Source organism: Streptomyces sp. NPDC096152 (assembly GCF_044763235.1).
In the GTDB taxonomy this organism is placed as follows: domain Bacteria; phylum Actinomycetota; class Actinomycetes; order Streptomycetales; family Streptomycetaceae; genus Streptomyces.
Map to the genome: position 1 here is coordinate 365,790 of NZ_JBIWFW010000004.1, position 113,146 is coordinate 478,935.

Annotated in this window: 100 protein-coding genes and 2 pseudogenes (2 of these 102 only partly in view); 38 read left to right on the forward strand and 64 right to left on the reverse strand. The window is 73.0% G+C overall.

The genetic code is table 11. The features are described from left to right. From ccrA to pssA, 7 genes are all read left to right on the forward strand, one after another. Positions 1 to 788 carry the 3' portion of a crotonyl-CoA carboxylase/reductase gene (gene ccrA, locus ACIQ9G_RS16175; RefSeq protein WP_403610043.1) on the forward strand. It extends 550 nt beyond the left edge of the window, so 788 of the gene's 1,338 nt are visible here — the last part of the coding sequence; its start codon lies beyond the left edge, outside the window; the stop codon is at positions 786 to 788. Between the two features lie 17 nt (positions 789 to 805). Then, positions 806 to 2,833: a protein meaA gene (locus ACIQ9G_RS16180; protein ID WP_403609317.1), complete on the forward strand. Its 2,028-nt coding sequence runs from the start codon at positions 806 to 808 to the stop codon at positions 2,831 to 2,833. Further along, a complete protein-coding gene (locus ACIQ9G_RS16185) occupies positions 2,830 to 3,795 on the forward strand; it encodes an HpcH/HpaI aldolase/citrate lyase family protein (protein WP_403609320.1) in 966 nt (321 codons plus the stop codon). Before ACIQ9G_RS16180 ends, ACIQ9G_RS16185 begins: the two co-directional genes overlap by 4 nt. A 5-nt stretch (positions 3,796 to 3,800) precedes the next feature. Beyond that, entirely contained in the window at positions 3,801 to 4,313 is a 513-nt protein-coding gene (locus ACIQ9G_RS16190; protein ID WP_403609323.1) for a MaoC family dehydratase, read from the forward strand. A gap of 3 nt (positions 4,314 to 4,316) precedes the next feature. Beyond that, positions 4,317 to 5,522, forward strand: coding sequence for an acyl-CoA dehydrogenase family protein (locus ACIQ9G_RS16195; RefSeq protein ID WP_403609326.1), 1,206 nt, complete (start codon positions 4,317 to 4,319; stop codon positions 5,520 to 5,522). 170 nt (positions 5,523 to 5,692) lie between these two features. After that, on the forward strand, positions 5,693 to 6,349 hold the full coding sequence (locus ACIQ9G_RS16200) for a phosphatidylserine decarboxylase (RefSeq protein WP_392192627.1): 657 nt from the start codon (positions 5,693 to 5,695) through the stop codon (positions 6,347 to 6,349). A 22-nt stretch (positions 6,350 to 6,371) separates the two neighbouring features. Then, the gene (pssA, locus tag ACIQ9G_RS16205; protein ID WP_403610045.1) at positions 6,372 to 7,190 is read left to right on the forward strand and encodes a CDP-diacylglycerol--serine O-phosphatidyltransferase; all 819 of its coding nucleotides are present in this window, start codon (positions 6,372 to 6,374) and stop codon (positions 7,188 to 7,190) included. Between the two features lie 130 nt (positions 7,191 to 7,320). Here pssA and ACIQ9G_RS16210 read toward each other — a convergent pair whose 3' ends face one another. After that, positions 7,321 to 8,439: a glycerate kinase gene (locus ACIQ9G_RS16210; RefSeq protein ID WP_403610047.1), complete on the reverse strand. Its 1,119-nt coding sequence runs from the start codon at positions 8,437 to 8,439 to the stop codon at positions 7,321 to 7,323. Positions 8,440 to 8,667: 228 nt separating this feature from the next. Here ACIQ9G_RS16210 and ACIQ9G_RS16215 point away from each other — a divergent pair, with 228 nt between their 5' ends. Beyond that, the gene (locus ACIQ9G_RS16215; RefSeq protein WP_403609328.1) at positions 8,668 to 9,879 is read left to right on the forward strand and encodes an ADP-ribosylglycohydrolase family protein; all 1,212 of its coding nucleotides are present in this window, start codon (positions 8,668 to 8,670) and stop codon (positions 9,877 to 9,879) included. Positions 9,880 to 9,892: 13 nt separating this feature from the next. On the opposite strand, the gene ACIQ9G_RS16220 is transcribed toward ACIQ9G_RS16215, so the two are convergent. Then, complete coding sequence (locus tag ACIQ9G_RS16220) at positions 9,893 to 11,101, reverse strand: RNA-guided endonuclease InsQ/TnpB family protein (RefSeq protein ID WP_403609331.1); 1,209 nt, start codon at positions 11,099 to 11,101, stop codon at positions 9,893 to 9,895. A 140-nt stretch (positions 11,102 to 11,241) separates the two neighbouring features. Between ACIQ9G_RS16220 and ACIQ9G_RS16225 the strand changes: the two genes are divergently transcribed. Next, positions 11,242 to 11,739 (forward strand): NUDIX domain-containing protein, encoded by a 498-nt coding sequence (locus ACIQ9G_RS16225; RefSeq protein WP_403609334.1) that lies wholly within the window; start codon positions 11,242 to 11,244, stop codon positions 11,737 to 11,739. Positions 11,740 to 11,844: 105 nt separating this feature from the next. Here the strand turns inward: ACIQ9G_RS16225 and ACIQ9G_RS16230 are convergent, their stop codons facing one another. From ACIQ9G_RS16230 to ACIQ9G_RS16250, 5 genes are all read right to left on the reverse strand, one after another. After that, a complete protein-coding gene (locus tag ACIQ9G_RS16230) occupies positions 11,845 to 12,330 on the reverse strand; it encodes a methylated-DNA--[protein]-cysteine S-methyltransferase (protein WP_403609336.1) in 486 nt (161 codons plus the stop codon). A 9-nt stretch (positions 12,331 to 12,339) separates the two neighbouring features. Next, entirely contained in the window at positions 12,340 to 13,845 is a 1,506-nt protein-coding gene (locus ACIQ9G_RS16235) for an AlkA N-terminal domain-containing protein (RefSeq protein ID WP_403609339.1), read from the reverse strand. Positions 13,846 to 13,924: 79 nt separating this feature from the next. Next, the gene (locus ACIQ9G_RS16240; RefSeq protein WP_403609342.1) at positions 13,925 to 14,449 is read right to left on the reverse strand and encodes an O-acetyl-ADP-ribose deacetylase; all 525 of its coding nucleotides are present in this window, start codon (positions 14,447 to 14,449) and stop codon (positions 13,925 to 13,927) included. Further along, positions 14,446 to 15,855, reverse strand: coding sequence for a phytoene desaturase family protein (locus ACIQ9G_RS16245; protein WP_403609345.1), 1,410 nt, complete (start codon positions 15,853 to 15,855; stop codon positions 14,446 to 14,448). The genes ACIQ9G_RS16240 and ACIQ9G_RS16245 overlap by 4 nt, the downstream gene beginning before the upstream one ends. Before the next feature lie 142 nt (positions 15,856 to 15,997). Next, complete coding sequence (locus ACIQ9G_RS16250) at positions 15,998 to 16,837, reverse strand: inositol monophosphatase family protein (protein ID WP_403609347.1); 840 nt, start codon at positions 16,835 to 16,837, stop codon at positions 15,998 to 16,000. Positions 16,838 to 17,109: 272 nt separating this feature from the next. On the opposite strand from ACIQ9G_RS16250, the gene ACIQ9G_RS16255 reads away from it, so the two are divergent. Beyond that, positions 17,110 to 17,472: a helix-turn-helix domain-containing protein gene (locus tag ACIQ9G_RS16255; RefSeq protein ID WP_403609350.1), complete on the forward strand. Its 363-nt coding sequence runs from the start codon at positions 17,110 to 17,112 to the stop codon at positions 17,470 to 17,472. A 77-nt stretch (positions 17,473 to 17,549) separates the two neighbouring features. Here the strand turns inward: ACIQ9G_RS16255 and ACIQ9G_RS16260 are convergent, their stop codons facing one another. The 6 genes from ACIQ9G_RS16260 to ACIQ9G_RS16285 all read right to left on the reverse strand — a co-directional run bounded on the left by ACIQ9G_RS16260 (position 17,550) and on the right by ACIQ9G_RS16285 (position 22,043). After that, a complete protein-coding gene (locus ACIQ9G_RS16260; RefSeq protein WP_403609352.1) occupies positions 17,550 to 17,702 on the reverse strand; it encodes a hypothetical protein in 153 nt (50 codons plus the stop codon). A gap of 20 nt (positions 17,703 to 17,722) precedes the next feature. Then, positions 17,723 to 18,559: an IS3 family transposase gene (locus ACIQ9G_RS16265; protein WP_403609355.1), complete on the reverse strand. Its 837-nt coding sequence runs from the start codon at positions 18,557 to 18,559 to the stop codon at positions 17,723 to 17,725. Then, the gene (locus tag ACIQ9G_RS16270) at positions 18,556 to 18,813 is read right to left on the reverse strand and encodes a transposase (RefSeq protein WP_403609357.1); all 258 of its coding nucleotides are present in this window, start codon (positions 18,811 to 18,813) and stop codon (positions 18,556 to 18,558) included. The genes ACIQ9G_RS16265 and ACIQ9G_RS16270 overlap by 4 nt, the downstream gene beginning before the upstream one ends. Before the next feature lie 213 nt (positions 18,814 to 19,026). Beyond that, a complete protein-coding gene (locus tag ACIQ9G_RS16275; protein WP_403609360.1) occupies positions 19,027 to 19,710 on the reverse strand; it encodes a hypothetical protein in 684 nt (227 codons plus the stop codon). Between the two features lie 27 nt (positions 19,711 to 19,737). Next, on the reverse strand, positions 19,738 to 21,537 hold the full coding sequence (locus ACIQ9G_RS16280; protein WP_403609362.1) for a hypothetical protein: 1,800 nt from the start codon (positions 21,535 to 21,537) through the stop codon (positions 19,738 to 19,740). Between the two features lie 293 nt (positions 21,538 to 21,830). After that, positions 21,831 to 22,043, reverse strand: a complete 213-nt coding sequence (locus ACIQ9G_RS16285) for a hypothetical protein (RefSeq protein WP_392192571.1) — start codon at positions 22,041 to 22,043, stop codon at positions 21,831 to 21,833. 1,009 nt (positions 22,044 to 23,052) lie between these two features. Between ACIQ9G_RS16285 and ACIQ9G_RS16290 the strand changes: the two genes are divergently transcribed. Continuing rightward, positions 23,053 to 23,481 (forward strand): hypothetical protein, encoded by a 429-nt coding sequence (locus tag ACIQ9G_RS16290; protein ID WP_403609365.1) that lies wholly within the window; start codon positions 23,053 to 23,055, stop codon positions 23,479 to 23,481. Positions 23,482 to 23,595: 114 nt separating this feature from the next. Here the strand turns inward: ACIQ9G_RS16290 and ACIQ9G_RS16295 are convergent, their stop codons facing one another. After that, positions 23,596 to 23,859, reverse strand: a complete 264-nt coding sequence (locus tag ACIQ9G_RS16295) for a hypothetical protein (RefSeq protein WP_403609368.1) — start codon at positions 23,857 to 23,859, stop codon at positions 23,596 to 23,598. A gap of 421 nt (positions 23,860 to 24,280) precedes the next feature. On the opposite strand from ACIQ9G_RS16295, the gene ACIQ9G_RS16300 reads away from it, so the two are divergent. Then, positions 24,281 to 24,961: a hypothetical protein gene (locus ACIQ9G_RS16300; RefSeq protein ID WP_403609371.1), complete on the forward strand. Its 681-nt coding sequence runs from the start codon at positions 24,281 to 24,283 to the stop codon at positions 24,959 to 24,961. A gap of 29 nt (positions 24,962 to 24,990) precedes the next feature. On the opposite strand, the gene ACIQ9G_RS16305 is transcribed toward ACIQ9G_RS16300, so the two are convergent. The 8 genes from ACIQ9G_RS16305 to ACIQ9G_RS16340 form a co-directional block, all read right to left on the reverse strand. Then, a complete protein-coding gene (locus tag ACIQ9G_RS16305; RefSeq protein ID WP_403609374.1) occupies positions 24,991 to 26,517 on the reverse strand; it encodes an NCS1 family nucleobase:cation symporter-1 in 1,527 nt (508 codons plus the stop codon). A 29-nt stretch (positions 26,518 to 26,546) separates the two neighbouring features. Beyond that, positions 26,547 to 27,569, reverse strand: a complete 1,023-nt coding sequence (locus ACIQ9G_RS16310; RefSeq protein WP_403609376.1) for a TIGR03842 family LLM class F420-dependent oxidoreductase — start codon at positions 27,567 to 27,569, stop codon at positions 26,547 to 26,549. An 11-nt stretch (positions 27,570 to 27,580) separates the two neighbouring features. Continuing rightward, positions 27,581 to 28,984 (reverse strand): dihydropyrimidinase, encoded by a 1,404-nt coding sequence (hydA, locus tag ACIQ9G_RS16315; protein WP_403609378.1) that lies wholly within the window; start codon positions 28,982 to 28,984, stop codon positions 27,581 to 27,583. 142 nt (positions 28,985 to 29,126) lie between these two features. Then, complete coding sequence (locus ACIQ9G_RS16320; RefSeq protein WP_403609380.1) at positions 29,127 to 29,969, reverse strand: nitrilase-related carbon-nitrogen hydrolase; 843 nt, start codon at positions 29,967 to 29,969, stop codon at positions 29,127 to 29,129. Positions 29,970 to 30,148: 179 nt separating this feature from the next. Beyond that, positions 30,149 to 31,792 (reverse strand): PucR family transcriptional regulator, encoded by a 1,644-nt coding sequence (locus ACIQ9G_RS16325; protein WP_403609382.1) that lies wholly within the window; start codon positions 31,790 to 31,792, stop codon positions 30,149 to 30,151. Positions 31,793 to 31,851: 59 nt separating this feature from the next. Next, positions 31,852 to 33,135: an aspartate aminotransferase family protein gene (locus tag ACIQ9G_RS16330; RefSeq protein ID WP_403609385.1), complete on the reverse strand. Its 1,284-nt coding sequence runs from the start codon at positions 33,133 to 33,135 to the stop codon at positions 31,852 to 31,854. Then, positions 33,132 to 33,974 (reverse strand): nitrilase-related carbon-nitrogen hydrolase, encoded by an 843-nt coding sequence (locus ACIQ9G_RS16335; RefSeq protein WP_403609388.1) that lies wholly within the window; start codon positions 33,972 to 33,974, stop codon positions 33,132 to 33,134. Before ACIQ9G_RS16335 ends, ACIQ9G_RS16330 begins: the two co-directional genes overlap by 4 nt. A gap of 223 nt (positions 33,975 to 34,197) precedes the next feature. Then, positions 34,198 to 35,970, reverse strand: a complete 1,773-nt coding sequence (locus ACIQ9G_RS16340; RefSeq protein WP_403609391.1) for a hypothetical protein — start codon at positions 35,968 to 35,970, stop codon at positions 34,198 to 34,200. A 332-nt stretch (positions 35,971 to 36,302) separates the two neighbouring features. Here ACIQ9G_RS16340 and ACIQ9G_RS16345 point away from each other — a divergent pair, with 332 nt between their 5' ends. After that, positions 36,303 to 38,864, forward strand: a complete 2,562-nt coding sequence (locus ACIQ9G_RS16345) for an ATP-dependent Clp protease ATP-binding subunit (RefSeq protein ID WP_403609393.1) — start codon at positions 36,303 to 36,305, stop codon at positions 38,862 to 38,864. Between the two features lie 128 nt (positions 38,865 to 38,992). Here ACIQ9G_RS16345 and ggt read toward each other — a convergent pair whose 3' ends face one another. Beyond that, positions 38,993 to 40,792, reverse strand: coding sequence for a gamma-glutamyltransferase (ggt, locus tag ACIQ9G_RS16350; RefSeq protein WP_403609395.1), 1,800 nt, complete (start codon positions 40,790 to 40,792; stop codon positions 38,993 to 38,995). 104 nt (positions 40,793 to 40,896) lie between these two features. On the opposite strand from ggt, the gene ACIQ9G_RS16355 reads away from it, so the two are divergent. Together ACIQ9G_RS16355 and ACIQ9G_RS16360 are read left to right on the forward strand one after the other, a co-directional pair. Then, a complete protein-coding gene (locus ACIQ9G_RS16355; RefSeq protein WP_403609398.1) occupies positions 40,897 to 41,658 on the forward strand; it encodes a hypothetical protein in 762 nt (253 codons plus the stop codon). 141 nt (positions 41,659 to 41,799) lie between these two features. Beyond that, positions 41,800 to 43,368, forward strand: coding sequence for an alpha/beta fold hydrolase (locus tag ACIQ9G_RS16360; RefSeq protein ID WP_403609400.1), 1,569 nt, complete (start codon positions 41,800 to 41,802; stop codon positions 43,366 to 43,368). A 484-nt stretch (positions 43,369 to 43,852) separates the two neighbouring features. Here the strand turns inward: ACIQ9G_RS16360 and ACIQ9G_RS16365 are convergent, their stop codons facing one another. The 4 genes from ACIQ9G_RS16365 to ACIQ9G_RS16380 all read right to left on the reverse strand — a co-directional run bounded on the left by ACIQ9G_RS16365 (position 43,853) and on the right by ACIQ9G_RS16380 (position 46,376). After that, a complete protein-coding gene (locus tag ACIQ9G_RS16365) occupies positions 43,853 to 44,314 on the reverse strand; it encodes a DUF6278 family protein (protein WP_403609403.1) in 462 nt (153 codons plus the stop codon). 59 nt (positions 44,315 to 44,373) lie between these two features. Next, positions 44,374 to 44,850 (reverse strand): GtrA family protein, encoded by a 477-nt coding sequence (locus ACIQ9G_RS16370; protein ID WP_403609405.1) that lies wholly within the window; start codon positions 44,848 to 44,850, stop codon positions 44,374 to 44,376. A 24-nt stretch (positions 44,851 to 44,874) separates the two neighbouring features. Then, a complete protein-coding gene (locus tag ACIQ9G_RS16375; protein WP_403609407.1) occupies positions 44,875 to 45,654 on the reverse strand; it encodes an exodeoxyribonuclease III in 780 nt (259 codons plus the stop codon). A gap of 86 nt (positions 45,655 to 45,740) precedes the next feature. Continuing rightward, the gene (locus ACIQ9G_RS16380; protein WP_392192553.1) at positions 45,741 to 46,376 is read right to left on the reverse strand and encodes an MBL fold metallo-hydrolase; all 636 of its coding nucleotides are present in this window, start codon (positions 46,374 to 46,376) and stop codon (positions 45,741 to 45,743) included. Between the two features lie 224 nt (positions 46,377 to 46,600). Between ACIQ9G_RS16380 and ACIQ9G_RS16385 the strand changes: the two are divergent. After that, positions 46,601 to 46,766 (forward strand): annotated as a pseudogene (locus tag ACIQ9G_RS16385) (helix-turn-helix domain-containing protein); the annotation flags it as partial. A gap of 77 nt (positions 46,767 to 46,843) precedes the next feature. Here ACIQ9G_RS16385 and ACIQ9G_RS16390 read toward each other — a convergent pair. The 6 genes from ACIQ9G_RS16390 to ACIQ9G_RS16415 all read right to left on the reverse strand — a co-directional run bounded on the left by ACIQ9G_RS16390 (position 46,844) and on the right by ACIQ9G_RS16415 (position 53,158). Beyond that, a complete protein-coding gene (locus ACIQ9G_RS16390) occupies positions 46,844 to 48,139 on the reverse strand; it encodes an alpha/beta fold hydrolase (RefSeq protein WP_403609410.1) in 1,296 nt (431 codons plus the stop codon). Positions 48,140 to 48,308: 169 nt separating this feature from the next. Further along, positions 48,309 to 49,685, reverse strand: coding sequence for a diacylglycerol/lipid kinase family protein (locus tag ACIQ9G_RS16395; protein ID WP_403609413.1), 1,377 nt, complete (start codon positions 49,683 to 49,685; stop codon positions 48,309 to 48,311). Positions 49,686 to 49,803: 118 nt separating this feature from the next. Then, the gene (locus ACIQ9G_RS16400) at positions 49,804 to 50,229 is read right to left on the reverse strand and encodes a hypothetical protein (RefSeq protein WP_403609415.1); all 426 of its coding nucleotides are present in this window, start codon (positions 50,227 to 50,229) and stop codon (positions 49,804 to 49,806) included. A gap of 37 nt (positions 50,230 to 50,266) precedes the next feature. Further along, on the reverse strand, positions 50,267 to 50,731 hold the full coding sequence (locus ACIQ9G_RS16405) for an SHOCT domain-containing protein (protein WP_403609418.1): 465 nt from the start codon (positions 50,729 to 50,731) through the stop codon (positions 50,267 to 50,269). A gap of 165 nt (positions 50,732 to 50,896) precedes the next feature. Then, on the reverse strand, positions 50,897 to 52,348 hold the full coding sequence (locus ACIQ9G_RS16410) for a hypothetical protein (protein WP_403609420.1): 1,452 nt from the start codon (positions 52,346 to 52,348) through the stop codon (positions 50,897 to 50,899). A 150-nt stretch (positions 52,349 to 52,498) separates the two neighbouring features. Continuing rightward, the gene (locus ACIQ9G_RS16415; protein WP_403609422.1) at positions 52,499 to 53,158 is read right to left on the reverse strand and encodes an HdeD family acid-resistance protein; all 660 of its coding nucleotides are present in this window, start codon (positions 53,156 to 53,158) and stop codon (positions 52,499 to 52,501) included. A 330-nt stretch (positions 53,159 to 53,488) separates the two neighbouring features. Here ACIQ9G_RS16415 and ACIQ9G_RS16420 point away from each other — a divergent pair, with 330 nt between their 5' ends. Next, on the forward strand, positions 53,489 to 53,965 hold the full coding sequence (locus ACIQ9G_RS16420; protein WP_403609425.1) for a potassium channel family protein: 477 nt from the start codon (positions 53,489 to 53,491) through the stop codon (positions 53,963 to 53,965). A gap of 73 nt (positions 53,966 to 54,038) precedes the next feature. On the opposite strand, the gene ACIQ9G_RS16425 is transcribed toward ACIQ9G_RS16420, so the two are convergent. The 12 genes from ACIQ9G_RS16425 to ACIQ9G_RS16480 form a co-directional block, all read right to left on the reverse strand. Next, the gene (locus ACIQ9G_RS16425) at positions 54,039 to 54,236 is read right to left on the reverse strand and encodes a hypothetical protein (RefSeq protein WP_356183934.1); all 198 of its coding nucleotides are present in this window, start codon (positions 54,234 to 54,236) and stop codon (positions 54,039 to 54,041) included. Between the two features lie 190 nt (positions 54,237 to 54,426). Continuing rightward, positions 54,427 to 54,945: a hypothetical protein gene (locus ACIQ9G_RS16430; RefSeq protein ID WP_403609427.1), complete on the reverse strand. Its 519-nt coding sequence runs from the start codon at positions 54,943 to 54,945 to the stop codon at positions 54,427 to 54,429. A 9-nt stretch (positions 54,946 to 54,954) separates the two neighbouring features. Further along, positions 54,955 to 56,574, reverse strand: coding sequence for an MFS transporter (locus ACIQ9G_RS16435; RefSeq protein WP_403609430.1), 1,620 nt, complete (start codon positions 56,572 to 56,574; stop codon positions 54,955 to 54,957). Positions 56,575 to 56,953: 379 nt separating this feature from the next. Next, positions 56,954 to 59,626: a LuxR C-terminal-related transcriptional regulator gene (locus ACIQ9G_RS16440; RefSeq protein ID WP_403609432.1), complete on the reverse strand. Its 2,673-nt coding sequence runs from the start codon at positions 59,624 to 59,626 to the stop codon at positions 56,954 to 56,956. A gap of 135 nt (positions 59,627 to 59,761) precedes the next feature. Beyond that, on the reverse strand, positions 59,762 to 61,699 hold the full coding sequence (locus ACIQ9G_RS16445; RefSeq protein WP_403609435.1) for an SWIM zinc finger family protein: 1,938 nt from the start codon (positions 61,697 to 61,699) through the stop codon (positions 59,762 to 59,764). A gap of 1,277 nt (positions 61,700 to 62,976) precedes the next feature. Continuing rightward, a complete protein-coding gene (locus ACIQ9G_RS16450; RefSeq protein WP_403609438.1) occupies positions 62,977 to 65,832 on the reverse strand; it encodes an SNF2-related protein in 2,856 nt (951 codons plus the stop codon). Positions 65,833 to 65,916: 84 nt separating this feature from the next. Beyond that, entirely contained in the window at positions 65,917 to 66,501 is a 585-nt protein-coding gene (locus ACIQ9G_RS16455; RefSeq protein ID WP_403609441.1) for a sugar kinase, read from the reverse strand. Next, entirely contained in the window at positions 66,498 to 67,646 is a 1,149-nt protein-coding gene (locus ACIQ9G_RS16460; protein WP_356183955.1) for an ROK family glucokinase, read from the reverse strand. The genes ACIQ9G_RS16455 and ACIQ9G_RS16460 overlap by 4 nt, the downstream gene beginning before the upstream one ends. 209 nt (positions 67,647 to 67,855) lie before the next feature. Beyond that, complete coding sequence (locus ACIQ9G_RS16465) at positions 67,856 to 68,659, reverse strand: ATP-binding cassette domain-containing protein (protein ID WP_403609444.1); 804 nt, start codon at positions 68,657 to 68,659, stop codon at positions 67,856 to 67,858. Further along, a complete protein-coding gene (locus tag ACIQ9G_RS16470) occupies positions 68,656 to 69,798 on the reverse strand; it encodes an ABC transporter permease (protein ID WP_403609446.1) in 1,143 nt (380 codons plus the stop codon). The genes ACIQ9G_RS16465 and ACIQ9G_RS16470 overlap by 4 nt, the downstream gene beginning before the upstream one ends. Beyond that, on the reverse strand, positions 69,795 to 70,799 hold the full coding sequence (locus tag ACIQ9G_RS16475; protein WP_403609449.1) for a sugar ABC transporter substrate-binding protein: 1,005 nt from the start codon (positions 70,797 to 70,799) through the stop codon (positions 69,795 to 69,797). The genes ACIQ9G_RS16470 and ACIQ9G_RS16475 overlap by 4 nt, the downstream gene beginning before the upstream one ends. Positions 70,800 to 71,064: 265 nt before the next feature. Then, entirely contained in the window at positions 71,065 to 71,802 is a 738-nt protein-coding gene (locus tag ACIQ9G_RS16480) for a GntR family transcriptional regulator (RefSeq protein WP_403610050.1), read from the reverse strand. A 130-nt stretch (positions 71,803 to 71,932) separates the two neighbouring features. Between ACIQ9G_RS16480 and ACIQ9G_RS16485 the strand changes: the two genes are divergently transcribed. Continuing rightward, positions 71,933 to 72,973 (forward strand): Gfo/Idh/MocA family oxidoreductase, encoded by a 1,041-nt coding sequence (locus tag ACIQ9G_RS16485; protein ID WP_403609452.1) that lies wholly within the window; start codon positions 71,933 to 71,935, stop codon positions 72,971 to 72,973. A 198-nt stretch (positions 72,974 to 73,171) separates the two neighbouring features. Next, a complete protein-coding gene (locus ACIQ9G_RS16490; RefSeq protein ID WP_403609454.1) occupies positions 73,172 to 74,137 on the forward strand; it encodes an NADPH:quinone reductase in 966 nt (321 codons plus the stop codon). A gap of 640 nt (positions 74,138 to 74,777) precedes the next feature. On the opposite strand, the gene ACIQ9G_RS16495 is transcribed toward ACIQ9G_RS16490, so the two are convergent. The 4 genes from ACIQ9G_RS16495 to allB form a co-directional block, all read right to left on the reverse strand. Then, the gene (locus ACIQ9G_RS16495; RefSeq protein ID WP_403609456.1) at positions 74,778 to 75,173 is read right to left on the reverse strand and encodes a ribonuclease domain-containing protein; all 396 of its coding nucleotides are present in this window, start codon (positions 75,171 to 75,173) and stop codon (positions 74,778 to 74,780) included. A 130-nt stretch (positions 75,174 to 75,303) separates the two neighbouring features. After that, positions 75,304 to 75,930 carry a dihydrofolate reductase family protein gene (locus ACIQ9G_RS16500; protein WP_403609458.1) on the reverse strand — a complete coding sequence of 209 codons (627 nt, stop codon included), beginning with the start codon at positions 75,928 to 75,930 and terminating at the stop codon, positions 75,304 to 75,306. Between the two features lie 171 nt (positions 75,931 to 76,101). Next, complete coding sequence (alc, locus tag ACIQ9G_RS16505) at positions 76,102 to 77,232, reverse strand: allantoicase (RefSeq protein WP_403609460.1); 1,131 nt, start codon at positions 77,230 to 77,232, stop codon at positions 76,102 to 76,104. A gap of 63 nt (positions 77,233 to 77,295) precedes the next feature. Then, positions 77,296 to 78,633 carry an allantoinase AllB gene (gene allB, locus ACIQ9G_RS16510; protein ID WP_403609462.1) on the reverse strand — a complete coding sequence of 446 codons (1,338 nt, stop codon included), beginning with the start codon at positions 78,631 to 78,633 and terminating at the stop codon, positions 77,296 to 77,298. A gap of 291 nt (positions 78,634 to 78,924) precedes the next feature. Here allB and ACIQ9G_RS16515 point away from each other — a divergent pair, with 291 nt between their 5' ends. Then, positions 78,925 to 79,725, forward strand: a complete 801-nt coding sequence (locus ACIQ9G_RS16515) for an IclR family transcriptional regulator (RefSeq protein WP_403609465.1) — start codon at positions 78,925 to 78,927, stop codon at positions 79,723 to 79,725. On the opposite strand, the gene ACIQ9G_RS16520 is transcribed toward ACIQ9G_RS16515, so the two are convergent. Then, positions 79,664 to 80,419, reverse strand: a complete 756-nt coding sequence (locus tag ACIQ9G_RS16520) for an ABC transporter ATP-binding protein (RefSeq protein ID WP_403609468.1) — start codon at positions 80,417 to 80,419, stop codon at positions 79,664 to 79,666. The two genes, ACIQ9G_RS16515 and ACIQ9G_RS16520, sit on opposite strands and share 62 nt — an antisense overlap. After that, entirely contained in the window at positions 80,416 to 81,450 is a 1,035-nt protein-coding gene (locus tag ACIQ9G_RS16525; RefSeq protein ID WP_403609470.1) for an ABC transporter permease, read from the reverse strand. Before ACIQ9G_RS16525 ends, ACIQ9G_RS16520 begins: the two co-directional genes overlap by 4 nt. A gap of 135 nt (positions 81,451 to 81,585) precedes the next feature. Here ACIQ9G_RS16525 and ACIQ9G_RS16530 point away from each other — a divergent pair, with 135 nt between their 5' ends. Together ACIQ9G_RS16530 and ACIQ9G_RS16535 are read left to right on the forward strand one after the other, a co-directional pair. Next, positions 81,586 to 82,917: a sensor histidine kinase gene (locus ACIQ9G_RS16530; RefSeq protein WP_403609472.1), complete on the forward strand. Its 1,332-nt coding sequence runs from the start codon at positions 81,586 to 81,588 to the stop codon at positions 82,915 to 82,917. Then, positions 82,914 to 83,549 (forward strand): response regulator, encoded by a 636-nt coding sequence (locus tag ACIQ9G_RS16535; protein ID WP_403609474.1) that lies wholly within the window; start codon positions 82,914 to 82,916, stop codon positions 83,547 to 83,549. Before ACIQ9G_RS16530 ends, ACIQ9G_RS16535 begins: the two co-directional genes overlap by 4 nt. Positions 83,550 to 83,566: 17 nt before the next feature. On the opposite strand, the gene ACIQ9G_RS16540 is transcribed toward ACIQ9G_RS16535, so the two are convergent. Beyond that, positions 83,567 to 83,884, reverse strand: a complete 318-nt coding sequence (locus ACIQ9G_RS16540; RefSeq protein WP_356184000.1) for a DUF5955 family protein — start codon at positions 83,882 to 83,884, stop codon at positions 83,567 to 83,569. Between the two features lie 188 nt (positions 83,885 to 84,072). Between ACIQ9G_RS16540 and ACIQ9G_RS16545 the strand changes: the two genes are divergently transcribed. Together ACIQ9G_RS16545 and aceB are read left to right on the forward strand one after the other, a co-directional pair. Next, positions 84,073 to 84,672 (forward strand): NTP transferase domain-containing protein, encoded by a 600-nt coding sequence (locus ACIQ9G_RS16545; RefSeq protein ID WP_403609477.1) that lies wholly within the window; start codon positions 84,073 to 84,075, stop codon positions 84,670 to 84,672. Positions 84,673 to 84,918: 246 nt separating this feature from the next. After that, positions 84,919 to 86,544, forward strand: coding sequence for a malate synthase A (gene aceB, locus ACIQ9G_RS16550; protein WP_403609479.1), 1,626 nt, complete (start codon positions 84,919 to 84,921; stop codon positions 86,542 to 86,544). A 179-nt stretch (positions 86,545 to 86,723) separates the two neighbouring features. On the opposite strand, the gene ACIQ9G_RS16555 is transcribed toward aceB, so the two are convergent. From ACIQ9G_RS16555 to ACIQ9G_RS16565, 3 genes are all read right to left on the reverse strand, one after another. Beyond that, the gene (locus ACIQ9G_RS16555) at positions 86,724 to 87,638 is read right to left on the reverse strand and encodes a HipA family kinase (protein WP_403609482.1); all 915 of its coding nucleotides are present in this window, start codon (positions 87,636 to 87,638) and stop codon (positions 86,724 to 86,726) included. A 79-nt stretch (positions 87,639 to 87,717) separates the two neighbouring features. After that, a complete protein-coding gene (locus tag ACIQ9G_RS16560) occupies positions 87,718 to 88,350 on the reverse strand; it encodes a response regulator (protein ID WP_403609485.1) in 633 nt (210 codons plus the stop codon). Then, entirely contained in the window at positions 88,347 to 89,483 is a 1,137-nt protein-coding gene (locus ACIQ9G_RS16565) for a GAF domain-containing protein (protein ID WP_403609488.1), read from the reverse strand. Before ACIQ9G_RS16565 ends, ACIQ9G_RS16560 begins: the two co-directional genes overlap by 4 nt. Positions 89,484 to 89,723: 240 nt before the next feature. On the opposite strand from ACIQ9G_RS16565, the gene ACIQ9G_RS16570 reads away from it, so the two are divergent. The 5 genes and pseudogenes from ACIQ9G_RS16570 to ACIQ9G_RS16590 all read left to right on the forward strand — a co-directional run bounded on the left by ACIQ9G_RS16570 (position 89,724) and on the right by ACIQ9G_RS16590 (position 92,821). Beyond that, positions 89,724 to 89,951 carry a hypothetical protein gene (locus ACIQ9G_RS16570; RefSeq protein WP_403609490.1) on the forward strand — a complete coding sequence of 76 codons (228 nt, stop codon included), beginning with the start codon at positions 89,724 to 89,726 and terminating at the stop codon, positions 89,949 to 89,951. Beyond that, positions 89,867 to 90,277: pseudogene (locus ACIQ9G_RS16575) on the forward strand (fatty acid--CoA ligase); the annotation flags it as partial. The gene ACIQ9G_RS16570 and the pseudogene ACIQ9G_RS16575, both read left to right, overlap by 85 nt. A 47-nt stretch (positions 90,278 to 90,324) precedes the next feature. Then, the gene (locus ACIQ9G_RS16580) at positions 90,325 to 90,663 is read left to right on the forward strand and encodes a hypothetical protein (protein ID WP_403609492.1); all 339 of its coding nucleotides are present in this window, start codon (positions 90,325 to 90,327) and stop codon (positions 90,661 to 90,663) included. Positions 90,664 to 90,824: 161 nt separating this feature from the next. Continuing rightward, positions 90,825 to 91,214 carry a DUF485 domain-containing protein gene (locus ACIQ9G_RS16585; protein WP_403609494.1) on the forward strand — a complete coding sequence of 130 codons (390 nt, stop codon included), beginning with the start codon at positions 90,825 to 90,827 and terminating at the stop codon, positions 91,212 to 91,214. Beyond that, complete coding sequence (locus ACIQ9G_RS16590) at positions 91,211 to 92,821, forward strand: cation acetate symporter (RefSeq protein ID WP_403609496.1); 1,611 nt, start codon at positions 91,211 to 91,213, stop codon at positions 92,819 to 92,821. Before ACIQ9G_RS16585 ends, ACIQ9G_RS16590 begins: the two co-directional genes overlap by 4 nt. A gap of 81 nt (positions 92,822 to 92,902) precedes the next feature. Here the strand turns inward: ACIQ9G_RS16590 and ACIQ9G_RS16595 are convergent, their stop codons facing one another. The 4 genes from ACIQ9G_RS16595 to ACIQ9G_RS16610 all read right to left on the reverse strand — a co-directional run bounded on the left by ACIQ9G_RS16595 (position 92,903) and on the right by ACIQ9G_RS16610 (position 99,141). Next, a complete protein-coding gene (locus tag ACIQ9G_RS16595) occupies positions 92,903 to 94,198 on the reverse strand; it encodes a PucR family transcriptional regulator (protein ID WP_403609499.1) in 1,296 nt (431 codons plus the stop codon). A 131-nt stretch (positions 94,199 to 94,329) separates the two neighbouring features. After that, positions 94,330 to 95,889, reverse strand: a complete 1,560-nt coding sequence (locus ACIQ9G_RS16600) for a GMC family oxidoreductase (RefSeq protein ID WP_403609501.1) — start codon at positions 95,887 to 95,889, stop codon at positions 94,330 to 94,332. Between the two features lie 43 nt (positions 95,890 to 95,932). Then, positions 95,933 to 97,351 (reverse strand): aldehyde dehydrogenase family protein, encoded by a 1,419-nt coding sequence (locus tag ACIQ9G_RS16605; RefSeq protein ID WP_403609504.1) that lies wholly within the window; start codon positions 97,349 to 97,351, stop codon positions 95,933 to 95,935. Between the two features lie 287 nt (positions 97,352 to 97,638). Next, positions 97,639 to 99,141, reverse strand: coding sequence for an IucA/IucC family protein (locus ACIQ9G_RS16610; protein ID WP_403610052.1), 1,503 nt, complete (start codon positions 99,139 to 99,141; stop codon positions 97,639 to 97,641). 93 nt (positions 99,142 to 99,234) lie between these two features. Here ACIQ9G_RS16610 and ACIQ9G_RS16615 point away from each other — a divergent pair, with 93 nt between their 5' ends. From ACIQ9G_RS16615 to ACIQ9G_RS16625, 3 genes are read left to right on the forward strand one after another with little or no spacing between them, the layout of a single operon-like run. Continuing rightward, complete coding sequence (locus ACIQ9G_RS16615; RefSeq protein ID WP_403609507.1) at positions 99,235 to 100,863, forward strand: IucA/IucC family protein; 1,629 nt, start codon at positions 99,235 to 99,237, stop codon at positions 100,861 to 100,863. A gap of 9 nt (positions 100,864 to 100,872) precedes the next feature. After that, positions 100,873 to 102,135, forward strand: coding sequence for a VWA domain-containing protein (locus ACIQ9G_RS16620; RefSeq protein ID WP_403609509.1), 1,263 nt, complete (start codon positions 100,873 to 100,875; stop codon positions 102,133 to 102,135). Then, positions 102,135 to 102,938, forward strand: coding sequence for a hypothetical protein (locus ACIQ9G_RS16625; protein WP_403609511.1), 804 nt, complete (start codon positions 102,135 to 102,137; stop codon positions 102,936 to 102,938). Before ACIQ9G_RS16620 ends, ACIQ9G_RS16625 begins: the two co-directional genes overlap by 1 nt. Before the next feature lie 217 nt (positions 102,939 to 103,155). Here ACIQ9G_RS16625 and ACIQ9G_RS16630 read toward each other — a convergent pair whose 3' ends face one another. After that, positions 103,156 to 103,782 (reverse strand): winged helix-turn-helix transcriptional regulator, encoded by a 627-nt coding sequence (locus tag ACIQ9G_RS16630; protein ID WP_403609513.1) that lies wholly within the window; start codon positions 103,780 to 103,782, stop codon positions 103,156 to 103,158. Between the two features lie 87 nt (positions 103,783 to 103,869). Here ACIQ9G_RS16630 and ACIQ9G_RS16635 point away from each other — a divergent pair, with 87 nt between their 5' ends. The 6 genes from ACIQ9G_RS16635 (at position 103,870) to ACIQ9G_RS16660 (ending at position 108,819) form a co-directional block, all read left to right on the forward strand. Then, positions 103,870 to 105,078, forward strand: coding sequence for a pyridoxal phosphate-dependent aminotransferase (locus tag ACIQ9G_RS16635; RefSeq protein ID WP_403609516.1), 1,209 nt, complete (start codon positions 103,870 to 103,872; stop codon positions 105,076 to 105,078). Between the two features lie 120 nt (positions 105,079 to 105,198). Next, positions 105,199 to 105,804 (forward strand): histidine phosphatase family protein, encoded by a 606-nt coding sequence (locus tag ACIQ9G_RS16640; RefSeq protein ID WP_403609518.1) that lies wholly within the window; start codon positions 105,199 to 105,201, stop codon positions 105,802 to 105,804. 135 nt (positions 105,805 to 105,939) lie between these two features. Next, positions 105,940 to 106,566, forward strand: a complete 627-nt coding sequence (locus tag ACIQ9G_RS16645; protein WP_403609520.1) for a hypothetical protein — start codon at positions 105,940 to 105,942, stop codon at positions 106,564 to 106,566. 68 nt (positions 106,567 to 106,634) lie between these two features. Further along, complete coding sequence (locus ACIQ9G_RS16650) at positions 106,635 to 107,057, forward strand: acyl-CoA thioesterase (RefSeq protein ID WP_403609522.1); 423 nt, start codon at positions 106,635 to 106,637, stop codon at positions 107,055 to 107,057. 154 nt (positions 107,058 to 107,211) lie between these two features. After that, positions 107,212 to 108,141: a class A beta-lactamase gene (bla, locus tag ACIQ9G_RS16655; protein WP_403609524.1), complete on the forward strand. Its 930-nt coding sequence runs from the start codon at positions 107,212 to 107,214 to the stop codon at positions 108,139 to 108,141. A 66-nt stretch (positions 108,142 to 108,207) separates the two neighbouring features. Continuing rightward, positions 108,208 to 108,819, forward strand: a complete 612-nt coding sequence (locus ACIQ9G_RS16660) for a 3'-5' exoribonuclease domain-containing protein (RefSeq protein WP_403609526.1) — start codon at positions 108,208 to 108,210, stop codon at positions 108,817 to 108,819. A gap of 12 nt (positions 108,820 to 108,831) precedes the next feature. Here the strand turns inward: ACIQ9G_RS16660 and ACIQ9G_RS16665 are convergent, their stop codons facing one another. The 4 genes from ACIQ9G_RS16665 to uraH all read right to left on the reverse strand — a co-directional run. Then, entirely contained in the window at positions 108,832 to 110,235 is a 1,404-nt protein-coding gene (locus ACIQ9G_RS16665) for a nucleobase:cation symporter-2 family protein (protein WP_403609528.1), read from the reverse strand. A 273-nt stretch (positions 110,236 to 110,508) separates the two neighbouring features. Further along, complete coding sequence (locus ACIQ9G_RS16670; protein ID WP_403609530.1) at positions 110,509 to 111,888, reverse strand: 8-oxoguanine deaminase; 1,380 nt, start codon at positions 111,886 to 111,888, stop codon at positions 110,509 to 110,511. A 116-nt stretch (positions 111,889 to 112,004) separates the two neighbouring features. Continuing rightward, positions 112,005 to 112,898: a factor-independent urate hydroxylase gene (gene pucL, locus ACIQ9G_RS16675; RefSeq protein WP_403609532.1), complete on the reverse strand. Its 894-nt coding sequence runs from the start codon at positions 112,896 to 112,898 to the stop codon at positions 112,005 to 112,007. 7 nt (positions 112,899 to 112,905) lie between these two features. Continuing rightward, a protein-coding gene (gene uraH, locus ACIQ9G_RS16680) for a hydroxyisourate hydrolase (protein WP_403609534.1) crosses the window boundary here: on the reverse strand, positions 112,906 to 113,146 show its 3' portion. 158 nt of this gene lie beyond the right edge of the window; only the last 241 of its 399 coding nucleotides appear in the window; its start codon lies beyond the right edge, outside the window; it ends in the stop codon at positions 112,906 to 112,908.

Sequence of the window (113,146 nt, forward strand, 5' to 3'; positions counted from 1 at the left end):
AGTCCAACCAGCTGATGCCGAAGCCGGACCACCTCAGCTGGGAGGAGGCCGCCGCCCCGGGCCTGGTCAACTCGACCGCGTACCGGCAGCTGGTCTCCCGCAACGGCGCCGGCATGAAGCAGGGCGACAACGTGCTCATCTGGGGCGCCAGCGGCGGCCTCGGCTCCTACGCCACCCAGTTCGCGCTGGCCGGCGGCGCCAACCCGATCTGCGTCGTCTCCAGCGACCAGAAGGCGGACATCTGCCGGTCCATGGGCGCCGAGGCGATCATCGACCGCAACGCCGAGGGCTACAAGTTCTGGAAGGACGAGCACACCCAGGACCCGAAGGAGTGGAAGCGCTTCGGCAAGCGCATCCGCGAGCTCACCGGCGGCGAGGACATCGACATCGTCTTCGAGCACCCGGGCCGCGAGACCTTCGGCGCGAGCGTCTACGTGACCCGCAAGGGCGGCACCATCACGACCTGCGCCTCCACCTCGGGCTACATGCACGAGTACGACAACCGCTACCTGTGGATGTCCCTGAAGCGCATCATCGGCTCCCACTTCGCCAACTACCGCGAGGCCTGGGAGGCCAACCGCCTCATCGCCAAGGGCAAGATCCACCCGACGCTGTCCAAGGTGTACTCGCTGGAGGACACCGGCCAGGCCGCCCACGACGTGCACCGCAACGTCCACCAGGGCAAGGTCGGCGTGCTGTGCCTGGCCCCCGAGGAGGGCCTGGGCGTGCGCGATGAGGAGATGCGCGCCAAGCACATCGACGCCATCAACCGCTTCCGGAACATCTGAGCCACCGGAGGTCATAGATGACTGAGCGTCAGAAGGACCGGCCGTGGCTCATGCGCACGTACGCCGGTCACTCCACGGCCGAGGCGTCCAACGAGCTGTACCGGCGCAACCTCGCCAAGGGGCAGACGGGTCTGTCGGTGGCGTTCGACCTGCCGACACAGACCGGCTACGACTCCGACCACGTCCTCGCCCGCGGCGAGGTCGGCCGGGTCGGCGTGCCGGTCGCGCACCTCGGTGACATGCGCCGGCTGTTCCAGGACATCCCCCTGGAGCAGATGAACACCTCGATGACGATCAACGCCACCGCCATGTGGCTGCTGGCGCTCTACCAGGTCGTCGCCGAGGAGCAGGGCGCGGACATCACCAAGCTCCAGGGCACGACCCAGAACGACATCGTCAAGGAGTACCTCTCCCGCGGCACGCACGTCTTCCCGCCGGGACCGAGCCTGCGCCTGACGACGGACATGATCGCGTACACGGTCTCCCACATGCCGAAGTGGAACCCGATCAACATCTGCAGCTACCACCTGCAGGAGGCCGGGGCCACGCCGGTGCAGGAGATCGCGTACGCGATGTCCACCGCGATCGCCGTGCTCGACGCGGTGCGCGACAGCGGCCAGGTGCCGCAGGAGCGCATGGGCGACGTGGTCGGCCGTATCTCCTTCTTCGTCAACGCGGGCGTCCGCTTCGTCGAGGAGATGTGCAAGATGCGGGCGTTCGGCCGTATCTGGGACAGGATCACGCACGAGCGGTACGGCATCGAGAACCCCAAGCACCGCCGCTTCCGCTACGGCGTCCAGGTGAACTCCCTCGGGCTGACCGAGGCGCAGCCGGAGAACAACATCCAGCGGATCGTGCTGGAGATGCTCGCCGTCACCCTCTCCAAGGACGCCCGCGCGCGGGCCGTGCAGCTGCCCGCCTGGAACGAGGCCCTGGGCCTGCCCCGCCCCTGGGACCAGCAGTGGTCGCTGCGCATCCAGCAGGTGCTCGCCTACGAGAGCGACCTGCTGGAGTACGAGGACATCTTCGAGGGCTCGAAGGTCATCGAGGCGAAGGTGGAGGAGCTGGTCGCCCAGTCCCTCGCCGAGATCGAGCGCATCCAGGAGATGGGCGGCGCGATGGCCGCCGTGGAGTCCGGCTACCTGAAGTCGCAGCTGGTCGCCTCGCACGCCGAGCGCCGGGCCCGGATCGAGTCGGGCCAGGAGAAGATCGTCGGCGTGAACGCCTTCGAGGGCACCGAGCCCAACCCGCTCACCGCCGACCTGGACACCGCGATCCAGACGGTGGACCCGGCTGTCGAGGCCCGGGTCGTCGAGTCCCTCCAGCACTGGCGCGACACCCGCTACCAGCCGCCCTTCAACCACCCGCGCCCCTGCAAGGCGCTGGAGCGGCTGAAGGAGGCGGCCAAGGGCACCGGCAACCTCATGGAGGCCACCCTGGAGTGCGCCCGCGCCGGCGTCACGACCGGCGAGTGGGCCGGGGCCCTGCGCGAGGTGTTCGGCGAGTTCCGGGCCCCGACCGGCGTGTCGTCCGCCCCGGTGGCCGTCGCCGCCGAGGAGGGCACCGGGCTGGCCCGGGTACGCCGCAAGGTGGACCTGACGGCGCGCGACCTCGGGGTCGGCAAGCTGCGCTTCCTGGTCGGCAAGCCGGGCCTGGACGGGCACTCCAACGGCGCCGAGCAGATCGCCGTGCGGGCTCGCGACGCCGGGTTCGAGGTGGTCTACCAGGGCATTCGGCTCACTCCGGAGCAGATCGTGGACGCGGCCCTCGCCGAGGACGTGCACGCGGTGGGCCTGTCCATCCTCTCCGGCTCGCACGCCCAGCTGGTGCCGGACGTGCTGGAGCGGCTGCGTGTGGCCGGTGCCACAGATATACCGGTGATCGCCGGTGGCATCATCCCGAATGGTGACGCCGAGCAGCTCAGGTCGGCCGGCGTGGCCGCCGTCTTCACCCCGAAGGACTTCGACATCACCGGCATCATCGGCCGCATCGTCGACGAGATCCGGAAAGCGAACAAGCTCGACCCCCTGGAGGTCCCCGCATGACCACCCCCGTCAACCGCCTTCGCCCGCGGCGCTCCTGCCTCGCCGTGCCGGGTAGCAACCCCCGCTTCCTGGAGAAGGCACAGGGCCTCCCCGCCGACCAGGTCTTCCTGGACCTGGAGGACGCGTGCGCGCCGCTCGCCAAGCCCGAGGCGCGGCACACCATCGTCAAGTTCCTCAACGAGGGCGACTGGACGGGCAAGACCAGGGTGGTGCGCGTCAACGACTGGACGACCGAGTGGACGTACCGCGACGTCGTGACGGTTGTCGAGGGCGCGGGGCAGAACCTCGACTGCATCATGCTGCCGAAGGTGCAGGACGCCCAGCAGGTCGTCGCCCTGGACCTGCTGCTGACGCAGATCGAGAAGACCATGGGCTTCGAGGTCGGCCGTATCGGCATCGAGGCGCAGATCGAGAACGCCCAGGGCCTCAACAACGTCAACGAGATCGCGCAGGCCTCCCCGCGCGTGGAGACGATCATCTTCGGCCCGGCCGACTTCATGGCCTCCATCAACATGAAGTCGCTGGTCGTGGGCGAGCAGCCGCCCGGCTACCCGGCGGACGCCTACCACTACATCCTGATGAAGATCCTGATGGCCGCCCGCGCCAACAACCTCCAGGCGATCGACGGCCCCTACCTCCAGATCCGCAACGTCGACGGCTACCGCGAGGTGGCCCAGCGTGCCGCGGCCCTCGGCTTCGACGGCAAGTGGGTGCTGCACCCCGGCCAGGTCGAGGCGTCCAACGAGATCTTCTCGCCGTCCCAGGAGGACTACGACCACGCCGAGCTGATCCTGGACGCGTACGACTACTACACGTCCGAGGCGGGCGGCAAGAAGGGCTCCGCGATGCTCGGCGACGAGATGATCGACGAGGCCAGCCGCAAGATGGCCCTTGTCGTCTCCGGCAAGGGCCGGGCCGCCGGCATGCAGCGCACGTCGAAGTTCGAGATCCCGGAGGCCTGAGCGCGATGCAGTTCGGACGCACCTACGAGGAGTTCGAGGTCGGGGCGACGTACAAGCACTGGCCGGGCAAGACGGTCACGGAGTACGACGACCACCTGTTCTGTCTCCTCACCATGAACCACCACCCGCTCCACATGGACGTCAACTACGCCGAGAAGACGACGGACTTCGGCAGGAACGTCGTGGTGGGCAACTACATCTACTCGCTCCTGCTCGGCATGTCCGTGCCGGACGTCTCCGGCAAGGCGATCGCCAACCTGGAGATCGAGTCGCTCAAGCACGTGGCGCCCACCTTCCACGGGGACACGATCTACGGCGAGACGACGGTGCTCGACAAGTGGCCGTCGAAGTCGAAGAACGACCGCGGCATCGTCCACGTCGAGACCAAGGGCTACAAACAGGACGGCACCCTGGTGTGCGTGTTCCGCCGCAAGGTGATGGTGCCGACCGAGACGTACATCAAGGAGCGCGGCGGCGAGCAGCCCGGCCGCCCGGAACCGAAGCAGCAGGAGAAGTAGGCCATGGCCCGTCTCGCCCAGACCGCCGGTCTGACCGACGTCCAGCAGGAGATCGTCTCCACCGTCCGGGACTTCGTGGACAAGGAGATCATCCCGGTCGCGACCGGGCTGGAGCACCGCGACGAGTACCCGCAAGCGATCGTCGACGGCCTGAAGGAACTCGGCCTGTTCGGTCTGATGATCCCCGAGGAGTACGGGGGTCTGGGCGAGTCCCTCCTGACGTACGCCCTGTGCGTGGAGGAGATCGCCCGCGGCTGGATGTCGGTGTCCGGCATCATCAACACGCACTTCATCGTGGCGTACATGCTCAAGCAGCACGGCACGCAGGAGCAGAAGGACCACTTCCTGCCGAGGATGGCGGCCGGCGACATCCGCGGCGCCTTCTCGATGTCGGAGCCGGCCCTCGGCTCCGACGTGTCGGCGATCTCGTCGAAGGCGGTGAAGGACGGCGACGAGTACGTCCTGACCGGTCAGAAGATGTGGCTGACGAACGGCGGTACGTCCTCGCTCGTCGCCGTACTGGTGCGAAGTGACGAAGGTCACCCCGAGGGCACCGCGCCCCACAAGTCCATGACCACCTTCCTGGTCGAGAAGGAGCCCGGCTTCGGAGAGGTCCGCCCCGGCCTCACCATCCCGGGCAAGATCGACAAGATGGGCTACAAGGGCGTCGACACCACCGAGTTGATCATGGACGGCCTGCGCATTCCGGCCGATCGGGTGCTCGGCGGCGTCACCGGCCGAGGTTTCTACCAGATGATGGACGGCGTCGAGGTGGGCCGCGTGAATGTGGCGGCCCGTGGCTGCGGCGTCGCGCAGCGTGCGTTCGAACTCGGGGTCCAGTACGCCCAGCAGCGCCACACCTTCGGCAAGCCGATCGCGCAGCACCAGGCGATTCAGTTCAAACTCGCGGAAATGGCCACCAAGGTCGAGGCCGCGCATGCGATGATGGTGAACGCAGCGCGCAAAAAGGACTCCGGTGAGCGAAACGACCTCGAGGCAGGGATGGCGAAGTACCTCGCCTCCGAGTACTGCAAGGAGGTCGTGGAGGACGCCTTCCGGATCCACGGCGGCTACGGCTTCTCCAAGGAGTACGAGATCGAGCGCCTCTACCGTGAGGCTCCGATGCTGCTCATCGGTGAGGGTACCGCCGAGATCCAGAAAATGATCATCGGCCGCAGGCTGCTCGAGGAGTATCGATTCCAGGGCTGAATGTACTGCTTCGGGGTGTTTTCTTCGAGAAGAAGATCACACCCCGTCAGCGGCCTTCGGCCTCCGACTCGGTTGCTCGACTTACCCAGTTGTGGCCCTGAACCGCTACGATCGCCGGAAAGCCGCCGTCCCCCGTCAGAGCGCGGCATCATCCGCTACGAAGGTCATCCATGCCCCACAGCCAAACCTCTGCACCACGCGACAGCCGAGCCGGCGTACGCCTCGCGCGCGGAGCATCGCCGTGGCTTCTCCCGACCGTCGCCACCGCAGCCCTCAGCCTGGCACGCGCCCGCCGCTCGGGTGCCGCCAAGGCCGTCGCCGTCCCCGCCACCGCGCTCGCCGCGGGGATGCTGTGGTTCTTCCGCGACCCCGAGCGCGAGATCGCCCAGGGCAGGGTCATCTCCCCCGCCGACGGTGTGGTGCAGAGCATCATGCCGTGGAAGGACGGCCGCACCCGCGTCGCGATCTTCATGAGCCCGCTGAACGTCCACGTCAACCGCGCCCCGCTGGCCGGTACGGTGACGTCGGTCGAGCACGTCCCCGGTGGGTTCGTGCCGGCGTTCAACAAGGAGAGCGAGAACAACGAGCGGGTCGTCTGGCACTTCGACACCGAGCTCGGTGACATCGAGATGATCCAGATCGCCGGCGCGGTGGCCCGGCGCATCGTTCCGTACATCCCGCAGGGCACCAAGGTCGAGCAGGGCGACCGGATCGGTCTGATCCGCTTCGGCTCGCGCGTCGACCTCTACCTGCCGGAGGGTGTCGAGGTCGCGGTGGAGGTCGGCCAGAAGACGGTGGCTGGGGTGACTCGCATTGACCGTGATTGATCCAGACACCCAGACCGGCTGGGTGCCCGAGGCCGACGCCGCGGACGACGAGGAGGAGATGCCCCTCTCGCTGCGCCTGTCGATAGCGGACACCCTCACCCTCGGCAACGCCACGTGCGGCTTCATGGCGGTGTACTTCACCACCACCGGGATCCTGATCCCGCACCTCACGGGCAGCCAGGAGTCGGGCATGGCCCGGCACAGCGCCGCCACGGCGGTCATCCTGATGCTCTGCGCGGCGGTCTTCGACCTCTTCGACGGCCTCGTCGCCCGGAAGCTGCGCTCGTCGCCGATGGGCGCGGAGCTGGACAACCTCTCCGACCTGATCAGCTTCGGCCTGGCGCCGGCGTACTTCGTGCTGGTCTACGGCATGGTCGCCGACGACGCCCACCAGCGGGTGGCCGCGCTCGGCGCGATCGTGGTGCTGCTGGCCGTGGTGCTCCGGCTCGCGCGCTTCAGCTGCGTGACGGTGAAGGACGGCATCTTCCAGGGCATGCCCTCGCCGTTCGGCGCGCTGACGGTGGTCTCCATCGTCCTGCTGGAGCTGCCCTTCGTGGCGACGCTGCTGGCCATCCTGGGCATCGCGTGGCTGATGGTGAGCCGCGTGGAGTACCCGAAGCCGCGGGGCCGCCTGGCGGTCGCGATGCTGTCGTGGATCGTGCTGTCCATGGGCCTGCTGGCGGCCTGGGCCTTCGACGCCCCGAGCGGCCAGCTGCTGCTGCAGACGGGCTGCGCGCTCCAGCTCGTGATGGGCGCGGTGATCCCGCTGTTCGCCACGGCGCGCAGGGTGCACCACTTCCGCGACAACCGGCGTGAGGCGCGGGCGGCGCAGCTGCCGTAGACGGTCGCCTCCGTCGACAGACGAGCGAGGGGCCCCGAACCGTTCGGACACCGATGGCGTCCGTTCGGTTCGGGGCCCCTCGTCCTTGCGCGTCGCCGCTCACCGGTGGCGGCCGGGCGGCGCCGGGCGCTCAGCGCAGGTAGTCGTGGGCGATGCGCTCCGCGACCCGTTCCAGGATCGGGCCCGCCTCCGCGATACAGCGGGTGACGTCCGGCTCGGTCTCCGTCAGGGGGTACGCGCGGCGGATCCCGGCGCGGGCGAGTGCCTCCGGTGCCAGGGTCAGCCGCCCGCACACCGCGACGACCTCCTTGCCCGCCGCCCGCGCGGCGGCGGCGACCCCGGCCGGTGCCTTTCCGTGCAGGGTCTGCTCGTCCAGCGACCCCTCCCCGGTGATCACCAGGGTCGCCCGCTCCAGAGCGGGCGCGAAGCCGAGCACTTCCAGCATGACGTCGATGCCGGGCCGGAAGCGGGCCCCGAGGAGCAGCGCGCCGTACCCGATGCCGCCGGCGGCTCCCGCGCCCGGCGCGACGGCATACCGCGCCGCCCGGTCCCCGGCAGCCTCCTCCAGCACCTTCGCGTAGTGCGCGAGCGCCGCGTCGAGCGCCGCCACGTCGTCCGGGGAGGCCCCCTTCTGCGGCCCGTACACCGCCGCCGCCCCCTTCGGGCCGGTCAGCGGGTTGTCGACGTCGCTGGCGAGCACCAGCTCGACCGAGGCGAGCCGCGGGTCCAGGCCGGACAGATCCGCCCGGGCGAGCGCCGCGAGCCCTCCGCCCCCGGGCGCCACCGGCTCCCCCTCGGCGTCCAGGAACCGCGCCCCGAGCGCGCAGAGCATCCCCGCGCCCCCGTCCGTCGTAGCGCTCCCGCCGACGCCGAACACGATGGTGCGGGCGCCCGCGTCCAGCGCGGCCCGCAGCAGCTCTCCGGAGCCGTACGTGGAGGCCGTGAGCGGCGCGAGGACACCCGCCGGCAGCCGCTGCAGCCCGCTGGCCTCCGCCATCTCCACCACCGCCGTGTCGCCGCGCAGCGCGAACGCGGCCGTCACCTCGTGCCCGAGGGGCCCGGCGACCCGTACCTCCCGCCGCTCGAACCCGGCCGCGACCGCCGCGTCGACGGTTCCGTCGCCGCCGTCGGCCACCGGCAGCGCCTCCACCTCGACGTCCGGCACGACCCGGCGCAGTCCGGCCGTCACGCACCGTGCGACCTGCACGGCGGTCAGCGACCCCTTGAACTTGTCCGCGGCAACCAGCACCCGCCGTTCCGTCTCCGGTCCGCGCACCGCAGCGTCCGTCACCTTGCCATCCCCTCGCTCTCCGGGCCCCGCACACGTCGGGGCCAGTCGCGCCGCTGCGACCATAGCCGCAGACCACCCCCGCCGTCATGCCCCGCCCGGACGGTGGTCAGGCGGTGCGCGCCGGCCGGGGTCCGGACCCGCCCGCCCCCCGCGCGACCGCTCCCGGAAATGGGGTACTCCTCCCCCATGACCCCTGTGCGCACCGAGCCGGAGCCCACGCTCGCCGACCGCGTCCTCGGAGGCTGGCTGGGCCGGATCGCGGGCAACATGCTCGGCAAGCCGGTCGAGCAGGGCGAGGTGTGGACGCGCGAGCGCATCGACCGCTATCTCCGGCAGGCCGGCGCGCTGCCGCTCACCGGCTACCTCCCGGAACCGGCGGCCGGCACCGACGGCCCCGCGCTGCGCCCGGAGTGGCGCGACTGCGTCCGCGGCCGCGTCCACGGGAGCTGCCGCGACGACGACGTCGACTACGCGATCCTCGGCCTGGACCTGCTGGAGACCCACGGCTTCGCGTTCAGCACCGAGCAGGTCGGGGAGCTGTGGCTGCTGCGGCTGCCGTATCTGCAGACGTTCACCGCCGAACGGGCCGCGTACCGCAATCTGGCGAGTGGGCTGAAGCCGCCGCTGACCGCCACCTACGACAATCCGTACCAGGAGTGGATCGGCGCCCTGATCCGCGCCGACATCTACGGCTGGACCAGCCCCGGCGACCCGCGCCGCGCCGCCCTGCTCGCCCGCCGGGACGCGGTGCTGTCGCACACCGGCAACGGCGTGTACGGCGCGATGTGGGCGGCGGCGCTGATCGCGGCGGCGTTCACCGCCCCGGCCGTCCGCGACGCCGTCGACACCGCGCTCACGGTGATCCCGGCGAGCAGCCGCCTGGCCCGCACCGTACGCCGGGTCGCCTCCCTGCACGAGACGCACCTGCCGTGGGAGGACACGCTCGCCACACTCGCGGAGGAGACGGCGGCCCTCGGCTGGATCCACACGGTCCCGAACGCCGCCGTCCTCACGGCCGGGCTGCTGTACGGCGACGGCGACTTCACCCGCACCCTCGCGCTCACCGTCCGCGGCGGCCTGGACACCGACTCCAACGGCGCGACGGCCGGTTCCGTGGCGGGCGTCCTGGCCGGGGCGGAGGCGATCCCCGCGCAGTGGAAGGACCCGCTGGAGGACACGGTCCGCAGCGCGGTCTTCGGCTTCGACCGCGCCCGCATCAGCGACCTCGCGGACCGGACCCTGCGCCTGGTGCAGGCGGGGGCGCGGGCCGACGCCGCGTCCGGGGCCGGGGAGGGGGCCGAGGCTCCGGAACGTGCGGCGAGGGCCGGCGGTGGGGTCGCCGCGGCCGGCGGCGCGGCGACCGGCTCGGCCTCGGCCGTGGATACCCTTCCTGATTGACTTCCGCCCCCGCCTAAGGGCTGGGGATTCCAACCCTCGCGGGTGGGACTTCCTGCTTCACCGACCGCCGCCCCGTCCGGGAGGACTCCCGTTGAGGTCTTACACCGTCTCCACAGGCAGACACCGCCAGCCCGGCGGCCAGGATGTTGCGCGCCGCGTTCACGTCGCGGTCGTGCACGGTGCCGCACTCGCACGTCCACTCGCGGACGTTCAGCGGCAGTTTCCCGCGGACCGTGCCGCAGTTCCCGCACAGCTTCGAGCTGGGGAACCAGCGGTCGATCACGACGAGTTCGCGCCCGTACCAGGCGCACTTGTACTCCAGCATGGAGCGGAGTTCCGTCCACGACGCGTCGGAGATGGCGCGCGCGAGCTTGCCGTTCTTCAGCAGGTTGCGGACGGTGAGGTCCTCGATCACGACCGTTTGGTTCTCACGGACGAGTCGAGTCGACAGCTTGTGCAGGAAGTCCCGGCGCCGGTCGGCGATCCGGGCGTGGACGCGAGCGACACCCTTACGAGCCTTCTCCCGGTTCGCCGACCCCTTCGCCTTGCGGGACAGTTTCCGCTGGGCCTTGGCTAGGCGTGCGCGCTCGCGCCGCCCGTGCTTCGGGTTGGCAATCTTCTCACCGGTCGACAGGGTCACGAGCGTCGTTATGCCCGCGTCGATTCCGACCGCGTTCGACGTGACCGGAGCCGGAGCGATGTGATCATCGCACAGCAGGGATACGAACCACCGCCCCGCGCTGTCGCGGGACACGGTCACCGTGGTCGGCGCCGCGCCCTCCGGCAGCGGACGCGACCAGCGGATGTCCAACGGCTCGGACATTTTCGCCAGCGTCAGTTTGCCGTCACGCCACTTGAAAGCACTGCGGGTGTACTCGGCCGACGCCCGGGACTTCTTCCGGGACTTGAACCGCGGGTACTTGGCGTGCTTGGCGAAGAAGTTCCCGAATGCCGTCTGCAAGTGCCGGAGCGCCTGTTGGAGCGGGACGGAGGACACCTCGGCGAGGAATGCCAGTTCTTCCGTCTTCTTCCACTCCGTCAACGCGGCGGACGACTGCATGTAGGAGATGCGGCGCTGCTCGCCGTACCACGCCTGGGTGCGTTCCTCCAGCGCCTTGTTGTACACGAGGCGGACGCAGCCGAACGTGCGGGACAACTCTGCTGCCTGCTCGCCCGTGGGGTAAAAGCGGTACTTGAACGCCCGCTTGACCTGCTGCGGCACGCCTCACCTTCTATCAGTTTCCCTGTGAGCATGATTCGTTGCGAGGATGACGCCGCGGTCTCCGCCGCTGCGCGGCTCCACTCCGAGGATGCGTTTCCTCCCCGCCCTGAAGGACGGGGTTTCCACGCAAGGAGAACTTGATGACTACTCCCGATCCCGACTTCGCCACGTACATCGCGGGTCTCCCCCGCGTCCTCGCCGGAGCCGCCGCCCTCTTCCGTGACGCGGACGGGCGGGTGCTGCTCGTCGAGCCCAACTACCGCGACGGATGGGCGCTGCCGGGCGGCACGATCGAGTCCGACGACGGGGAGACCCCGCGCCAGGGCGCGCGCCGCGAGACGCTGGAGGAGATCGGCCTGGACCGCGAGCTCGGGCGGCTGCTCGCCGTGGACTGGGTGCACGGGACGGGCCGCCCGCCGCTGGTGGCGTACCTCTTCGACGGTGGGATCCTCGGCGAGGAGGAGTTCAAGGCGATCCGCCTGCAGGAGGAGGAGCTGCTGTCCTGGCGGCTGGTCCCGCGCGACGAACTCGCCTCTCACCTCCCGGGTGCGCTGGGCCGCCGGGTGCTGACCGCCCTCGATGTGCTGGCCGCGGGCTCGGGCACGGCGGAACTGGAGAATGGCCACCGCGTCGGCTGACCCGGCCGGCCCCGGTGTTCCGGGCCGGCCGTCGGAAGACGGGCCCTCGGAGGACGGGGCGCCGGGACACGGGCCCTCGGAGGACGGGCCGCCGGGGAGCGGCCGTCAGAAGATGGCCGCTCCCCGCTCGAAGTCCAGCAGGCGGCGCTTGCGGTCGAGGCCGCCGCCGTAGCCGGTGAGGCTGCCGTCGGCGCCGACGACGCGGTGGCAGGGGACGATGACGCCGATCGGGTTCCTGCCGTTGGCGAGGCCGACCGCGCGGGAGGCGCCGGGGTTGCCGAGGGCCTCGGCCAGATCGCCGTAGGTGCGCGTCAGGCCGTAGGGGATGGAGCGCAGTTGCTCCCAGACGCGGCGCTGGAACGGGGTTCCGTCCAGGCGGAGTTCGAGGGTGAACTCGGTCAGGCGGCCCGCGAAGTAGGCCTCCAGCTGCTCCTCGGCCGCGTCGAGGGCGGCGAGCCGGGCGCGTTCGCCGAAGGTCTCCTCGGCCGGGCGGTGCCGCTGGCCGGCCATGTACAGGCCGCTGAGGACACCGTCGTCGGCGACGAGGGTGAGGGGGCCGTAGGGGCTGTCGATCACGGTGTGCTGCTTCACGGAACGTCCTCAGACGGGAAGGAAGTTGATCGGGTGGTCGCAGGTCGCCCAGAGGTACTGGACGGCGTAGGCGCGCCAGGGCCGCCAGGCGGCCGCCCGGGCGGTCAGCGCCGCCGGGGTCGACGGCAGGCCCAGCTCCGCGGCGGCGCGCCGGACGCCGAGGTCGGTGGGGAGGAAGGCGTCGGGGTCGCCGAGCGCGCGCATGGCGATGGCCTCCACCGTCCAGGGACCGAAGCCGGGCAGCGCCAGCAGCCGGGCACGGGTCTGCCCCCAGTCGCTCTCCACCCCCAAGTGGATCGCGCCGTCGGCGAGTTGTCCGACGAGTGTGGTGAACGTGGTACGTCGGATGCGGGGCATCGCCAGCGACGCGGGGTCGAGGGCGGCCAGTGCCGCGGGGGCGGGGAACAGGTGGGTGAGGCCGCCCTCCGGGTCGTCCACCGGCTCGCCGTGCGCGGCGACGAGGCGGGCCGCGTGGGTGCGGGCGGCGGCCGTGGACACCTGCTGGCCGAGCACGGCCCGTACCGCGAACTCGGCCTCGTCGACGGTGCGTGGCACCCGGCGGCCCGGGGCCTTGTCGACCAGGGGCGCGAGGACCGGGTCGGTGCGCAGCTGGTCGTCGATCGCGACGGGGTCGGCGTCCAGGTCGAGCATCCGGCGGCAGCGGCTGATGGCGACCGGCAGGTCCCGCAGGTCGCTCAGGGTGAGGCGGCAGGCGATGTGGTCCGTCGCCGGTGTCAGCGCCGCGATCCCGTGCCCGTAGGGCAGGCGCAGGGTCCGGCGGTAGGCGCCGTCGCACCACTCCTCCACGCCCGGTACGGCGGTGGCCGCGAGGTGGCCGAAGAGGTTGTCCGGGTTGAGCGGGGCGCGGAACGGCAGGCGCAGGGAGAGGGCGCCGGGAGTGCCCGGCGCGGGCGTCCCGGCCGGCGTGGCGGCGCTCCGTCGCGGGACGCGGGAGCGCAGTTCGCTGGGTGACAGGGCGAAGACCTCGCGCACGGTGTCGTTGAAGGTGCGGATCGAGGAGAAGCCCGCGGCGAAGGCGATCTCCGCCATCGGCAGGGCGGTGGTCTCGATCAGCAGCCTCGCGGTCTGGGCGCGCTGGGCCCGGGCGAGCGCGAGCGGCCCGGCGCCGACTTCGACGAGCAGCTGGCGCTCGATCTGGCGGGTGCTGTAGCCGAGGCGGGCGGCCAGGCCCGGCACGCCGTCGCGGTCCACGACGCCGTCGGCGATCAGCCGCATGGCGCGGGCCACGAGGTCGGCGCGCCGGTTCCACTCGGGTGAGCCGGGACTGGTGTCGGGGCGGCAGCGCTTGCAGGCCCGGAACCCGCTCTGCTGGCAGGCGGCCGCGCTCGGGTGGAAGGTCATGTTCTCGGGCTTCGGCGGCACCGCGGGGCAGCTGGGCCGGCAGTAGATGCGGGTGGTCAGGACGGCGGTGAAGAACCATCCGTCGAACCGTGCGTCCTTGGACTGGACGGCGCGTACGCAGCGCTCCCGGTCGGTGTGCATCCCGTTCTGCATGGGTCCAGCATCGGGCACCGGCGGGGCGCGGGCTGGCGGGAATCCGACATCGACGTCGGCCGCGCCGCGCCCGCCCGGATCACCGCGCTCCGGTGGGCCCCACCCGGGCGGCGAACGCCTCGTAGGCCGGCTCGTCGAAGAGGACGAAGCGGACCTCCGCCACCGCGGTCGGTGCCTCCCGCACGGTGTCGACCGCGATCCGGGCGCCGTCGTCCATCGGCCAGCCGAAGATGCCGGTGGAGATCGCGGGGAAGGCCACGCTGCGGGCGCCCAGCTCGTCGGCGACGCGCAGCGCCGTGCGGTAGCAGGAGGCGAGCAGGTCCGAGCGGTCCTCGGTGCGGCTGTGCACCGGGCCGACGGTGTGGATCACCCAGCGGGCGTCCAGTGCGCCCGCCGTGGTGGCGACGGCCTGGCCGGTGGGCAGGCCCTTGCCGTACCGCGAGGCCCTCAGGCGGCGGCACTCCTCGAGGATGGCGGGGCCGCCCCGGCGGTGGATCGCGCCGTCGACGCCTCCGCCGCCGAGCAGGGAGGAGTTGGCCGCGTTGACGATCGCGTCGACGGCCTGCCGGGTGATGTCGCCCCGGACGAGCGTGATGGTGGTCATGTCTGCCGCAGCCTGCGCCACACGGCCTTCGCCGCGTTGTGTCCGGACATGCCGTGCACGCCGGGCCCGGGCGGGGTGGCCGACGAGCAGATGAACACGGCCGGGTGCGGGGTGTGGTACGGGAAGAGGGACAGCTTGGGGCGCAGCAGGAGCTGGAGGCCGGAGGCGGCGCCGGTGGCGATGTCGCCGCCGACGTAGTTGGCGTTGCGGGCGGCGAGTTCGGGTGGGCCGGCGGTGGCACGGGCGAGGACGCGGTCGCGGAAGCCCGGGGCGAAGCGCTCCAGTTGGCGTTCCACTGCGTCGGTGAGGTCGCCGGTCCAGCCGTTGGGCACATGGCCGTACGCCCAGAAGACCTGTTTGCCGGCCGGGGCGCGGGTGGGGTCGACGACGCTGGGCTGGACGGTGATGAGGAACGGCGCGTCGGGGGCTCGGCCCTCGCGGGACACGGCGCGCAGCGCGGTGCCGATCTCGGCGGTGTCCGCCCCGATCTGCACGGTGCCGGCGACGCGGGGCTCCTTCGCGGTCCAGGGCACCGGGCCGTCCAGGGCGTAGTCGATCTTGAAGACGCCGGGGCCGTACCGGTAGCCCTCGTAGTACCGGCCGAGGCCGGCGATGCGGGCCAGGGCGGTGGGCGAGGTGTCGAAGACGTACGCCCGCGCGGGCGGGAGGTCGTCGAGGCGCTTGACCTCGTAGTCGGTGTGCAGGGCTCCGCCGAGGTCCTTCAGGTAGGCGGCGAGGGCGTCGGAGATCGCCTGGGAGCCGCCGCGGGCCACCGGCCAGCCGCGGGCGTGTGCGGCCAGGGCGAAGACCAGGCCGATGGCGCCGGTGGCGAAGCCGTCGAGCGGGGCGATCACGTGGGCGACGAGGCCGGCGAAGAGGGTCTTCGCCCGCTCGTCGCGGAAGCGGCGCATCAGCCAGGTGGACGGCGGCAGGCCCCGCAGGCCGAAGCGGGCGAGCGTGACCGGGTCCCGCGGCAGCGCGGTCAGGGGCAGCGACATGAAGTCGCGGACCAGGGTGTCCCAGTGCGGCAGGAACGGCTCGACCAGCCTGCGGTACGCGCCCGCGTCGCGCGGGCCGAAGGAGGCGGCCGTCGCGGCGACCGACCGGGCCAGGACCGCGGCGGTGCCGTCCGTGAAGGGGTGCGCCATGGGCAGCTCGGCGTGCAGCCACTCGAGGCCGTAGCGCCCCAGGGGCAGGGCGCGGAACGCGGGCGAGTTGATGCCGAGCGGGTGCGCGGCGGAGCACGGGTCGTGCCGGAAGCCGGGCAGCGTGAGCTCCTCGGTGCGGGCGCCGCCCCCGACGGTGTCCCGCGCCTCGAACACCGCCACGGAGAACCCGCGCCGGGCGAGCTCCACGGCAGCGGTCAGCCCGTTCGGCCCCGCACCCACCACGACCGCATCGAGCATCGACGGCACCTTCGGACCCCTTCGTCAGCCGATGGCCACTCGGGATCAGGATATGCCGCCGGTCCGACGGCCGGTGTGCGGTGGTCCGGGTGGCCCGCGCCGGGGGCCGGTGGCCGGTGTGGCCCCGGCGGGGCCGGTCCGGTCAGGCCGTGAGCAGGTTCCGCACCCGGTGGGCCGTCGCGGCGTCCCGTGCCGCGGTGAACGGCAGGGTGTTGCCGCCGGTGACGCGGAAGGGATCGCCGGTCAGGGTCAGGTGGGCGCCGCCGGCCTCCTCGACCAGGAGCAGGCCCGCGGCGTGGTCCCAGGCCGCTTCCCACGAGAACGCGGTGGCGTCCAACTCGCCGCGCGCGACGGCGAGATACTCCAGTCCGGCCGAGCCGCAGGGGCGCGCCGCGACACCGTCCGCCCACAGCCCGAGCAGGGCCCGCTTCTGCGCGTCCGTCGTGAAGTCCGGGTGGGAGGTGGCCACGCGCAGGTCGCGGCCCGGTTCCGGCGCGCCCGCGCGCAGCCGCTCGCCGTCCAGGAAGGCACCCTGCCCCCTTACGGCCGTGGCGAGTTGGTCGGGGACCGGGGCGTACGTCCAGGACGCGAGCACGACTCCGCGCCGGGCGAGGGCGACGAGGGTGCAGAAGCCTGGGTCGCCGTGCACGAACTGCCGGGTGCCGTCGACGGGGTCGACGATCCAGACCGGGCGGTCGTCCTGAAGCGCCTCGTAGGTGTCCGGGTCGGCGTGCACCGCCTCCTCGCCGACCACTACGGAGCCGGGCAGCAGGGCTCCGAGCACGCCCGTGAGGTAGAGCTCGGCCAGCCGGTCGGCGTCCGTGACCAGGTCGTGCGGGCCGGACTTCCGCTCCACCTCGTGCTCGGCGAGGCGGCGGAAGCGGGGCAGGATCTCGGCCGCGGCCGCCTTGCGGACGGCCTCCTCCACGTCGGCCGAGTGACGTGCGAGAAACTCTTCGATGGTTTCCGTCTCTTCGATCATGTCTCCATGAGAGCACGAACCGCTGACAGCCCCCGCCGTCGCGGTGCACTCCGGGTGGAATCGGGATGAACTCCGGTCGTCGGCGGTCGGCGTCCACCGCGCAGCCCCGGACCCCGCGCGTAGGGGGCTCCGAATTCGGCCTGGGGCAGGGTGGCGGATGCAGGCGAAAGAAGAAACATGCGGAACGGCCTGAGGATCGGGCCGTTAGACTCATTGACAGGCTGCCTCTCCCCCGACAGGAAGAAGCGGTGGTGCTCAACACACTGCAGCAAATGATCAAGCGCCGGCTGGACCAGAACGGCTGGTCCTACAACGACGTGGCGCGCCGGGGCGGCATCTCACGTTCGACGGTGCACCATCTGGCCACGTCGAGACGGCTGGCCCAGGTGCCGCAGAAGACCACGCTGGAGGGCCTTGCCAAGGGGCTGGGCATACCGGTGGCTCCGGTGCAGCGGGCCGCCGCGGAGGCGGCGGGAGTCAACCTCTACTTCGAGGACTCGCCCGAGATCACCGATCCCGAGGTGGAAATCCTCATCGCGAGCGTGCAGAGGCTGAGCCCGAAGGACCGGCGGCACGTGGCGGTCCTGGTGGAGTCCCTGCTCGAGGCGGGCGGCCCCGAGGCCGACCTGGGCTGACCCTCTCCCGGGAGGAGGTACTTCCCGGCACCGGCCGCGCGGCGGCCGTCGTCCCGCGGGCCGCACAGCCCGGCCCGTCACCGGACGAATCCGGGGGTCTCCGCCGTGGCGATCCAGGTGATGACGGCCTGCACGGTGACGTAGTCCAGCTCGGCCACCGCGAAGACGGCCTGGACGTCGCCGACCTCCAGCGGGACGCCCGCCGCTTCGAGGGCGCAGTACAGCAGCATGCGGTGTGCTTGTGGGGCGGTCAGACCCCGGGGCGCACACGACCGGGTGCCACCGGACCGGGGCAGGGGTGGTGTGAGGTCCATGTGTCCACCTTCTGGAGAGGGAGGTTCGGTCCACGCACCACAAGCCCCTGGTGGGCCAGGCGGTTCAGGACCCTCGACAGTTCCGGGCGCAGTGGGGGGAGGCCGGCGGAGGCCCACAGCGCCGCGAGTGCGCGGTGCACGTGCTCCCAGAAGGTCTCGACCACCGCGTGGTCGTACCAGTCACCCGTGGCCGCGTCGGGCGGCGCGCAGCCGGACCCCAGCGCCCGCTCGGTGAACACACAGCTGAATCCCGGGGCCGCCGAGGCGGGCGCACCCCCGTGCCGGGCCAAGGCCGCCTGAAGAGTCCGCGTGAGGAGGCCGGAGTCCGGGGCGGCGGCGCTGCTCCAGCTCAGCAGGCGCCGTCCGACGCTGTCGAGGACGACCGCCAGGCAGAGGTCGCCCTCCCGCGTACGGCAGACGAAGGTGTCCAGGATCCACCGGGTGCCGGGCGCGACGCACTGCTCGGGGGCGAAGGCCGCCGGGAGACGTCCCGGCATACCGCGGAGCCCCGCCCGCCGCATGAGCCGCTCGACCGTCCCGTGGCTGACCCTGATCCCGAAGCGGCGGTCGAGTTCCTGGCGGATGCGCCGGTAGCCCCAGGTGGAGCCCGACTGCCGGTGGAGGTCGGTGATCAGCCGGGTCAGCCACGCGTGCCGTATGTCCCTGTCCGACGCGGGGCGCTCACGCCACGCGTAGTAGCCGGATTCGGAGACGTTCAGAAGGGCAGCGACCCTGCGCGCGGGAAATCCCTGCTCCACCACGCGCGTGATCACTTCGTAACGCCTTTTGGGGGCATCACGTCGTTCAGGGCGTCGATCGTCCGGCGGCACAGGAGGAGTTCGGCCTCGAGTTCCTGGATGCGGCTCCGGGCCGGGGACGGGACGGCCGGGACGCCGAGGGAGCGCCGCCAGCGGTAGACGGTGCTGGGCGGGATTCCCAGCGTCCGTGCGACTTCTCCCGCCGAGTGCCCTTCGGCGAGGAGTTGAAGAACACGGGTGCGGGATGCTTCGGGGTGCGGGCTGGTCACGGTCTCGGACCTTCCGGGTCGGGCGATGTCGTAGGGCTCCGGGGCCGGCGGTGGTGCGGGAGGCGCACCGCGAGGGAAGTCGCCGGTCCGGATGCCCCCGGTCGGCCGGGGGCATCCGGAAGGGGGGTGACCGCCATGGCCGAACGCGGCCTCCCGGCGCCGGATCGGAGAGCCGGGCTCCGGCCCGGCACCGGACTTCACCTGCTCCGGGCCCTAGACGACGTGGCGGCGCATCGTGACGAAGGGATCGAAGTCGGCCCCGGGGTCGCTTCCGTCGGCCCGGGGAGCCCGTGCGGCCTCCCGGTCGAGAACGGCCTTGATCTCACGGGAGATCGCGTCGGCACGCTCCCGGACCCGGTAGACCGGCAGCGTCGAGGAGCGCAGCTCCGCCGCACGGCGGGCCAGCCCCGCGAGCTCGCTCCGGGCGCTCGCGCTGAGGGTGAAGGCCCGCGGGGTGGCCACGACGAACTGGTAGGCGCCGGCGAAGGTCTGGCAGGAGGGGCAGTGCTCGTTCGCCGCGCGGCCGAGGTTGGTGGCGTGGATCAGCCGTGCGTTGCGGCCGGAGGTGGTGACGATCTGGAACGAGAGGGCGACGGACCGGCACGGCGCCAGCGGAGAGCATCCGACCGACTCGGCCGTGGCGCGGTTGTTCGCCGTCACGGCGACGGACGGGCCGTACTCGTGGACCCTGAACGTTTCGTCGAAGTCGCTCACGTGGGCCCGGTTGGCGCGGCTGTGCGCCAGGTCCACGGCGATGGCGGCACCTCCGCCGGGGAAGCCGGGGCCGGTGGCGGCCGAGGCCATGCTGGTGGTCATGGACAGACCGGCGCCGGCGGCCACGCCGATGCTCACGGCGGCCCTGGCCACGGTGCTCGTGCTGGGCTTGCGGTGCTTCATATCGTTCTCCTGAAGTGGTGAGGGGGGTCAGGTCGTGCTGGGGCTCGGCGACGAGGTCGCCGAGGCGGAGGGGGACGCGGTCGCCGGATCCGTCGCTGAGGCGGACGGCGAAACAGGGGGCGTTCCCCCGGGCCGCGTGCTGGGCGGGGGCGTGGTGGGCGTCCCCGACTGCCTGACGGTGGGCGACGCGGTGGGCGTGGTGCCCGTCCGGGGGGAGGCCGACGCCTGTGTGGGCGTGGCCTTCCCGGTGGGGCCGGGTGACGGAGAGGCGGCCACCGTGGGTCCGGTTCGTCCCGTGCCGGGCTCTGTGGCTCGGACGGTGGGATACGGAGCACGGGACGGCGGTGGCACCGGCTGGACCCGGGGCCGTTCGGCCGGGGGGCTCTCCGCGACCCGGACGCGGGGAACGCCGGGCTGCAGGAGTGGGGTCACGGGTGCCGCGGGCGGAAGCGGCGCGGGTGTCATGCCCTGCCACCAGGCGGCGCCCAGGACGCAGGCGGAGGCGCCGACCGCGACGGCCGCGGCCAGACGCAGGGCGGGTCTGCCCCGTGTGGACCGTACGGCGGCACGGATCAGCCGCGCGAGCACCCGTCCCGCGAGGTAGGTCCCACCGGCCATCGGGCACACGAGCATGAGGGCGCCGATGATGCCGACGCCGCCCGCCGCCAGGTGGCCCGTTCCGAAGGCCTCGACGGTTCCGGTGACTTGTTCGGCGAGGCTCCGGAACGCGGTCGTGAGCAGCCGGGGGAGGTTCCACAGGGCGTAGCACAGCTCCGCGAGGAGCAGGGGGATCATCGTCAGGACCCAGGTGGCGACGATGACGCGCGCGGAGCGCTTCAGGTCGGCCGCTCCGGCGGGCCTGCGTCCGGGCAGCAGGCTCAGCAGGATCGGCTTCACCTTGCCGAACAGGTCGGGCACGCCGGCCAGGTCGCCGAGGATGTAGTAGCCGTCGAGCCGCAGTGCGGGCATCAGCTGTTCCAGAACCTCGAAGTGCGCGAGGTAGACGGCGGCCAGGAAGAACGGCTGCCCTGTCACCAGGTAGCCGACGGTGAGCGCCAGGATGAAGACGGCGTTGAAGTAGACGCCGCCGAAGCCGGTGCGCAGCCGGCCCCGCCTGCCGATCCGGTACACGTCCGTGACGTCGGTGTAGAGCGCGGGCCAGATCAGGTAGATGCCGCACCCGATCTTCCCCGGGACCGCACCGCTGTACTTGCAGGCCGAAGCGTGGCCGAACTCGTGGAAGAGGAGGGAGAGGACGGTGAGCAGGAACACCGCGAGCATCCAGATCGGCTGTTCCAGCACGCGCAGCAGCGGCGTCATGGCGCCGTGGATCGCGAACAGCCACACGTCCACGGCCGCGGTGGCGGTCAGCACCAGCGCCACCATCGGCGGGCGGTGCAGCCAGCTCAGGGCGGCGGCGACGCGGGCGACCCGTGCCTCGTTGAGGATCACCCGGTGGCCGCGCAGGGCCAGCAGGAGGTCGGAGGTGGGGGCCTCGACACACTTTCGCGGGAGTTCTCCCAGCGGGACCGTGACCCCGAGCGGGGTCAGCCGGTTCTCGATGAGGTAGACGACGTTGTCCTCCGTGACCTCCTGCCCGTACCGGCCGCTGACGCGGTGGGAGATGGTCTCCGTGTCACGCACGCCGTCGATCGAGCTGACGATGAGGTAGAGCAGACGGGAGAGCATCAGGACCTGACCGTCGCCGCGGCGGACGACGTACCTGCGGTCGGTGAAACCGGAGCCCTGGTACTGGCCCAGGGTGCTCAGGCCGTCGGTGAGATGGGGCACGGGCCGGCCGGCGGCCGGCGCGCCTTCGGGCTCCATGACCCGTGTGGTCGCGGAGGACGGCTCCTGCGGCTTCGCGGTACGTCCGTCGTCGGGAGGCGGAGAGCCGGCCGTGGGGAGAGTGGGTTCGTTCCGGGCGTGGGACGTGCTGTGTTCTGCGGGCAGCGTCATAGTCTTCTCCACGGCGCGGGTTTCGCTCGGACTCCTTGCGGCGCCTGCGAAGGACCGCCGAAGGGAGCCGGGAGCACCGTCCCACCCGGGTGGGACCCGGGTGGGACGGTGCCCGGCGGACGTCGCGGGGCAGATTCCGCCTGCCCCGCGGCGTCAGCGTGCTACTGGTGGACGCTGATGGCCTGCGACGCCGCGGACTGCGCGACGGCCAGCGGCGAGAACTGGTTCACGGCCGCCGACTCGTTGTGAGCGTCGAGGTTCAGGTACTTCTTCGAGATAGAAGTCGTCTTCGTGAGGTTGAAGGAGAACCGGCCCAGCGCCTCACGACCCGGCAGCAGTTCCGCGGTCTCGGCCTCAAGCTGCTTGATGTCCATAGGAATTTCCTTTCACTCGGGTAAGGACGTGCGACAGGGGAGTAGTCGCACGACGATCGGGAGACACCCGCCGCGGCCGGCCGACGGCTCGCGCGGAAATCGCGACGAGCGACGGAGCCGGTCCGGCGGGTCCTCCGTTCCGTTGCGGCCGGGCGTGGGGCGCCCGGCCGCAACGGCCTGAACAGCGGCACTACGAGAAGGAATGCGTAGCCATGCGTCAACCCCGCTGTCCAGAATCTCCGGACGTTTCGTTCGGAGATCCCGGACGGTAGTCGAAAGCGGAGCTCCGATGCAAACCCGCTATGTCCGACATGTGTTCAAAATCGCTCGCTCGTTCAATAGTTGAGGCCTGCAGCACCGCAAAGCCCCAGGCAGAGACGCCGACTGGAGCAGCTCGCACCCGCTCCCCGCACCGAAGGCAGGGCGCGCGGCGGCGTCCAGCCAGGCCCAACGTGGCGATGAAGAGGCACGCCTGAGCGGAATTCAGGGCGAAGCCCCTGGACGGACACGGGCACGCGAGGACGCAGATCCGGAGGGCCATCGGATCCGGCCGGCCCGACGCGCCGACGCCGTGGGCCCGACCCGCCGAGCGCTGCGCCCTCTGGGCCACACCCCTCACCCCCTCTCCCCGGCGGGCGCCCTCGACGGAACAGGGGGCGGTCACTTGCGGGCATTGCCACGGCCCGGGCCACCCGATCCCGGCCTTTACCATTTCGCACTCCGTGCGATGAGGGTCGCCAAGAGGGCGCGATGCAAATCCGCCCGACTCTTTTATCAATACCGGGGCCGCGAATGGATTCACCTGTTGGAGTTGCCCGGGGAATTGAAAGCCGAGAGCCCGGAAGATCCTCAAAGCAGGGCTTTGACCTGCACTTTCCCTCGGCTGCACGCCACACCGTCCGCACGGTGCACGAATTCGGCATCCCGTGACGGCAGTGAAATCTGAGGTAGCGTCAGCCCGGCCGGTGGAGCAGAAAGGCCGCTCCATCCCGGTCCGAAAGGAGAAGCAGTGAAGAATATTGCCAAGGGCGTGGCAGGCGCACTCCTGGCCGTGGGTGCCGTGGTGGCACCGATGGCCGCGCAGGCCTCCGCCGCCCCGCTGAACGGTGCCGTCACCGCGACGCCGGCGGCTTCGCACCGCGACCCGTACCCCGATCGGGACCACGACGGCGACCAGCGCTTCGACCGCGGCCTCGGGGGGCTGCGTCACACGGACCGTGACGACGACCGGCGGTACGACGACGACTGGCGGTACGGCCACAACCGTCGATACGACAACGACTGGCGGTACGACAACGACTGGCGCTACTACCACGACCGGGACGACCACCGGGGCTGGTCCTGCTGGCGGTACCGCGACCACCACCGGATGAGCTACCGCTACACGTGGGACCGCCACCACTACAGGTGGGTGTGCTCCCCCTACTGGCGCCGCTAGTCGGCCCAGCCCTCCTCGCCGCCCGTGGTCAGGGTTCCCTGACCACGGGCGGCGGTGCTTCGGGCCGGCCCGGGGGGAGCCACTCGGAAGCACGGCAGGGCATCGGCCCGGAAATCAGGCCGAGGGCACCTTGTAAAGGGCGAGCACATTCTCGTCGGCCGCGACATAGGAATCCGGCGTCCGCATGCTCAATGTGCACATCGCGGCCCACAGACATTGCAGCTCGGTCGCATCCAGCACGACGGCTGCCGCCCTGACCACGTCAATCCAACGCCTATCCAGCATTCCCGGACAAGATTCACCGGCGAGCAAGATCACCGGCTCTCCGAGACTGCCGCGCACGACTGCGGTCACCGACGCTCCCTGCACGAAGAGCACGTGCAACTCCTCTCGCCAGGGCGCAATTCACGACCCGCTCCGGAATCGCCCGATGATATCGGGAAGCATCGCTCTTTTTCGGCCCATTCCGCAGAACAGCCCGAAGCGAACACATGGTCGAGCCGTGCGCGGACATCCTCGGCGGCATCCCCTCCACGCCGCGCGCCCACTCGGGCCGAGGGACGCCGCCTCGCCGTGCCGCCGCACCGCCGGGCCTCCGTGATGGCCGGATGCGGACGCCTCCCGGCCTCGCGGGAGCACGGATATACGGAAGGAACACGACATCCTGCGCGTGTCGCCGTAATCGCCGGGCTACGGAGCGAGGTCCACCCTTCCACCGCACTCCCGGCCGTGTGAGACTGGCGTTCCGTCCGCAGTGCGGGCTCCCTCCGCACCGTCCGTCCCCCACGAGAAGTGCGCCGTGCGTGATTTTCCCCTGCCGCTCGCGCTCACCGCGCGGCTGAGCCCGATCGTCGTGCTCGCCTGCGCGGGCTGGGCGCTCACGTCCGGTCCGCTCGCCGCGGCACCGGCCGCCGACCACAAGGCGGCCCCGCAGCAGCAGTCCGCGAGCAACTCCACCTCGCCCTCGGCGCCCTCGTCGACGGCGGTGTCCAAGACGTACGCCTCCGCCCCCGCGCCGTGCGCGAGCATCGCCACGAAGAGCGTCAAGTCCCTTGTGCCGGGTGCCAAGACGGCCGGCAAGGAGATCCCCTCCACCAACGCGAAGGCGCGCCGCACCTGCTCGTGGAACGCGCTGGAGGGATACGACTACCGCTGGCTCGACGTGTCATTCGAGATCATGCAGTCGGACGCGGCGGCGCAGAAGACCTACCAGGAACGGACCTCGGAGAAGAGCGGCGGAGGCCCCGTCCCCGGACTCGGCGACACGGGCTACTCGGTGGTGAACCTCACCACCGAGGACAAGCAGCAGACCCGCGAGGGCACGGTACTGGCCCGCGTCTCCAACGCCCTCGTGGTGGTCACCTACAACGGCAGCGACTTCGAGACGAAGAAGGCGCCCGCCACGGACGAGATCAACACCGGGGCGATCAAGGCCGCCAAGGAGGCGGTGGCCGCGCTGCAGAGGGGTCAGCAGGGCTGACCCGCCCGCGGCGCGGCCCGCGCCGCCGGTCAGGCGGTGGCCCGTTCCCGGCTCCTCGTCAGCATCAACAGCAGGTACAGCACCATGGCGGTGCCCAGGCCCACCGCCCAGCCGTAGTCCGCGAGCGGCTTCAGCGCGGGGATCGGCCGGCCCTCGACCAGCGGGTGGAAGTCGGCGCCGCCGACGGCGAGGACGCCGCCCGCCACGAACGCCACCACGGCCCGCCAGTTCCAGCCGCCCGCGTACCAGTAGCGCCCGCCCGCGCGGTACAGGTCGGCCAGGTCGAGTCTGGAGCGGCGCAGGATCCAGTAGTCGGCGATGAGAATGCCGGCGACCGTGCCGAGCAGTCCGCCGACCAGGCCGAGCCAGGTGAAGATGTAGCCCTGCGGATCGGCGTAGAGCTTCCACGGGAAGATCAGCACGCCCAGGACGCAGGTGGCGAGGGCGCCGGCCCGGAAACCGACGTGCCGGGGCGCGATGTTGGAGAAGTCGAAGGCCGGTGAGACCAGGTTGGCCGCGATGTTCACCGACAGCGTCGCCACCAGCACCGTGACCAGCGCGTAGAGCAGACCGACCACGTTGTCGGTCTTCGCCGCCAGCTGTACCGGGTCCCAGACCGGCTTGCCGTAGACCGCCTGCGAGCCGGAGGTGACCAGCACGGACAGGAACGCGAACAGCGTCATGGTGGTCGGCAGGCCGAGCGCCTGGCCCCAGGTCTGGGCCTTCTGGCTCTTTCCGTACCGGGTGAAGTCCGGGATGTTCAGCGACAGCGTGGACCAGAAGCCGATCATGCCCATCAGGGAGGGCGCGAACAGCGTCCAGAAGTCCGGTCCCCAGCCCAGCCGGGACGGCTGGCCGAACAGCGGGCCGAAGCCGCCGGCCTTGCTGCTCATCCAGCCGAGCATCACGAACGCGCCGACGAGGACGAACGGCGCCGCCCAGTTCTCGAACCGGCGGATGGTCTCCATGCCCCGGTAGATGACGGCCACCTGGATCGCCCAGAAGAGCGCGAACGACAGCCACATCGTCCAGGCGTGACCGCCGACCCGGGCGGCATCGGACCAGCTGTTCCCGATGAGCTTCCCGGCGAGGAAGAAGATCGCCTCGCCGCCGATCCAGGTCTGGATGCCGAACCAGCCGCAGGCCACCAACGCCCGTACGACGGCGGGCAGGTTGGCGCCGCGTACCCCGAAGGAGGCGCGGGCGAAGACCGGGAAGGGGATGCCGTACTTGGGTCCGGCGTGGCCGGTGAGCAGCATCGGGACCAGCACGATCACATTGGCCAGGGCGATGGTGAACACCGCCTGCTTCCAGTCCATGCCGACGGCGATCAGACCGGAGGCGAGGGTCCAGGAGGCCGTGTTGTGGGCCATGCCGACCCACAGTGCGGAGAAGTTGTACGTGGTCCAGGTGCGCCGGGCGACGGGGACGGGCAGCAGGTCCGCGTTGGCGTAGGGGCCGCTGGGCGGCGGAGTGCCGGGGGCGATCTCCACGCGCCCGTCGGAGAGGGTGTGCTGGGCGGACGACGGTATGGCCGTGGGAGCGGTGTCGGTCATGGGCAGCCCAATCAAGGGGGTCCGGAGGATCAGGAGTTGACGGCGGGGATGACCTTCTCGCCGTACGCGTCGATGACGGCCTCCTGCGCGTCGTGCATGTCGTACACGGCGAACTGGTCGACGCCGAGGGCGCGCAGGGCGTTCAGTTTCTCGATGTGCGCCTCGGCCGGGCCGATGACGCAGAACCGGTCGACGATCTCGTCGGGCACGAACTCGGTGTCCGGGTTTCCGCTGCGCCCGTGGTGGGCGTAGTCGTAGCCGTGCCGGGCCTTGATGTAGGCGGTGAGTTCGTCGGGGACGGCGGCGGAGTGCTCGCCGTACTTGGCGACCAGGTCGGCGACATGGTTGCCGACCATGCCGCCGAACCAGCGGCACTGCTCGCGCGCGTGGGCGAGCGCCTCGGGCGAGTCGTCGGCGGTGACATAGGCGGGCGCCGCGACGCAGATCCTCACCTCGGACGGGTCGCGTCCGGCCGCGGCCGCCGCGTCCTTCACCGCCTTCACCATGTACTCGGTCAGGTACAGGTCGGCGAGCTGGAGGATGAACCCGTCGGCCTCCTCCCCGGTCATCTTCAGCGCCTTGGGGCCGTAGGCGGCCATCCAGACGGGGAGCCGGGCGTCCGGCTTGATCCACGGGAACCTGACGACCGTTCCGCCGCCGAGGTCGGCCTCCTGGCCGCTGCCGAGGGCGCGGATGACCTTCATGGCCTCGCTGATCCGGGCGAGGGTGTTGGGCTTGCGTCCCGCCACGCGCATCGCGGAGTCGCCGCGGCCGATGCCGCACACCGTGCGGTTGCCGAACATGTCGTTGAGGGTGGCGAAGGTGGAGGCGGTGACCTCCCAGGTGCGGGTGCCCGGGTTGGTCACCATCGGACCCACCGTCAGTTTGCGCGTGTTGGCGAGGATCTGGCTGTAGATGACGAACGGCTCCTGCCACAGCACGGCCGAGTCGAAGGTCCAGCCGTGGGTGAAGCCGTTGCGCTCGGCCCGCTTCATGAGGCTGACGACGCGGGAGGCCGGCGGGTCGGTCTGCAGGACGAGTCCGAAGTCCATGTGCGCCACTCCTAGGTGAGGTACTGACAGGTCGAACGCGGGGTGTAGACGCCGTGTCCGGCGCGTCCGGTGTACTCGCGCTCGGTGACGACGGGCTCGCCGCGCGAGAGCACGGTCTCGACCCGGCCGGTGACCCGCCGGCCCTCGTAGGCCGAGTAGTCGACGTTCATGTGGTGGGTCTCGGCGGACAGCACCTGCTCGGCGTGCGGGTCGTAGACGACGACGTCCGCGTCGGCACCCGGGGCGATGGTGCCCTTCTTCGGGTACAGGCCGAACATGCGCGCCGGGGTGGCGCAGGCGATCTCGATCCAGCGGCGGCGCGAGATGTGCCCGTCGACGACGGCCTGGTGGAGCAGGTCCATGCGGTTCTCGACGCCCGGCAGACCGTTGGGGATCTTGGAGAAGTCGCCGCGCCCGAGCTCCTTCTGGCCCGTGAAGCAGAACGGGCAGTGGTCGGTGGAGACCACCTGGAGGTCGTTGGTGCGCAGGCCCTGCCACAGCTTGGCCTGGTGTTCGCGCGGCCGCAGCGGGGTGCTGCACACGTACTTGGCGCCCTCGAAGTCCGGCTCGGCGAGGTTGTCGGTGGACAGGAACAGGTACTGCGGGCAGGTCTCGCCGAAGACGTTCAGCCCCTCGTCGCGCGCCCGGGCCAGTTCGGCCACGGCCTCCGTCGCCGAGACGTGGACGACGTACAGCGGGGCGCCGGCGACCTGGGCGAGCCTGATGGCGCGGTGGGTGGCCTCGGCCTCCAGGAGCGCCTTGCGCACCTCCCCGTGGAAGCGCGGGTCGGTCTCGCCGCGGGCCAGGGCCTGTTCGACGAGGACGTCGATGGCGATTCCGTTCTCCGCGTGCATCATGATCAGGCCGCCGTTGTCGGCGGAGCGCTGCATGGCGCGCAGGATCTGGCCGTCGTCGCTGTAGAAGACGCCCGGGTAGGCCATGAACTGCTTGAAGGAGGTGACGCCCTCCTCGACGAGGAGGTCCATCTCCTTCAACGTCTCCTGGTTCACATCGGAGACGATCATGTGGAAGCCGTAGTCGATCGCGCAGTTGCCCTCGGCCTTGGCGTGCCAGGCGTCCAGGCCCTCGCGCAGGGAGTGGCCGACGCTCTGCACCGCGAAGTCGACGATCGTGGTGGTGCCGCCCCAGGCGGCGGCCCGGGTGCCGGTCTCGAAGGTGTCGGAGGCGAAGGTGCCGCCGAACGGCAGTTCCATGTGGGTGTGGGCGTCCACTCCGCCCGGGATCACGTACTTCCCGGTCGCGTCGATGGTCCGCTCGGCCGTGAAGGCCTCGGCGGCCGGGGTGCCGGAGGCGGCGAGGGCGGCGATGCGGCCGTCCTCGATCAGGACGTCGGCGTGGATCTCGTCGGAGGCGGTGATGACGAGGCCGCCACGGATGACGGTACGGCTGCTCATGGTGCTCCTTCTCCTGCGTGGACGCTCCGGCGTCGTACGGGCGGGACAGTGCGGTGCGTGCGTGGCCGGCCGCCCCCGTACGGCCGGTCCGGGGGACGGGGCACGGCCCCGCGCCCCTCGCGGGGCGCGGGAACCGGGCCCGTCACGGAGCGGTCAGCGGCGCGTACGCGCCCGGCGCGCGGTCCCGGTAGAACTGCCAGCGGTCGCGGACCTCGCGCAGCTTGGCCAGGTCCAGGTCGCGCACGACCAGTTCGGTCTCCTTGTCGCTCGCCACCTCGCCGACGAACTGCGCCTCCGGGTCGACGAAGTACGACGTCCCGTAGAAGTCGTTGTCGCCCAGCTCCTCGACGCCCACCCGGTTGATCGCGCCGACGAAGTACTCGTTGGCGACCGCGGCGGCCGGCTGCTCCAGCTGCCACAGGTAGCCGGACAGGCCGCGGGAGGTGGCCGACGGGTTGAAGACGATCTCGGCGCCCGCGAGCCCGAGGGCCCGCCAGCCCTCCGGGAAGTGCCGGTCGTAGCAGATGTACACGCCGATCCGGCCGACCGCGGTGTCGAAGACGGGCCAGCCGCTGTTGCCGGGCCGGAAGTAGAACTTCTCCCAGAAGCCCTTGACCTGGGGGATGTGCGTCTTGCGGTACTTGCCGAGGTAGGAGCCGTCCGCGTCGATCACGGCGGCCGTGTTGTAGAGCACGCCCGGCTGCTCCTCCTCGTACATCGGCAGCACGAGGACGAGGCCCAGTTCCCGGGCCAGGGCCTGGAAGCGCCGCACGACGGGCCCCTCGGGGATCCGCTCGGCGTACGCGTAGAACTCGGGGTCCTGCACCTGGCAGAAGTACGGACCGTAGAACAGCTCCTGGAAGCACAGGACCTGGGCGCCCTGCGCGGCCGCGTCGCGGGCCGCCTGCTCATGCGCCTGGATCATCGACTCCTTGTCGCCGGTCCAGGCGGTCTGGAAGAGGGCGGCTCGGATCACTCTGCTCATCGGGACCTCCACTCGTTCGGTGTGCGGCGAGCGTAGGAAGCCGGCGGGCCCGGTTCGAGGTGCACCGTGTCACGTCCGCGCGGGTGCGGCGTGCCACGGTGTCACTCTGGCCCGGTCCCATGTTTCACCGCCGTTTCCCCAGGTCGTTCAGCGTTTCCCCGCGGTGGCGCGGCGCCGGGTCACTCCTGCTGCGCGTCGTGAGCGAGGAGCGCTATGTGCACCGAGGCGGCCTGTTCGAAGTCGTCGAGGTCCACCCCGAGCCGCGCCTGTATGGCCTCCAGGCGGCGGTAGAGGGCGGGCCGGGAGACGTGGTGGAGCTGGGCGGTGCGGGACTTGTTGCGGCCGGTGGCGAGATAGGTCCGCAGCACGGGCAGCAGGTCGTCGTCGGCCGCGCACAGCAGCCCGTCCAGCTCCCGCTCGGCGAAGGACTGCACGTGCGGGTCGTCCCGCAGCAGCCGGATCAGGCCGCGCAGGTGGACGTCCTTCAGCCGGACGACGGCCGGCAGGTCGAGGGCGGCGGTGGAGTCGGCCACGGCCCGGGCGACGTGCCGGGCCTCGCGCAGCCCGGCGGGCACCTCGTCCCAGGCGGTCCGGGCGTCCGCGGCGGCGACGACGGTGCGGACCGTCTCCGGCCGGCCGCGCAGCCGGGCCGCGAACAGCTGCGTGAGGGCGTCGGCGTCCTGGTCGCGGGCCAGGCTGAGCAGGACGGCCGCGGTCCCCTCCGCCAGTTCGGCGGCGAGCCCGGACAGACCGAGGAGCCGCAGCAGCCGGTCGAGGTCGGCCGGCTCCGCGTCCCGCACGACGAGCGGGACGAAGGTCCGGCGGTTGACCGGCAGCCCGGCGGCCCGCGCCCGCGGCAGCAGCTGCCGGGCCGGTACGACACCGCTGACCAGGTCGGTCAGCAGGCTCCGCGCCGACTGCTCCTCCCAGGAGCGGGACGCGCCGCCGCCGAGCATCCGGTGCAGCACGAGGGCCTCGGCGGCGCGGTCGGCGAGCAGCCGTCCGGTGGCGGTGTCGCCGCGGTAGCCGCACAGCAGGATCCGGCCCCAGCGCTCCCCGCGGCCGCCCAGTTCGGCGCGGATCCAGCCGTCGCCCTCGCTGCCGCCCGCCTGCCGGGCGATGCGCTCCCAGTCGCGCAGCACGTCGTCCACGGCCGGCCGCTCCCCCGCCGTGGCGAGGACGCGGTGGGCGAGGTTGGTGACGACGACCGGGCACGCGCTGTGCGCGGCGACCTCGTCGAGCAGCCGCTGCAGCGGGGCGCCCGCGGTGATGAGCGCGGTGAGCGCGGTGCGTACGGCCTCCGACAGGCTGACGGCCGCGAACTTGCGGCGCACCAGCCGGGACTGCACCTCCTCGGTCAGCTCGGCGAACGGGAAGGGCCGGTGCAGCACCACCATGGGCAGCCCGCAGCGCTCGGCGGCCCGGCGCATCACGTCCGGCGGCGCGGGGAACGCCCGGCCGAGGCCGAGCACCACGGCGGCGGCCTCCGCGCGGTGCAGGGACCGGATGTACTCGGCCTGCTTGTCCTCGTCACCGGCGAGCAGGACGCCGGTGGTCAGGACCATCTCGCCGCCGCTGAGCATCACGCCGACGTCGGGGGCCTCGGCGACGTGCACCCAGCGCACCGGCCGGTCGAGCTGACCGGCGCCGGCCACCACCTCGGGCTCCCCGGCGAGGACCCGTTCCAGGGTGAGGACCCGGCGGACCGACAGGACGGGCTCCGGGGGTTCCGGAGGCTTCGGGGCCGGCACGAAGGCCAGGGGCCGCGCCGCCCCGGGGCGGCCGGGCTCCGGCGGCCTCAGGGGTTCCGAGGCGGTGGTCATGGCGGTGTTCCCTTGCTCGGAGCTGTGCTCGCGGCCGGTCACCGGACCGGCCGCCCGTGCTACTGCGCGCTCCGCAGCGCGCCTTCGAGGATCGCGGCGCCCTCCTCGGCCTCCGCGACGGTCAGGGACAGCGGTGGGGCGATGCGCAGGGCGCTGGTGGTGTGGCCGCCGCCCTTGCCGATGAGCAGTCCGTCCGCACGGGCCGACTCCAGGACGGCGGCGGCCGCCCGCGGGTCGGCCTCGTCGGTGCCCGGTCTCACCAGTTCGACGCCGATCATCAGCCCTCGCCCGCGGACCTCCCGCACACCGGGCAGCTGCGCGGCCACGGACCGCAGCCGTTCGATGAGCAGCCCGCCGACCCGCCGGGCGTTGCCCTGGAGGTCGTGGTCGAGGAGGTACGTGAGGTTGGCGAGCCCCGCCGCCATGGTGATCTGGGTGCCGCCGAAGGTGGAGATGCTGTTGGCGTCCAGGCAGTTCATGATCTCGCCGCGGGCGACGACCCCGCCGATGGACATGCCGTTGCCGATGCCCTTGGCGAAGGTCAGCATGTCCGGCGGGCCGCTCCGTCCGTGCGCCTGCCAGCCCCAGAAGTGGTCGCCGGTGCGGCCCCAGCCGGTCTGCACCTCGTCGGCGATCCAGAGGATGCCGTGCTCGCGCAGCACGTCCCGGAAGGCCGCGTACAGGCCGTCGGGCGGGGAGGTGAAGCCGCCGACGCCCTGGACGGGCTCGGCGATCAGGGCCGCGGGCGGGCGGGTGTGGCCGAGGAGGTCCTCGAGGTCGTCCACGCAGGCCGCGATGAAGGCGTCGTCGTCGAGCTCGGCGAACGGGCCGCGGGTGCGGACTCCGCCGTGCACGTACAGCGTCTGCAGCGGGGACAGGGAGGTCGGGGACCAGCCGCGGTTGCCGGTGATGCCGACGGCGCTGAAGGAGCGGCCGTGGTAGCTGTTGCGCATGGCCAGGATCGTGTTGCTGCGCCGGTACGCCGTGGCGAGCAGCAGCGCGGTGTCGTTGGCCTCGGTGCCGGAGGTGGTGAAGAAGACGCGGGCGTCCGGGATGCCGCTCAACTGGGCGATACGCTCGGCCAGTTCGACCATCGGGCGGTTGAGGTAGAGCGTGGAGGAGTGCAGGATCCGCCCGGCCTGCTCGGTCACCGCCTTGGTCACCTCGGGCAGCGCGTGCGCGGTCATCGTGGTGAGGATGCCGCCGAAGAAGTCGAGGTAGCGCCTGCCGTCCGCGTCCCAGACGTGGCGGCCCTCACCGTGGGTGATCTCGATCGGGTCCTCGTAGTAGAGGGCGAGCCAGTCGGGCAGGACGGCCCGGTGGCGGGCGTACAGGTCGCTCACGGCCGCACCAGCCCTTCGTAGGCGTCGGGGCGGCGGTCGCGGTAGAAGGCCCACTGCTGGCGCACCTCGTCGATCAGGTCGAAGTCGAGGTCGCGGACGAGGAGTTCCTCCTTGGAGTCGTCGGCGACGTCCCCGACGAACTGGCCGCGCGGATCGACGAAGTACGACGTCCCGTAGAAGTCGTTGTCGCCGTACTCCTCCTGGCCGACGCGGTTGATCGCGGCGACGAAGTACTCGTTGGCGACGGCGGCGGCCGGCTGCTCCAGCTGCCAGAGGTGGGCCGACAGGCCGCGGTGGGTGGCGGAGGGGTTGTACACCAGCTGGGCGCCGTTCAGGCCGAGTTGCCGCCAGCCCTCGGGGAAGTGGCGGTCGTAGCAGATGTACACGCCGATCCGGCCGACCGCGGTGTCGAAGACGGGCCAGCCGAGGTTGCCGGGTTTGAAGTAGTACTTCTCCCAGAAGCCCTTGACCTGCGGGATGTGGTGCTTGCGGTACTTGCCGAGGACGGTGCCGTCGGCGTCGATCACGGCGGCGGTGTTGTAGTAGAAGCCCGGCTGCTCGACCTCGAACACCGGGACGACGATCACCATGCCGGTCTCGCGGGCGAGGTCCTGCATACGGCGCACGGTCGGGCCGTCCGGGACGGGCTCGGCCCAGCGGTAGTGCTCCGGCTCCTGGACCTGGCAGAAGTAGGGCGAGTTGAAGACTTCCTGGAACCCGATGATCCCGGCGCCCTGACGGGCCGCCGCTCGGGCGTGCTCCTCGTGTTTCGCGACCATGGACGCGGTGTCGCCGGTCCAGGTGGCCTGGACCAGGGCCGCACGGACGACGTTGGCCATGAGCTGCTCCTTCGACGGTACGTCAGAGCTTCTACGCCCGTAGAGGAGGCCGTAGAGGGACGAACGTAAGCCCCTGGGACGGCCTTGCCAAGACCATCGTCGTCAACCCGCTGAGTCGATCACGTTTCACACTCCTGTGGGTGAGTGAGGGGGTGAGTGACGGGGCTGGTGGGGCGCCCGATGCGGTGGGCGGGTGCGCCCGGGTGGGGCATCGCGGCGCCCGTCACGTGGCGAAGCCCGCGACCCGCAGGGCGTGCACCAGATCCCAGTGCCGCTCGTCGGAGACGCCCCGGGCGGCCTCCAGCAGCAGCGGGACGAGCCGCTGCGGATCGCCCTCGACGCTGCGGGCCGCCTCCTCGGGGGCGCGCACGCGCACGTAGGCGTCGAGCAGGGCGCGCGCCTCACGCCGGCGCCCCCCGCCGACCAGGCCGAGCACGGCCTCGCCGATCTCGGCGGCGGGCCGCGCGACACCCTGCCGCACGATCTGCCGGCCGTCGCCGGCGCGTCCGGCCGCGACCAGCGCGTCGGCCGCGGCGACTACCCGGTCGGCGGGCAGCGAGGCGGCCTCCCACAGCAGGGTCGCCCAGTCGGCGCCGAGGCCGGCGCGCTCCAGCTCGGCGGCGAGCAGCGGGAGCCGGGCGGCGGGCCAGTGGGCGGCCTCGATCAGCACGGCGTGCGCCTCGCCGGTACGTCCCTCGCCACGCAGCCGCGCCAGCGCCGCGACCGCCCCGGCGACGGCCTGCCCGGCTCCGGCGTCCACCGGTTCGGTCCGCGGCCGCGCGGCCTCCGCCGCCTCGGGGCCGGCGGCCCCGGCGAACCGCGCACCGCGCGGGCCGCGGCGGGCCGCCGCGGCCGGGGCGGGCGCCGGCACCAGCCCTGCTTCCGGCGGCACGCCCTCGGCGACGGCCTCTTCCTCGGCCATCCCGGCGAACCGCGCACTCCCCCGACGCCGCTTCCGCCCCACGCCACCAGCCGTCTCCGCCCGGGCGGCGCCGGTGCCGGCCGAAGCGGGCTGCCCTGTGCCATCGGCTCGCGCCGTGCGGCCCGCGGGGTCCTGGGCGGGGGCGATGGCACCGGGGGCGGGACCTGAGGCACCCGCGCCCGGAGCTACGGCACCGGGGGCACGCCCCTTAGCGCCCGCGCCCCGAGCGACTGCACCGGGGACACGCCCCGAGGCGTCCGCGACGAAGCCCACGACGTCAGGGTCAGGAGCCACGGCACCGGCAACGCGCCCCATGGCGTCCGCGCCCGCGTCCATGGCACCGCGGACCCGACCCGAGACGTCCGCGGCGGGATTCGTGCCGTCCGCCACCGGGGCCACGACACCGGGGACACCCCCCACAGCGCCCGCACCGGAGGCCGTGGCGCCCGGCGTGCGACCTGAGGCACCCGGGACGAGGCCCGAAGCATCCACGGCGGGACCCGAGGCGTCCGTGACGAAGCCCGGGGCGCCGGGGTCGGGAGCCCTGGTCCCGGTCGCCGGCGTCGTATGTCGGGGCAGCATGGTCAGCCGGGCCCGGAGTTCGGCGCAGCGGGCTGTCGCGCGGGTGTGGTCGTCGTGGGCCCAGGCGAGATCGGTGCGCAGGGCGTCGAGTTCGTCCTGGGTGGCCGCGTCGGTGAGGCGGCGGCTCAGCAGCGCCTGGTGCTCGGCCGCGTACCGCTGCCGGCGGAGCATCGCGGCGAGACGGTCGGCCAGCGCCTCCCGGCCGCCGGGCCGGGCGTCGTACGCGGCGAGCGCGGCGGCGTGCGCCGCGCGGGCCCGTTCCCGCTCGGACACCGCCTCGGCCGGACCGTGGTGCGCGGCGAGGTCCTGCAGCAGCGCCTCCAGCACGTCCCACGGCGGCACCTCACGGCCGTCGAGGCAGGCCCGCATCCCCTCCGGATCACGCTGCCAGAACACGCCGCACCAGCCGCCGCCCTGATCCAGGCGCGCCAGCAGGCCGTTCAGATAGTTCGCGAACTCCCGCACACGGCCCGGGAGTCGGTCCACAGTCATCGCTCAACTCCCGCCAGGCCGGAGCACTTTGGTTCCGTAGCGAACACCAGTCGTGTTACGGGGCCGCTACGGACAGTTTTCGGCGGGCGTAATGGGAGCTCCGCGGGCACGGAACGCAACCGTGACATCACACCGCGAGGGGCGTCACAACCTCGCCGGGCCGTACGCCGGCCCGGCGCCGAGTGCGGGCGGGAGCCGCCAGTGGGAAGGGGCCGGACCCGGGCCGCGGGTTTCTGCACATGCCTTCCTCAGGAACCCGTGTCATCGTGGCATGAGCGACCCCCAGCCGGGTTACCCGGCCCCGGCACGTCGTCAGCGCAGGAAGGGAAACGATGACCAGCGGCTTCATCGGCCCGGAGGGCGACCCCTTCGGCGAATTCCTCGCCCGCTTCTTCGGCGGACCGCGCCCCGGTCCCCGGCAGATAGACATCGGCAGGCTGCTCAGCCAGCCCGCCCGGGAGCTGGTGCGCGGCGCGGCGCAGTACGCCGCCGAGCACGGCAGCCGGGACCTGGACACCCAGCATCTGCTGCGGGCCGCGCTCGCCACCGAGCCCACCCGGAGTCTGCTCAGCCGGGCCGGCGCGGACCCCGACTCGCTCGCCATGGAGATCGACGAGCGGTCCGGCCCGGCCCAGGTACCGCAGGGCGAGACACCTCCGCCGACCTCCCTCTCGCTCACCCCGGCCGTCAAGCGCGCCCTTCTCGACGCGCACGACATGGCCCGTGCGAGCGGGGCGGGATACATCGGCCCCGAACACGTCCTGAGCGCGCTGGCCGCGAACCCCGACTCCGCGGCCGGGCACATCCTGAACGCGGCCCGGTTCTCCTCCGGCGGCGCGCCCGAGGCGCCGGAGGCCGCGCAGCCGCGCTCCGAGCGGCAGCGCGCCACCTCCACGCCCACCCTCGACAAGTACGGGCGGGACCTGACCGACCTGGCCCGGCAGGGGCGCATCGACCCCGTGATCGGGCGGGACATGGAGATCGAGCAGACCATCGAGGTGCTCTCCCGCCGGGGCAAGAACAACCCGGTGCTCATCGGTGACGCGGGCGTCGGCAAGACCGCCATCGTGGAGGGTCTCGCGCAGCGCATCGCCGACGGCGACGTGCCCGACGTACTGACCGGCCGCCGGGTGGTGGCCCTGGACCTGACGGGCGTCGTCGCGGGCACCCGCTACCGGGGCGACTTCGAGGAGCGCCTCAACAACATCGTGGGCGAGATCCGCGACAACTCCGGGCGGCTGATCGTCTTCATCGACGAGCTGCACACCGTCGTCGGCGCGGGCGCGGGCGGCGAGGGCGGGGCGATGGACGCGGGCAACATCCTCAAGCCCGCGCTGGCCCGCGGCGAGCTGCACATCGTGGGCGCGACCACGCTGGAGGAGTACCGGCGGATCGAGAAGGACGCGGCGCTGGCCCGCCGCTTCCAGCCGATCCTGGTGCCCGAGCCGTCCGTCGCGGACGCCCTGGAGATCCTGCGCGGCCTGCGCGACCGCTACGAGGCCCACCACCAGGTCCGCTACACCGACGAGGCGCTGACGGCCGCGGTGGAGCTGTCCGACCGCTATATTTCCGACCGCCGGCTGCCGGACAAGGCGATCGACCTGATCGACCAGGCCGGCGCCCGGGTGCGGCTGCGCGCCCGGACCAAGGGCACCGACGTACGGGCCATGGAGCGCGAGGTCGAGCAGCTCTTCCTGGACAAGGACCAGGCGGTCGCGGACGAACAGTACGAGCGGGCCACGCAGTTGCGTGACCGCATCACCGACCTGAAGCGGCAGATCGCCCAGGCCAGCGGGGACGAGGAGGCCGACGAGGGGCAGAACCTGGAGGTCACCACCGAGGCCATCGCCGAGGTGGTCTCCCGGCTGACCGGCATTCCGGTGAGCAGCCTGACCCAGGAGGAGAAGGAGCGCCTGCTCGGCCTGGAGCAGCACCTGCACCGGCGGGTCGTCGGGCAGGACGAGGCGGTCGGTGTGGTCGCCGAGGCGGTGCTGCGCTCGCGCGCCGGGCTGGCCAGCCCGGACCGGCCGATCGGCAGCTTCCTGTTCCTCGGCCCGACCGGCGTCGGCAAGACGGAGCTGGCCCGGGCGCTCGCCGAGGCGCTGTTCGGCAGCGAGGACCGCATGGTGCGGCTGGACATGAGCGAGTACCAGGAGCGGCACACGGTCAGCCGGCTGGTGGGCGCGCCGCCCGGATACGTCGGGCACGAGGAGGCCGGGCAGCTCACCGAGGTGGTGCGCCGGCATCCGTACTCGCTGCTCCTCCTGGACGAGGTGGAGAAGGCGCACCCGGACGTCTTCAACATCCTGCTGCAGGTCCTCGACGACGGCCGGCTGACCGACGCCCAGGGCCGCACGGTGGACTTCACCAACACCGTGATCGTGATGACCAGCAACCTCGGTTCCGAGGCCATCACCCGGCGCGGAGCCGGGATCGGCTTCGGGGCGGGCGGCGCCGAGGCGGACGAGGAGGCGCGGCGCGAGCAGATCCTGCGCCCGCTGCGCGAGCACTTCCGGCCGGAGTTCCTCAACCGCATCGACGAGATCGTCGTCTTCCGCCAGCTCAGTCCCGAGCAGTTGCGGCAGATCACCGATCTGCTGCTGGAGCGGACCCGGCGGATGCTGCACGCGCAGGGCGTCGCCGTCGAGTTCTCCGACCCGGCCGTCGACTGGCTCGCCCAGCGCGGTTACCAGCCCGAGTACGGGGCCCGTCCGCTGCGCAGGACCATCCAGCGCGAGGTGGACAACCGGTTGTCGCGGCTGCTGCTGGACGGACGGGTCGCCGAGGGCAGCCGGGTCACGGTGGAGGTGGCGGACGGACGGCTCACGTTCCGCACCAACGGGGCCCAAGGGCAGGAGGGGCAGGACACGGCGCCGACCGCCGACACGCCCTGAGAGGTTCGACGCCGTCGGACGCCGAAACGCCCTGAGAGGTTCGGCGCCCGGCGGCGTCCGCGCTGACGAAGTCCGCGCCCGACGACGTCCGCCCCCGCCCGGTGACGGGGGGCGGACGCCTCAGGCGGTCACTGCGCCGGCCGCACCACCATCGCCGAGCCGCCGCCCCGGCGCACCTTCTCGGCCGCGGCCAGCCACTCGCCGTTCGGCAGCCGCTGCACGCCCGTGGCGGCGCCGATCTCGGGGTTGAGCTTGAAGGAGTGCCCGATCGCCTCCAATTGTGTGCGCAACGGGCTGTCGTAGAGCCCTGGTTCGAGTTCGGTCTGGGCCGCGTTGCGCTGGCTGGCGCGGGGCGCGGCGATCGCGTCGGCCAGCGGCAGCCCGCGGTCGAGGAACCCGGTCAGGGTCTGCAGCACGGTGGTGATGATGGTGGCCCCGCCCGGCGAACCGAGCGCCACCACCGGCCGGCCGGCCTTGTCCAGCACGATCGTCGGCGAGATCGACGAGCGCGGCCGCTTGCCCGGGCCAGGCAGGTTCGGGTCGTGCACCGCGGGGTTGGCCGGGGCGAAGGAGAAGTCCGTCAGCTCGTTGTTGAGCAGGAAGCCGCGGCCGGGCACGGTGATGCCGCTGCCGCCGGTCTGCTCGATGGTGAGGGTGTAGGAGACGACGTTGCCCCACCGGTCGGCGACCGTCAGGTGCGTGGTGTTCTCGCCCTCGTACGTCGTCGGGGCCGCCTTGCCGCCCGTGGCGCAGTCCGCCGGGTGGCGCGGGTCGCCCGGGGCGACGGGGCTGGTGAGGACCGCGTCGTCCTTGATCAGGCAGGCCCGCGAGTCGGCGTACCGCTGCGACAGCAGCTCCTTGGTCGGTACGTCCTCGAAGGCGGGGTCGCCGACCCAGCGGCCCCGGTCGGCGAACGCGATGCGGCTCGCCTCGATGTAGCGGTGCAGGTACTGGGCCTCGGTCGCCTTCGAAAGGTCCGTCCGCTCCAGGATGTTGAGCGCCTCGCCGACGGTGGTGCCGCCGGAGGAGGAGGGTGCGATGGAGTAGACGCCCAGGCCGCGGTAGGACGTCCTGGTGGGCGCCTGGTACTTGGCGCGGTAGGCCGCGAGGTCCTTCTCGGACAGCTTGCCGGGGCGGGCTTTCCAGCCGGAGGCGGGGTCCACGGGCGGGTGTTCGGCCGTGTCGACGATGTCGTCGCCGAGGTCGCCGTGGTAGATCGCGCCGACGCCCTTCCTGCCCAGCTCCGCGTAAGTCCGGGCCAGGTCGGGGTTCTTGAAGGTGGAGCCGACGACCGGGAGCCTTCCGTCCGGCAGGAACAGGCGGGCGGTGTCGGGGAAGTAGCGGAACCGGGTCTCGTTGGACGCGGTCTGGGAGCGGAAGGTGTCGTCGACGGTGAAGCCCTCGCGGGCTATCCGCTCGGCGGGCTTCAGGACGGTGCCGAGCCGCCGGGTGCCCCATGCGTCCAGGGCCGCCTGCCAGGTGGCGGGCGTGCCCGGTGTTCCGACGCTCAGGCCGCTGCTGACGGCGTCGGCGAAGGCGAGCGGCTTGCCGTTCTCCAGGAAGAGGTCGGAGCCGGCGCTCAGCGGTGCCGTCTCGCGGCCGTCGACGGTGTGCACCGTGCGGGTGCGGGCGTCGTAGTAGACGAAGTAGCCGCCTCCGCCGATGCCGGAGGAGTACGGCTCGGTGACGCCGAGGGCGGCGGCGGTGGCGACGGCCGCGTCGACGGCGTTGCCGCCCTTGCGCAGCACCTCGATGCCGGCCGCGGAGGCGTCCGCGTCGACGCTCGCGACGGCGCCCCCGTAGCCGACGGCGACCGGGACCTTCTCCACCGGTCTCGTCCGCCCGGCGGGAGGCGCCGTCGCCCCCACCGACAGCACGGCGGCAGAGACCGCCAGGACCGCGAGCTTCCGTGCGACAGGGCGACGCATCCGCACCTCCAGTCAGAGACCGTCCCGGCAGCCTAAACCATTGCCATGCCCTCGTCAGGAGGGTCCGGAACGGGGTCGCGCCCGAACCGCTACCATGCGCGGCCATGAACGACGACGTGCGTAACATCGTCCTGGGTGTGATAGCCGCCGGCATCTCCGCAGCGCTCGGCTGGCTGGCCCGCACCTACCTGTGGCGGCGCAAGCTGCGCCGCAAGCAGGCCTTCTTCGGACTGCCCGACAACGCCGAGTCCCTCCTGGTGGTCAACCGCGACGCGGGCGGCCCCGAGCTGACGGTGACGCGGCGCGACGTGTTCGCCCTCCTCGAACTCTCCGCCCTCATCAAGGACTGTCACGCGAACGCCCAGGTCGTCGCGCACGACGCGGCCCAGCAGGGCTTCGGCGAGCGCACCGAGTTCTGCGTGGGCGGGCCGGCCTCCAACCGCCGGATGGCGGCACATCTCGCCTCCCTGCTGCCCGGCATTCGGGTGAATACCGAGGCCGAGCCGGGGCCGGAGCGCGGGGCCTTCCAGATCGGCGGCGAGCGCTACCGGCTGGAGCGGGGCCGCAGCGAGTACGTGCTGCTGGCCCGGCTGACCGCCGGGGAGCGCCGCGAGGCGCGGCCGGTGTTCCTCTTCTGCGGCCAGCGCGCGATCACCAACCAGGCCGCGACCCGCTATCTCGCCCGCAACCACGAGCGCCTGGCCCGCAAGTACGGCACGAACACCTTCGTGCTGCTGCTGAAGGTGGTCAACTCGCAGGCGTACGGCCCGGACGTGGTCGAGCTCGTCGCGGACGTGACCCGCCCGGCGCAGGCGCCGCTGCCGGTCCCGGCGCAGACCCGGACCTCGCACCGGGCGGCGAACTGAGGTCGCCGGCCGTCCCCCGCGGACACCCGATCAACACTTCAACAAGCTTTACCCGTACGTAACTTACCGACGGGTTACTTCCGGTAAGGGTCCGAGGTTACCGTCGGGTCACTTTGCACTGACACGAGTGAGGAGTGATCCGTGGGAACCGACCGCAAGGCCCTGCGCACGACCGCCGCGGGCGCCGTCTCGGCGGCTCTGATCGCCGGCAGCGCCCTCGGGCTCGCCCCCGCCGCGGCCGCGGCCACGGGCGGCGTCCGCTTCGTCGACATCACCGGCGACGGCGGCACCGTCCTGAAGGCCAACGTCGTCACCCCGGCCGCCGCCGACGGCTCCCGCCACTACCCGCTCGTCGTGCTGCCCACGAGCTGGAGCCTGCCCCAGATCGAGTACCTCGCCCAGGCGCAGAAGCTCGCCGACTCCGGCTACGTGGTCGTCACCTACAACGTGCGCGGCTTCTGGCAGTCCGGCGGCCGAATAGAAGTGGCCGGCCCGCCCGACTGGGCCGACGCGTCCAAGGTGATCGACTGGGCCCTCGCCCACACCCCGGCCGACCCAGGGCACATCGGCATGGCGGGCGTCTCCTACGGCGCCGGCATCAGCCTGCTCGCCGCCGAGCACGACCCGCGCGTCAAGGCGGTGGCCGCGCTCAGCGGCTGGGCGGACCTGATCGGCTCGATCTACTCCGGCCGCACCCAGCACGTCCAGGCGGCGGCCCTGCTCGACGGCACCGCCACCCTCACCGGCCGCGAGAGCCCTGAACTCCGGCAGGTCTTCGACGACTTCTACGCGTCCGACCTGAGCAAGGAACAGGACCTCGTGAACTGGGGGAAGAAACGTTCTGCCGCGACCTACGCCGACCGCCTGAACAAGAACGGCACGGCGGTCCTGCTCGCCAACGGCTGGGGCGACAGCGTCTTCTCGCCCAACCAGTACGCCGACTTCTACGAGCGGCTCACCGGCCCGAAGAGACTGGAACTGCGCCCCGGCGACCACGCCACCGCCGAGCTGACCGGACTGTTCGGGCTGCCCAACGACGTGTGGACCGACACCCGGCGCTGGCTGGACCGCTACCTCAAGGGCGCGGACAACGGCATCGACCGCGAGCAGCCGGTGCAGCTGAAGTCCCGCTCCACGGACGGCTACGAGGGCTACCCGGACTGGAAGTCGGTGGGCGCCGCGCGGCGGAAGTTCGACCTCGCGGGCACGACGACCATCCACGCCAACATCGACTCGGGAGCGGACGGCGGTGTCGTCTTCCTGTCCGGCATCCTCGACCAGGTGGCCCGGACTCCCCCGATCGCGTCGATCCCGCTGCTCCCCCGCCGCTGGGCCGCCGTCTGGCAGTCGGAGCGGTACGCCACCACGCAACGGGTGCGCGGCACCGCGACGTTGCACACGACCCTCACTCCGGCCGCGGAGAGCGGCACGTTCGTGGCCTACCTGTACGACGTGGGCCCGCTCGGCTTCGGCAAGCTGGTCACCCACGCGCCCTACACCTGGCACGGGCGCACGCCCTCGGAGGCGTTCGGAGTGGATCTGCCGCTGTACTCCACCGCCTACGACGTCCCGGCCGGACACCGGCTCGCGATGGTCGTCGACACGGTCGACCCGCTCTACATCGAGCACAACCCGTCCGGCGCGCAGCTGACCTTCTCCTCGCCTGCGGACGATCCGTCGTACGTGTCCGTCCCACTGCGCGAGCAGTGATCTCCGGCTGCCGCCGGCCGGGTATGGCTCTGTGAACTGCTGCCCCCTACGGTCGAGGGCCGTGGGGGGTCCCCCACCCGGCAGCAGCGTCCCTTCCCGGTGGAAACCGGCTGGATCTCCGCCACCACAGGGATGAACGGCACATCCTAGTCGAGGGTCCGACGCGATGGTCCGGTCGGTGTGGAGGAACTCCCCGTGTGCGGTCGGGAGACGGAGCGGGGCGGACCCTTCAGGGGCACCACCAGCCGGTTGATGAGGTGACGTCACGCGGTTCGATCGACGGATCGACGGCCATAACCCGCCCTACTCGCTCTCGGCTGTGTCCTGGCTGCCGCAAACTATCCAGCCCGGAGCGGACTCCGCACTCGACACGCACCCGTGCGGCATAAACCGTATTTACGTCGCGCCGCTGGTCAGGGCCGTACTCGGCCGTGTCCGGGCCCCGGCGTCCCCCGCGTTCCCGGCGGGTGCGCGCCCGGGTTTCTCACGTCTCCGCGGCCTCCGCGTAGACCTGCGACAGCTCCGGCACGCCGCTCACCGCCCATTCCTGACCGGCGGTCACCACGTCGATCTCACGGCCGGAGGCCAGCCGGATGATCGGCGCTCCGGTGGGCAGGATCCGCCAGCCGGCGCCGGGGACGGTGCGCACGACGACCGTGCCGAGGTAGAGTCCGGCGTCGTTGCCGAGCCAGGGCAGTATCTCCGTGTCCTCGCGCCAGCGCGGCAGCAGTTGGTCGAGTGCCTCCAGCGAGGCGACGGAGTCGTCGAGCCGGACGCCCGCCTCGGACGCCTGGGAGCGCAGCAGTTCGCACTCGGCCAGCAGATCGGCCAGACCCTCGCGTCTCTCGGCCGCCCCCTCCCGCTCCTCGCCGCCCTCGGGGAACACCGCGACACCGAAGGCGGATCCGTGCCGCTTGCGCCACCTGCCCAGAAAGGGGATGTCCATGGGCCCCAGCGTGACAGTCGCACCGCTGTGCGCACCACAGGCGCGCGGGCCGGAACGGGTCAGTCGGGCCGGACCGGCTCCAGGGGGCGGCGGGGGACGCGGTCCAGCGTCGCCACCGGGTGCCGTGACGGCCGTACGGGAGCCCGTTCGGCCCGGGGAAGCATGATGGTGCGGGACAGGACGAAGGTCGCGGGAACGGCCGCCGCGGAGGCGAGCAGGGGGGCGAACCGGCTTCCGGCGTGCAGGACGCCGACGATCACGTAGACGCCGGTCGTCGTGATCAGGAAACCGGTCGCGTTGGTGAGCGGGAAGAACAGGAACTTCCGCCAGGTCGGCCGTGTGCGGTAGGTGAACCGGGCGTGCAGGAAGAACGATCCGGTCATACTCAGCGCGAACGCGGCGGTGTGCGCGACGAGATACGGCGACCATGTCAGCAACAGCAGGTAGAACCCGTAGTAGACGGCGGTGTTGACGACACCGACGAGGGCGAAGGCCAGGACCTGGGCAGGTGTCCGGCGCCCGTGCGCGCTGTCCATCGGGACCGTGAGCCGCCGCCCCGCTCAGACGTCGAGGTCCACGACCACCGGGGCGTGGTCCGAGGCGCCCTTGCCCTTGCGCTCCTCGCGGTCGACGTAGGCGTCGGTGACCGCCTTCGCGAAGGGCTCGTTGGCGTAGACGAGGTCGATGCGCATCCCGCGGTTCTTGGGGAAGCAGAGCTGGCGGTAGTCCCAGTACGTGTAGGGGTGCGCGTACTTCAGGGGGCGCGGGACGACGTCGGCGAGGCCGGCCTCGCGCAGGGCGGCCAGGGCGGCGCGCTCGGCGGGCGTGACATGGGTGCTGCCCTCGAACGCGGCGATGTCGAAGACGTCGTCGTCCGTCGGCGCCACGTTGTAGTCGCCGAGGACCGCGAAGGGGCGGCTGCCGGCCGCGTCGCCCGCGACGGCGGCCTTCAGTGCCTCGAACCACCGGAGCTTGTACGCGTAGTGCGGGTGGTCCACCTCGCGCCCGTTGGGCACGTACACCGACCAGACGCGGACCGGGCCGCAGGTGGCGGAGATGGCGCGGGGCTCCTGGACGCCGTCGTAACCGGGGTCGCCGGGCAGGCCCTTGACGACGTCCTCCAGGCCCACCCGGGAGAGCACCGCCACGCCGTTCCACCTGCCGGTGGCGTGGACCGCGGCCTCGTATCCCGCCTCGCGGAGCCGGTCGAAGGGGAACTGGTCCTCGGCGATCTTGGCTTCCTGGAGGCACAGCACATCGGTGCCGCTGCTCTCCAGCCAGTCGAGCAGTCTGGGCAGGCGGGCGGTGATCGAGTTCACGTTCCAGGTCGCGATGCGCATGTCCCACAACCTACCGGGCGGCACCGACAACGCGTCCCGCCCGGCCTCCCTCGCGGCTGTGACCAGGGAATTCGCCTCCCCGGCCATCAGACTTCGGCGGACGACCCCGGCGTCAGCCGCAGGTGCTCCGCGCCGCCCAGGGCACCGATCTGGCGGTCGTAGATCGGGCGGGCGAGGTCGGTGAGCAGAGCGTCGTGGACGTCGTAGGCGCGCTGCGGCTTGACCTCGCGGACGTAGTCGATCACCTCGGCGATCTTGTTCCAGGGGGCCATCACCGGCAGCATCAGCGTCTCGACCGGCCCGCCGGGCACGGTGAGCGCGTCGCCGGGGTGGAAGACGCGGCCGCCGTCGATCAGATAGCCGACGTTGGTGACGCGCGGGATATCCGGGTGGATCACCGCGTGCAGCTCGCCGTGGACCTGGACGTCGAAGCCCGCGGCGGTGAAGGCGTCGCCGTGGCCGACGGTGTGCACGCGGCCGGGGAAGGCCGCGGAGATCTGGTCCGCGACGGACCTCAGGGTCCAGATCTCGGCGCCCGGGTTCGCCTCCAGGGCGGCGCGCAGCCGGCCTTCGTCGAAGTGGTCGGGGTGCTCGTGGGTGACCAGGACGACGTCCGCGCCGACCGCCGCGTCCTCCTCGCTGAACCCTCCGGGGTCGACGACGAGCGTCCGCCCGTCCTTCTCGAGGCGAATACAGGCGTGCGACTTCTTGGTGAGCTTCATCTGATCTCCTTCGAGGAAGTTCCGCCGTCAAGGGCGGGGAGAAATCGAACCCCTGCGGGGCAGGGCAAGGGACGCCGATTCGCCGTCGGCGCGAACCGGCGTCCGTTCACCGACAACCGTCAGGGGCCATCACAAACTGATGGACAAGTATGTGAGCTGTGCGAACCTGCGTGAAGCGGGCGTTCAAGTAGCGCTTCCGTCCGACTGATGCGCAGGCGGCAGAGCTGTCGCGCACGTTCGGGTGCGTGCGGAAGGTCTACAACCTGGCGCTCGCCGCCCGTACGCACCTGGACGCTGCGGGCCGAGCGGATCAACTACAACGCCACGTCGGCGATGCTGACGGCGTGGAACGAGACCGAGGAACTGGCCAACCTCAACGACGTCTCCTCCCGCCGCCGGGGGCAGGCCCCGGCGACAGCCAGGCACAGGCCCCGGCAGCCGGGTGCGGGCCGTCGTGGCCGGCGTCGTCACTCCGTGGGGGTCGTCTCCTCGCGGATCACCTGCTGGGCCACCCGGAAGGCCCTGTTCGCGGCGGGCATGCCGCAGTAGACCGCCGTCTGGAGCAGCACCTCCCCGATCTCGTCCGGGGTGAGGCCGTTGCGCAGGGCGGCCCGGGTGTGGGAGGCGAGCTCGTCGAGGTGGCCGCCCGCGACCAGGGCGCCGAGGGCGACGCAGCTGCGGGTGCGCCGGTCGAGACCGGGCCGGTCCCAGATCTCGCCCCAGGTGTAGCGGGTGAGGAGCTGCTGGAAGTCCCCGGAGAAGTCGTCGGCCTCGGCCAGTTCCCGGTCGACGTGCGCGTCGCCGAGCACCTCGCGGCGCAGCTTCAGGCCGGTGTCGTAGGCGTCCGACCGGTCCGTGGACCGGGGCGGGACGGCCGCCGGGGCGATCTCGGCGACCGGGCCGGCCTGCCGGCGGACGGGCAGGCCGGACCTGGCCGCCGGCGCCACGGCCGCCGTCTGGCCCGTGGTCTGCTCGAAGGCGGACTGCCAGGCGGTGGAGAAGTGCCTGACCAGCAGGTCGGTGACGGCGGCGGGCTGCTCGACCGGGACCAGGTGGGAGGCGCCGGGGACGACCGCGAGGCGGGCGTCCGGGATGCCGGCGACCAGGGTGCGCGCCTCGGCGGGGCCGGTGACCTGGTCGTCCGAGCCGACCAGGACCAGGGTCGGCACGCCGACGCGGGCGAGTTCGGCCCGCGCGTCGAAGGAGGCGAGCGCCTCGCAGGCGGCTATGTAGCAGCCGGGGTCGGTGGTGCGCACCATCTGCACGGCCCAGTCGGTGATCGCGGGCTGGGCGGCGGCGAAGCCGGTGGTGAACCAGCGGTCGGGGGACGTTCGGGCGATGGGGTCGAGACCGTTGGTACGGACGATCACCCCGCGCTGCCGGAACTCGTCGGCCGTGCCGAACCGGGGCGAGGCGGCGATCAGGGCGAGCGAGGCGAGGCGCTCGGGGTGGCGCAGAGCCAGTTCGATGCCGACCGCGCCGCCGAGCGCGCAGCCCGCGTAGCCGACGCGCTGCGCACCGAGTGCGTCCAGGGTGGCGAGCAGCCGGGCGGCCAGGTCGGAGACGGAGGGGGCCGGGTACGCGGGTGCGCCGCCGTGTCCCGGCAGGTCGAACCGGACGACCCGCCACTGCTTCGCCAGCTCCGGGACCTGCCGGTCCCACATGTGCCACGTCGTTCCCAGCGACGGTCCCAGAACCAGTACCGGGGCGTCCTCGGGGCCATCACAGCGGTACTGCAGCGTCGCGGTCGTCTTCTCACTCACTCGGATGACGCTCTCACATCCCACACTTCCGCATGTGCAGGGGTCGCCGCACCGTGCGGATCTCCCCACGTTGTGGCGGAGGTGCGGAGATGTTCGGCGTACGAGCGGCCCCGTCGCACCGTACGGTCGAGGGCGTGCTAGCGGCGTACTCCGTACTTCGGAGGGGGCGTCAGGTGCCCGCCCGGGTGGGCTCGCGGTCCGGGTGCAGGGCGAGTCGCCACACCCGCTGCCAGTCGGCCGGGGGTCTGCTGGGCGGGGTCCCGGGCCGGTGGCGGGGCACCCGGACCCGCAGCGCGCCGGGGACGATCCGGCAGACGACCGGGGTGCGCAGCGGGACGGACTCGCCGTCGATGCCGACCGGCACCGTGGCGGTGTCCGCCTCGACGACGACCTCCGGCGCGGTCAGCCGCCGCACGCCCTGGGATCCCGGGCCGCTCAGCATCCGGGCCGCCTCGGCGGTGCTGCCGACGCTGACGCACAGCACGCCGAGCCGTCCGGAGTCCAGGCTCTCCCGCAGCCCGGGGTGCGCGGTGTCGACGGCACGCCGGTAGGGGTTGTTGCTGACCAGCAGGGCCTGGAGGTCGTCGACGCGGGTCCGTCCGGCGCGCATCCGCAGCCGGGGCCCGTCGTCGCCGGTGAGCAGTCCGGGCAGGGTCTGGAGGGCGGTGCGCAGCTTGTCGTCCCGGTAGGCGGGATCGCTGACCACGGCCGCGTACGCGCCGAAGGAGGCGTTGTTGACGAAGACGCGGTCCGCGGCGAACCCGAGGTCGACGCGGAGTTCGACGCCGTCGGTGAGCGCCTCCAGGGCGGCCGCGGGGTCGTCCCGGTCCAGGCCGAGGTCGAGGGCGAAGTGGTTGCGGGTGCCGGCCGGGATCACCAGGAACGGCAGGTCGTGGGCGGCCGCGATCTCGGCCACCAGGGCCTGAGTGCCGTCGCCGCCGGCCACGGCGAGCAGGTCGGCTCCGTCGCGCACCGCGCGCCTGGCCAGTTCCGCGACGTCCGTGTGCCGTTCCGGGTCCAGCAGGACCACCTCGGCACCGGCCTCCCGGGCCTTCTCGGCCAGGTGGAAGCGCTCCACCTTGCCGCCGCCGGAACGCGGGTTCATGACGATCCAGGGCCGGCGCGGTGCCTCGGCCGTGGCCGGTTCCCGTTCCCGTGAACCCGCGGCGCCCCCGGGGGTGAGGGCGACGCGCGCGGCGGCCAGGGCCAGGGCCCACAGGACCAGGGCGAGGACGGCCGGGCCGAGCATGCCGTGCGCGGCGTAGAGGGCGAGGACCGCCGACGGTACGGCGACGACCAGGGCCGCTCCCAGGGCGCGGACCGCTCCGGTGTGCGCGAGCGTCCACCACAGACCGGCCGCGGTGAGGGCCAGCCCGGCCATGCCGAGCGGCACCCACAGCAGACTCGTGAGCCCGGCGGCGACCAGGGGCACCAGCACGCCGCCCAGCAGGGCGAGCAGCGCCAGCCGCGCCCACACCGCGGGTCTCGTGCGGTGGGCCGCCGTCCGTCCGGTAGCGGGGGCGTGCCTGTCACGCCGGTGCCGCACCTCGTGCTCCTTCTCCGCGTCCTGCCGGGTTGCGCCGCGACGGAGACGAAGGTGCGGCGGGGCCCGTACGCCCCGCCGCACCCTCGTCGGCGCGGTCCTGTCCCGGTGGGCGCACGGCCTACCGGTAGCCGGCGGATTCCTCGGGGCGCACCACGCACAGCGCCCAGATGACGAACCCGGAGATCGCGATGGCCACGATGGACCACACCGGGTAGTACGGCAGGGAGAGGAAGTTGGCGATGATGATGAGGCTTGCGATCACCACACCGCCGACGCGTGCCCACATCGCTCCCTGGAACAGACCCAGGCTCACGACCACGGCGACCGCCCCGAGGATGAGGTGGACCCAGCCCCAGCCGCTGAGGTTGAACTGGAAGACGTAGTTGGGCGTGGTGACGAACACGTTGTTCTGGGCTATGCCCATGATGCCGCGGAAGATGTCGAGCACCCCGCCGATCATGAGCATGACGGCGCCGAACATCATCAGGCCGCCGGCCCACTGCTGCTTCGCCGGCTCCGGGCGTGCGTGGTGTGCTGTGGTCATGCTGGTGCCTCGTTTCGTTCTCGGTCCGGCGTTGTCTTCAGCGGCCGGGGGTGGAGGTGACGGAGGTGGAACTGCCGGCGGGTGCGCCGCCGCTCAGGAGCTGTTCTTTGGCCCGGGCGAACTCCGCGTCGGTGATGTCGCCGCGGGCGCGCATCTCGGAGAGCCGGGCGAGGTCGTCCACGCCGCTGGTCCGGCCGCCGGCAGCGGTCTCCCGGACGTAGGCGTCGAACGCCTGCTGCTGCGCGCGGGCCTGCGCGACCTCACGGCTGCCCATGTCCTTGCCGCGCGCGATGACGTAGACGAGGACGCCGAGGAACGGCAGCAGGATCACGAAGACCAGCCAGCCCGCCTTGCCCCATCCGCTCATGGAGTCGTCGCGGAAGATGTCGACGATGACGCGGAAGAGCAGGACGAACCACATGATCCACAGGAAGAACCAGAGCATGGTCCAGAAGGCGCCCAGCAGCGGATAGTCGTACGCCAGGTACGTCTGCGCATTCATGTCTCTCCTCCGTTTCCGGGCCCCGGCCCGGCTGCGGCTCGGTGCCGTACTCAGCGTGCGCACGGCAAGAACGCCGCGTCCTCACCCGGGACGGGTGAGAGTGGGGCCGGTGATCGGCGCGCGGATCCGGCGACGGCCGGGGGCCGCCCGAGACCCGCGCGGTGCTCAGGGGACCGCACGGCCCGGTTCGCCTCCGGCGCCCGTCCGGGCGGTGTCGTCGCCGGCCGCGCCGGCGAGGACCGCCAGGACGAACAGGACGACGAGCACGACGAGCAGGACCAGGGCCACCACGGCCGCCGTCGGGTAGTTCCAGAGCACGAGGGTGAGGGCGCCCGCCGCGATGACGACCCCGGTGGTCCACCCGCGGTGGGTGTCCAGCCAGCGGCCCGTGGCCCCGGTCCGCATCCCGCCGCGGGCGAGGGCCCGGCCGGCGGTCGCGGTGCCCCGTCCCGCGAGCGACCGGACGGCGGTGGCCGCGCGTGCGGGGCCGTACAGGAACGCGGCCAGCGCGGTGATCACGGCGACGACCAGGAGGGTGCGCGCGCTGTCGCGCAGGAAGCGGAGGAAGGTGTCGAAGATCGCGGCGGCGGCGTCGGGCGGGAGGGTGGCCGGGGGCACGCTGTTCAGGTACATCTGCCGTACGACGGCCAGTGCCACGAGGAGCACCACCATCATCACGCCGATGCCGGTGGCCGTGACCATGAGCATGAAGCGGTGCGCCGGAGCGGTCCAGACGGCGAGGGCGGCGAGGAGGACGGTCAGCACCGGAAGCCAGGTGCCGACGATGTTCAGCAGCCGCAGCGCGCTCTGGGCATTGTTGAGCTGGTCGGTCTTGAACAGGGTGACCGTGCGGTCGGGGGCCGGGATGACGGACGCCTTCTGGAAGCCCGCGTCGACCAGCCGCTGCTTGACCTGGTCCACGACGACCCCGATGTCCAGCTGCACGGTGTCGCCCTGGGCGCGCAGGGCGCCGCTCTCGTTGCCCGTCAGCATGTTGACCACCGAGGAGTGGGCCCGCTGGTTGGCGTTCACCCACACCTGCTCGAAGAAGTTGCTGGTGATCACCTTGCTGATGGTGCGGTGCACGACGTCGGTGGCGGCGCTGCGCAGCGGGCCGGTCAGCGCGGAGGAGGCGTCCACGACCCGCCGGGGCGCCCCGGCGTCCGCGAGTGCCTTGGTGAGGGACGCGGTGATCGCCTGCACGTCGATCTCGTCGACGACCCGGGTGGTCAGCTTGTCGGTGACGGTGTTCTGCACGGCCGGTTCCGAGGCCAGCGGCGCCACGGTCTGCACATAGCGGTCGGTGTCGAACACCTGCGAGTGCACCCACGCGGCGACCACCGCCAGGGGGGCGAGTACGAGCGTCACGACCAGCAGCAGCGAGGCGCCCACGCGGCGCGCGCGACGGTGCCGTACGTGCGCCGCACGCCGCAACCGCTCGTACTCCTCCCGCTCGGCGGCGCTCAGGGGCTGCGAGGAGGGGGGTTCGGCCGGAGGCCCGGCGGGGGGCTCGGCGGGGGGCGGGGGGCCGGCCGAGGGCCCGTCGGGTGCCGGGGTGCCGTCGGGGGGCTTGTCGTCGCCGGAGGCTGAGGGTCCGGATCCTGGGGTCGAGGCCATGCGTCCTCCTCGGTCGTTCGGGCCGGCCGGTGGAAGCGCCCGGTGCTGCCGTGCGTCCGTGCGGGGACGGCGGGGTCGTGGACGCGACGCGCGCGAGCGGTGCCGGATCCCGGAGGCCGGCCGACGCCCACGCACGGAGGGGGCCGGGGCTCAGACGGGGGCGGCCGGGCCGGTCCGGAGTCCGCCGCGGGCCCGGCGCAGTGTCGCCCGCCAGGCGAAGGCGACGCCCAGCTCCACCACCCCGAGCAGGACCAGCCACAGACCGAGCAGCCGGGTCAGCGCGACCGCCGACTCCACCGGCAGCGCGAGGACCACGATCCCCGCGACGATGCCCAGGGCCGCGGCGCCGAAGACGAAGCCGCGGTGCGGCAGCCCCTTGGCGACGACGGCCGTGTAACCGGTCAGCATCCCGGTCACCAGCCAGACGACCCCCACGATCAGCGACAGGGCGGCGATGGTCTGCAACGGGTTGCGCAGGCACAGCACCCCGGCAAGGACGAACAGCACCGCCATGAGCAGGCCGGGCAGCCGTTCCCCCGGTTCCCGGGCGAATGCCGCGACGAACCGGAACACTCCGGCCGCGAGCAGGTACAGCCCGATCACGACGGCCAGCACGTGCAGGGTCCCGTCCGGCCAGACCAGGATCACGACGCCCGGCACCAGCGTGGCCAGTGCCGAGCCCAGCATCCAGCTCCACGAACCGCCGAGTTCCGCGAGCAGTGCCTCGGGGTCACCGGCGGTGTCCGGGACCGTCCCGTCGGGCGTGTGCTCCGGTCCGGGTCGCGGCGCCGGATCACGCGATGCGGTCATGGCTCCTCCTCGCGTGGTCGGTCAGGTCGCTGCCGGACCGCCGACGGGACGGTGTGCGGGGACCTCACCCCGTCACGGTCCCGCGCCCGCGTGACGGCCGGGTCACCCGTGACGGGTGATTCGACCGCACCGCCGCGGGAGTGAGTCGGGTCCCGGATCCGCACGGCGGACCGGCCCACGGGGAACGATCCGTGCGACATGAGCGAACCTCCTGGTGGCGGGCCGCAAGACGCCCCGCCCGGACAGCCTCCCGAACAACGGCCTCCCCGGCTGTGGGACACCCGGCCGCGCCCGGGCCACCGGGCCGCCCTCACGTCCCTGCTCCGGACCTTGGGCATCACCACGGCGTTCGTCGGCGCGTACTACCTGCTGCCCATGGACCAGGAGAGCACCCTGAGGACGACCACGATCCTGGTGGGCGGGCTGCTGGGGGTGGGGCTGGTGTTCGGCTGGGAAATCCGGGTGATCGTGCGCTCGCCCCATCCCCGGCTGCGCGCCGTGGAGGCTCTCGTCACCACGCTGGCGATGTTCCTGCTGCTCTTCGCCAGCGCCTACTACCTGGTGGAACGCGGCGTCCCGGGCTCCTTCAGCGAGCCGCTGACCAGGACGGACGCCCTGTACTTCGCGCTCACCACGTTCGCCACCGTCGGCTACGGAGACATCGTCGCCGTGACCCAGGTGGGGCGCGTCATGGCGATGCTCCAGATGGTCGGAGGGCTGCTGCTCGTCGGCCTCGCCGCGCGGGTGCTGGCGGCCGCCGTCGAGACGGGCCTGCGGCAGGCGGACAGGAAGCCGCCCCCCGAGTGAGGGGCTCGGTGAACGGCTCGGTGAATGCCTCCGTGACCGGCACGGCTCCGTGATGGGCTCGGTGGAGGGCTCGTCACTCGGGCAGCCGGCGCATCTCCAGGACCCGTAGCCCCAGCGACTGGCAGCGGTCGAGCAGTCCGTAGAGGTGAGCCTCGTCCACCACGGGCCCGAACAGGACGGTCTGGCCGGAGATCACCACGTGGTCCAGCTCCGGGAAGGCTTCCGCCAGCGTCTCCGAGATGTGCCCGTCGACGCGGATCTCATAGCGCATGAGCTGCCCTTCCGCGGACGCGGTTGGCCGTGGGGGCTGACTGCGCCCTCCCCAGCGATACTCCGTCGGGCCGTCCCGCCGGGCCTCACCCGGCACAGGTGAGGCCCGGCGGGCGCGGTCGGGGCGGGTCCGGCAGGCCGGGCGGGCCCGGTCGGGACGTCCTCGGTGCGTGAACGTCAGTGCGTGAGCGTCAGTGCGTAAGAGTCAGCTTGAAGGCGATGATCAGCAGGCCGATCACCAGGTTCACCGAGGCCGTCACGGCGACCAGGGCCCAGGACGCCCCGGCCCGCCGGGCCGCCGCCGCCGACCAGCCCATCTGTCCGGCGACGGCGACGGCGAGCGCCAGCCAGATCGCGCCCCGCACGTCCAGCCCCAGCAGCGGACTGACGGCCACGGCGACGGCCGGCGGCACCGCGGCCTTGACGATCGGCCACTCGTCCCGGCACACGTGCAGCACCGTCCTCCGGTCCAGCGACTCCTGCGCCAGCCGCGCGCCGAACAGCTGGGCGTGTACGTGGGCGATCCAGAACACCACCCCGGTGAGCAGCAGCAGGACGACCAGCTCGACGCGCGGGTACGCCCCGAGGGCGCCGGCGCCGACCACGACGGAGGCGGCGAGCAGGGAGCCGTAGACGCCGCCGGTGTAGTCGGCGTGGGCCCTGCGCTCGGCGGCGCGGGCGCGGGCCTCGGCGGTGCGGGGTCTGGGCATCTCGGCCGCTCAGCGGGGCGCCCCGGCGGCGGTGCCGGGCCTGGTCCGGGTACGGCGGTCCGGCGGCCCGGCCGGCAGGCCCCCCGTGACCAGGAAGCTCGCCAGGGTGACACCGCCGGTGACCAGGATCGCCGCCTTCAGTCCGGCGAGCTGCGCCGACGCGTAGGCGTTCGTGACCCTCTTCACCTGGGACGGCGGCAGTCCGGCCTGCTTCGCCGCCGCGCGCACCTGATCGGTGGCGACGAAGCTCACCCCTGACTCCAGGGCGGTGCTCGTCTGCTGACGGGCCCGCTCCGACAGGCGCGGATCGTCGGCGACGTACGTCGTGAAGGCCTGGGCCAGGGCGCCGATCAGCACGGAGCCGATGAGGGCGGTGCCCAGCGAGGAGCCGAGGTTCTGGGCCGTGAACTGCAGCCCGCCCACCTCGCTGCGCTCCTCCTCGCCGGCCCCGGACTGGACGACGTTGCCCAACTGGGAGGCGAGCAGGCCCATGCCCACGCCCAGCAGCGCCATCGCCCCGGCGAACTGCGCGTCGTCGATGACCGGCTTGATCGTGGCCAGCAGCCACACGACGGCCACCAGCAGACAGGTCAGCGCGAGCCGGACCACCCGCCGCGGTCCGGCGACCCGGCCGACCCGGGAGGCGACCGCCGACGCCAGCAGCATGGTGACGGACACCGGCAGCAGCCGCAGGCCCGTCTGAAAGGCGTCGAACCCCTGCACCACCTGCAGATACAGCGGGATGGCGAAGAACAGGCCGAGCAGGATGAGGTTCTGGTTCAGCAGCGTCGTCAGGCCGGAGCGAAGGGCGGGCCTGCGCAGCAGCGCCAGATGGACGAGCGGGTCCCGGCCGTGCGCCTCGCGCCCGCGCTCCCAGGCGCGGAACCGGACCAGAATCAGGACCCCGGCGGTGATCACGAACAGGGTGGGCGCGAAGCCGAAGACGGTGAACGGGGCGTTCCGGGGCTCGAGCCATCCCCAGGTGCTGCTCTGCAGCACGCCGAAGACGCAGAGCGCGAGCCCGGCCGCCGAGAGCGCGGCGCCCACGCCGTCCAGCCGGGGGCGCGGGCCGGTGCGGCCGGACTCGGTGACCCAACCCCGGAGCGCCAGCATGATCAGTACGACCACGACCTCACCGGCGAACACCAGCCGCCAGGTCAGGTACGTCGTCAGCCAGCCGCCGAGCAGCGGACCGACCGCGATGCCCGCGCCGGCGAGGCCGCCGATCACGCCGTAGGCGACGGCCCGGTCCGGCCCCCGGTAGGACTCCGCGACGAGCGCCGCCATGGCGGGCAGCACCATGGCGGCGCCGAGTCCCTCGACGATCGACCAGCCGAGGGTGAGCATCCAGAGGGTGGGCGCCAGGGCGGTGAGGGCCGAGCCGGTGCCGTAGACGGCCAGCCCGAGCAGGAACAGCCGGCGCCTTCCGTAGATGTCGCCGAGCTTGCCTCCGAGGATCATGAAGGCCGCCATGACCAGTGCGTACAGCGTGATCACCGCCTGGATGGCGGTGACCTCGGTGTCGAAGTCCTCGACCAGCCGGCTGATCGACACGTTCATGACGGAGGTGTCGAGCACCATCAGGAACTGGGCCGTGCCGAGGACGATCAGAGCCCGCCAGTGCGCCACGGTGTCCACCTCGCCGAGTCGGCCCGGGTCCCGGCCGCCACGGCCGGCCGCGGCGGGACGACGCCCGCCGCTGCTCCCATGGCACCCGAGGCGCCGGTCCGCCGCCTCACCCGGGACGGGCGAGGCGGCGGGGACTCTCGCGGACGCACGGGCTAGGACGCCCCGGCTCAGCGGCTCGCGGATACACGGACGCACGGAGTCACGGAGTCACGGAGTCACGGGCTCAGGGGCTCGCGGAATCACGGGCTCGGGCGCTCGGGGTGACGCCTGCGGGGCGCGTGCGGGCTCCCAGGGCTCGGAGGCGACGCCCGCAGGGCAGGCGGCCGGGCGGCTCCAGCGGCCGACACGGCTGACGCCGGCTGCGGCCTGCTCGGGGCGATCACATCAGGTGGAGTTCGCGGGCCCGGCGTACCGCGTCGTTGCGCCGGTTGACACCGAGCTTGCGGTACGCGGTCTTCAGGTGCGTCTTCACCGTGTTCACCGAGACGAAGAGGTCGGCGGCGATCTCCTCGGTCGACATCAGCTGCGCGAGGCGCTGGAGGACGTCCCGCTCGCGGGCGCTCAGCGGCTCGACGACCGGCGCCGGTGCCGGCCCGCCGGCGGGCGGCGGCCCGGGGCGCCGGCTGAGCCAGTCCGCGGCGAGTTCCTGCGCCGGGTCCGTGGCCAGCAGCGGCCGGATCCACGGACCGGCTTCGAGGAACGGACGCCGCAGCCGCTCCCGGCGGGCGTGCCGGAGCGCCTGTGCGACGAGGCGCCTGGCGGTGGCCTCGTCCCCCGCCAGGTCGACGGCCTGGGCCCGCACCAGCAGGGCCCGGACCGTGATCGCCGGGCCGTCCGGCTCGGCGGCGTGGACACCGTCCAGTACCCGCAGTGCCTCGTCGGGGCGCCCGGCCGCCAGGTGGGCCCGGGCGGCCTCCACGGCGCAGGCCGTGCGGTGGCGGGCCGCGTCGTCGAGCACCTTCAGGGCCGCCTCGGGGCGGCCCTCCGCCAGGTGCGCGGCCGAGGCGACCAGGGCCGCGTGCTCCCCCGCCCACGGGGAGGGAACGGCGGCGGTGACGTTGGACCCGGCGACTTCGAGGGCGGCCTGGGCGTCCCCGCGCGCCAGCAGCAGCCGTCCGGCGACGATGGTCCGCGCCGCCGCGGCCACCGGATCGGGGACTCCGTGCCCGACGGCGGTCGCCTGGTCCAGGAGGGCCTGGGCCACGTCCAGTTCGTCGCGGTCGACGGCCACGGCAGCCAGGACCAGTTGCCCGATGCCGGAGCCGGACGGCTGCGGCACGCTGAAGCGCTCGGCGTCGCTGATCGCGGCCCCCGCCTTGCGCTCCGCCCGGCTCGGCCGGCCTTCGAGGTAGTCGATCAGCGCGAGGTGGCACAGGGCCTCCTCGCGCGGCAGCGCGGTCGAGGCCCCGCCGTGGCCGGCCACCACGGCGGACAGGGCGGCGCGTGCCTCCTCGAAGCGTCCCGCCCACAGCCGGGCCGCGCCCAGGTGGGTCTGGAGCAGGGCGGGCAGCTCGGGGTGCCGTTCCAGTGCTTCGGACGGGAGGTCCCGCTGGGCCAGCCGTGCCTTGAGCGCCGCCCGTTCCGCTCGGCCGGGGGTGCCGGTCAGCCGGGCCGCGAGAGTCTCCAGCAGGGCGCAGTTCAGCTGGGCGGCCGCCGCGTCGGGCAGGTCGCGGCCCAGCTCCCGCTCGACCTGCCGGAGGTGGGCCAGGCCACGCTCGACGTCTCCCTCGGACAGGGCACGGGCCGCGCGGACGAGGTTCGCCTCGGGGCCGACGGCGTCCGGCGCCATCCGTGAGAACAGCTCGCCGAGGTCGTCGGAGCGCAGGCCGAGGAAGAGCTGGCCGATCGCCAGGTCGTCGACGAGGACCCGGGCGGTGAAGTCCCAGTCGCCCGCGGCGGCGCCGTGCGCGAGCGTCTCCGGCAGCGGCCCCGACCTCCGCAGCCAGGCGGCCGCCCTGCGGTGCAGCTCGCTCTCCAGCCCGGGGAAGCGGACCCGCAGATGGGCCCGGAGGATCTCCGCGAACAGCGGGTGCAGGCGGTACCACGAGTGCCCCAGGTGGTGGACGAACGCGTTCGCCCGGTGCAGCTCGGCGAGCCGGGGCTCGGCGTGCCGCTGCCCGGTCACCGCGTTCGCCAGTTCGGGGCAGAACCGGTCCAGGACACTGACGCGCAGCAGCAGCTCCTGCGTCTCGGCGGACTGCCGTTTGAGCACCTCGGCGAGCAGGAAGTCGGCGACGGCGCTCTGCCCGGCCTCGAACTCCTTCAGATACGTCTCCGGGTCGCTGCTCTCCTGCGCGGCCAGCGCGCACAGCCGCAGGCCGGCGGCCCATCCCTGGGTCCGCCCCACCAGCGCGCGCACCCCGTCCCCGCTCAGCCGCAGTCCGTGCAGGTCGAGCAGCGTGGCCGCCTCTTCGGGGGTGAAGGCCAGTTCCGCGTCGCGGATCTCGGTGATGGTGCCCAGGGCCCGGTAGCGGTGCAGGGGCAGCAGCGGCTCGGTGCGGGTGACGAGGACCAGGCGCAGGCCCCGCCCGGCATGGCGGAGGACGAACTCGAGCTGGTCCGCGATCTCCGGCGTGGTCACGAGATCGTACTCGTCGAGGATCACGACGGCGGGGCGGTCCCGGGCGCTGAGCCCGGCGGCGAGCCTGGCCAGCAGGGTGTGGTCCACCCGGCTCGGGTCCGCGGGGCTGCCCACCTCGTCGACCGCCCGCACCTGCACCCCGCCGGCGCGCAGGGCCTGGAGCAGATAGGCCCAGAAGACGCCGGGGGCCTGGTCGGCCGGGTCGCAGGTCAGCCAGGCGACCGGCTGTTCCAGGCGCTCCGCCCAGTCGGCGGCCAGCAGGGTCTTGCCCGCGCCCGCGCCTCCGTTGATCATCGTCAGCGGGGTCTCCAGGGCCCGGTCGAGGTGCTCGACCAGGCGCTCACGGCGGATGAACGTGGCCGGCCGGATGGGCACGGCGAACCGGGTGAGCAGAAACGGATCGCCCACCGGGTCCCTGCGCGGGACGTCCGGCTCCGGATTGTTCTCGTTGTTCTCACCGAGTGCAGCCACGACGCTCACCCCACGATTCGTCAGGCCATGGGCAGCGCTCTTTCGCTCATGATCTCAGTGTTTGCGCGAACGGGCGCGCGGGGCAGGGTCCGACGTCCTGCCGAGGGGGCCGACCGGATACCCCCGGAGGGTTCGCTACGTCCGCTGGACCGGGCCTCCCAGACCGGTGAGGGCGCCGACCGGGTCGAGGTCCGGGGTGCCTCGGGGCCACCAGTCCTCGCGCCCCGGTTCGGACTCGTAGGCGTACCAGAGCCCGTCCCGGCCCAGCCGCAGCTGGACCTGGCCGTGAGGGTGGGTGAGGTGGTTCCGCCAGGGGCGGAAGACGGGCAGGTCGGCCGCGAGGAGGAGCGGGCGGGCGCGGTCGAACCGTCCCGCCGGCGGGTCCCACGGCTCCTCCAGAACCGCCAGCCCCTCCGGGCCGCCCTGGCGCCAGGCCGCGACCGCGCGGGCCAGGTCGGCCGGGGTGCGGCCGGTGGCGGAGGCCAGCGAGGCGTACAGGGAGCGGGTGGCGGCGGTCAGTCCGGAGCCGGGACGGGCGGCGGCGAGGCGCACCGCGTCCTCCCACAGCGTCAGCTCGCCGACCGGGTCCCGGCCGGTGGTCAGCAGGACGTGCGCCCGGGCGGCCGCGTCGGTGGCCAGCTGGTCCAGCGCGAACGGGTCCGGGCCGCCCGGCGCGCCCGGGTACACCGGGGGCTGCTCCGGGTGCGGGGGCGGGGGCAGCGGGGCCGGGAGGGGCGGCAGGCCGCGCGGCGCCAGCGCGTCACCGGCGCGGACGCCCGGCAGCGGCGCCGGTGCCCGGTCCTGGGCGGCGCGGGCCGCGCGGGCGGCGCTCAGCCGGGAGAGGGCGTCGAGCAGCTCGCGCTCGCCCCGGCCGCGGAGCAGCAGCAGGACGAACGGGTCGGCGTCCAGCAGGCGGGCGGTCTGGTAGCAGAGGGCGGCGGCGTGCTTGCACGGGTGACCCCGGTCGGGGCAGCTGCAGTGCGGCTCCAGGTCGCCGGGGCCGGGCAGGAGGGGGACCCCGCAGTCGGCCAGGGAAGGGGGCATCTCCTTGTCGAGCAGGGCGGCGATGTGCCCCGGCCGCTCGGCCGCCGCGTCCAGGAACCGGTCCCAGGCCGCGCCGTCCAGCGTCCTCAGCCGCACCTGCACCCGGTACGGGCGCGGACGGCTCCCCTGCACGTAGGCGAGCACGAGCCCGGGGGTGACGGTGATGGCGTCCACATGCCCCTGCTCCGCGTAACCACGCCCCCGCGCCAGCCGCGCCACGTCCAGGGCGCCCTCCTCCAGCGCGGCGATCCAGGCGTTCCCCCACCAGGTTCCCGCGAACCGGGAACCGTCCGACGCCCGAGGCGAAAACGCCGGAAAGGTGCGCCGCAGCTCCCCGTCGCGTCGCGGCACGGCCATGGTGTGGGGGACCCGCGGGGGTACGGGGGGCGTGGGGGGCGCGTCGGTCGCGGGGGGCGTGTGAGTCGCAGGGGATGCCGGAGTCGCGGAGGGTGCCGGAGTCACGCGGGACGCCGGAATCACGGGAGTCGCGGGAGAAGCGGGAGTCGCGGGAGAAGCGGGAGTCGCCAAGGGAGCCGGAATCGCGGCGGGCTCGGGGGACGTGGGAGTCGAGTAGGACGCCGGAATCGCGGAGGAGTCGAGGGCGGCGTCCGCGGCGCGGGCGGGGAGCGTGGGCGCCGCGGATACGGAGGCGGCGTCCGCAGGGCGGGCAGGGACCGCGGGCGCAGCGGGGGCGGGTGGGGCGATGGGCACGGGCGCGGACCCGTCCGGGTGCGGGTGGGTCGGCGGCCGGTGCGCCACCCGGCCGTGCACGTCGGTCGTCCGCCGGTGCGGGGCGGGGTCGCCGGAGCGGGCGGCGGCGCCACCCGAGGACGGGGCGCTGTCGGCGGCGGAGATCCGCGAGGGGCCCGCGGTGCGGTACGGGTGCTCGGCGGAACCGGTCGCGTCCGCGCCGTCGGACTCACGGGTGTGAGTCCTCGGGGTCGCCGTGGGAGCCGTCCTCGGACGGCTTCCCGTCCCGCCGTCCGTCTCCTCCTCCCCCGGAACCGGGTCGGCCGCCGTCGAAGGCATATGGAACGCCTGCGCCACCAAGTCGCGCACCTCTTGGGCCCGCGTGCCGGCGCCCCGGACCGACGCGTCGCCCCGCGACCGGCGGACGACGGGCTCATTCCGACGACGGGGGCGGACCTCGGCCGACCCGGCTTCGGCCGACCCGGCTTCCGTCGCGCGCGCACCGGTCGACACGGTTTCCGTCGCGGACCGCTCCTCCGCTTGTGCCGCGTTTCGAGCCCGCGCGGCGCGCAGCGCCTCACGGGCCACATCGGCGGGACGTGCGCCGCTCGGGCGCGCGTCTCCCCCACGAACCGGACTCCCGGCCGCATCCGCGGGTTCACCGGTGTCCTCATCCGGTCGCCCCGGCGACTCACTCGGCGCGCCGCCTGCGGGAAGCGGCAGCGCCCCGCCCCTCTCGTCCCCCGGTTCACCGGTCACCCGGGCTGGGTCTTCTTCCACCGGTCGGGCTCGATCGTACGACGGCGGCCGCGTCGCCGGACCGCCCGTGTCTGCCGTCACCGACTCCCACGACGCGGCGGCCCGGCCGGCGGGCTCCGCGGGTTCACGGGTCCGGACGGACTGCGCGCCCTCACCACAGCCGCCGGGCTCCGTGACGTCGCGCCCGGCGGACTCCGTCGCGGTGCCGCCGGTGCTATCCGCACCGGCACCACGGTCGACGGCATCCGTCCCTGCCCCGCGTCCAGCCGAATCCGCACCGTCACAGCGGTCGGCGGAGGCCGCCTGGTCGGCGCGCCGGGTCGAGACGGCACGCCGCAGGGCCGCGCGGGCGGCATCGGCCGGGCGGGCGGCATCGGCCGGGCGGGCGGCATCGGCCGGGCGGGCGGCGTCCGCCGGGCGGGCGGCATCGGCCGGGCTGGTGGCGTCCGCCGGGCGGGGCGGGCGGTCGGTCGGGCGGGGCGGGTGGCCGGTCGGGCGGGGCGGGTGGCCGGTCGGGTCGCTCGAGGGCCGGGACGGTTCGCGGTCGGTCTCGCTGCCGGTCGCCGACTGCTGCTCGCGAGCGGCCCGCAGGGCGCGGCGGGCCACGTCGGCGGGCCGGTGTTCCGGGTGGCCGGGTTCCGAGTGACCGGACTCCCGGTCCGCGGGCTGATGGCCAGACACTGGACGGCCGGATTCCGAATGCCCGGAGTCCGAATGTTCGGAGTCCGAATGTTCGGAGTCCGAATGCCCGGGTGCCAGGCGCGCCGCCGTGGGCCACGAGGCAGGTGCCGTGGTGCCGGCCGACGGTTCATGCGTGCCCGGGCCCGGGACGTCGGTGTCGGTTCGCTCGGGGGCCATCACGCCTCCCTCCGCAGCGACACCAGGTCGGACAGCTCGCGGTCGGTGAGTTCCGTGAGGGCCGACTCGCCGGAGCCGAGGATCGCGTCGGCCAGGGCGCGCTTGGCGGCGAGCATCTCGGCGATGCGGTCCTCGACGGTGCCCTCGGTGATCAGCCGGTGCACCTGCACCGGCTGGGTCTGGCCGATGCGGTACGCGCGGTCGGTGGCCTGCTCCTCGACGGCCGGGTTCCACCAGCGGTCGAAGTGCACGACGTGGCCCGCGCGGGTGAGGTTCAGGCCGGTGCCGGCCGCCTTCAGCGACAGCACCAGGACGGGGGTCGCCCCGCTCTGGAAGCGGTCCACCATGCGCTCGCGCTCCGGCACCGGGGTGCCGCCGTGCAGCAGGTCCACGGGGACCGCGCGGGCGGTGAGGTGCGAGGTGATCAGCCGGGCCATGCCGACGTACTGGGTGAAGACGAGGGCCGAACCGTCCTCGGCGAGCAGGGTGTCCAGCAGTTCGTCCAGCAGGGCGAGCTTGCCGGAGCGCGCGGCGAGCCGGTCCGCGCCGCCGCGCGGGTGTTCCTCCTTCAGGTAGAGCGCGGGGTGGTCGCAGATCTGCTTGAGCGAGGTCAGCAGCTTGAGCACCATGCCGCGGCGGGCGATACCCCGCGCGGTCTCGATGGCCAGCAGCGACTCGCGCACCACCGCCTCGTACAGCGCGGCCTGTTCGCGGGTGAGCGGGACCGGGTGGTCAGTCTCCGTCTTGGGCGGCAGTTCGGGGACGATGCCGGGATCGGACTTGCGGCGGCGCAGCAGGAAGGGGCGCACCAGGCGGGCCAGGCGCTGCACCGCCTCCTCGTCCTCGCCGTTCTCCACCGCGCGCGCGTGCCGGGCGCGGAAGGACTTCAGGGGGCCCAGGAGGCCGGGGGTGGTCCAGTCGAGGAGGGCCCACAGCTCGGAGAGGTTGTTCTCCACGGGGGTGCCGGTGAGGGCCACGCGCGCGGGCGACGGGATGGTGCGCAGCGCCTTCGCCGTCGCCGAGTAGGGGTTCTTGACGTGCTGTGCCTCGTCGGCGACGACCATGCCCCACGGCTCCTCGGCGAGCCGGGCCGCCGTGGACCGCATGGTGCCGTACGTGGTGAGCACGAAGCCGCCGTGGAGGTCGTCCAGGGTGCGGTCCGGGCCGTGGAAGCGCCGGACGGGCACGCCGGGCGCGAACCGGGTGATCTCCCGCTGCCAGTTGCCCAGCAGGGAGGCCGGGCAGACCACCAGGGTCGGTTCGCTGCGGGACCGCTTCAGGTGCAGGGCGATGAGGGTGACCGTCTTGCCGAGGCCCATGTCGTCGGCGAGGCAGCCGCCGAGGCCGAGGGAGGTCATCAGGTCGAGCCAGGCCAGGCCCCGCAGTTGGTAGTCGCGGAGGGTGGCGTGCAGCCCCTGCGGCGCCTCCGCGGGAGCCACCCCGGCCGTCAGCCGGGTGCGCAGCGCCGCCAGCGCGCCGACCGGGACCGCCTCGACGGTCTCGCCGTCGACCTCGGCTGTGCCGGTGAGGGCGACGGAGAGCGCGTCCACGGGGTCGAGCAGGCCCAGCTCGCGTTTGCGGGCCTTGCGGACGAGGGCCGGATCGACGAGCACCCAGCGGTCCCGTAGGCGCACGACGGGGCGGTGCGCCTCGGCGAGCTCGTCCATCTCGGCGTCGGTGAGCGCGTCGCCGCCGAGGGCCAGCTGCCAGCTGAACCGCAGCAGTTCCTCACCCTCGAAGAAGCCGGTGCCGTCGGTCGCCGAACCCGGCGCGGGCCGCACCACCGCGGCCGCGGTCAGGTCCTGCGCCAGGTCCCGGGGCCAGTGCACCGCCACGCCGGCCGCCGCGAGCCGGGTCGCGGCGGCCCCGAGCAGGTCGCTCAGCTCGTCCTCCGACAGCGCGAGCACGTCGGGCACGTCCTGCTCGGCGAGCCGGTCCAGCGGTGGCCAGACACGGGCCGCGCGCCGCACCGCGAGCGCGGCGTCCACCTGCGCGCGGGGACCGAACGCCGTGTCGGCCTCGCCCGCCCACAGCGCGGCCGCGTCGGTCACGAGGGTCGGGTCGGCGAGGCTGTGCACCTGGACGACCGCCGCGCCCGCGTTGCGTGCCGATCCGGCCGCGTCGCCGCCGCCGGTCCCCGCGCCGGCGTCGAAGAGGTCGTGGGCCGCCAGGTCCAGGCGGAGCGAGATCCGCACTCCGGCGTCCATGCCGGCGGCGACCTCCGCGGCCCAGTCGTGGGCGTTCGGCAGGTGCTGCGGCCGGCGGTCCGCGAAGGGCCTGCCGGAGGCGAACGGCGCGGCGGGGGTGCGGGGCAGGGTGTCGGCGACCGCGTCGAGGAAGGCGCGGACCAGCGCTTCCGGTTCCGGCAGATGGAGCGGGCCGGGGCCGGGCAGCGGGACCGCGTGGCCCTCGTACGGCAGGGCGGCGGCGATGGCGCGCAGGTGGGCGATGTCGTCCGGGTCCAGGGGGCCCGCGCGCCAGGCGTCCTGCCCGGCGGAGGTGAGGCCGGGCAGCAGGCGGCCGCGGGCGGTGAGCCGCAGCGCGTGCAGGGCGGCGGCGCCCCAGCAGGCGGTGGCGGGGTGGGCGGCCGGGTCGTGCCGCGCGCGCACCAGGCGCGGCAGCGCCTCCTCCAGGGTCAGCGCGAGCGCGGGGGCGGGCTTGCGGCGGGCGCCCGCTCCGTGCCGTCGTACGACCGTCAGTTCCGCGTGTCCGGGCGGGGCGGCGGGCCACACCTCGCCCTCGGGGTCCCAGAACGCCACGCGGCCGTCGCGCGGGAGGGGGGCGGGCAGGAAGACGGCGGCGAGCCGCACGGACACGGCGTCCGCCGCCGGGTCCGCCACTGCCACGTCGCTCATACGTCCTGTCACCTCCCGCTCCCTGGTCGAATCGATCGTCTTCGACTCTACGGGCGGGGTCTGACAATCGGCCCCGGCGAGGGCTCAGGGGACGGTGCGGGAGACGACGTAGACCATGGGGAGCACCGGGTTGGACATGTTCACGACCACGTCCTGGGTGGGGGCCGGGTTCTTCTGGCCGTGGTGGAGGCCCCACCACGGGCCCGGGTCCGCGAAGGTCCAGCCGGTGATCCTCCGGTCGCGGGCGCCGACGCTGATCTCGCCCCTCTTCAGATCGCTCCGGTTGACGCCCATGGCGGTGAGGAACGTCTCCAGACCGGGCTGGGTGGTCCGGAACTGGACGTAGAGGCGGCTGGTCTTCCAGTTGTTCGTCTCGTAGTAGGCGACCCGGTCCGCCGGGTGCGGGATCGGGACCTGGTAGAGGCGGCGCTGGACCTTCGACGGGTAGCCGGCGGTGAGGCCGGTCGCCGAGTACTTGGCCTCCTTGTCCTTGCCGCTGTTGCGGCTCTGGTTGGCGGAGATCACCAGGTAGCCGGCCGGGACGCCGATGAGCAGCACGATGATCAGCAGGGTGAGGGCCCTGCGGCGGTTGCGGTGGCGGCGGTCCTCGGGCCGGCGGGGCGGCGGCTCGTCCGGGGGCGCCGCCTGGCGTGGCAGCGACATGGTCACAGCGCCCCCCGGGTCGCGCGCCGGGCCTCCGCGTACCGCTCGTAGCGCTCGTACCGCTCGACCCGGCGGCGCTTGGCGCGCCGGAAGCGCCGGGCGACCAGCCGGGCCAGGTCCGCGGCGCCCACCATGCCGGCCTCGGGACCGAGCTGGGCGCGGACGATACGGGCCTCGGGGCGGTATCCGCGGCCGGTGAGGTGGCGCTTGAAAGCGTCCCGCGCGGGGCCGATGAGCAGGTCGTCGGCCGCCGAGACGCCACCGCCGATGACGAAGCAGGACGGGTCGAGGGCGGCGGCCAGGTTGGCGATGCCGACGCCGAGCCACTGGCCGATGTCCTGGAGCAGCTCGACGCACATGGCGTCGCCCTCGCGGGCCAGCTCGGTGATCAGCGGGCCGGTGATGTCGGAGATGTTGCCGTTGACGCGCTCGATGATCCCGTAGGCCACCGGGGAGTCGGCGGCGGCCAGTTCGCGGGCCTCGCGGACCAGCGCGTTGCCGGAGCTGTACTGCTCCCAGCAGCCGCGGTTGCCGCAGGGGCAGCGGTGTCCGCCGGGCACCACCTGCATGTGCCCGAACTCGCCCGCGACCCCGTACTTGCCGCGCTTGACCTGCCCGTCCTCCAGGATCGCGCCGCCGATGCCGGTGCCCAGCGTGATCATGACGAGGTGGTCCTCGCCCCGGCCGGCGCCGAAGCGCCACTCGGCCCAGGCGGCGGCGTTGGCGTCGTTGTCGACCAGCACCGGGACCGAAAGGCGCTCGGAGAGGCGGTCGCGCAGCGGCTCGTTGCGCCAGGACAGATGGGGCGCGAACAGCACGCGGTTGCGGTCGGCGTCGACCCAGCCGGCCGCGCCGATCCCGACGGCGTGCACGTCGTGCCGGTCGGACAGGTCCAGCACCAGCTCGGCGATGGTGTCCTCGACGACCTTGGGGCTCTTGGACTTGTCCGGGGTCTCCGCGCGGAGCTTCTCCAGGATGTTGCCGTCGGCGTCGACGACGCCCGCCATCACCTTGGTTCCCCCGATGTCGATCCCGACCGTCGGCACGCGGGGCGCCGTCAGCAGGGAGCGGCGCTCGCGCGTGCCGACCGTCCGCAGGACGGGGGCGCGCCGGGATCCGATGGGGGCGGCGAGGTCGCGATAGGTGCTCATCGGGGCCGATTCTGCCGCACGCTCACGCCGAATGCCGCACAGGGAGGGTGGGGGCGGTGCCCCGGTCCGCCCGGCGCGAGGACGTCCGGGCAGGTCACAGGCTCGCCTCCGCACCGGCGGCCGCGGCCCCGGCCCCAGTCGCAGCTCCGGCCTCAGCCGCGGCCCCGGACGCACCCGTAGCCGACGCCGTGGCCGCAGCCGCAGCCACGCTAAGAGGTGCGGCGCAGCTCATGACGCAGATCCTCCAGGTCGCTCCCGCCCGCCATCTGCCGGGCCAGCTCGTCCACGGTGATCTCCTCCCGTGTGTGATGCCCCACCATGGCCCCGCGTCGCAGGAGGACGAACCGGTCACCCACCAGGTACGCGTGATGCGGGTTGTGGGTGATCAACACAACGCCCAGGCCCTCGTCCCGTGCGGCAGCCACATACTTCAGCACCACGCCCGACTGCTTGACGCCGAGCGCCGCGGTCGGCTCGTCGAGCACGAGGACCTTGGCGCCGAAGTGCACCGCGCGCGCGATCGCCACGCACTGCCGCTCGCCGCCCGACAGGGTGCCGATGGGCTGGTCGACGTCGCGCAGGTCGATGCCCATGCGCAGCAGTTCGGCGCGGGTGGTCCGGCGCATGAGGTCGACGTCCATGCGCCTGAAGGGACCGCTGCCCTTGCGCGGCTCGGAGCCGAGGAAGAAATTGCGCCACACCGGCATGAGGGGGACGACGGCGAGGTCCTGGTAGACCGTGGCGATACCGCGGTCCAGGGCCTCGCGCGGGGAGGACAGCCGGGTCTCCTCGCCCTCGACGCGCAGCATGCCGTCGTCGTGCCGGTGCAGACCCGCGATGATCTTGATCAGGGTGGACTTGCCCGCGCCGTTGTCGCCGAGGACGCAGGTGATCTGCCCGGGGTGGACCTCCAGGGAGACCCCTTCGAGGGCGCGCACGGTGCCGTAGCGCTTGCTGACGCCGGACAGCTCCACGAGCGGTACGGCGGGTACGGCGGTGTCGGTCTGCGTCACTTGGCGGCCTCCGCGCGCTTGCGGACCCAGGCATTGAGCAGGGTCGCGAGGAGCAGCATCGCCCCGAGGAAGAACTTGAACCAGTCGGGGTTCCACTCGGCGAAGACGATGCCCTTGCTGGTCATACCGAACAGGAGCGCGCCGACCGCCGAGCCGACGGCGCTGCCGTAGCCGCCGGTGATCAGGCAGCCGCCGATCACGGCGGCGATGATGTAGATCAGCTCGTTGCCGACGCCCTCGCCGGACTGCACCGCGTCGTAGGAGAAGAGCAGGTGCTGACCGGAGATCCAGGCGCCGAGCGCCACACCCGTGTAGAGGCCGATCCGGGTCCGGGTGACCGGTACGCCGACCGCGCGGGCCGCGTCCTTGTTGCCGCCGACCGCGAAGATCCAGTTGCCCGTGCGGGTGCGCAGCAGGACCCAGGAGGCCAGGGCGACCAGGCCGAGCCACCACACGATGGTGATCTTGAAGTCGACGCCGCCGACGGTCAGCGTGGAGGCGAAGACGGCGTGCGCGGAGGGGAAGCCCTCCATGTCGGCGATCGTCTTGGTCGAGACCGTGCCGTCGATCAGTTTGGTGAAGCCGAGGTTCATGCCGGTCAGCATCAGGAAGGTGCCGAGAGTGACGATGAAGCTCGGCAGGCCGGTCCGCGTCAGCACGAAGCCGTTGAAGGCGCCGATCGCCAGGGTGACCAGCAGGGACACGCCCGCGCCCACCCATACGTTCGCCGTCATCTGGTAGCTGAACATCGACGAGACCAGCGCGGACGACGTCACCAGCACACCTGCCGACAGGTCGAACTCGCCGCCGATCATCAGCAGCGCGACCGGGACCGCCATGATGCCGATCGTCGAGGACGCGTAGAGCACGGTGCTCAGGCTGGAGGCGCGCAGGAAGCCGTCCGCGGCGAACGCGAAGACGAGGAGGACGGCGAGCGCGCCGACGACCGAGCCGAGTTCGGGGCGGGAGAGCAGCTTCCGCAGCGGGGAGGCGTGCAGAATCCTTTCGTCAGCGCTGGCCCGGGGGGCGGCGGCGGGGGCGGGGTCGCCGTCCGGCCGGCCGCCGGGGGTGGTGACCGGCCTCCCACCGCCCGTCGCGTCCGGAGTGGCGTCGGGGGTGCCGTCCGTCGCGGCGCTCATCGGGTGCCCCGCTTCGTGTACTCCTCCAGCGCGGCCGCCTGGTCCCTGGTGACGATCTGCGGGCCGGTCAGCACCGGCCGGCCGCCGCCGAGGACGTCGCCGTTGTACTTGTAGAGCCACAGCAGGTCCACGGCCTGGTAGCCCTGGAGGTACGGCTGCTGGTCGACGGCGAAGCCGAGCGTGCCGTCCTTCAGCTCGGCGGCGACCTTGGCGTTGAGGTCGAAGGTGTCGATCTCGGCCTTGCTGCCCGCGTCCTTCCGGGCCTTCACGGCGGTGTCCGCGTAGGGGGCGCCGAGCGTGACGACCGCGTCGACGGACGTGTCCGCCTGGAGCTTGGCCTCGATCGCGGACTGCACGTCGGGCATGTCGGTGCCGTTGACGTAGAGGTTCTCCACCGTGCCGCCGAAGGTCTTCGCGACACCGGCGCAGCGCTGCTCGTGACCGACGTTGCCCTGCTCGTGCAGGACGCACAGCGCCTTCTTGCGCCCGCGCCTGGTCAGCTCGTCGCCCACCGCCTCGCCGGCCACGGTCTCGTCCTGGCCGACGTGGGTGAGCGCGCCGAAGGCCTTGGACCGGGCCGAACCGGAGTTGACCGTGATCACGGGGATGCCGGCCTTCTCCGCGCGGGCCACGGCGGCCTTGAGCGCGTCGGGCTTGGCGAGCGAGACGATGATCCCGTCGACCTTCTTGTCGACCGCCGCGTCCACGAGCTGCGCCTGCTGCTGGGCCTCTTCGTCGTGCGAGTACAGGAAGTCGACGTTGTCCTTGACGGCGGCCTGCTTGGCGCCGCTCTGCACGATGTCCCAGAAGGTGTCGCCGTCGCCGGAGTGGGTGATCATCGCGAAGGTCCAGCGGGGCGTGTTCACCGCCGCCCTGCCCTGGGCCGCCGCGGCCTTGCGGGCATCCTCCGCGCGCTTGCCGCCGGTGCTGCTGCACCCCGCGAGGGACAGCGTGACAGCCCCCGCGAGCGCGATGCCTAGCCAGGTTGGAAACCGTGCCACGAGGCCGTGCCCTTCTTGCCGTGTTCGAACGTACGCAAGGGGCCGATGACAGCCTCATCAGCCCCGAACGTCGCATTATCGAACACATGCCTAACGGCGGGGGCGGGCGGGGAGCGCCGTGCGGTCACATTGTCCGAACATTACGACGGCCGTACGGAGGTCGTGCGGCGGCCCTTCGGCGCCCGTACGGCGCCCGTACGGCGCCCGCAGGGCGGGTCCGGGACGGCCCGCGGCGGCCCCTGGGGCGGCGCGGTGCGGGGCGCACTCAGGGACGTACGAGCAGCTGGAACTCGAAGGAGTAGCGGGACGGCCGGTAGGTGTGCGTGCCGAACTCGACGGCGCGTCCGGTGTCGTCGAAGGTGGTGCGCTGCATGGTGAGCAGCGGGGCGCCCTCCGCCTCCCCGAGCCGCTCGGCCTCGGCGGCGGTGGCGGCGCGGGCGCCGATGGACTGCCGGGCGCTGTGCAGGGTGATCCCGGCGGAACGCATCAGGCGGTACAGGCCGGTGGCCTCCAGCTGCGCGGTGTCCAGATCGAGCAGGCCCGGCGGAAGGTAGTTGATCAGGTACGCCATCGGCTCGCCGTGCGCGAGCCGCAGCCGCTCCACCCGGTGCAGGTCACCGTCCTCGGGCACGCCGAGCGCGGCGGCGATCTCGGGGGGCGCCGGTACGACGGTGTTGACCAGGACCTTGGTCGCCGGGCGCTGCCCGGCCGCCTCCAGGTCGTCGTAGAGGCTGCTGAGCTCCAGCGGGCGCTTGACCTGGCTGTGCACGACCTGGGTGCCGACACCTCGGCGGCGCACCAGGAGGCCCTTGTCCACGAGGGACTGGATGGCCTGGCGGACCGTGGGCCGGGACAGCCCGAGGCGTCCGGCCAGCTCGATCTCGTTGCCCAGAAGGCTCCCGGGCGTGAGCGTTGCGTGCTCGATCGCGGCCTCCAGCTGCTGGGACAGCTGGAAGTACAACGGCACCGGAGAGCTCCGGTCCACGCGGAGCTCGAGGGCCACGGTCGGGTCCACTTGAGGTTTGGGCACGGCCACGAGCGTAACCCCGTGGCCTGTTGACGGGAAGTCGTGTAGTCAGATTGTCAGGACATGCACATTGACAGTGTCCCGGGTCGGCCATCACTTTGTTCCCATGCGCATCGGGGTCATCGGAACGGGCCGCATCGGCACCGTTCACGCAAACACACTCAGTCGCCATCGCGAGGTCGGGTCGCTGATCCTCACGGACACCGATCCGGCGCGGGCGCAGGAACTCGCCCACCGGCTGGGCGAGACGGCGGCGCCGGGCATGGACGAGATCTTCAAGTGGGGCGTGGACGCCGTGGTGATCACCACGGCGACGTCCGCCCACGCCGAACTGATCGGTCGGGCAGCACGCTCGGGCCTTCCGGTGTTCTGCGAGAAGCCGATCGCGCTGGACCTGCCGGGCACGCTGCAGGCGCTCGCCGAGGTGGACGCGGCCGGGACGGTCCTCCAGATGGGTTTCCAGCGCCGCTTCGACACCGGTTACACCGGCGCCCGGGAGGCGGTGCGCTCGGGGCGGCTCGGGCGCCTGCACACCGTCCGCGCGATGACCTCGGACCAGAAACCGCCCCCGGCGGCGTACCTGCCGCTGTCCGGCGGGCTGTTCCGGGACACCCTGATCCACGACTTCGACGTACTGCGCTGGGTGACGGGGCGCGAGGTCGTCGACGTGTACGCGGCCGGGTCCGACGCCGGGCCGGCGATGTTCCGCGAGGCGGGCGACGTCGACACGGGCGCGGCGCTGCTCACCCTCGACGACGGCACACTCGCCACGGCGACGGCGACCCGGCTGAACGGCGCGGGGTACGACGTCCGCATGGAGCTGGCCGGTGAACTGGACCAGATCGTGGTCGGCCTGGACGACCGCACGCCGATCGCGTCCACCGAACCGACCGGGCCGCCGGCCGCGGACAAGCCGTGGACCGGGTTCCTGGAGCGCTTCGGGCCCGCGTACGCGGCCGAGTTGTGCGCCTTCGTCGAGGTCGTGCGCGGCGAACGGGCCAACCCCTGCGACGGCCGCGAGGCGCTGCAGGCACTGCGCATCGCGGAGGCCTGCGAGCTGTCCCGGCGCGAACGGCGCCAGGTCGCCCTCGCGGAGATCCCAGGGGGCCCGGGGGGCGCGGCGGGAGCGGGCGCCGGGTACCGGTGACCGGCCTACGGGACGGCGGCACGCGAGCCCACTTGCGGTGACCGGCGGCGCGCGGGCGGCGCGCCGGTGCGCCGACCACACCGGCTCGCCCGGGCACTCGGCGCCGAGGCCACGCCGCCGGCCCTTCCAGCCGCCCGGCGCCGTTCGGCCGCCCGCTCCGCGCGCGGGCAGGCCGACGGGGTGGAAAACTGGCGCTCGATGCGCGCCGCTTACGTCGAACGACTGGGCTCAGCCGATCTCATCCGCTGGGACGAGCTGCCCCCGCCCCGGCCGGGCCCCGGCGAGGTGCTGGTGGACGTGCTGGCCACCACCGTCAACGCGGTGGACACGTTCGTCCGTTCGGGCCTTTTCCGTACGCCGCTGAGCTTCCCGTTCGTCATCGGGCGGGACCTCGTGGGCGCGGTGGCGGCAGCGGGGTCCGGCTTCGCGGTGGGCGAGCCGGTGTGGTGCAACAGCCTCGGCCACGAGGGCCGGCAGGGCGCGGCCGCCGAGCAGGCGGTGGTGCCGGCCGACCGGCTCTACCGGCTGCCGTGCGGCGTGCGCCCGGAGGAGGCGGTGGCCGTGTTCCATCCCGCGGCCACCGCCCACCTGGCCCTCTTCACCCACGGCGGGCTGCGCGCGGGCGACACCGTCCTGGTCGGCGGCGCGGGCGGCAACGTGGGCGGCGCGCTGGTGGAGTTGGCGGTGCGGGCCGGCGCGCGCGTGCTCGCCACCGCCTCGCCGCGCGACCACGGGCATGTGCGCTCACTGGGCGCGGCCGAGGTCGTGGACTACCACGCCGACGATCTCCCGGCACGGCTCGCGGCGCTCGCTCCGTCCGGGGTCGACGTCCACATCGACACCTCGGGCCGTCACGACCTGCGGACGGCGGTCGCTCTGCTCGCCCGACAGGGCCGCATCGTCCTGATGGCCGGGCCGAAGGCCGAGCCGGTGCTGCCGGTCGGCCCGCTGTACATGAAGGACGGTTCGCTGCACGGCTTCGTCATCTCCCACGCGACGGCGGCCGAACTGGCCGGGGCGGCCGAGGCGATCAACGAGCTGCTGCCGCTGGGCGCGCTGCGCCCGCGCGCGGTCGAGTGCCACCCCCTGAGCGCCGCGGCAGAGATGCACCGCCGCATGGAAGGCGGGGAGTTGCACGGACGCCGGGTGGTGCTTCTCGTCTGACCCCCGGGCTCCGCCGCCGGTTCCGAGGGCGAGGACGACGGCCAGGAGGAAGCAGAAGAGGTCGACGGCCCAGTCCCGGGTTGGTGCGCCCGACCCGCCCCGACTTCCCGGCGCCCGGGGCGAGTTCGTGGGCGAGTGGGGACGGCAGCAGCCAGCGCCGCCCCTCGAACACCGGCGGCGGCCACGTCGTCCCCTCGGCCCTCACGGTTCAGCCCTCACGGTCCGTCCATCTACGCGGCGCCGAGGGCGGTCGCCGCTGTGTGCCGGACATCGTCGACCGAGGTCGCGGCGGCATGAACTTCCGTCGCGCGGGGCGCCGTTGGAGGCGGACTTTCGGCGCACCCGGTGCGGTCGGGGGCAGACTTCCGGCAGGCACGGCTCGCCCCGCGGCCGATGTGCGAGGGGGGTCCGCGGGGCGAGGGTCGTGTCATGAAAGAGGTGCTGGAGTTGTTCGGATTCGTCGCCCTGGTGCAGGGCGTCCGCCTGGTGCACGGGTTCACCCACTGGCACGTGGGGTTCGTGCAGCGTCTGGGCTTCCTCGACGGCTACGAGGTCCACGCGAGCGTCGGCCTCGTCGTGCCGGCGGGCGCGCTGTTCGCCGTCGCCGGGCGCCTGGGGCCCGGCCGAGCGCGGAAGCCGCTCAGCAGCCGAAGTCGACCAGGTCGAACGTCGCGTAGTGGTCGGCGGTGTAGTAGTCCTCCTGGGTCCGCTCGCCGGTGACGATGCGCCGGGCGCCGCGTGTGGGGGAACCGGGCGTGATGACCGTGTACTCGTGGTAATAGCCGGACGACTGCCGGGGCAGGACGTCTTCGCGGTTCCGGAAGACGGTCCCGTCCTGCGTGTGCGGGTAGGGGCCGCCCTTGTCGATCAGGTCGAGCGTGTCGTGCGCCTGCGAGGGCAGGTCGCCGAAGCAGACGCTGCCGGCCGAGGCCGCGGCGGCGTCCGCCGGGCCGGCCGTGACGGTACCGCCCACCAGCAGGGCGGAGAGGAGGGCGCCCGCGGCGCCGATGCGGGTGATTCGTGGGGGGAATCGCATGACGTCATGATGACGCGCGTAGAGCGCGGCATGTCAATGACAGCCTTGTGGATTTTCCCGTCAAGTCCCATGTGTTTTCCGGTAGTTGACCTCCCGGCTCGTCCGGCGGTCTCGCCGGGAGGGGCTCCGGTCAGGCGTGTTCCGGGAGCTCGTAGGAGCCGTAGCGCGGGCGGCCCGCGACGTCGTACGACTGGATGGACACGCCCGCGGCGGTGACGCGGCCGCCGGTGTGGGTGAAGGCGGTGGGTACGGCGCCCTCCGCGAACAGCCGGCGCCCCGCGCCGAGCACGACGGGGAACGTCAGCAGGTGCAGGGTGTCCACGAGGTCCTGGGCGAACAGGGAGCGGGCGAGGGCGCCGCTGCCGTGGACCTGGAGCTCCCCCTCGGTGCGCTCCTTGAGGGCGGTGACCTCCTTGGCGAGGTCGCCGCCGATCACCGTGGTGCCCTGCCAGGCGGGGTCGGTCAGGGTCGAGGACGCGACGTACTTCGGCAGGCCGTTGAGCCGGGAGGCGATGGGATCGGCGGGGTCGGTCATTTTCGGCCAGTAGCCGGCGAAGATGTCGTACGTCCGGCGGCCGAGCAGGAAGGCGCCCGCACGGTCGAAGACCTCGGTGACGAACCGGCCGAAGTCCTCGTCGCCGTACGGAACGCTCCAGCCGCCCTGCTCGAAGCCGCCGCGGGTGTCCTCCCGGGGGCCGCCGGGGGCCTGGTAGACGCCGTCGAGGGTGACGAAGGTGGTGAGGACGAGCTTGCCCATGGCGGGGCCTTCCTTCCTGGGGAGGAATCCCTGAGCCGGGATCCCCGAGCCGGAATTCCAGGGGCGGTTCCCTGGTCATCAGCTCAGACCCCGCCGCCGTCCGCAACTCATCGGTCGATCGCCGCAGCCCCCCTGCCGGGCCGGCGCACCTCACCGGTCGCGCGGGCCGGGTCAGCCGCCCAGTTCCTGGTGGCGGGCCGCCAGCTGGGCGGCGCCCTCGTCCGTCAGGGAGCCGAACAGGCGCAGGCGGGAGATGCCTCCGTCCGGAAAGATGTCCACGCGCGCGTGGGTGCCCACAGCGGGCGCGGGCAGGACGAAGCGGTGGGGGGTGTCCGGCTGGAGGCGGGTGCGCGGCAGGACCTCCGTCCACGCGCCGTCCTCCCCGTCCCGCACCGAGACCGACGCCCAGCCGGCGCTGTTTCCCTTGAGGCAGGCCGTGTCGATCTCGATCGCGCGGATCCGGGACCGCGCGACGAGCCGGTAGCGGATCCAGTCGTTGCCCCGGTCGCGGCGCCGCCGGGTCTCCCAGCCGTCGTCCATCTTGCGGGAGCGGCCCGGCTGGATGGTGTTGGTGGCCGGCGAGTAGAAGCGGTCGGAGGCGTCCTCGACCCGGCCGCCGTTCTCCAGGGCGACCACGTCGAAGGTGCCGAGCACTTCCAGCCACTTCGGGTCCGGCACGACCTCGCCGTACACGCGCAGCCGCGCGATGCCGCCGTCCGGGTGCTGGTTGACCCGCAGGTGGGTGACGCGCTGTTCGACGTCCACCGCGAAGCCGTTGGCCGCGTGGCCGCCGACCGGGGTGCGCGGCACCAGCGCCGTCCACTTCACGTCGTCGGCGAGGAGTTCCTCCGGCGAGGGGGAGCCGGGCACGCAGGTGGCCTCGATGGAGACGGCCTGCGGGTAGTTGCCGCGGAAGTGGGCGGTGTCGACGACGATGCCGCGGACCACGCCGGGCGCGCCGAGGCGGATCAGCGCCCAGTCGTGGTCGTCGGCGGTGGGCCAGGGGTGCTCGGCCGAGCCGCCGCGGCGGCGCCGGGTCTCCCAGCCGTCCATGACCTTGCCCTTGTGCCCGAAGCGCTCGGGGTCGAACTCGGCGCGCCCGGGCAGCAGCAGGTTCTCGCGCTCGGCGAAGAACTCGTCGTTGGCGGCGACGACTCCGGCGCCGAGCCGCCGGTCGGCGAGGTCGGCGAGGTGCGTGAAGGGGAAGTCGGCGGTGCGGTAGTCCGCGTAGGGGTCGCCCCCTCCGTAGGGGTTCGCGTCGCCGGTGAAGCGGGGCCAACGGGCTTGCTGCTGCGCCGTCACGGTGATCAGGTCTTCCTCTCGGGGGTCTGCCGGGTGCGGATGGGGGCGCGGAGGCGCGGGAGATCAGGGCGTTCTGGTCAGCAGGCGTCCCCTCGGCCCGGTGAACTCGCCGTCCGCCAGGATGCGTTCGCCGCGCAGCCAGGTGGACTTCACCACGCCGTGCAGGGTGCGGCCCGCGTAGGCGGTGACGTGGTTGCGGTGCTGGAGTGCGGCCGGGTCGACGGTGAACGTCTCGTCGGGCGCGAGGACGGCGAAGTCGGCGTCCCGGCCCGCCTCGATGGCGCCCTTGCGGTCGAGGCCGACGAGGGCGGCGGTGCGCGCGGACATCCAGCGGACCACGTCCTCCAGGCCGTGACCGCGCCTGCGTGCCTCGGTCCACACCGCCGGCAGGCTCAGCTGCAGGCCGGAGATGCCGCCCCAGGCGGTGGCGAAGTCGTCCGTCTTGAGGTCGGCCGTGGACGGCGAGTGGTCGGTGACCACGCAGTCGATCGTGCCGTCCGCGAGCGCCTGCCACAGCAGGTCCTGGTTGGCGGCCTCGCGGATGGGCGGGCAGCACTTGAACTCGCTGGCGCCGTCCGGGACTTCCTCCGCGGTCAGCGTGAGGTAGTGCGGACACGTCTCGACGGTCAGCCGTACGCCCTCCGCCTTGGCGGCGGCGATCAGCGGCAGCGCGTCGCTGGACGACAGGTGGAGCACGTGCACGCGCGCGTCCAGCCGCTTCGCCTGGGCGATCAGGCCGGCGACGGCGGTGTCCTCGGCGTCGCGCGGCCGGGAGGCGAGGAAGTCGGCGTACCGGGGGCCGCCGTGCTGCGGGGCGGCGGCGAGGTGGTGCGGATCCTCGGCGTGCACGATCAGCAGGCCGCCGAACCCGGCGATCTCGGCCAGCGACCCGGTCAGCCGGTCCTGCGTCAGGTGCGGGAACTCGTCCACGCCCGAGGGCGACAGGAACGCCTTGAAGCCGAAGACCCCGGCGTCGTGGAGCGGGCGCAGGTCCTTGACGTTGTCGGGCAGCGCGCCGCCCCAGAAGCCGACGTCGATGTGGGCCTTGTCCCGGGCCACCTCCCGCTTGATCCGCAGATGGTCCACCGTCGTGGTCGGCGGGAGGGAGTTGAGCGGCATGTCGATCAGGGTGGTGATGCCGCCGGCCGCCGCCGCGCGGGTGGCGGTCCAGAAGCCTTCCCACTCGGTGCGGCCCGGGTCGTTGACGTGCACGTGGGTGTCGACGAGGCCGGGCAGCAGGACGTCGTTCCCGAGGTCCTCCAGACGGGCCCCGGCGGGTGCCGTGGCGTCGTGGGGCAGTACGGCCGTGATCCGGCCGCCGGCGACCGCGACCGCCGCGGCGCGCGTCCCCTCGGGCGTGATGACGCGCGTCGAGCGCAGCACCAGTTCAGCGTCGGACACCCGGACCCCTCTCTCCCGCTCTCTCCTGCCAGATTTCAACGTTCTGTTGAAGGAGTCTTCTCCGCCGCCCGCACCTCGTCAAGGGGCACACCGCCGCACGGCACCCGGAGTCCGCCCCCGGCGGCCGCCCTGAATGGTCGCCCTGACGGCCGCCCCGATGGCCGCCCTGGACGTTTCCACAAAGCGGAATTACCATTCCAGTCAGCAGAACGTAGGTCCGCACAAGCGGGGAGTCAACCGGCCCCCGGGATAGGCTTTGGCCCTTCCAGCCCGCCCTGAAAGGAACGTGCCGTGCCGACGTCCAGCGCCAGCACCACCGACTCCGCCAAGTCCTCCGCCGGTGGCGGGGTCCAGTCCCTCGAGCGCGCCTTCGACCTGCTCGAGCGGATGGCGGACGCGGGCGGCGAAGTCGGCCTGAGCGAGCTCTCCGCGAGCAGCGGACTGCCCCTGCCCACCATCCACCGCCTGATGCGCACCCTGGTGGCCTGCGGATACGTCCGTCAGCAGCCCAACCGGCGGTACGCGCTCGGCCCCCGGCTGATCCGCCTCGGCGAGTCCGCCTCGCGACTGCTCGGCACCTGGGCCCGCCCGTATCTGGCCCGGCTGGTCGAGGAGACCGGCGAGACGGCGAACATGGCGCTGCTCGACGGCGACGAGGTCGTGTACGTGGCGCAGGTGCCCTCCAAGCACTCCATGCGCATGTTCACCGAGGTCGGCCGCCGGGTCCTGCCGCACTCCACCGGTGTGGGCAAGGCGCTGCTCGCCCAGACCCCGGACGCCGAGGTGCGGGCGCTGCTCGCCCGCACCGGCATGCCCGCCGCCACCGAGAAGACGATCACCACGCCCGAAGGCTTCCTGGCGGCGCTGGCGGACGTGCGCCGGCTCGGCTACGCCCTCGACGACAACGAGCAGGAGATAGGGGTCCGCTGCCTCGCGGTCCTGGTGCCCGACTCCCCCACCGCCGCCGCGATCTCCATCTCCGGCCCGGCGGGCCGGGTCACGGAGGCGGCCACGGAGAAGATCGTGCCGATCATCCAGCAGGTGGCGGTGGAGCTGTCACAGGCACTGGCCAGCTCGGGCCCGACGGTCTGAGCCCCGGCGTCACCGCCTGACCTCCCGCGACCAGCGCGGTCAGCCGCCCGTCCCGCATCTCGCGTACCGCGTCCGCCTGTTGGAGGTGGGCGCGGTCGTGCGTCACCAGGACGGTCGCCGTGCCGCGCTCGCGGGTGAGCCGGGCCAGCAGGTCCAGCACGGCCGCGCCGCGCTCGTGGTCGAGGGCGCTGGTCGGCTCGTCGACGAGGAGCACGGAGGGCTCGTTCATCAGCGCGCGGGCGATGTTCACCCGCTGCCGCTGACCGCCGGAGAGCTGGTGCGGGCGCCGGTGCGCCCGGTCGGCGAGCCCGACCGCGGCCAGCAGCTCCCGCGCCCGTCCGGCCGCCGCCCGCCGCCCGTCCATGCGGGCCATGACCTCCAGCTGCTCCCGCGTCGTCAGCGACGGCAGCAGATTGGGCTGCTGGAAGACGATGCCGATGCTCCGCCGCCGCAGCACGGCCCGCTCGGCGGCGCTCAGCTCGTCCGCCGAAATCCCGTCCACGCGGACCCGCCCGCCGTCCGGTGTGATCAGTGTGGCGGCGACCGCGAGCAGGCTGGACTTGCCCGAGCCGGACGGCCCGATCACGGCCGTGATCGTGCCCGCGGGCACCTCCATCGCCACCCGGTCCAGGGCGGTCAGTCTGCCGTCCCCGTCCGGGTAGGTCAGGGTGACGTCGTTCAGGACCAGACTCATCGCACGCCTCCCAGCGCGGTCAGCGGATCGACGGCGGTGATCCGCCGCACGGACAGCGTGGCGCCGAGCAGCCCGAGCAGGACGGTCACCGCGGCGGGCACCAGCACGGTCGGCACGTCCAGGGCGAACGGCACGTCGCCGCCGCGGACCAGGGCGCCGACGGCGACCGCGAGCGCGGTGCCGGACAGCGTCCCGGCGACGAGCAGCAGCACGGCCTGCCCCAGCGCGTCCCGCAGCAGGTACGGGGTGGAGGCGCCGAGCGCCTTGAGCACGGCGATGTCGGGCGCCCGCTGGATCGTCCATACCGTGAAGAAGGCCCCGACGACCAGCGCGGAGATGACGAAGAGGAAGCCGCGCATCAGCTGGAGCGAGCCGTTCTCCGCCCGGTAGGAGCCGATGGCGTCGAGCGCGTCGTCCCTGCCGAGCGTCCGCGTGCCGGCGGCCCGGTCCCCGGCGGGGACGTCCGCGCCGTGCGTGCGCAGGGCGATCACCGTCGCCGGGCCCCCGCCGAAGGCGGTCCACACCACGGGCGTATGGCTGTACGAGGCGCCGCCGGCGACGGCCGCGACGGTCCACTCGGCGGATCCGAGCCGGACCCGGTCCCCGGCGGCGACGCCCAGCCCGGCGGCCGCCTTCACCGACAGCACGGCCCGCCCGGGCGCCACGCCGGCGGGCGCGATGCCGGAGCCGGGCCGGACGGCGAACTCCGACACCGCGGCCGTACGGCCCCCGGCCTCCGCCTCGAGGGTGCGGATCGCGACGGGCTCCGCGTAGGGGACCCGCTGGGCCCACCGGTCGAGGGCGGAGCGCGGCAGCGCGGAGCCGGTGAACGACACCGACTGCCCGCCGGGCGGGGCGGCGAAGGCGAGGTGGTCGGCGGGCAGACCGCGGACCGCCGAGGTGTTCTCCCCGGCGAGTCCGGCGGTCAGTCCGGACAGCAGCCCCACGAGCAGGGTGATCAGTACGACCACGGCTCCCATCAGGGCGAACCGCCCCTTGGCGAACCGGAGGTCTCTCCATGCGACGAACATGCCCCCACCCTGCGCCGGACCGCACCCTGCGGGCATCGCACGGCGGCACACCTGTGCGGGGCCGAAGGGCGCAGCCGCGATTCAACCTTTCGGTTGACCGGCACCGGCTCCGCCCCGCTTACGCTGGACGGTGCCATGGACCTCCGCCCGCACTCCCCCGTCGTCGTCGCCCTGCGCCTGTGCCTGTACGCCCTGTTCGCGGGGCTGCTCGCGTTCGCCGCGGCCCGGGCGGACGGTCCCGCCACGGTGGCGGCGGCGCTCGGCACGGGGGCGGTGCTCGCCCGGGGCGCGCTGAGCCCGGCCGTGCGCCGCTCCCGGCGCGCGGCCACCGGGTGGGTGGCGGCACTGACGGCGTCCTGGCTGGTCCTGCTCGCGCTGTCGCCCGACGCCCTGTGGGCCGCCTTCCCGCTGTACTTCCTCCAGCTGCACCTGCTGCCGGTGCGCTGGAGCCTGCCCGCCGTGGGCGCGACCGCGGCGGCGGCCGTCGCCGGATTCGTCGGGCACGGGGCGCCGCTGACGCCGGGGGCGTTCATCGGCCCGCTGCTCGGCGCCGCGGTCGCCGTCGCCACCGTCCTGGGCTACGAGGCCCTGTACCGGGAGAGCGAACGGCGCCGGGAGCTGATCGAGGAGCTGGTCGCCACCCGTGCCGAACTCGCCGAGGCCGAGCGCGCCGCGGGGACGCTCGCCGAGCGGGAGCGGCTGGCCCGGGAGATCCACGACACCCTGGCGCAGGGCCTGTCCAGCATCCAGCTGCTGCTGCGTGCCGCTCAGCGCGAGCTGCCCGCCGGTTCACCGGCCGCCGCGCACATCGAGCAGGCCCGCGCGACGGCCCAGGACAACCTGGCCGAGGCCCGCCGCTTCGTGCGCGCCCTCACCCCGCCCGACCTGGAGCGCGGCTCGCTCGCCGGCGCGCTGGAGCGGCTCTGCGCGAGTGCGGCGGGCGCGACCGCGGTCCGCTTCTCGCTGAGCGGGGCCCCGGCCGAGCTGCCCACCCCGTACGAGGTCGCGCTGCTGCGGATCGCCCAGTCCGCGCTCGGCAACACCCTGCGGCACGCCCGCGCCGGCCGCGCCGAGATCACGCTCACCTTCATGGACACGGCGGTGGCGCTGGACGTCGTCGACGACGGCATCGGGTTCGCTTCCGGCGACCCCGGTGCGCCCGGCGCGAGGACGGCCGCCCGGCCGCAGAGCACGGCGGACGGCGCGGCGGACAGCACCGCGGACGGCGCGATGGAGAGCACGGCGGACGGCGCGGCGGACGGCGGTTTCGGGCTGCCCGCGATGCGCTCGCGTGCCCGCTCGCTGGGCGGCACCCTCACCGTGGAGTCGGCCCCCGGACAGGGCACGGCGGTGGCCGTGACACTCCCCTACCCCCCGGCGGCGGATACCGGGCAGCACCGGGCCGCCACGAAGGCGTCCTCCCCCTCGCTCCCCCTCCCCCTCCCTCTCTCCAGGAGCCGCGCGTGACGATCCGGCTGCTGCTGGCGGACGATCACCCGGTGGTCCGTGCGGGGCTGCGGGCCGTGCTGTCCGCCGAGCCCGACTTCGAGATCGCCGGGGAGGCGCCGACCGCGGAGCGCGCCGTCGAACTGGCCGCCGCGGGCGGGGTGGACGTGGTGCTGATGGACCTGCAGTTCGGTACCGGCGCGCACGGTGCCGAGGCGACCGCGGCGATCACCGCCCGTCCCGGCGCGCCGCGGGTGCTGGTACTGACGACGTACGACACCGACGCCGACATCCTCGCCGCGGTGGAGGCCGGGGCGGCGGGCTACCTGCTGAAGGACGCCCCGCCGCAGGAACTGGCCGCGGCGGTCCGCACCGCCGCCTCCGGCCGCTCGGCCCTCGCCCCCGCGGTCGCCCACCGTCTGATGGACCGGATGCGCACGCCCGCCGCCGCGCTCAGCCGCCGCGAGCTGGAGGTCCTGGAACTGGTCCGGGACGGCCTGTCCAACCTGCAGATCAGCAAGCGCCTGTTCCTGAGCCAGGCCACGGTGAAGTCCCATCTGGTGCACATCTACGCCAAGCTGGCCGTGGATTCGCGCACGGCGGCGGTGGCGGCGGCCACCGAACGCGGAGTCATCCGGCGCCTGCGGCCCTGACCGGAGCCGAAGGCCCGTCAGCGGCGCCGGGGCGGCTCCCCGAACAGGTCCACCGCGGCCCGGACCTCCGACAGCCCGCGGGCCAGGGCGCTGACCGAGCCGATCGAGCCGGCGATCAGCAGCAGGGAGCGGCGCAGCCGGGGCATCTCCGGTATGCCGTGGGCCGTCATCGCGGCCAGCGCGGCGAGTTCGTCCTCGGCGATGGCACGATCGGGGAACTCCACGGGATGAGCGGCGAGTTGGCGGCGCAATCGGGACACGGCGGTGCGCAGCTCCGCCACTCTCGGGTCCTCGCCGCTGCCGGTCACCGGCCTCTGCTCCAAGCTCCGCAACACAGCCCTCCCCGTCGCACCCCGTCGTGCGCAGTTCGCAGTGCTCCCGGCGCACACCCCTGTGGAGCGAGCGCGGCGCCGGGGGACGCGGGTCAGTAAACGCCACCCGATACGGGATGCGCCACCATGAGGACCGAAATTCAGTCCTCGCTCAAACGCACGATCGACGGGCGGTCAGGTATGCAGGACCCATGACACGCACAGACGACGAGGTGGCCGGGCTGGTGCTGGCCGCCGGGGGTGGGCGCAGGCTCGGCGGGCGGCCCAAGGCGTTGCTCGAACACCGGGGGCGGCCGCTCGTGGAGCACGCGGTCGGGGCGCTGCGGGCGGCCGGCTGCACCCGCGTCCATGTGGTCCTCGGGGCGCGGGCCGCAGCCGTACGGGAGCGGGCGGAGCTGTCCGGTTGTGTGGTGGTGGAGAACCCGGACTGGGAGCGGGGCATGGGCACCTCGCTGCGGGCCGGGCTGGAGTCCCTGGCCGGTACGGGCGCCCGGTCGGCCCTGGTGCTGCTCGTCGACCAGCCCGGCATCGGGGCCGAGGCGGTGGCCCGGGTGCGCGCCGCGCACCGGGACGAGCGGTCGCTGGCGTCGGCGGCGTACGACGGTGTGCGCGGCCACCCCGTCCTGCTCGGCGCGGCCCACTGGACGGGTGTCGCGGCGGCCGCGACCGGCGACCGGGGGGCGCGCGCCTATCTGAAGGCGCACGAGGAGGAGATCACCCTGATCGAGTGCGGGGACGTGGCCCGGCCCCACGACATCGACACCGAGGCGGATCTGCGGCATCTGGAGTGATGCGGGGAAGGGGGACCTGGAGTGAGCGGGATGGCACCGAGCGCCACCTTGCCTCGACCCGGAGATTCTCGACATCAACAAACCATTGAACTTCCACCATGAGGAAACTAGTATCCACTGATCAGAAGCCTCCACCCGCTCCACGGGCGCCCTTTGCCCCTTTCACACCGCTTGGCATCCCGTGCCACGGCAGGGTGGCCAGGAACGTGGTCCGCTGAAGAAGCTCCCCGAAGGAAGTGACAGCTCATGTCCGCACCAGCGCCGTCCCCGCTGGCCATCGTCGACGCCGAGCCCCTGCCCCGGCAGGAGGAGGTCCTCTCCGACGCGGCGCTCGCCTTCGTGGCCGAACTGCACCGGCGGTTCACCCCGCGCCGCGACGAACTCCTCGCCCGCCGCGCGGAGCGCCGCGCCGAGATCGCCCGGACCTCCACCCTCGACTTCCTCCCCGAGACGGCCGCGATCCGCGCGGACGACTCCTGGAAGGTGGCCCCGGCCCCGGCCGCGCTGGAGGACCGCCGGGTCGAGATCACCGGTCCCACCGACCGCAAGATGACCATCAACGCGCTCAACTCGGGTGCGCGGATCTGGCTCGCCGACTTCGAGGACGCCTCCGCCCCGACCTGGGAGAACGTCGTCCTCGGCCAGCTCAACCTGATCGACGCCTACACCCGGAACATCGACTTCACCGACCCGGCGTCCGGCAAGTCCTACGCCCTGCGGCCGGACGAGGAGCTCGCCACCGTCGTCATGCGCCCGCGCGGCTGGCACCTGAACGAGCGTCACCTCGTCGACGAGCGCGGCACCGCGGTGCCCGGCGCCCTCGTCGACTTCGGCCTGTACTTCTTCCACAACGCCCGGCGCCTGCTCGACCTCGGCAAGGGCCCGTACTTCTACCTGCCGAAGACGGAGTCGCACCTGGAGGCCCGCCTCTGGAACGACGTCTTCGTCTTCGCGCAGGAGCACCTCGGCGTCCCGCAGGGCACTGTCCGCGCCACCGTCCTGATCGAGACGATCACGGCGGCGTACGAGATGGAGGAGATCCTCTACGAACTGCGCGACCACGCCTCCGGGTTGAACGCCGGCCGCTGGGACTACCTGTTCTCCATCGTGAAGAACTTCCGTGACGGCGGGTCCAGGTTCGTCCTGCCGGACCGCAACGCGGTCACGATGACCGCCCCGTTCATGCGGGCGTACACCGAACTCCTCGTCCGCACCTGCCACAAGCGCGGCGCGCACGCGATCGGCGGCATGGCGGCGTTCATCCCCTCCCGCCGGGACGCGGAGGTCAACAAGGTCGCCTTCGAGAAGGTCCGCGCCGACAAGGACCGCGAGGCGAACGACGGTTTCGACGGCTCGTGGGTCGCCCACCCCGACCTGGTGCCGATCGCCATGGAGTCCTTCGACAAGGTCCTCGGCGACCGGCCGAACCAGAAGGACCGGCTGCGCGAGGACGTCCATGTCGAGGCCGCCGACCTGATCGCGATCGACTCCCTCGACGCCCGGCCCACCTACGCGGGCCTGGTCAACGCCGTCCAGGTCGGCATCCGCTACATCGAGGCCTGGCTGCGCGGCCTCGGCGCGGTCGCCATCTTCAACCTCATGGAGGACGCGGCCACCGCCGAGATCTCCCGGTCGCAGATCTGGCAGTGGATCAACGCGGGGGTGGAGTTCGAGAACGGCGAGAAGGCCACACCGGAACTCGCGCGCCGGGTCGCCGCCGAGGAGCTGGAGAACATCCGCGCCGAGATCGGCGCCGAGTCCTTCGCCTCGGGCCACTGGCAGCAGGCCCACGACCTGCTGCTGAAGGTCTCCCTCGACGAGGACTACGCCGACTTCCTGACGCTTCCGGCGTACGAGCAGCTCCGGGGCTGACCGGGAAGCGACGTCCGGCTGCCGGCCGCCGCCCGGTCGGCAGCCGGGCGGCGCGCGGGTGCGGGTGCGGTCGGCCGGGCGGCGCGGGTGCGGTCGGCGCGGGTGCGGTCGGCCGGTCGGCGGGACGGCGCGGGTGCGGTCCGCCGGTCAACCCGTCGGCCGGCCACGGGGACAGCCGGTCAGCCCAGGTGCACCGACCAGTCCTGTTCCGCGGCCGGCTTGCCGTGCAGGTCGGGGACCCGCTTGAGCCAGTCCGGCCGTCCCCGCTCGGTCCGCTCCGCGCGCCGGGCCTCCTCGGCGGCGAGCTCCTCCCGGCTGGGGAAGTCGGTCGGCAGCCAGGCCGCCGAGGCCCGCGCCCGCGCGTGCAGATGCCCGACGTACGCCGCGCGGACCTCGTCCGGCGTCGCGAAGCCCGGCTCACCGTCGAGCCAGGCGTCCGGGACCTCCGCGACGATCTCCCGCAGCAGGTCCTCGGTCACCCTGGGGGCCAGCTCGGCGTCGGCCGCCCGCACGTCCGGGGCGTAGTGGCCGAGAGCGTGGTGGCGGAAGTCGTACGCCTTCTCCGGCGACGACGTGTCCCAGCGGTGGTGGAAGACGAGGGCGGCGCCGTGGTCGATGAGCCACAGGCGCGGGGGCGCGATGCCGAGCGTGGGCCAGACCATCAGGTTCGAGCTGTGCACGGTGCGGTCGACGTTCACGGTCAGCGCGTCGAGCCAGACGATCCGACCCGCCTCCAGCGGGTCCACGGGGAAGCTCTTCGCGACCTCGGGGGTGAAGTCCCGCGCGCCCGGCAAGTGGTCCATGCCGAGGTTGAGGCCGCCGCTTGCGGCGTGCAGATCGCGCACCTCCTGGTGCGGTTCGTGCTCGGCGATCGCCGGGTCGAAGTGCACCAGGACCAGCTCCGGGAAACGCAGCCCGAGGGCACGCGCCAGCTCGCCCACCACGACCTCGGCGACCAGCGCCTTGCGGCCCTGCGCGGAGCCGGTGAACTTCACGACGTAGGTGCCGAGGTCGTCGGCCTCCACGACACCGGGCACGGAGCCGCCGGAGCGCAGGGGTGCGACGTAGCGGGTCGCGGTGACCTCTCTCAGCATCTTCCCAAGCCCCAAAGCTCGCTCGCCCCGCATTCCATGACGTCAGCAGCCTGTCAATGGTAGTGCGCCCGGACCGGGACTAGAGGATCCCGCGCTCGCTCGCGCGCGCCAGGGCCTCCACGCGGTTGCGGGCGCCCAGCTTCTCCAGTGTCCGCTGGAGATAGGTCTTGACCGTGTTCCGGCTCAGGCCGAGCACGTCGGCGATCTCCGGGTTGGTCTCGCCCATCGCCACCCTGCGCAGGATCTCGTACTCGCGGCGGGTCAGGCCGCTCTCCTTGAGCCTTCGGTTCAGCAGCACGCTGAGCAGGTGGTCCGGACTGGTGCGGACCACTCTTTCCCCGGCATTGACCCGGCGGACGATGTCCACCAGGTCCGACCGCTCCGCGTCCTTGACGACCACGGCGTGCGCGCCGGCGTCGAGTGCCTCCTCCAGGGCGGCGTGCTCGGGATAGGCGGTGAAGATCACCACTTTCACGCCGGGAACACGGGTCCGCAGCTCCCGGACGACCTCGGGGGCAAGCATGTCGGGCAGGCGCAGGTCCAGCAGGACCACGTCCGGCACCAGCCGCTCGGCCTCGCCTATCGCCTCCCGCCCCGAACTCGCGTATCCGGACACGTTGATCCAGGAGGCGTTGCCGAGCGCCAGGGCGACGCCGTCGCGGACGATGGGGTGGTCGTCCACGACCAGCACGCGCACCGTCGGCTCGTTCACGCCGGCACCCACATCTGGGCGGTCACGCCGCCGTCCTCGTTGCCGCCGACGGTGACCCGGCCACCCACCCGTTCCAGGCGCTCCGACATGGTGGACAGGCCGATGCCGCGGGAGGAGCCGTCCTGCGGGGGCAGGCCCACACCGTCGTCGGCGACGGTCACCCCGACACCTCCGGACAGGGCGAACACGCTCACCACGACGGAACGGGCGCGCGCGTGCTTCTCGACGTTCAGCAGCGCCTCCCGCGCCGTCTCGGTCAGTGCCCTGATCCGGCCCGGCGCCAGGCCCGGCACCTCGGTCACCATGATCAGCCGGGCGATCACGCCGGTACGCTGCTGGAAGGCCCTGCAGTCACCGCGCAGCGCGACGCCGAGAGCGACCTCCTCCGGCGGCGCGTGCAGGGCGTGCAGCGACACGCGCAACGCGGCGGCCGCCTGGATCGCCTGCTCCTCCAGGTCTCCCAGACGTGCCGACACGGCGTCCCCGGCCGGCAACTCCTCGGCCAGCGTGCGGATGCCCGTGCCCAGGGTGAACAGCATGGCCCCCACGGTGTCGTGCAGGTCCAGCGCGAGCCGGCGCCGTTCCTCGTGCACGGCGACCTCCGCCGCGTGACGGGCACGCTCCGCCACCACGGCGGCCGCCGCGGCCCGGCTCGCCGCCAGTTCCAGGGCCCCGGTCGTCCGGTCGCCGAACACGGAGGTCTCCCGGTTCGCGCCGTAGAGGATGCCCAGCAGCCGGTCGCCGTGGACGACGGGCACGGCGATCATCGCGCCGAGCCCCTCGGTCTCCGCCTGCGCGTTGAAGTGGTGGGTGATGGTGTCGGAGCGGCGGTAGTCACTGACCCACAGCGGCCGGCGCCGGAGCATCACCTGCCCGCCCAGCCCGCACCCGGCGGAGACGACCAGGCCGTCCACGGCGGGCGTGCGGGCGTGGACCACGTGGCCGAGCACCAGCCGGTCGGCGCCGTCCGGTTCACCCACCCACGCGACGTCCACCCCGCTCAGCTCGGGAACGTCGTCCACGATTCGGCGCATGGCGACGGACTGGTCGAGCAGAGCGAGGACCTGGCTGTATCCCTCGGTGAGCTCGAACAGGGCGCTCGGCAGCGGCCGGTCCCGGCTCCCGTCTGACACGTTCGTCATGGTAGGTCGTCTCCCGCGGGCGGACCAGGAGTGGACGTGCGCACTCCGGGCCGACATCCTCCCCCTCCGCCGGTGCCCTGACCATCTCCGAATGGAGACCTCCGAACTCATATCTCCCCCTGGAGCTACCCGCGCCCCGGTGCGGCGCCCAGGATCGCGGCACGAGCCGCAGCGGCCGGTGCGGTGGCCGAGCCGCGCACCGGCATCGAGATCCAAGGGACACCCACGCACATGCCCAGCCGTCACCCCGTTCCCAGCACCATGCAGGCCGTGCCCCTGCTCGTGAGCAGACTGCTGGAGAACGGCATGAAGCTGCACGGGGGCAGTGAGGTCGTCACCGCCACCGACACCGGCACCCGCAGCGCCGACTACGCCACGACGGCTGGCTGCGCACCGGTGACGTCGGAACGATCAGTGCCGACGGTTTCCTCACCCTCACCGACCGGATCAAGGACGTGATCAAGTCGGGCGGGGAGTGGATCTCGTCGGTCGAGCTGGAGAACCACCTCATGGCGCACCCGGCGGTGGCCGAGGCGTGCGTCGTCGCGGTCCCGGACGACAAGTGGGGGGAGCGTCCCCTGGCCACGGTCGTGCTCCGGGACGGGAGCGGCACCACGCACGGCGAACTGCGGGGGTTCCTCGCCGGCAGGGTGGCCGCCTGGCAGCTGCCGGAGCGCTGGGCGCTTCTCGAGGCGGTGCCCAGGACATCCGTCGGCAAGTTCGACAAGAAGGCGCTGCGCAAGCAGTACGCGGACGGGGAGCTGGCCGTCGACGTCGTCACGTGAGCCGCACCCCGTCCGAGACCATCCACCCATCTCCCCGAGGAACTGTCATGAGCCGCATGACCCCGCCCCCCGAAGGGGATCCTCAGTCGGTGTCGGCCCTGTATCTGAGCCGGCTCGACCACGAGTCCCTGTACTCCGACGCGGAGCTGCTCCGGGCCATCGCCGAGACCGTCGAACGGGTCGGCGGACGGCGGGAGCTCGCCGGCCGGTACGCCGACACGCTGCGCGAGGAGGCCGCGGGGGGCGGCCTCCGGCGCGGCGAAAGGCACAGGTGGGCCCGCCGCATGGCGCGGGAGCTCGCCCGCGACCCGGCCGGTGCCGACCACCGGCTCGTGCACCGGGCGGCCGCCGACCCGGGCACCGAACCGCCGAGAGGGACGTCATGAGCCCGGCGGTCCCCCCGCCACCGTCGCGGGGGCCCGGTCCGGGGCAGGTCCCCGGTCCATGGCACAACTCCGATCCGGGCCAGGACCCAGGCCCCTGGCGGGGACAGGGGTCGTGGACGGACCCCGGCCCCTGGCAACGTCCCGCCGCTCACGGGCGGCCGGTGCCCCCGCCCCGTCCGCACCCCGCCGCGGACGGGGCACCGCGCTCCGCCGCGTACCACTCCGCGACGTACGCGGCACCGTACGTCCCCGAGCGGCCCCAGGACGATCCGGCCCTGCCGCGTCTGCGCGCGGCACGCCGGCGGCCGGTCTTCACCGTGGCCGGCGCGGTCGTCGCGCTCTACCTCCTCAACGCCCTGCTGGCGAGCGAGGCGCGCGGGGTGATGGCGGTACGGATCGCCGGGCCGCTGAACACGGGCCTGGCCATGAGCCTCCTGCTGTGCCTCACCACCGTCTGGGCGGTCCGCTGGTACAACCGCCATGCCAGGACCCACTTCGACCCCGGCCCGCATCCGGGGGACCGGTTCGGCTCGCGGGAGGACGCGCGATGACCACTGCCGCATCCTTGGCCGCCGCCGGCTCGTTCCCGGTGTTCGTGGTCTTCGCCGCCTTCGTGGCCAGCGCGCTGTTCCTGGCCCTGTGGGTCACGACGGACCGGGTCACCCCGGGCGACTTCTACGTGAGCGACGGCCGGCTCACGCCGGCACGCAACGGTGTCGCGCTCTTCGGTGACTACATGTCGGCCGCGACCCTGCTCGGCTCCCCCGGAGTGGTCGCACTGGCGGGGTACGACGGCATCTCCTACCTGCTGGGCCCGATCGTCGCCTGGGTGGTGATGCTCCTGCTGATCGCCGAGCCGTTCCACAGCACCGGGCGCTACACGATCGGTGACAGCCTGGGGCGGCGGCTGCGCCCCCGGTCCGTGCACCTGGCGTCGGGCATCTCCGCGCTCGTCATCTCGCTGGTGTACCTGATCGCCCAACTGGTCGGCGCCGGGGCGCTCGCCGCGCCGATCCTCGGTCTGGACGGCACCGGCGCGCGGCAGATCATGGTCGGGGCGCTCGGGATCCTCATGGTGATCTACGTACTCATCGGCGGCATGCGGGCGACGACCGCCGTGCAGCTGGTCAAGGCCGTCCTGTTGCTCGGCGGCGGCGGATGGCTGGCCGTCCTCGTCATGTCGCGCTACGGCTGGGACCCCTCGGCCCTGCTGACCCGGGCGGCGGACCACAGCGGGCTGCGGGACGCCTTCCTGCGGCCGGGCGTGCGCTACGGCGACGACAGCGTGGGCAGGCTCGACTCGCTCAGCCTGCAACTGGCCGTGCTGCTGGGGGCCGCGGGGCTGCCCCACCTGCTCATGCGGCTCGGGGCGGTGCCCACCGCACGCGCGGCACGCGGATCGGTCACGGTGGCGACCTGTCTGACGGTGGTGTTCTGCCTGACGGGCGGTGTGCTCGGGTTCGGCGCGGTGGCCGTGCTCGGACGCGGCACCATCACCGCCGACAGCGCCACGGGCAACTCCGCCGTCCTGCTCCTGACGGAGCGTCTCGGCGGGGCGTTCCTGCTCACCATGATCTCGTGCGTCGCCTTCACCACGATCCTGGCGGTGGTCGCCGGGATCGTGCTGGCCGCGTCGACCGCGCTGGCCCACGACCTCTACCAGGTCGGGCTGCGGGCGGGCAGGGCGTCGGAGAAGAGCGAACTCCTGGTCGCACGGGGCGGGGTGCTGCTGATCGGGGTCACCGCCACGGGAATGTCCATGTACGCCCAGGGCCAGAACATCTCGTTCCTGGTGGGCCTGGCCTTCGCCGTCGCGGCGTCCGCGATCCTGCCGGCGCTGCTGTACCACCTGTACTGGAGGCGCTTCACCACCAGGGGAGCGCTCTGGAGCATGTACGGCGGACTGCTCTCCTCGGTGCTGCTGGTGCTGCTCTCCCCCGCTCTGTCCGGAGGCCCGGCGTCGCTGCTGCCGGACATGGACTTCGCCGTCTTCCCGCTCAGCAACCCGGCGCTGGTGTCCATCCCGCTCGGCTTCCTGTTCGGCTGGCTGGGGTCGGTCCTCGACCGGAGAGAACGGGGCGGGGCGGAGTACGCCGAACTGGAGGCGCGGGTCCTGCTGGGAACCGGAGCGGGCCAGTCCCGCGGAACCGGTCCGTGACCGGCAGACCGCCGGGTCACTGAGCCGCCGTGACCGATCCGCCGTCCCCCGTCCCACCTCGGGCGGGGGACGGCACATGCGTCAGACGCCGGGCGTTCCGGCGGACGGGAGCCCCGTCAGCAGACGGTGCGCCTCCAGCGCGAGGTGGATCTCGCTCGCCCCCACCGGGTCGGCGGGTGAACGCCCGGTGAGCTCCTGTACGCGCCGCAGACGGTGGGTCACGGTGTTGCGGTGGCAGTACATCCGGGCGGCCGTCTCGGTGGCGGACCCGCCCGAGGCGAACCACCGGCTCAGCGTCTCCAGCAGCACGTCCCTTTCGTGCGACGGGAGTTCGAGAACGGGGCTGAGCACCGTGCGCACCGCGTGCCGGGCCGAGTCGGGGGCGCTCACCACCATCAGGCGGACCGGTGAGTCGCCGTACGACACCACCTCGCCGGCGCCCGGCTCGACACAGGCGCAGGCGAGCCGCGCCTGGCGGAAGGCGCCCGGCACCTGCTCCAGGCCGTGGAAGAGAGTGCTCACCCCCACCCGCCCGGCGCCTCGCCGGCGAATGAGGTCCATCGCCTGGGCAAGGCCCCTGGGAGACCGCAGCGAGAGCAGCCCCACCTGCGCGTCCTCCTCCTGTCGCCAGACCGACCAGATGCCGAGGACCCGCAGCGCGCCCTCCACGTCGTACAGCGAATCCTCGTCCGCCGGACGCCCTCCGGCGCCGCCCTCGGCACTCACCACGGCGAAGACTCCGCGCTGCGGCAGCCGCAGCGCGTCGGCGCACTCCCACAGGTGCGTGCTCTCGTCCAGCCTGCCGTCGAGCAGCGCGGCGAGCAGCAGGCTTCTGACCTGCCGGTCGTGGCGGGCCCTTTCGGTCATGGTCTCGCGGTAGGCCGTCGCCACCGCGTCGGTGAAGGCGTCACTGACCGACCAGACGGCCGTGGCGACGTACGGCATCTCCCGGGTGACGGTGTCTCCCGCCTCGGTCAGGACGCACTCCCACAGGAACCGTCCGGCGAGCCGGTAGGCGTGCGTCACCGCCGACAGCGGCACCCCGTGCTCGGCCTTGAAACGGCCGGTGTCGTGCGGCACGCGCAGGTCGAGGGCGTCCCGGCCCAGCTGGGTGACCATGGAGTGCAGGTTGTCCGCGCAGGAGGCGCGCAGCTGGTCGTGCTTCACGTGGCCGTGGTCGCGGTAGGCGTCCTCCTCCTGCGTGATCCGGCAGGTGAGGAGGTCGGCGAACCGGTCGATCCCCGGCAGCAGCACATCGGCCACCTTGCGCAGGCCGTCGTCGATTCCCGCGCCGTCGTCCGTTCGCGCGCACGCCCCGTCGGCCGTTCGCGCGCCGTCGTCCTCGCGTACGCCGTTGTTCTGGGGGATGACAGTCATGGGAGCTCCCGCAGCGAAGTGAGCGGGACCGCCGCGCGGGCGGTCCCACCACGTCGGGCCAGTGGCCCGGTACCGGCCGGGCCACTGGCAGAGTAGCCACGCGACGTGGCGGTGGCGAGAGGCCTCCGGCGTCAGACGCCGGTGGCCGCCGTGCCGCGGATGAGGTCGGCCGCCCGCTCCGCGATCATGATCGTCGGCGCGTTGGTGTTGCCCCGGACGACGGTCGGCATGACGGAGGCGTCGACCACCCGCAGCCCCGCCACACCGTGCACGCGCAGCTCGTGGTCGACCACCGGGCCGATCGCGCAGGTGCTCGTGGGGTGGTAGAGGGTCTGCAGCTCGCGCCGCGCGTACGCCAGGAGGTCGGCGTCGCTGTCGGACTCCGGCGTCAGGAAGTCCGCTCTGCGGTGCGCCCGCAGGGCGGGCCGTCCGACGATGTCCAGCACCAGCCGCAGCGCGCGGACCGCCGTCGCCCGGTCCTCCTCGGTGGCCAGGTAGTTGTGCAGGATGCGCGGCTTCGCGCTGGGCAGCGCCGAACGCAGCAGGACCTTTCCCCGGCTGGTGGGAGCGAGCAGCACCGCGCCGACGTGGAAGGCGTGGTCGGTGGCCGCTCCCAGCCCCTCCTGGTGGAACATCGCCGGTACGGCGTGGATCTGCACGTCCGGGGCGTCGAGACCGTCGGTGGTCCGGAAGAACCCGCCGCCCTCGCCGGCGTTCGAGGTGAGGGGCCCGCGGCCCTCGGTCTCCAGCAGCCGCAGGTTCTCCGGGGTCTCCGCGGTGAGCAGGGACTCGGTGTCGGTGAGGTGGACGACAGCGAGGTGCGGATGGTCCTGGAGGTTCTCGCCCACGGGCAGGTCCACCCTGGGAGTGATGCCGAGGGGGGCGAGTTCGTCGGCGACGCCGATCCCGGAGAGCATGAGCAGCTGCGGTGAGTTGTACGCGCCCGCCGAGAGGACGACCTCACGCTCGCACCGGAGCTCCTGCGTCGTCCCGTCCCGGTCCACCTCGACCCCGACGGCCCGTTCCGCGTCGAAGAGGATCCTGGTGCACTGCGCCCCGGTGAGCACGGACAGGTTGGGGCGTTCTCGCGCCGGCTTCAGGTAGGCGGTGGCCGTACTGCACCGCAGGCCCCCACGCTGGGTCAGCTCGTAGTAACCGACACCGTCCTGCCCGGGCCCGTTGAAATCGGGGTTGAACACGTGGCCGGCCTGCCGCGCCGCCGCCACGAAGGCGTCGACGAGGGGGTTGCGGGAGCGTCCGGGGCTGACCGGGAGCGGGCCGCCGGCGCCGTGCCACTCGGAGGCCCCGCCGTGGTGGTCCTCGGAGCGCAGGAAGTACGGCAGGACGTCGTCCCAGCCCCAGCCCTTGGCTCCGGCGGCGGCCCAGGAGTCGTAGTCCCGGCGGTTGCCACGGATGTAGATCATGGCGTTCATCGAGGAGGACCCGCCGAGCATCCGGCCGCGCGGCAGATAGCGCCGCCGGTCTCCCAGGCCCGGTTCGGGTTCGGTGAGGTAGTCCCAGTCGTACTTGCTGCGGAACAGCTTGGCGAACGCGGCCGGAACGTGGATCTCCTGCGCGTCGTCGGCCGGTCCGGCCTCCACGAGCAGGACCCGTACGTCCGGGTCCTCGCTGAGCCGGGCGGCGAGCACACAGCCCGCGGAACCCGCGCCCACGATGATGTAGTCGTACATGAGGTGTCCTCTCCGGCGCCGGGGGCCGGCGGCCGACGGGCGGTCAGTGCTGGATGGCCTTGGTCTCCAGGAACTCCTCGAAGCCCAGGCGTCCGGCCTCCCGGCCCACGCCCGACTGCTTGTAACCGCCGAACGGGGCAAGGGGGTTGAAGGCGCCGCCGTTCACGTCGACCATTCCGGCCCGGATCCGCCGGGCGACGGCCCGCGCCCGCTCGGGGTCACCGGACCACACGGCGCCGGCGAGACCGTAGGGCGTGTCGTTGGCGATGGCGAGGGCCTCCTCCTCGGTGTCGTAGGGAAGGATCGACAGCACGGGCCCGAAGATCTCCTCGCGGGCGATGGTCATGTCGTTGGTGACGTCGGTGAAGACGGTGGGGGCGACGAAGTAGCCGGGCCCGTCGTGCGGTGCGTCGGGGCCGCCGGTGAGCAGGGTGGCACCCTCGGCGATCCCGGTCGCGATGTAGTCGCGGACCCGCTTGAGCTGGACGTCGGAGACCATGGGACCGATCCGCGTCTCCTCGCTCTGGGGGTCTCCGACCTGGTAGCCGCGCGCCGCCTCGGCGGCGATCCGCCCGGCCTCCACGAGCTTGTCACGGGGAACGAGCATGCGGGTGAGGGCGATACAGGTCTGGCCGGAATTGAGGTAGCACTTGGCCACTCCGTCGGTGACCGCGGCCTGAAGGTCGGCGTCGTCCAGGATGATGTTGGGTGACTTGCCGCCGAGTTCGAGCGCCACCTTCTTGACGGTCCCCGCCGCGAGCGCCGCCACCCGGCGGCCGGCCCGGGTCGATCCCGTGAAGGAGACCATCGACACGTCGGGGTGGTCGACCAGTGCCTCGCCCACCACCGGACCGTATCCGGTGACCACGTTGAACACTCCGGCGGGCAGCCCCACCGACTCGGTGATCTCCGCCAGCAGCATGGCGGACAGGGGGGCGACCTCGGACGGCTTGAGCACGACGGTGCAGCCCGCGGCCAGCGCGAGCGCCACCTTCAGCGAGACCTGGTGCAGCGGAAAGTTCCACGGCGTGATGCAGCCGACGACCCCGACGGGCTCGCGGACGACGTGGGAGTTGCCGATCTCCTCGGGCCCGAAGTCGAAGCCGGATGCCAGCTCGGCGGCGTGTCCGAAGGTGAGGACGGGCAGTCCCGACTGCAGGACCCGGCTCTCCTGGACGGGGGTGCCGACCTCGCTCGCCACCAGGCGCGCGATGTCCTCCGCGCGCTCCTCGAGCGCTTGGTGGATCCGCGTCAGATAGTCCGCGCGGACCTGGGGGGAGGCCTGGGACCACGTCTCGAACGCCCGGGCTGCGGCGCGCACCGCACGGTCGACGTCCTCGGGCGTACCGGCCACGACCGAGCCGATCACCCGCTCGTCCGCGGGGTTGACGACCTCGATCGCCTCGGGGTTCGTCGCCTGTGTCCACTGCCCGTCGATGAAGTGCCCGCTGTATGCCTTCATGCCTGCGCTCCCTTGCCACCTGTCAGCCGGATGTTTCCGGGGCAGTGTGCGTGAGCCGTCACGGCGGGGTCGATGGAGCGGTGAAGCCGGATCGGCCCGCCCGATTGTGCGTCTGCACATCCGTCCGGCTCCGGGAGGGGCGGCGGGGCGGAGACGGAGCCTTCAGCGGGCCGGAGACGGAGCCCTTCGGCGGGCGCGGACGGAGCCTTCCCCGCGTCCCGTCAGCCGGCGCCGGCCGTCGGCCTCCGTGCGGATGCGGCGGTCCCGCCGTGCTCCTTGGCCGGGAATCACCTGCCGACCAGCGGGTTCGGCAGCGGCAGATAGCGGGCGTCGGCGCCGTCCGCGCCGGTCCAGCGCAGCAGCAGGTTCGTCTTTCCGGGGAGGGTGGGGGACGTCAGCAGGCCGGGGATCTCGGGCAGATCGTGCCGGGCCAGCTCGCGGCGGGCGGCGGGCCACGGGTCGAGCCCGCGGTGGCGTTCGACGAGGGCGGCGGCGATCTCGGCGAGGTGGTTGACGACCAGGCAGTACACCAGCCGCTCCCAACCGGCCTCCCGGGACACCTCCGGCAGCAGCTTCACGCCCTCCGCGTCCCGGAAGAGCGCCTGCACGGGGGTTCCGCCGCCGTCGACCGCGATCAGCGAGTTCTGCAGATGCGCCTCCAGGACGACGCCGTGGCGGGCGAACACCGTCAGGACGGGCGGCACGACCTGGCGCAGATACGCCTCCCACCACCGCGCCGGATCCGCCGGGCCGTCGAGCGGGCTGCCGTCGAAGCCCTCGGCGAGCGCGGCGGCCAGCAGCGGGGTCGCGCCGGTCCGGACGTGCCCGCGCACCCCGTCGCGGACCAGGACCGCCAGTTCCTCGTGGGCGAAGGCGGCCGTGCGGTGGCCGCGGTCGCTCAGCCAGGCCGCCGGGCCGTCCAGCTCGGCGAATGCGCGTGTCACGGCGGTGTCGGTGCGGCGCAGCCTCGCCAGGTCGTGCCGCCACAGCCGGCGTACGTCGTTGGTGATGCGCACATCGAGGCTGAACTTCAGGAAGAGGTCCAGGTCTGGGGCGTACACCGTGCGCACGGCCGCCGTCGGCCAGGTGCCGAAGCCGGTGCTGCCCAGCCGGACGAGGCGGCCGTCCGCGAAGGCGGTGTCGAGCTCGCGGCCGACGAGGTCGAGCTGCCAGGGGTGCGCGGGCAGCAGCCGGTAGCCGGGCGGTGCCTGACCGAGGGCGTCGAGGGCCGAGGTGTCGCCCTCCTCGACGACGGCGTCCTCGCGCACCCCGAGCAGCACCAGCGGGAAACTCGCGTGCGCCTCGGGCGCGTACGGCAGCCAGGAGACGACCGGGCCGCCGCCCCGGGCCTTGGGGGCGGGGTGGTACGGATGGCCGGTGACGAGGGCCTGCTCGGAGCGCTGGTACAGGTCTCCGGGTGGCGATGTCCGGTCGCGGGCGGCGAGCAGCGCCGCCACCGCGTCCCGGCTGTCGATCATCTCGGCGGGCAGTTCGTCGTTGGACAGGCCGGTGTGCCGGCGCAGCTCCTCGGCCACCAGTTTCACCAGTTCGGTGTGGCCGACGCGGTGCCAGGCGCCCTCGGTGTAGACCTCGGGCTCGGCGGGCCGCCGTCCGCCGCGCACCCGCAGCAGCCGGCCCCCGCCCGGCAGCCGGTACACCCGCCGTCCCGCCCGGTCCGGGCGCGGCTGCGCCACCTCCCGGATCAGGCAGTTCAGCAGGGGCGCGGCCGCGTAGGCGTCGGCGCGCGCTCCGACGTCGGCGCTGGGGGGCATGAGCTCCACGCGTTCCATTCGTTCCATACGTCCAGACGGTGCGAGGGTGATCAGTATGTCTGTCCGGAGCCCGCTACCGTGACGCCCGATCCGGACCCGAGGAGCCCGACCGTGCACCGCTTTCCCACCGCCGAGGACGAGGTCGCCGAGGAGCTGGCCGCCGCCCGCCCCGGTCTCCTGCCACGGTACGCGGCGGAGCTGCCCGGTGCCCGGGCCGCCGTGCTGTCCCGGCTGTGGCGCGCACTGGCCCACGAGCCGCTGCCGTGGATCACCCGGCGCGAGCCCGCGCGGGACGGGCTGGTCCTGTGGTTGTCCGACGGCCGCCGGCTGCACGGGCCGACGGCGGACCCCTACGCCACCGGCGCCTACGTCACCGCCGTACGCGTGGGCGGGGAGGTGTACGAGGATCCGGCCCGCCTCATGACGGACCTGCGGGTGCCGCACGGTTCGGCGCTGGCCGCCGAACTCGGGCACAGCGTGGCGTCGTTGGCGCTGTCCCGGGCCGGCCGGCCCACCGGCGCCGGGACCGGACACGAGGCCGGGGGCGGGGCCGGGACCGGACACGAGGCCGGGGGCGGGGGCGAAGTCGGGGAAGAGCACAGGCGCGAGGCCGGGGGCGAGGCTCACCCGAAGGAGTGGCCGGTCGAGGACTGGGAGTGGGAGCAGCGGGTGGTCGACGGGCACCCCTTCCACCCCAACTGCCGCACCAGGCCCGGTTTCTCGGTCGCCGAGCAACTCGCGTACGCGCCGGAGCACGGGCCGGTGGTGGAGCTGGGACTGGTGCCGGTGCCGGCCGCGGAGTGCCTGGTGACCGGCGCCTGGCCGGAGGACCTGCGGGACGGCGGGCGGCTGCTGGTCCCGGTGCATCCCTGGCAGGCGGCGCATGTGCTCGAGCGCGGTCGCGGCGACGGCGGGTTCGCCGCGCACCCGCTGATGTCGCTGCGCACCCTGGCGGTTCCCGGCGGCCCGCACGTCAAGACCGCGCTGACCGCCCGGCTGACGTCGTCGGTGCGGGACATCTCCGTCGCCTCCGTCGCCGCCTCGGCCGGCCTGTCGGCCTTCGGCGAGGAACTGGCCGCGCGCAGCGGCGGCCTGCTGCACGTCACCCGCACGCTCGCCGCGGCCACCGCGCACTCCCCCGACCTGGCGGCGCAGTGGCGCGAGTCGCCCCGGCGGTACGCGGCTGCCGGGGAGCACGTGCTGCCGGTGGCGGCGCTGGCGACCACCGGCCTGCCCAACTCCCCGTTCTGGCTGGCCGACTTCACGCGCCTGGCCCTGACCGTCGGCCTGCGGCTGCTGGAGCTGGGCGTGGCCCTGGAGGCGCACGGCCAGAACCTCCTCGTGGTGCTGTCCTCCTCGGGCGCGCCACTGCGGCTGGTCTACCGCGACCTCGCCGACATCCGCGTCGGTCCCGCCCGGCTGGCCCGGCATGGCATCGGGGTGTCCGGGCTGCCCGGCCGGATCCTCACCGACGATCCGACCGCCCTGCGGCGCAAGCTGTTCGGGTCGCTGGTGGCTGGGGCGCTGGCGGGCACGGCGGGCACGGGCCCGGCCCTGCGGGCGGCCCTGGAGACGGCCGTACGGGGTCTGCCGCGTACCCCGGACCTGGTGGCGCTGTGCGAACAGCCGCTGCCCGCCAAGGCGTTGACGCTGATGCGGCTGTCCCCCGGGATGCCCGGCGACCTGTGGGCGGCGCTGCCCAACCCGCTCGTTTTGGAGCCCGGGAGGTCCGGTCAATAAGATCCGCCGATGATCACAAGACAACGGCTGGCGGCAGGGGTCTGCGCTCTGCTCGCCGCCCTGACGGCCGGGTTGGCCTTCCCCACGGCGGCGGCCGGCGAGCCCGACGGCAAGGCCGCCCCGAAGGTCGAACTCGTCCTGGACGTCAGCGGTTCCATGCGCGCGCGGGACATCGACGGCGGATCGCGGATGGCCGCGGCGAAGCAGGCGTTCAACGAGGTGCTCGACGCCACGCCCGAGGAGGTCCAGCTCGGCATACGCACACTCGGCGCCAACTACCGCGGCAACGACCGCAAGACGGGCTGCAAGGACACCGCGCAGCTCTACCCGGTCGGCCCGCTCGACCGCACCGGGGCGAAGACGGCGGTCGCGACGCTGGCGCCGACCGGCTGGACGCCGATCGGGCCCGCGCTGCTGAAGGCGGCCACGGACCTCGACGGCGGTGACGGCCCCCGCCGCATCGTCCTGATCAGCGACGGCGAGGACACCTGCCAGCCGCTGGACCCGTGCGAGGTGGCCCGCGAGATCGCCGCCAAGGGCATCGGCCTGACCATCGACACCCTCGGCCTGGTGCCGGACGCCAAGACCCGCGACCAGCTCAGCTGCATCGCGGACGCGACCGGCGGCACCTACACCTCCGTGCGGCACAAGGAGGAACTCTCCGACCGCGTGGGTCAGTTGGTGGACCGGGCGGCCGAACCGGTGGTGACGCCGGTCGCCACCGAGGGCGCCGGCGCGTGCGCGAACGCCCCCTCGCTGAAGTCCGGCCTCTACACCGACCGCGAGGAGTTCGGGCAGCAGCGCTGGTACCGGGTTGACGTGAACCCGGGCCAGGAACTGCGCACTTCGGTGAGCGTGGCGGCCGACCGGGCCGTGAACCCGGACTACGGGGTGCTGCTGCGGGCGGTGACCGTGCACGGCCGGGAGATCGTGCGCGGCGAGAGCACGGGCAACGGCCGTACCGATGTGATCTCCACGGGGCTGCGCTATCCGAAGCAGGACAGCGACGACGACAACGCCCCCGCCGAGACCGTGTGTCTGCAGGTGACCAACTCCTTCTCGCCGGGCGCCGGGGTGAAGACCGCACCGGGTCTGCCGCTGGAGCTGACCGTCGACGTGGTGGACGGCCCGGACCCTGCGAGCGACGTGGCCGCCTTCGGCCTCGGCCGCGGCTGGTGGCTGCTCGGCGTACTGGTACTGGCCGGCTTCGTCGCGGGTCTGCTGTGGGGCTGGCTCTCACGCTGGCGGGTCGCGGTCTGGAGGACGAACTGATGCGTATCACCCGTGCGTTGAGCACCACCCTGCTGGCCCTCGGGCTGGCCGCGGGCCCCGCGGCGGCGGACTCCACCCCCTCGGCGAGCCCCTCCGGCGACGGCGGTACGCCGACCGAGGCGGGCACGTCGTTCCGTACGGCGACCGAGATCGAGCAGGGGCAGCAGGCCACCGCGACCGGTTCCACCGGCGACTACCTGTACTGGTCCTTCCCCGCGGACGCCGGGCAGCGCCCCACCGTGAAGGCCACGGTCAAGCTGCCGGACACACACACCGCGCAGACCTGGCAGATCGACGTGTACGACGGTCTGCGCCGCCGTCAGTCCTGCCAGTACGGCACCCAGACCCGCACCGCCTCCCCGGGTGCGGCCTCCGTGGAGCTGGCCTGCGTCCTGCGCACGGTGCGCGCCTGGTCGGAGCCGTGGGCGAACGACCCGCTGCCGGGCACGTACTACGTCCGGCTGACGGTGGTCGGGCTGCAGTCCTCCGACCTGGGCCTGCCGGTCCGCGCCGAGGTGCGGGCCGACTCCGCGGACATCGGCGGCGCGGCCGCGGTGGACGGCTCCCTCGCGAAGCCGCTCGTCCCCGGGATCGCCGTCAAGTCCGCCGGCGAAGAGGACGGTTCGGCGAAGTCGGCGGTGCTGTCCGCCGTGAGGCCGGACGACGGCTGGTCCTCCGGCTGGTGGTCCGACCGGTGGGTGTGGACGGCGATCGGCGGGGTCCTGGCCGCGCTCGCCGGGGTCGGCGGCTACGCGCTGACCCGCGGGTCGGGACGGCCCTCCCGGGTGCCCCCGGGCGTCTGATCTCCCCCCGGCCCCACGGAAGGCCCGCCACCCCGGCGGGCCTTCTTCGCTGCCCCCGCCGCGGCCTGCCCTCCGCTCGCCCCCTCTGCCGCACCCGCGACCCACGCGCCCACCCCCGCACCCCGCGCTCACGCACCGCGCACCGCCCCCACGCCTCAGGCCTCACGCCTCACGCCTCACACCTCAGGCCCCACGCCTCACGCCTCACGGAGCGCGTTCACCCCTCGCGCAGCGCCTTGGCCGCCGCGCCGTCCCCGGTCACCGACACGCGTCCGGCCCGCACCGCCTCGGACAGATTCGTCTCCCCGCGGCCGATGGCCGCACAGGTGGCGGAGTCGAGGACCAGCCGGGCGTCCGGTTCCGTAGGCGCGGGCCCGTCCCCGTAGACCGGGCCGTCCCCGGCACCGGCGTAAAGGTGGAAGGTCCCCTCCTCCAGCCGGACCTCGACGAGCCCCTCCCCCGGCAGCCCGCGCAGCAGGGGCAGCGCGAACCAGTGGGCGCGCACCGCGTCGGTGGGCCGCCGCTCGCCCAGCTCAGCCTCCCCCCACGTCCCGAGCGCCTGGAGGACCGGCAGCAACGCACGGCCGCGCGCGGTGAGTTCGTAGACGTAGGCGGCACCCGGGGGCGGCAGCCGGCGGCGGGTCGTCAGGCCGTCGCGCTCCATGTCCTTCAGCCGGGAGGCGAGCATGTCGGTGCTCACGCCCGGCAGGTCGGCGTGCAGGTCCGTGTAGCGGCGCGGGCCGGCCAGGAGTTCGCGGACGATCAGCAGGGTCCAGCGGTCACCGACGACGTCGAGCGCGCGGGCGGCGGAACAGTACTGGTCGTAGCTGCGGCGAGGTGACATGCGGCGCAGTCTAGCGATGTTGTTGGACTTTCCAAGCTCACACTTGGTAAAACCAAGCAACACCAGTCACCGGAGGGGAAGCGGCCCATGGAGTTCCGGCAGTCGAGCAAACTCAGCGAGGTCTGTTACGAGATCCGCGGCCCGGTCATCGAGCACGCCAACGCGTTGGAGGAGGCCGGGCACAGCGTGCTGCGCCTCAACACCGGCAACCCCGCGCTCTTCGGCTTCGAGGCGCCCGAGGAGATCCTCCAGGACATGATCCGGATGCTGCCGCAGGCGCACGGCTACACCGACTCGCGCGGTGTGCTCTCCGCCCGCCGGGCCGTCGCCCAGCGCTACCAGACCCTCGGCCTGGAGGTGGACGTCGACGACGTGTTCCTGGGCAACGGCGTCTCCGAACTGGTGTCGATGGCGGTGCAGGCGCTGGTCGAGGACGGCGACGAAATCCTCATCCCGGCACCGGACTTCCCGCTCTGGACGGCCGTGACCACCCTGGCCGGCGGCAAGGCGGTCCACTACCTGTGCGACGAGCAGGCCGACTGGTACCCCGACCTCGACGACATGGCCTCGAAGATCACCGACCGCACCAAGGCCGTCGTGATCATCAACCCGAACAACCCGACCGGCGCGGTCTACCCCAAGGAGATCCTGGAGGGCATCCTCGACCTCGCCCGCCGCCACGGCCTGATGGTGTTCGCCGACGAGATCTACGACCAGATCCTCTACGACGACGCCGTGCACCACTCGACCGCCGCCCTCGCCCCCGACCTGGTGGTCCTCACCTTCTGCGGCCTGTCGAAGACGTACCGGGTGGCGGGCTTCCGCTCAGGTTGGCTGGTCGTCACCGGCCCGAGGCAGCACGCGAAGGACTACCTGGAGGGCCTGACCATGCTGGCCTCCATGCGCCTGTGCGCCAACGCGCCCGCCCAGTACGCCATCCAGGCCGCGCTCGGCGGTCGCCAGTCCGTCCGCGAACTCACCGCGCCCGGCGGCAGGCTGCGCGAACAGCGCGACGTGGCCTGGGAGAAGCTCAACGAGATCCCCGGCGTGTCGTGCGTGAAGCCCAAGGGCGCGCTGTACGCCTTCCCCCGCCTGGACCCCAAGGTGCACCGGATCCACGACGACGAGAGATTCGTCCTGGACCTGCTGCTGCGCGAGAAGATCCAGGTCGTCCAGGGCACGGGCTTCAACTGGCCGGCACCGGACCACTTCCGCATCCTCACCCTGCCGCACGCCGACGACCTGGAGGCGGCGATCGGCCGCATCGGCCGCTTCCTCGGCGGCTACCGGCAGTAAGGGACGGCCGTCCCGGACGCGCCGGTCCGGCAGGAGCGGACGGCCGTCCCGGATGCTTCGGTACAGGGGGACGGCGACAATGGGACACCGTGCCGACGGGCACGTGAGGAAGGGCGCGACGTGGGTGATCTCTTTCTCGTCCGGCACGGGGAGACCGAGTGGTCCCGTTCCGGGCGGCACACCGGCCGGACGGACGTCCCGCTGACCGAGCACGGCCGGGAGGAGGCGCGCCGGCTGGTGCCGCTGGTCCGCTCCCACCGGATCGGTGCCGCGTTCGTCAGCCCGTCGCAGCGGGCCCGGGAGACGGCTCAGCTGATCGGGGTCCAGGACGCCCGCGTCGACGCGGACCTGCGGGAGTGGGACTACGGCGGCTACGAGGGCGTGACGACCCCCGACATCCAGCGCACCCGGCCCGGCTGGTTCCTGTTCACCGACGGCGTCGCCCCGGGGCCGCCGGAGCATCCCGGGGAGACGCCCGAGCAGGTCGGGGAGCGGGCCGACCGGATGCTCGCCAAGGTGGACGCCGCGCTCGCCAACACCGAGGGCATCGTCCTGCTGGTGGCGCACGGGCACTTCCTGCGGGTGCTCACCGCCCGGCGGCTCGGCCTGGAGCCCGCGGCGGGCGCGCTGTTCCAGCTGGCCACGGGCACGGTGTGCCGGCTGGGCACGGAGCACGGACGGCCGGTGATCGCGGGCTGGAACATCCGGCCCGGCGGCCCCGCGTGAGCGGGCGGACGGCCGGCGCGGGCCGGGCTGTCGTACCCCCGTCGTAGTCTTCGAAGTGGCCGACCGCGTGCCCGACCGCGGCCCCGGGAGGCCGTGGACAACGCCGTGCACCGGCCGGACGGGGAGGAGGACGCCGTGACACGACCGCCGACCGCCGCGCAGCGCCGGGTCATCGACGCCGCCGACCCCGTGACCGGACGGCTCGGCGGCACGCAGGCGCAGCTCGCGGCCCTGGTGCGGCGGGGCCTCGCCTTCCGGCACCCGCGCCCGCCGCACGACCACTTCCTGACCCCGGCGGGGCATCGTGCGCGCGAGGCGGAGCCGCTGGCCCCCGCGCCCGTGGAGGCACCCGCGCCCACCGGCGTGTTCTCCGCGCGCGTCGGCGGCGAGGAGGAGCCGGACGGCGCCGGGCCCGCCCGGGTCCGGGAGGTGCGCAGCGCGTGGGAGGGACTGCTCGAACTGCGCCGGATGACCGATCCGCACGGCGTCACGGACCGGCCCTGCGGCTGGGAGCGGGCGCATCTGGTGCAGGCCGCCGCGCTGGCCCTGGAGGCGGACGGGCACCGCCCTGCGGGCCCGGACGGCGACGGGTACCGGGTGCGGGCGACCCCGCAGCCGGAGGCGGTCGCGGTGTACGAGCCGGACCCCGCGGCGCTGCGGGCCTGCGCGGCCACGCTGGAGCGGGCGGGGTGGCAGGCGGGCGAGTACACCGAGCCGCGGACGAGACGGCGTTATCTGCTGGCCTCGCCGCGCAGGGTGTGACGGACATGCCAGACATGCCAGGATCGGGGGCCGGAGCCCACCGAACCGCACAGGGAGAAGGTCCAGCAGTGAGCGAGCCGTTTTCCGTCCGGGTGACCGTCCGCGGGTACGAGACCGACACGCAGGGGCACCTCAACCAGGCGGTGTACCTCAACTACGCGGAACACGCCCGCTGGTCGCTGCTGCGGGCGGCCGGCATCAGCCAGGCCGGACTCGTCGCCCGGGGCATCGGCCCGGTGGCCCTGGAGACGACCATCCGCTACCGGCGGGAACTCCTCGCCGGCGACGAGGTGGACGTGACATGCGCCTTCGAGTGGGGCGGCGGCAAGACCTTCCGGATCGAGCAGACGATACGCAAGACCGACGGCACGGTCGCCGCCGAGATCACGGCGGTCGGCGGCCTGCTGGACCTGAAGGCCAGGAAACTGGTGCCCGACCCGCGGGAGCACTTCAAGGAGCTCGCCGCCGACCCGGGCCTGTTCGGGCTGTAGGCGCGGGCCAGGGGCGGACGTGTGGCGGTGTCGCCCCCCGCCGCAGGGCCTCGAAGGCCCGGCGGGCCACCGCGCCGATCTCGTGGTGCGGACGGAGGAAAGCTCCCCACCCGAGCCGGACCCCACTGACGACGGACCGAAGGGAGAACTGCGCATGACCAGGGCCACCCCTGTGCCGCGACGCGGCCTGTTCAAGGCCGGCCTGGCCGCCTCGGCCGCCGTGGTCGTTCCCGCCTCGGCGGCGTCGGCCGCCCCGGCCGCACCACCCGCGGGCGGTACCGCGGAACTGCGCCGTGCCGAAGGTGAGTTGCGTGACCTGGAACGACGGTATGCCGCCCGGTTGGGCGTGTACGCCCGGAACACGCGCACCGGGCGGGTCGTGTCCCACCGGCCGCGGGAGCGGTTCGCGATGTGCTCGACGTTCAAGGCGTTCGCCGCCGCCGCGGTCCTGCGCGACCACGACCGCTGCGCGCCGCTGCACCGGGTGATCGCCTATCCGCCGGCGGACATCCTGCCGAACTCGCCGGTCACCGAGCGGCACGTCGGCTCCGGCCTGACGGTGGGTGAGCTGTGCGCGGCCGCGATCCGGTACAGCGACAACGCGGCGGGCAACCTCCTGCTGCGTCAGATCGGCGGGCCGGCCGGCCTGACCCGCTTCTTCCGTTCGCTCGGCGACCCGGTGAGTCGGCTCGACCGGTGGGAGACCGACCTGAACACCGCCGTCCCCGGCGACCCGCGCGACACCACCACGCCCGAAGCGCTCGGCAGGAGCTTCGAGCGGCTGACCCTGGGCCGGGCCCTGGCCGACACCGGCCGGGAGCAACTCGTCGACTGGCTGAAGGGCACGGCCACCAGCGGCGAACGGTTTCGCGCCGGGCTCCCGGAGGCCTGGACGGTCGGCGACAAGACGGGCACCGGCGCCTACGGCAGCGCCCACGACATCGGCGTCGCCTGGACCACCAGGCGGACGCCGGTCGTGCTGACGGTGCTGTCGTCGAAGGCCGCCCAGGACGCGACGGTGGACAACGCGCTGATCGCCGACGCGGCCCGCGTCATCGCGCGCGCTCTCGCCCCCGGCGAGTGACCGCCCGGGCGGGACGCGCCGAAACCGGATGCGTTCCGCCCCGGCGGCCTGCGATGCTTCCGCTCCATGGCCGTACGACGTACCAGACCCAGCCTCTGCATCTCCGTCGACGTCGAGGCGGACGGGCCGATCCCCGGTCCGTACTCGATGCTGAGTCTCGGCGCCGCGGTCGCGGGGACGCAGGACGCGGACGGCTTCACGGCCGCCGATCCGACACGGCACACCTTCTACCGCGAACTGCGCCCGATCAGCGCGGAGTTCGTGCCCGAGGCGCTGGCGGTGAGCGGCCTGGACCGGGAGCGGCTCGGCCGGGAGGGGGCCGAGCCGGAGGCCGCGCTCACCGAGTTCACCGACTGGGTGCGCGAGGTGAGCGCGGGGGCGCAGCCGGTGATGTGCGGTTACCCGGCGGCGTTCGACTGGATGTTCCTGTACTGGTACCTGATCCGCTTCACCGGGGCGAGCCCCTTCGGGCACTCCGGGTGCCTGGACATGAAGACGCTGTACGCCGTGAAGGCGGGCCTGCCGCTGCGGGCCGTCGCCAAGGGCACGATGCCGCGCCACCTGCTCTCCCACCGCAGGCACACGCACCACGCCCTCGACGACGCCGTGGAGCAGGCCGAGTTGTTCGCCAACCTCATGGCGTGGCCGGGTCCGGGGGCCGCCCCGGACGCCGGCTGACGTCCTCTCCGCTCAGTGCACCGCCGCGATCTCCTCCCCCGCCTCCATCGGATGGGTCACGTCCTGGGCCTCCCGGCCCTTGTCCAGGTGGTTGAAGACCAGGTTGAGCAGGACCGCGGTCACGCAGCCGGTCGAGATGCCCGAGTCCAGGACGATCCGCGCGGTCTCGGGGAAGGCGTGGTAGAACCCCGGCGCGGTGATGGGGATGATGCCGACGGCGAGGGAGACGGCGACGATCAGGACGTTGCTGTCCCGGTCGAGTCCGGCCCGTACGAGGGTCTGGATGCCGCTCGCCGCCACCGAGCCGAACAGGACGACGCCCGCGCCGCCGAGCACCGGGCGCGGTACGACGGCGATGAGCGAGGCGGCCGTCGGGCACAGCCCCATCAGCACCAGGAAGCCGCCGCCGAAGGCGACGACGAAGCGGCTGCGGACGCGGGTCATGGCGACGAGGCCGATGTTCTGTGCGAAGGCGCTGCACATGAAGCCGTTGAACAGCGGGCTGAGCGCGGAGCCGAGGGTGTCGGCGCGCAGGCCCGCGGCGATCGTCCTCTCGTCCGCCGGGCGTTCCACGATCTCGCCCAGCGCCAGCATGTCGGCCGTGGACTCGGTCATGGAGACGACCATCACGACGCACATCGACAGGACGGCGGCGATGTGGAACTGCGGGGCGCCGAAGTGGAAGGGCGTCGGGAAGCCGACGAGCCGCGCGTCCGCCACCGGCCCGAAGTCCGTGACGCCGAACGGGACGGCGACCAGGGTGCCGGCGACCAGACCGAGCAGGACGGCGATCTGCTTGACGAAGCCACGGGTGAAGCGGCGCAGCAGCAGGACGAGGACGAGGGTGATGCCCGCCAGGGTGAGGTAGGTGGTCGAGCCGTAGTCGTCCGCGGCGGGGTCGGGCCCCTGGGCCCAGCCGAAGGCGACCGGCAGCAGGGAGACGCCGATGAGGGTGATCACCGTGCCGGTGACGACGGGCGGGAAGAAGCGGACCGCCTTGCAGAAGACGGGTGCGGCGAGGAAGCCGAGGAGGCCCGCCACGATCACCGCGCCGAAGATGACCGGGAGGGCTTCGGACTTGTCCCCGGTGGAGGCGACGATCGCGGTCATGGGGGCGACACCGGCGAAGGTGACGCCGTTGACGAAGGGCAGCCGGGCGCCGATCTTCCAGATGCCCAGGGTCTGCAGGAAGGTCGCGAGGCCCGCGGTGAACAGGCAGGCGCCGGTGAGGAAGGTCAGTTCGGTGCCGGACAGGCCTATGGCCGCGCCGACGATCAGGGGCGGGGCGACGACTCCCGCGTACATGGCGGCCACGTGCTGCAGACCGCTGGTCGCCATCTTCAGGGCGGGGAGTTTCTCGTCGACGGGGTGGGTCCCGTCGACCACGGGGGTCTCGTCAACAGGGTGGGCGGACACGGCGGCTCTCCTCCGGTCGGTTGCGCGTCGGCTCCGACGCGGGTTTCAGGGAGGTGGTGCAACGGGCATGGGGGCACCTCCCTGCTCGAGCGAAGCCGAGAGCTTGGGGGAGGGACCGGGGGGTGGGGCCCTGGCAGGGCCCCGGGAAGGGGACGGTGACCGTCCGGGGCGCGCGCGTCCACGCGCGCCCCGGAGGCGGCCCGCCGCGAACCCCGCTCGGGTCCACGGCTGCCGGCCGGGAGCCGTCCCTCCCGGCCGGAGTCCTGGAACTGCTCAGCCCCGCGCGGCGATCCGCGCCAGGCGCCGGGCCTCGTCCCGCGTGGAGCGGGCGATGGCGTCCTCGTCGGCGTGCAGCAGGCGCCCGTGCTCGACGATCTGACGCCCGTCGGCGAAGGAGGCCGTCACCGGGGCGGCCGCGCCGAAGACCAGGGCGGTCACGGGGTCGGCGATGGAGGAGTGGGCCAGGGTGCCGAGGTTCCACAGCACGAGGTCGGCCAGCTTGCCCGGCTCCAGGGAGCCGATCTGGTCGGCGCGGCCGAGGACCTGGGCGCCTCCGTAGGTGCCGAGGCGCAGTGCCTGACGGGCGCTCAGGGCGGCCTCGCGGTGCGGGCCGAGACGGTTGATCAGCAGGGCGTTGCGCAGTTCGGTGTGGAGTTCGCCGGACTCGTTGGAGGCGGTGCCGTCGACGCCGAGGCCGACCGGGACACCGGCGGCGAGCATCTCGGGGACGCGGGCGATGCCGGCGGCGAGGCGGGCGTTGGAGGAGGGGCAGTGGGCGACGCCTGTCCCGGCCCGGGCGAAGGCGGCGATGTCGGAGTCGTTCATGTGGACGCAGTGCGCCATCCACACGTCCCGGCCGAGCCAGCCGGTGGACTCGAAGTAGTCGGTGGGGCCCATGCCGAACAGCTCGTGGCAGAACTTCTCCTCCTCCACCGTCTCCGAGCCGTGGGTGTGCAGCCGTACGCCCTTGCGGCGGGCCAGTTCGGCGGCCTGCCTCAGCAGGTCGGTGGAGACGGAGAAGGGCGAGCAGGGGGCGACGGCCACCTGGGTCATGGCGTCGAAGGAGGCGTCGTGGTGCTCGTCGACGGTGGCCTCGGTGGCGGCCAGCGCGTCCTCGAGGCTCTCGACGGCGAAGTCCGGCGGCAGGCCGCCGTCCGACTCGCCGCGGTCCATGGAGCCGCGGGCCAGGGTGAAGCGGACGCCCATCTCGCGGGCGGCGCGGACGATCGCGCCGGACAGGTCGCCGGATCCACGCGGGAAGACGTAGTGGTGGTCCATCGCGGTGGTGACTCCGCCGCGGGCCATCATGGCGAGCGAGCCCTGGGCGGCCGCGCGCACCATCGGCTCGTCGATGCGCGCCCAGGTCGGGTACAGCGCGACCAGCCAGTCGAACAGGTTGTGGTCGGTGGCCAGGCCCCGGGTGATCCACTGGTAGAAGTGGTGGTGGGTGTTGACCAGTCCGGGCGTGACCAGGTGCCCGGTGGCGTCGATGCGGCGGTCGACGTTCTCCAGGCCGTCGGGGGCCCTGCCCGCGCCGAGCGACTCGATGCGGTTGCCCGCGATGACGAGGTGGCCGCTCTCGTACTCGGTGTCGTCGGCGTCCACGGTCGCGATCGAGCAGTTCTCGATGACGATGCGCCGGTCTGCTGCCATGGTTCGTCCTTTGCGCTGATGTGGAGAGGGCACGGCAGGACCCCGGGGGATTCGAGTGCCGTGGCCGGGAGGCGGGCTCCCGGCCACGGGTGCCGAGTATGCCGGTTCAGCAGGGGTCAGAGGTTGGTGAGGTCCGCGGGGATCCGCGCCTCGCAGCCGTCCCGCAGGACGGTGGCCTCGATCAGGCCGTAGGGCCGGTCGGCGGCGAAGTACACCTCGTTGTCGTTCTTCAGCCCGAAGGGCTCCAGGTCGACGAGGAAGTGGTGCTGGTTGGGCAGCGAGAAGCGGACCTCGTCGATCTCCCCGCGGTTGTCGATGATGCGCGACCCCATCTGGTACAGCGTCTGCTGCAGGGAGAGGGAGTACGTGTCGGCGAAGGCCTGGAGCATGTGCTTGCGCGTCTGCTCGTAGGACTCCTCCCAGTCGGGCATCGTCTGTGCGTCGTCGGTCCAGTTGAACCGCCAGCGGGCGGACACCCGGGTGGCCAGGATGCGGTCGTGGGCCTCCGGGAGCGTCGTGTACTTGTCCTTGGCGTAGCCCCAGAACTCGGAGTCGGTCGAGTTCATCACGACGAGGTCCTCGAGGCCGGAGACCACCTCCCACGAGGAGCCGTCGTACGTGATCTGCGTCAGGCGCGTCTCCTGGCCCTTGCGGACGAAGGAGTGGGCGCCCTTCCCGGCGTGCTCGATCCGGTCCCAGGCGTACTCCTCGACCCGGATGCGGGCCCGGTGGATCGCCGCCTGGCTGGTGACGAAGTGGCGGGCGAGGTGGACGCCGAACTGCTCGGCGGACTCGATGCCGCGCTCCTTGGCGAAGGCGAACACGGTGTTCTTGGTGGTGTCGGTCGGCAGGACGTTGGCGTTGGAGCCGGAGTAGTGGACCTCCTCCATGTCGCCGGAGAGGGCGACGGAGACGTTCAGGTCCTTGATGTGGTGGGTGGTGCCGTCGCGCGTGATCCTGACGACCCGGTTCTCGGCCTTGCCGTACTGGTTCTGTCCCAGAACTGCCATGTGTCTGCTAGCTCCCTCGGTAAACGGAGTAGCCGAACGGGTTGAGCAGCAGCGGTACGTGGTAGTGCTCGCCCGGTACGACGGCGAAGGTGATCGCCACCTCGGGGAAGAACACCGCGCCGGCACCGCTGTCCCGATTCGCGGGGGCGTCCTGCTGCGCCTCGGCTCGCTTCTTCTCGAAGTACGGCTCGACGGCGAAGTCCAGCCGTACGTGGGTGGTTCCCTCCGGCAGGGCCGGCAGGTCCCTG

Coding starts and splice junctions, on each gene's coding strand:
- ACIQ9G_RS16310 (WP_403609376.1), bottom strand. CDS start 27,569: ATGGACTTCGGACTCGTCCTGCAGACCGACCCGCCGGCCTCCCGCGTC.
- ACIQ9G_RS16495 (WP_403609456.1), bottom strand. CDS start 75,173: ATGCGATTCCCCCCACGAATCACCCGCATCGGCGCCGCGGGCGCCCTC.
- ACIQ9G_RS16610 (WP_403610052.1), bottom strand. CDS start 99,141: ATGGAACGCGTGGAGCTCATGCCCCCCAGCGCCGACGTCGGAGCGCGC.
- ACIQ9G_RS16670 (WP_403609530.1), bottom strand. CDS start 111,888: ATGGCAGCAGACCGGCGCATCGTCATCGAGAACTGCTCGATCGCGACC.
- ACIQ9G_RS16430 (WP_403609427.1), bottom strand. CDS start 54,945: ATGCCCAGACCCCGCACCGCCGAGGCCCGCGCCCGCGCCGCCGAGCGC.
- ACIQ9G_RS16405 (WP_403609418.1), bottom strand. CDS start 50,731: ATGAATGCGCAGACGTACCTGGCGTACGACTATCCGCTGCTGGGCGCC.
- ACIQ9G_RS16520 (WP_403609468.1), bottom strand. CDS start 80,419: ATGAGTCTGGTCCTGAACGACGTCACCCTGACCTACCCGGACGGGGAC.
- ACIQ9G_RS16485 (WP_403609452.1), top strand. CDS start 71,933: ATGCGCATCGGGGTCATCGGAACGGGCCGCATCGGCACCGTTCACGCA.
- ACIQ9G_RS16460 (WP_356183955.1), bottom strand. CDS start 67,646: ATGAGCACCTATCGCGACCTCGCCGCCCCCATCGGATCCCGGCGCGCC.
- ACIQ9G_RS16320 (WP_403609380.1), bottom strand. CDS start 29,969: ATGAGCAGAGTGATCCGAGCCGCCCTCTTCCAGACCGCCTGGACCGGC.
- bla (WP_403609524.1), top strand. CDS start 107,212: ATGACCAGGGCCACCCCTGTGCCGCGACGCGGCCTGTTCAAGGCCGGC.
- ACIQ9G_RS16600 (WP_403609501.1), bottom strand. CDS start 95,889: ATGTACGACTACATCATCGTGGGCGCGGGTTCCGCGGGCTGTGTGCTC.
- ACIQ9G_RS16555 (WP_403609482.1), bottom strand. CDS start 87,638: ATGCTGAGAGAGGTCACCGCGACCCGCTACGTCGCACCCCTGCGCTCC.
- ACIQ9G_RS16235 (WP_403609339.1), bottom strand. CDS start 13,845: ATGCAGAACGGGATGCACACCGACCGGGAGCGCTGCGTACGCGCCGTC.
- ACIQ9G_RS16445 (WP_403609435.1), bottom strand. CDS start 61,699: ATGCCTTCGACGGCGGCCGACCCGGTTCCGGGGGAGGAGGAGACGGAC.
- ACIQ9G_RS16660 (WP_403609526.1), top strand. CDS start 108,208: ATGGCCGTACGACGTACCAGACCCAGCCTCTGCATCTCCGTCGACGTC.
- ACIQ9G_RS16490 (WP_403609454.1), top strand. CDS start 73,172: ATGCGCGCCGCTTACGTCGAACGACTGGGCTCAGCCGATCTCATCCGC.
- ACIQ9G_RS16240 (WP_403609342.1), bottom strand. CDS start 14,449: ATGACCACCATCACGCTCGTCCGGGGCGACATCACCCGGCAGGCCGTC.
- ACIQ9G_RS16345 (WP_403609393.1), top strand. CDS start 36,303: ATGACCAGCGGCTTCATCGGCCCGGAGGGCGACCCCTTCGGCGAATTC.
- ACIQ9G_RS16340 (WP_403609391.1), bottom strand. CDS start 35,970: ATGACTGTGGACCGACTCCCGGGCCGTGTGCGGGAGTTCGCGAACTAT.
- ACIQ9G_RS16325 (WP_403609382.1), bottom strand. CDS start 31,792: ATGACCACCGCCTCGGAACCCCTGAGGCCGCCGGAGCCCGGCCGCCCC.
- ACIQ9G_RS16305 (WP_403609374.1), bottom strand. CDS start 26,517: ATGACCGACACCGCTCCCACGGCCATACCGTCGTCCGCCCAGCACACC.
- ACIQ9G_RS16375 (WP_403609407.1), bottom strand. CDS start 45,654: ATGCGCATCGCGACCTGGAACGTGAACTCGATCACCGCCCGCCTGCCC.
- ACIQ9G_RS16605 (WP_403609504.1), bottom strand. CDS start 97,351: ATGAAGGCATACAGCGGGCACTTCATCGACGGGCAGTGGACACAGGCG.
- ACIQ9G_RS16450 (WP_403609438.1), bottom strand. CDS start 65,832: ATGAGCGACGTGGCAGTGGCGGACCCGGCGGCGGACGCCGTGTCCGTG.
- hydA (WP_403609378.1), bottom strand. CDS start 28,984: ATGAGCAGCCGTACCGTCATCCGTGGCGGCCTCGTCATCACCGCCTCC.
- ACIQ9G_RS16195 (WP_403609326.1), top strand. CDS start 4,317: ATGGCCCGTCTCGCCCAGACCGCCGGTCTGACCGACGTCCAGCAGGAG.
- ACIQ9G_RS16530 (WP_403609472.1), top strand. CDS start 81,586: ATGGACCTCCGCCCGCACTCCCCCGTCGTCGTCGCCCTGCGCCTGTGC.
- ACIQ9G_RS16500 (WP_403609458.1), bottom strand. CDS start 75,930: ATGGGCAAGCTCGTCCTCACCACCTTCGTCACCCTCGACGGCGTCTAC.
- ACIQ9G_RS16250 (WP_403609347.1), bottom strand. CDS start 16,837: ATGATCGAAGAGACGGAAACCATCGAAGAGTTTCTCGCACGTCACTCG.
- ACIQ9G_RS16380 (WP_392192553.1), bottom strand. CDS start 46,376: ATGAAGCTCACCAAGAAGTCGCACGCCTGTATTCGCCTCGAGAAGGAC.
- ACIQ9G_RS16215 (WP_403609328.1), top strand. CDS start 8,668: ATGACCCCTGTGCGCACCGAGCCGGAGCCCACGCTCGCCGACCGCGTC.
- ACIQ9G_RS16595 (WP_403609499.1), bottom strand. CDS start 94,198: ATGACTGTCATCCCCCAGAACAACGGCGTACGCGAGGACGACGGCGCG.
- ACIQ9G_RS16200 (WP_392192627.1), top strand. CDS start 5,693: ATGCCCCACAGCCAAACCTCTGCACCACGCGACAGCCGAGCCGGCGTA.
- ACIQ9G_RS16525 (WP_403609470.1), bottom strand. CDS start 81,450: ATGTTCGTCGCATGGAGAGACCTCCGGTTCGCCAAGGGGCGGTTCGCC.
- pucL (WP_403609532.1), bottom strand. CDS start 112,898: ATGGCAGTTCTGGGACAGAACCAGTACGGCAAGGCCGAGAACCGGGTC.
- ACIQ9G_RS16545 (WP_403609477.1), top strand. CDS start 84,073: ATGACACGCACAGACGACGAGGTGGCCGGGCTGGTGCTGGCCGCCGGG.
- ACIQ9G_RS16425 (WP_356183934.1), bottom strand. CDS start 54,236: ATGCGCTATGAGATCCGCGTCGACGGGCACATCTCGGAGACGCTGGCG.
- ACIQ9G_RS16620 (WP_403609509.1), top strand. CDS start 100,873: ATGATCACAAGACAACGGCTGGCGGCAGGGGTCTGCGCTCTGCTCGCC.
- ACIQ9G_RS16275 (WP_403609360.1), bottom strand. CDS start 19,710: ATGAAGCACCGCAAGCCCAGCACGAGCACCGTGGCCAGGGCCGCCGTG.
- ACIQ9G_RS16625 (WP_403609511.1), top strand. CDS start 102,135: ATGCGTATCACCCGTGCGTTGAGCACCACCCTGCTGGCCCTCGGGCTG.
- ggt (WP_403609395.1), bottom strand. CDS start 40,792: ATGCGTCGCCCTGTCGCACGGAAGCTCGCGGTCCTGGCGGTCTCTGCC.
- ACIQ9G_RS16370 (WP_403609405.1), bottom strand. CDS start 44,850: ATGGACAGCGCGCACGGGCGCCGGACACCTGCCCAGGTCCTGGCCTTC.
- ACIQ9G_RS16280 (WP_403609362.1), bottom strand. CDS start 21,537: ATGGAGCCCGAAGGCGCGCCGGCCGCCGGCCGGCCCGTGCCCCATCTC.
- ACIQ9G_RS16365 (WP_403609403.1), bottom strand. CDS start 44,314: ATGGACATCCCCTTTCTGGGCAGGTGGCGCAAGCGGCACGGATCCGCC.
- ACIQ9G_RS16400 (WP_403609415.1), bottom strand. CDS start 50,229: ATGACCACAGCACACCACGCACGCCCGGAGCCGGCGAAGCAGCAGTGG.
- ACIQ9G_RS16245 (WP_403609345.1), bottom strand. CDS start 15,855: ATGCTCGATGCGGTCGTGGTGGGTGCGGGGCCGAACGGGCTGACCGCT.
- ACIQ9G_RS16630 (WP_403609513.1), bottom strand. CDS start 103,782: ATGTCACCTCGCCGCAGCTACGACCAGTACTGTTCCGCCGCCCGCGCG.
- ACIQ9G_RS16185 (WP_403609320.1), top strand. CDS start 2,830: ATGACCACCCCCGTCAACCGCCTTCGCCCGCGGCGCTCCTGCCTCGCC.
- ACIQ9G_RS16590 (WP_403609496.1), top strand. CDS start 91,211: ATGACCACTGCCGCATCCTTGGCCGCCGCCGGCTCGTTCCCGGTGTTC.
- ACIQ9G_RS16255 (WP_403609350.1), top strand. CDS start 17,110: ATGATCAAGCGCCGGCTGGACCAGAACGGCTGGTCCTACAACGACGTG.
- ACIQ9G_RS16415 (WP_403609422.1), bottom strand. CDS start 53,158: ATGACCGCATCGCGTGATCCGGCGCCGCGACCCGGACCGGAGCACACG.
- aceB (WP_403609479.1), top strand. CDS start 84,919: ATGTCCGCACCAGCGCCGTCCCCGCTGGCCATCGTCGACGCCGAGCCC.
- ACIQ9G_RS16285 (WP_392192571.1), bottom strand. CDS start 22,043: ATGGACATCAAGCAGCTTGAGGCCGAGACCGCGGAACTGCTGCCGGGT.
- ACIQ9G_RS16260 (WP_403609352.1), bottom strand. CDS start 17,702: ATGCTGCTGTACTGCGCCCTCGAAGCGGCGGGCGTCCCGCTGGAGGTC.
- ACIQ9G_RS16580 (WP_403609492.1), top strand. CDS start 90,325: ATGAGCCGCATGACCCCGCCCCCCGAAGGGGATCCTCAGTCGGTGTCG.
- ACIQ9G_RS16410 (WP_403609420.1), bottom strand. CDS start 52,348: ATGGCCTCGACCCCAGGATCCGGACCCTCAGCCTCCGGCGACGACAAG.
- ACIQ9G_RS16180 (WP_403609317.1), top strand. CDS start 806: ATGACTGAGCGTCAGAAGGACCGGCCGTGGCTCATGCGCACGTACGCC.
- ACIQ9G_RS16335 (WP_403609388.1), bottom strand. CDS start 33,974: ATGGCCAACGTCGTCCGTGCGGCCCTGGTCCAGGCCACCTGGACCGGC.
- ACIQ9G_RS16190 (WP_403609323.1), top strand. CDS start 3,801: ATGCAGTTCGGACGCACCTACGAGGAGTTCGAGGTCGGGGCGACGTAC.
- ACIQ9G_RS16570 (WP_403609490.1), top strand. CDS start 89,724: ATGCCCAGCCGTCACCCCGTTCCCAGCACCATGCAGGCCGTGCCCCTG.
- ACIQ9G_RS16470 (WP_403609446.1), bottom strand. CDS start 69,798: ATGAGCGCCGCGACGGACGGCACCCCCGACGCCACTCCGGACGCGACG.
- ACIQ9G_RS16225 (WP_403609334.1), top strand. CDS start 11,242: ATGACTACTCCCGATCCCGACTTCGCCACGTACATCGCGGGTCTCCCC.
- ACIQ9G_RS16635 (WP_403609516.1), top strand. CDS start 103,870: ATGGAGTTCCGGCAGTCGAGCAAACTCAGCGAGGTCTGTTACGAGATC.
- ACIQ9G_RS16355 (WP_403609398.1), top strand. CDS start 40,897: ATGAACGACGACGTGCGTAACATCGTCCTGGGTGTGATAGCCGCCGGC.